This window comes from Zhengella sp., from assembly GCF_041397485.1.
Lineage (GTDB): Bacteria > Pseudomonadota > Alphaproteobacteria > Rhizobiales > Rhizobiaceae > Zhengella.
The window spans coordinates 1-115,343 of the sequence record NZ_JAWKWO010000006.1; the positions used below are offsets into that span (position 1 = coordinate 1).

104 protein-coding genes (1 of these 104 running past the window's edge) are annotated in these 115,343 nt (G+C 64.7%); 57 read left to right on the top strand and 47 right to left on the bottom strand.

Annotation, left to right across the window (positions count from 1 at the left end; genetic code table 11):
* The 10 genes from pyc to R3D65_RS17130 all read right to left on the bottom strand — a co-directional run.
* A partial coding sequence (gene pyc, locus R3D65_RS17085; RefSeq protein ID WP_371276489.1) for a pyruvate carboxylase occupies nt 1-3,319 on the bottom strand: 3,319 nt, incomplete at its 3' end.
* A 196-nt stretch (nt 3,320-3,515) separates the two neighbouring features.
* Nucleotides 3,516-4,613 (bottom strand): branched-chain amino acid ABC transporter substrate-binding protein, encoded by a 1,098-nt coding sequence (locus tag R3D65_RS17090; protein ID WP_371276490.1) that lies wholly within the window; start codon nt 4,611-4,613, stop codon nt 3,516-3,518.
* Between the two features lie 189 nt (nt 4,614-4,802).
* Nucleotides 4,803-5,153: a DUF6867 family protein gene (locus R3D65_RS17095; protein WP_371276491.1), complete on the bottom strand. Its 351-nt coding sequence runs from the start codon at nt 5,151-5,153 to the stop codon at nt 4,803-4,805.
* Between the two features lie 51 nt (nt 5,154-5,204).
* On the bottom strand, nt 5,205-5,939 hold the full coding sequence (locus R3D65_RS17100; RefSeq protein WP_371276492.1) for an ABC transporter ATP-binding protein: 735 nt from the start codon (nt 5,937-5,939) through the stop codon (nt 5,205-5,207).
* The gene (locus R3D65_RS17105; RefSeq protein ID WP_371276493.1) at nt 5,936-7,345 is read right to left on the bottom strand and encodes an ATP-binding cassette domain-containing protein; all 1,410 of its coding nucleotides are present in this window, start codon (nt 7,343-7,345) and stop codon (nt 5,936-5,938) included. The genes R3D65_RS17100 and R3D65_RS17105 overlap by 4 nt, the downstream gene beginning before the upstream one ends.
* Before the next feature lie 2 nt (nt 7,346-7,347).
* Complete coding sequence (livM, locus tag R3D65_RS17110; RefSeq protein WP_371276494.1) at nt 7,348-8,943, bottom strand: high-affinity branched-chain amino acid ABC transporter permease LivM; 1,596 nt, start codon at nt 8,941-8,943, stop codon at nt 7,348-7,350.
* A complete protein-coding gene (locus tag R3D65_RS17115; RefSeq protein WP_371276495.1) occupies nt 8,943-9,878 on the bottom strand; it encodes a branched-chain amino acid ABC transporter permease LivH in 936 nt (311 codons plus the stop codon). The genes livM and R3D65_RS17115 overlap by 1 nt, the downstream gene beginning before the upstream one ends.
* Before the next feature lie 317 nt (nt 9,879-10,195).
* Nucleotides 10,196-11,197: a 4-hydroxyproline epimerase gene (locus tag R3D65_RS17120; protein WP_371276496.1), complete on the bottom strand. Its 1,002-nt coding sequence runs from the start codon at nt 11,195-11,197 to the stop codon at nt 10,196-10,198.
* Nucleotides 11,198-11,206: 9 nt separating this feature from the next.
* On the bottom strand, nt 11,207-12,454 hold the full coding sequence (locus tag R3D65_RS17125) for an NAD(P)/FAD-dependent oxidoreductase (protein ID WP_371276497.1): 1,248 nt from the start codon (nt 12,452-12,454) through the stop codon (nt 11,207-11,209).
* Between the two features lie 12 nt (nt 12,455-12,466).
* A complete protein-coding gene (locus R3D65_RS17130) occupies nt 12,467-13,360 on the bottom strand; it encodes a dihydrodipicolinate synthase family protein (RefSeq protein ID WP_371276498.1) in 894 nt (297 codons plus the stop codon).
* Between the two features lie 84 nt (nt 13,361-13,444).
* Here R3D65_RS17130 and R3D65_RS17135 point away from each other — a divergent pair, with 84 nt between their 5' ends.
* Entirely contained in the window at nt 13,445-14,110 is a 666-nt protein-coding gene (locus tag R3D65_RS17135; RefSeq protein ID WP_371276499.1) for a GntR family transcriptional regulator, read from the top strand.
* Nucleotides 14,111-14,125: 15 nt separating this feature from the next.
* Here R3D65_RS17135 and R3D65_RS17140 read toward each other — a convergent pair whose 3' ends face one another.
* Both R3D65_RS17140 and R3D65_RS17145 read right to left on the bottom strand, forming a co-directional pair.
* Entirely contained in the window at nt 14,126-15,706 is a 1,581-nt protein-coding gene (locus tag R3D65_RS17140; protein WP_371276500.1) for a serine hydrolase, read from the bottom strand.
* A 237-nt stretch (nt 15,707-15,943) separates the two neighbouring features.
* Entirely contained in the window at nt 15,944-17,443 is a 1,500-nt protein-coding gene (locus R3D65_RS17145; protein WP_371276501.1) for a CoA-acylating methylmalonate-semialdehyde dehydrogenase, read from the bottom strand.
* A 169-nt stretch (nt 17,444-17,612) separates the two neighbouring features.
* Between R3D65_RS17145 and R3D65_RS17150 the strand changes: the two genes are divergently transcribed.
* The 5 genes from R3D65_RS17150 to R3D65_RS17170 all read left to right on the top strand — a co-directional run bounded on the left by R3D65_RS17150 (nt 17,613) and on the right by R3D65_RS17170 (nt 24,858).
* On the top strand, nt 17,613-18,494 hold the full coding sequence (locus R3D65_RS17150) for a LysR family transcriptional regulator (protein ID WP_371276502.1): 882 nt from the start codon (nt 17,613-17,615) through the stop codon (nt 18,492-18,494).
* A gap of 310 nt (nt 18,495-18,804) precedes the next feature.
* Nucleotides 18,805-21,036 carry an HNH endonuclease domain-containing protein gene (locus tag R3D65_RS17155; protein WP_371276503.1) on the top strand — a complete coding sequence of 744 codons (2,232 nt, stop codon included), beginning with the start codon at nt 18,805-18,807 and terminating at the stop codon, nt 21,034-21,036.
* A 109-nt stretch (nt 21,037-21,145) separates the two neighbouring features.
* The gene (locus R3D65_RS17160; protein ID WP_371276504.1) at nt 21,146-22,693 is read left to right on the top strand and encodes a cryptochrome/photolyase family protein; all 1,548 of its coding nucleotides are present in this window, start codon (nt 21,146-21,148) and stop codon (nt 22,691-22,693) included.
* 85 nt (nt 22,694-22,778) lie between these two features.
* Nucleotides 22,779-23,918 (top strand): hypothetical protein, encoded by a 1,140-nt coding sequence (locus R3D65_RS17165; protein WP_371276505.1) that lies wholly within the window; start codon nt 22,779-22,781, stop codon nt 23,916-23,918.
* A gap of 4 nt (nt 23,919-23,922) precedes the next feature.
* Nucleotides 23,923-24,858, top strand: a complete 936-nt coding sequence (locus tag R3D65_RS17170; protein WP_371276506.1) for a hypothetical protein — start codon at nt 23,923-23,925, stop codon at nt 24,856-24,858.
* A 12-nt stretch (nt 24,859-24,870) separates the two neighbouring features.
* Here R3D65_RS17170 and R3D65_RS17175 read toward each other — a convergent pair whose 3' ends face one another.
* A complete protein-coding gene (locus R3D65_RS17175) occupies nt 24,871-25,032 on the bottom strand; it encodes a hypothetical protein (protein ID WP_371276507.1) in 162 nt (53 codons plus the stop codon).
* Between the two features lie 181 nt (nt 25,033-25,213).
* On the opposite strand from R3D65_RS17175, the gene R3D65_RS17180 reads away from it, so the two are divergent.
* The 4 genes from R3D65_RS17180 to R3D65_RS17195 all read left to right on the top strand — a co-directional run bounded on the left by R3D65_RS17180 (nt 25,214) and on the right by R3D65_RS17195 (nt 27,909).
* Nucleotides 25,214-26,008, top strand: a complete 795-nt coding sequence (locus R3D65_RS17180) for an SDR family NAD(P)-dependent oxidoreductase (RefSeq protein ID WP_371276508.1) — start codon at nt 25,214-25,216, stop codon at nt 26,006-26,008.
* 61 nt (nt 26,009-26,069) lie between these two features.
* The gene (locus R3D65_RS17185) at nt 26,070-26,660 is read left to right on the top strand and encodes a rhodanese-like domain-containing protein (RefSeq protein WP_371276509.1); all 591 of its coding nucleotides are present in this window, start codon (nt 26,070-26,072) and stop codon (nt 26,658-26,660) included.
* Between the two features lie 108 nt (nt 26,661-26,768).
* On the top strand, nt 26,769-27,182 hold the full coding sequence (locus tag R3D65_RS17190) for a VOC family protein (RefSeq protein ID WP_371276510.1): 414 nt from the start codon (nt 26,769-26,771) through the stop codon (nt 27,180-27,182).
* Between the two features lie 4 nt (nt 27,183-27,186).
* On the top strand, nt 27,187-27,909 hold the full coding sequence (locus R3D65_RS17195; protein ID WP_371276511.1) for a helix-turn-helix transcriptional regulator: 723 nt from the start codon (nt 27,187-27,189) through the stop codon (nt 27,907-27,909).
* A 60-nt stretch (nt 27,910-27,969) separates the two neighbouring features.
* Here the strand turns inward: R3D65_RS17195 and R3D65_RS17200 are convergent, their stop codons facing one another.
* Nucleotides 27,970-28,695, bottom strand: a complete 726-nt coding sequence (locus R3D65_RS17200; protein WP_371276512.1) for a DUF1013 domain-containing protein — start codon at nt 28,693-28,695, stop codon at nt 27,970-27,972.
* A 257-nt stretch (nt 28,696-28,952) separates the two neighbouring features.
* Between R3D65_RS17200 and ykgO the strand changes: the two genes are divergently transcribed.
* The 3 genes from ykgO (at nt 28,953) to R3D65_RS17215 (ending at nt 30,912) form a co-directional block, all read left to right on the top strand.
* Nucleotides 28,953-29,078, top strand: coding sequence for a type B 50S ribosomal protein L36 (gene ykgO, locus R3D65_RS17205; RefSeq protein WP_099307297.1), 126 nt, complete (start codon nt 28,953-28,955; stop codon nt 29,076-29,078).
* 99 nt (nt 29,079-29,177) lie between these two features.
* Complete coding sequence (locus tag R3D65_RS17210; RefSeq protein ID WP_371276513.1) at nt 29,178-29,735, top strand: hypothetical protein; 558 nt, start codon at nt 29,178-29,180, stop codon at nt 29,733-29,735.
* A gap of 49 nt (nt 29,736-29,784) precedes the next feature.
* The gene (locus R3D65_RS17215; RefSeq protein WP_371276514.1) at nt 29,785-30,912 is read left to right on the top strand and encodes an alpha/beta fold hydrolase; all 1,128 of its coding nucleotides are present in this window, start codon (nt 29,785-29,787) and stop codon (nt 30,910-30,912) included.
* On the opposite strand, the gene R3D65_RS17220 is transcribed toward R3D65_RS17215, so the two are convergent.
* Both R3D65_RS17220 and R3D65_RS17225 read right to left on the bottom strand, forming a co-directional pair.
* On the bottom strand, nt 30,893-31,909 hold the full coding sequence (locus tag R3D65_RS17220) for an NAD(P)-dependent oxidoreductase (protein ID WP_371276515.1): 1,017 nt from the start codon (nt 31,907-31,909) through the stop codon (nt 30,893-30,895). The genes R3D65_RS17215 and R3D65_RS17220 overlap by 20 nt on opposite strands.
* Nucleotides 31,809-32,702 carry a phytanoyl-CoA dioxygenase family protein gene (locus R3D65_RS17225; protein ID WP_371276516.1) on the bottom strand — a complete coding sequence of 298 codons (894 nt, stop codon included), beginning with the start codon at nt 32,700-32,702 and terminating at the stop codon, nt 31,809-31,811. Before R3D65_RS17225 ends, R3D65_RS17220 begins: the two co-directional genes overlap by 101 nt.
* Before the next feature lie 98 nt (nt 32,703-32,800).
* Here R3D65_RS17225 and R3D65_RS17230 point away from each other — a divergent pair, with 98 nt between their 5' ends.
* Complete coding sequence (locus tag R3D65_RS17230) at nt 32,801-33,997, top strand: mandelate racemase/muconate lactonizing enzyme family protein (RefSeq protein WP_371276517.1); 1,197 nt, start codon at nt 32,801-32,803, stop codon at nt 33,995-33,997.
* A 68-nt stretch (nt 33,998-34,065) separates the two neighbouring features.
* Here R3D65_RS17230 and R3D65_RS17235 read toward each other — a convergent pair whose 3' ends face one another.
* The 4 genes from R3D65_RS17235 to R3D65_RS17250 all read right to left on the bottom strand — a co-directional run bounded on the left by R3D65_RS17235 (nt 34,066) and on the right by R3D65_RS17250 (nt 39,279).
* Entirely contained in the window at nt 34,066-35,577 is a 1,512-nt protein-coding gene (locus tag R3D65_RS17235; RefSeq protein WP_371276518.1) for a UxaA family hydrolase, read from the bottom strand.
* A gap of 124 nt (nt 35,578-35,701) precedes the next feature.
* Nucleotides 35,702-37,333, bottom strand: coding sequence for a TRAP transporter large permease subunit (locus R3D65_RS17240; RefSeq protein ID WP_371276519.1), 1,632 nt, complete (start codon nt 37,331-37,333; stop codon nt 35,702-35,704).
* A gap of 6 nt (nt 37,334-37,339) precedes the next feature.
* Complete coding sequence (locus R3D65_RS17245) at nt 37,340-38,146, bottom strand: TRAP transporter small permease subunit (RefSeq protein ID WP_371276520.1); 807 nt, start codon at nt 38,144-38,146, stop codon at nt 37,340-37,342.
* 104 nt (nt 38,147-38,250) lie between these two features.
* Nucleotides 38,251-39,279 (bottom strand): TRAP transporter substrate-binding protein, encoded by a 1,029-nt coding sequence (locus R3D65_RS17250; RefSeq protein ID WP_371276521.1) that lies wholly within the window; start codon nt 39,277-39,279, stop codon nt 38,251-38,253.
* A 272-nt stretch (nt 39,280-39,551) separates the two neighbouring features.
* Here R3D65_RS17250 and R3D65_RS17255 point away from each other — a divergent pair, with 272 nt between their 5' ends.
* The 12 genes from R3D65_RS17255 to R3D65_RS17310 all read left to right on the top strand — a co-directional run bounded on the left by R3D65_RS17255 (nt 39,552) and on the right by R3D65_RS17310 (nt 51,417).
* Nucleotides 39,552-40,223: a GntR family transcriptional regulator gene (locus R3D65_RS17255; RefSeq protein ID WP_371276522.1), complete on the top strand. Its 672-nt coding sequence runs from the start codon at nt 39,552-39,554 to the stop codon at nt 40,221-40,223.
* 33 nt (nt 40,224-40,256) lie between these two features.
* Nucleotides 40,257-41,021 (top strand): SDR family oxidoreductase, encoded by a 765-nt coding sequence (locus R3D65_RS17260; RefSeq protein WP_371276830.1) that lies wholly within the window; start codon nt 40,257-40,259, stop codon nt 41,019-41,021.
* Nucleotides 41,022-41,051: 30 nt separating this feature from the next.
* A complete protein-coding gene (locus R3D65_RS17265; RefSeq protein ID WP_371276523.1) occupies nt 41,052-41,933 on the top strand; it encodes an NAD(P)-dependent oxidoreductase in 882 nt (293 codons plus the stop codon).
* Between the two features lie 29 nt (nt 41,934-41,962).
* The gene (denD, locus tag R3D65_RS17270) at nt 41,963-42,949 is read left to right on the top strand and encodes a D-erythronate dehydrogenase (protein WP_371276524.1); all 987 of its coding nucleotides are present in this window, start codon (nt 41,963-41,965) and stop codon (nt 42,947-42,949) included.
* 35 nt (nt 42,950-42,984) lie between these two features.
* A complete protein-coding gene (locus tag R3D65_RS17275) occupies nt 42,985-43,734 on the top strand; it encodes an SDR family oxidoreductase (RefSeq protein WP_371276525.1) in 750 nt (249 codons plus the stop codon).
* 43 nt (nt 43,735-43,777) lie between these two features.
* Nucleotides 43,778-45,577 (top strand): IlvD/Edd family dehydratase, encoded by a 1,800-nt coding sequence (locus R3D65_RS17280; RefSeq protein ID WP_371276526.1) that lies wholly within the window; start codon nt 43,778-43,780, stop codon nt 45,575-45,577.
* Nucleotides 45,578-45,601: 24 nt separating this feature from the next.
* A complete protein-coding gene (locus R3D65_RS17285) occupies nt 45,602-46,450 on the top strand; it encodes a fumarylacetoacetate hydrolase family protein (protein ID WP_371276527.1) in 849 nt (282 codons plus the stop codon).
* Between the two features lie 2 nt (nt 46,451-46,452).
* Nucleotides 46,453-47,199: an SDR family NAD(P)-dependent oxidoreductase gene (locus R3D65_RS17290; RefSeq protein WP_371276528.1), complete on the top strand. Its 747-nt coding sequence runs from the start codon at nt 46,453-46,455 to the stop codon at nt 47,197-47,199.
* Nucleotides 47,200-47,220: 21 nt separating this feature from the next.
* Nucleotides 47,221-48,189, top strand: a complete 969-nt coding sequence (locus R3D65_RS17295) for a 2-hydroxyacid dehydrogenase (RefSeq protein ID WP_371276529.1) — start codon at nt 47,221-47,223, stop codon at nt 48,187-48,189.
* 3 nt (nt 48,190-48,192) lie between these two features.
* The gene (locus R3D65_RS17300) at nt 48,193-49,593 is read left to right on the top strand and encodes an FAD-binding oxidoreductase (protein ID WP_371276530.1); all 1,401 of its coding nucleotides are present in this window, start codon (nt 48,193-48,195) and stop codon (nt 49,591-49,593) included.
* Between the two features lie 38 nt (nt 49,594-49,631).
* On the top strand, nt 49,632-50,558 hold the full coding sequence (locus R3D65_RS17305) for a sugar kinase (RefSeq protein ID WP_371276531.1): 927 nt from the start codon (nt 49,632-49,634) through the stop codon (nt 50,556-50,558).
* 148 nt (nt 50,559-50,706) lie between these two features.
* Nucleotides 50,707-51,417: a FadR/GntR family transcriptional regulator gene (locus R3D65_RS17310; protein ID WP_371276532.1), complete on the top strand. Its 711-nt coding sequence runs from the start codon at nt 50,707-50,709 to the stop codon at nt 51,415-51,417.
* A gap of 16 nt (nt 51,418-51,433) precedes the next feature.
* Here the strand turns inward: R3D65_RS17310 and R3D65_RS17315 are convergent, their stop codons facing one another.
* From R3D65_RS17315 to R3D65_RS17325, 3 genes are all read right to left on the bottom strand, one after another.
* Entirely contained in the window at nt 51,434-51,913 is a 480-nt protein-coding gene (locus tag R3D65_RS17315; protein ID WP_371276533.1) for a hypothetical protein, read from the bottom strand.
* A gap of 8 nt (nt 51,914-51,921) precedes the next feature.
* Entirely contained in the window at nt 51,922-52,674 is a 753-nt protein-coding gene (locus tag R3D65_RS17320; RefSeq protein WP_371276534.1) for a LuxR family transcriptional regulator, read from the bottom strand.
* Between the two features lie 463 nt (nt 52,675-53,137).
* Nucleotides 53,138-53,923, bottom strand: a complete 786-nt coding sequence (locus tag R3D65_RS17325) for an outer membrane protein (RefSeq protein WP_371276535.1) — start codon at nt 53,921-53,923, stop codon at nt 53,138-53,140.
* A gap of 319 nt (nt 53,924-54,242) precedes the next feature.
* Between R3D65_RS17325 and R3D65_RS17330 the strand changes: the two genes are divergently transcribed.
* The 10 genes from R3D65_RS17330 to R3D65_RS17375 all read left to right on the top strand — a co-directional run bounded on the left by R3D65_RS17330 (nt 54,243) and on the right by R3D65_RS17375 (nt 68,289).
* Nucleotides 54,243-55,694: a sensor histidine kinase gene (locus tag R3D65_RS17330; protein ID WP_371276536.1), complete on the top strand. Its 1,452-nt coding sequence runs from the start codon at nt 54,243-54,245 to the stop codon at nt 55,692-55,694.
* 531 nt (nt 55,695-56,225) lie between these two features.
* The gene (locus R3D65_RS17335) at nt 56,226-57,371 is read left to right on the top strand and encodes an aminotransferase class I/II-fold pyridoxal phosphate-dependent enzyme (RefSeq protein WP_371276537.1); all 1,146 of its coding nucleotides are present in this window, start codon (nt 56,226-56,228) and stop codon (nt 57,369-57,371) included.
* Between the two features lie 68 nt (nt 57,372-57,439).
* Complete coding sequence (locus R3D65_RS17340; protein WP_371276538.1) at nt 57,440-58,855, top strand: sensor histidine kinase; 1,416 nt, start codon at nt 57,440-57,442, stop codon at nt 58,853-58,855.
* A 93-nt stretch (nt 58,856-58,948) separates the two neighbouring features.
* Nucleotides 58,949-60,793: a putative bifunctional diguanylate cyclase/phosphodiesterase gene (locus R3D65_RS17345; RefSeq protein ID WP_371276539.1), complete on the top strand. Its 1,845-nt coding sequence runs from the start codon at nt 58,949-58,951 to the stop codon at nt 60,791-60,793.
* A gap of 143 nt (nt 60,794-60,936) precedes the next feature.
* Nucleotides 60,937-62,958: a putative bifunctional diguanylate cyclase/phosphodiesterase gene (locus R3D65_RS17350; RefSeq protein WP_371276540.1), complete on the top strand. Its 2,022-nt coding sequence runs from the start codon at nt 60,937-60,939 to the stop codon at nt 62,956-62,958.
* A gap of 267 nt (nt 62,959-63,225) precedes the next feature.
* Complete coding sequence (locus R3D65_RS17355; RefSeq protein WP_371276541.1) at nt 63,226-64,350, top strand: extracellular solute-binding protein; 1,125 nt, start codon at nt 63,226-63,228, stop codon at nt 64,348-64,350.
* 83 nt (nt 64,351-64,433) lie between these two features.
* Nucleotides 64,434-65,522 carry an ABC transporter ATP-binding protein gene (locus R3D65_RS17360; RefSeq protein WP_371276542.1) on the top strand — a complete coding sequence of 363 codons (1,089 nt, stop codon included), beginning with the start codon at nt 64,434-64,436 and terminating at the stop codon, nt 65,520-65,522.
* A gap of 3 nt (nt 65,523-65,525) precedes the next feature.
* Nucleotides 65,526-66,719 (top strand): ABC transporter permease, encoded by a 1,194-nt coding sequence (locus tag R3D65_RS17365; RefSeq protein WP_371276543.1) that lies wholly within the window; start codon nt 65,526-65,528, stop codon nt 66,717-66,719.
* Between the two features lie 26 nt (nt 66,720-66,745).
* Nucleotides 66,746-67,588 carry an ABC transporter permease gene (locus R3D65_RS17370; protein ID WP_371276544.1) on the top strand — a complete coding sequence of 281 codons (843 nt, stop codon included), beginning with the start codon at nt 66,746-66,748 and terminating at the stop codon, nt 67,586-67,588.
* Nucleotides 67,585-68,289 carry a hypothetical protein gene (locus R3D65_RS17375; RefSeq protein ID WP_371276545.1) on the top strand — a complete coding sequence of 235 codons (705 nt, stop codon included), beginning with the start codon at nt 67,585-67,587 and terminating at the stop codon, nt 68,287-68,289. The genes R3D65_RS17370 and R3D65_RS17375 overlap by 4 nt, the downstream gene beginning before the upstream one ends.
* Here the strand turns inward: R3D65_RS17375 and R3D65_RS17380 are convergent.
* Entirely contained in the window at nt 68,268-68,870 is a 603-nt protein-coding gene (locus tag R3D65_RS17380; protein ID WP_371276546.1) for a tetratricopeptide repeat protein, read from the bottom strand. The two genes, R3D65_RS17375 and R3D65_RS17380, sit on opposite strands and share 22 nt — an antisense overlap.
* Nucleotides 68,871-68,967: 97 nt before the next feature.
* On the opposite strand from R3D65_RS17380, the gene R3D65_RS17385 reads away from it, so the two are divergent.
* Nucleotides 68,968-69,804: a phosphodiesterase gene (locus R3D65_RS17385; RefSeq protein WP_371276547.1), complete on the top strand. Its 837-nt coding sequence runs from the start codon at nt 68,968-68,970 to the stop codon at nt 69,802-69,804.
* Nucleotides 69,805-69,829: 25 nt separating this feature from the next.
* Here the strand turns inward: R3D65_RS17385 and R3D65_RS17390 are convergent, their stop codons facing one another.
* The 17 genes from R3D65_RS17390 to hemP form a co-directional block, all read right to left on the bottom strand.
* Nucleotides 69,830-71,152 (bottom strand): MmgE/PrpD family protein, encoded by a 1,323-nt coding sequence (locus R3D65_RS17390; protein WP_371276548.1) that lies wholly within the window; start codon nt 71,150-71,152, stop codon nt 69,830-69,832.
* A gap of 140 nt (nt 71,153-71,292) precedes the next feature.
* Nucleotides 71,293-71,871 (bottom strand): PDC sensor domain-containing protein, encoded by a 579-nt coding sequence (locus tag R3D65_RS17395; protein ID WP_371276549.1) that lies wholly within the window; start codon nt 71,869-71,871, stop codon nt 71,293-71,295.
* Between the two features lie 46 nt (nt 71,872-71,917).
* The gene (locus tag R3D65_RS17400; protein ID WP_371276550.1) at nt 71,918-73,804 is read right to left on the bottom strand and encodes a methyl-accepting chemotaxis protein; all 1,887 of its coding nucleotides are present in this window, start codon (nt 73,802-73,804) and stop codon (nt 71,918-71,920) included.
* Between the two features lie 161 nt (nt 73,805-73,965).
* Complete coding sequence (locus tag R3D65_RS17405) at nt 73,966-74,319, bottom strand: hypothetical protein (protein WP_371276551.1); 354 nt, start codon at nt 74,317-74,319, stop codon at nt 73,966-73,968.
* A gap of 9 nt (nt 74,320-74,328) precedes the next feature.
* Nucleotides 74,329-74,859, bottom strand: coding sequence for a chemotaxis protein CheD (locus tag R3D65_RS17410; RefSeq protein WP_371276552.1), 531 nt, complete (start codon nt 74,857-74,859; stop codon nt 74,329-74,331).
* A 5-nt stretch (nt 74,860-74,864) separates the two neighbouring features.
* The gene (locus R3D65_RS17415; protein ID WP_371276553.1) at nt 74,865-75,251 is read right to left on the bottom strand and encodes a response regulator; all 387 of its coding nucleotides are present in this window, start codon (nt 75,249-75,251) and stop codon (nt 74,865-74,867) included.
* A complete protein-coding gene (locus R3D65_RS17420; RefSeq protein WP_371276554.1) occupies nt 75,248-76,309 on the bottom strand; it encodes a chemotaxis response regulator protein-glutamate methylesterase in 1,062 nt (353 codons plus the stop codon). The genes R3D65_RS17415 and R3D65_RS17420 overlap by 4 nt, the downstream gene beginning before the upstream one ends.
* Nucleotides 76,306-77,184: a protein-glutamate O-methyltransferase CheR gene (locus tag R3D65_RS17425; protein ID WP_371276555.1), complete on the bottom strand. Its 879-nt coding sequence runs from the start codon at nt 77,182-77,184 to the stop codon at nt 76,306-76,308. The genes R3D65_RS17420 and R3D65_RS17425 overlap by 4 nt, the downstream gene beginning before the upstream one ends.
* 5 nt (nt 77,185-77,189) lie before the next feature.
* Nucleotides 77,190-77,654 carry a chemotaxis protein CheW gene (locus R3D65_RS17430; protein WP_371276556.1) on the bottom strand — a complete coding sequence of 155 codons (465 nt, stop codon included), beginning with the start codon at nt 77,652-77,654 and terminating at the stop codon, nt 77,190-77,192.
* Entirely contained in the window at nt 77,651-79,846 is a 2,196-nt protein-coding gene (locus tag R3D65_RS17435) for a chemotaxis protein CheA (RefSeq protein WP_371276557.1), read from the bottom strand. The genes R3D65_RS17430 and R3D65_RS17435 overlap by 4 nt, the downstream gene beginning before the upstream one ends.
* 21 nt (nt 79,847-79,867) lie before the next feature.
* On the bottom strand, nt 79,868-80,233 hold the full coding sequence (locus tag R3D65_RS17440) for a response regulator (RefSeq protein WP_371276558.1): 366 nt from the start codon (nt 80,231-80,233) through the stop codon (nt 79,868-79,870).
* A gap of 1 nt (nt 80,234) precedes the next feature.
* Nucleotides 80,235-80,498, bottom strand: coding sequence for an STAS domain-containing protein (locus R3D65_RS17445; RefSeq protein WP_371276559.1), 264 nt, complete (start codon nt 80,496-80,498; stop codon nt 80,235-80,237).
* 17 nt (nt 80,499-80,515) lie between these two features.
* The gene (locus R3D65_RS17450; RefSeq protein ID WP_371276560.1) at nt 80,516-82,519 is read right to left on the bottom strand and encodes a methyl-accepting chemotaxis protein; all 2,004 of its coding nucleotides are present in this window, start codon (nt 82,517-82,519) and stop codon (nt 80,516-80,518) included.
* Between the two features lie 228 nt (nt 82,520-82,747).
* On the bottom strand, nt 82,748-84,238 hold the full coding sequence (locus tag R3D65_RS17455; protein WP_371276561.1) for a tripartite tricarboxylate transporter permease: 1,491 nt from the start codon (nt 84,236-84,238) through the stop codon (nt 82,748-82,750).
* A gap of 10 nt (nt 84,239-84,248) precedes the next feature.
* A complete protein-coding gene (locus R3D65_RS17460; protein ID WP_371276562.1) occupies nt 84,249-84,668 on the bottom strand; it encodes a tripartite tricarboxylate transporter TctB family protein in 420 nt (139 codons plus the stop codon).
* Between the two features lie 44 nt (nt 84,669-84,712).
* Nucleotides 84,713-85,651: a tripartite tricarboxylate transporter substrate binding protein gene (locus tag R3D65_RS17465; RefSeq protein ID WP_371276563.1), complete on the bottom strand. Its 939-nt coding sequence runs from the start codon at nt 85,649-85,651 to the stop codon at nt 84,713-84,715.
* A gap of 171 nt (nt 85,652-85,822) precedes the next feature.
* Nucleotides 85,823-85,987, bottom strand: a complete 165-nt coding sequence (hemP, locus tag R3D65_RS17470; RefSeq protein WP_371276564.1) for a hemin uptake protein HemP — start codon at nt 85,985-85,987, stop codon at nt 85,823-85,825.
* A 159-nt stretch (nt 85,988-86,146) separates the two neighbouring features.
* On the opposite strand from hemP, the gene R3D65_RS17475 reads away from it, so the two are divergent.
* From R3D65_RS17475 to R3D65_RS17485, 3 genes are all read left to right on the top strand, one after another.
* Complete coding sequence (locus R3D65_RS17475; protein ID WP_371276565.1) at nt 86,147-86,455, top strand: bacterioferritin-associated ferredoxin; 309 nt, start codon at nt 86,147-86,149, stop codon at nt 86,453-86,455.
* Between the two features lie 102 nt (nt 86,456-86,557).
* Entirely contained in the window at nt 86,558-87,043 is a 486-nt protein-coding gene (bfr, locus tag R3D65_RS17480) for a bacterioferritin (RefSeq protein WP_371276566.1), read from the top strand.
* Nucleotides 87,044-87,270: 227 nt separating this feature from the next.
* Nucleotides 87,271-89,982, top strand: a complete 2,712-nt coding sequence (locus tag R3D65_RS17485) for a cation-translocating P-type ATPase (protein WP_371276567.1) — start codon at nt 87,271-87,273, stop codon at nt 89,980-89,982.
* Between the two features lie 15 nt (nt 89,983-89,997).
* Here the strand turns inward: R3D65_RS17485 and R3D65_RS17490 are convergent, their stop codons facing one another.
* The 3 genes from R3D65_RS17490 to R3D65_RS17500 all read right to left on the bottom strand — a co-directional run bounded on the left by R3D65_RS17490 (nt 89,998) and on the right by R3D65_RS17500 (nt 92,629).
* Complete coding sequence (locus tag R3D65_RS17490) at nt 89,998-91,632, bottom strand: methyl-accepting chemotaxis protein (RefSeq protein ID WP_371276568.1); 1,635 nt, start codon at nt 91,630-91,632, stop codon at nt 89,998-90,000.
* Nucleotides 91,629-91,976 (bottom strand): hypothetical protein, encoded by a 348-nt coding sequence (locus tag R3D65_RS17495; protein ID WP_371276569.1) that lies wholly within the window; start codon nt 91,974-91,976, stop codon nt 91,629-91,631. The genes R3D65_RS17490 and R3D65_RS17495 overlap by 4 nt, the downstream gene beginning before the upstream one ends.
* A gap of 206 nt (nt 91,977-92,182) precedes the next feature.
* Complete coding sequence (locus R3D65_RS17500) at nt 92,183-92,629, bottom strand: MarR family winged helix-turn-helix transcriptional regulator (RefSeq protein WP_371276570.1); 447 nt, start codon at nt 92,627-92,629, stop codon at nt 92,183-92,185.
* 133 nt (nt 92,630-92,762) lie between these two features.
* Between R3D65_RS17500 and R3D65_RS17505 the strand changes: the two genes are divergently transcribed.
* A complete protein-coding gene (locus tag R3D65_RS17505; protein ID WP_371276571.1) occupies nt 92,763-94,694 on the top strand; it encodes an FAD-binding monooxygenase in 1,932 nt (643 codons plus the stop codon).
* Between the two features lie 27 nt (nt 94,695-94,721).
* Here R3D65_RS17505 and R3D65_RS17510 read toward each other — a convergent pair whose 3' ends face one another.
* The gene (locus R3D65_RS17510; RefSeq protein WP_371276572.1) at nt 94,722-95,996 is read right to left on the bottom strand and encodes an MFS transporter; all 1,275 of its coding nucleotides are present in this window, start codon (nt 95,994-95,996) and stop codon (nt 94,722-94,724) included.
* A 208-nt stretch (nt 95,997-96,204) separates the two neighbouring features.
* Between R3D65_RS17510 and R3D65_RS17515 the strand changes: the two genes are divergently transcribed.
* From R3D65_RS17515 to R3D65_RS17545, 7 genes are all read left to right on the top strand, one after another.
* Entirely contained in the window at nt 96,205-98,502 is a 2,298-nt protein-coding gene (locus tag R3D65_RS17515; RefSeq protein ID WP_371276573.1) for a bifunctional salicylyl-CoA 5-hydroxylase/oxidoreductase, read from the top strand.
* Nucleotides 98,499-99,218: an SDR family NAD(P)-dependent oxidoreductase gene (locus tag R3D65_RS17520; RefSeq protein WP_371276574.1), complete on the top strand. Its 720-nt coding sequence runs from the start codon at nt 98,499-98,501 to the stop codon at nt 99,216-99,218. The genes R3D65_RS17515 and R3D65_RS17520 overlap by 4 nt, the downstream gene beginning before the upstream one ends.
* 74 nt (nt 99,219-99,292) lie before the next feature.
* Nucleotides 99,293-99,748 carry a MarR family winged helix-turn-helix transcriptional regulator gene (locus tag R3D65_RS17525; protein ID WP_371276832.1) on the top strand — a complete coding sequence of 152 codons (456 nt, stop codon included), beginning with the start codon at nt 99,293-99,295 and terminating at the stop codon, nt 99,746-99,748.
* Nucleotides 99,745-100,548, top strand: a complete 804-nt coding sequence (locus R3D65_RS17530) for an enoyl-CoA hydratase family protein (RefSeq protein ID WP_371276575.1) — start codon at nt 99,745-99,747, stop codon at nt 100,546-100,548. Before R3D65_RS17525 ends, R3D65_RS17530 begins: the two co-directional genes overlap by 4 nt.
* Nucleotides 100,548-101,714, top strand: coding sequence for an acyl-CoA dehydrogenase family protein (locus R3D65_RS17535; RefSeq protein WP_371276576.1), 1,167 nt, complete (start codon nt 100,548-100,550; stop codon nt 101,712-101,714). Before R3D65_RS17530 ends, R3D65_RS17535 begins: the two co-directional genes overlap by 1 nt.
* A 1-nt stretch (nt 101,715) precedes the next feature.
* On the top strand, nt 101,716-103,347 hold the full coding sequence (locus R3D65_RS17540; RefSeq protein WP_371276577.1) for an AMP-binding protein: 1,632 nt from the start codon (nt 101,716-101,718) through the stop codon (nt 103,345-103,347).
* A gap of 30 nt (nt 103,348-103,377) precedes the next feature.
* Nucleotides 103,378-103,782, top strand: a complete 405-nt coding sequence (locus R3D65_RS17545) for a RidA family protein (RefSeq protein ID WP_371276578.1) — start codon at nt 103,378-103,380, stop codon at nt 103,780-103,782.
* Nucleotides 103,783-103,789: 7 nt separating this feature from the next.
* Here the strand turns inward: R3D65_RS17545 and R3D65_RS17550 are convergent, their stop codons facing one another.
* Entirely contained in the window at nt 103,790-105,958 is a 2,169-nt protein-coding gene (locus tag R3D65_RS17550) for a methyl-accepting chemotaxis protein (RefSeq protein WP_371276579.1), read from the bottom strand.
* Between the two features lie 419 nt (nt 105,959-106,377).
* Between R3D65_RS17550 and R3D65_RS17555 the strand changes: the two genes are divergently transcribed.
* The 9 genes from R3D65_RS17555 to R3D65_RS17595 all read left to right on the top strand — a co-directional run bounded on the left by R3D65_RS17555 (nt 106,378) and on the right by R3D65_RS17595 (nt 114,954).
* Complete coding sequence (locus R3D65_RS17555; protein WP_371276580.1) at nt 106,378-107,511, top strand: MHYT domain-containing protein; 1,134 nt, start codon at nt 106,378-106,380, stop codon at nt 107,509-107,511.
* Nucleotides 107,512-107,664: 153 nt separating this feature from the next.
* Nucleotides 107,665-108,519 carry a xanthine dehydrogenase family protein subunit M gene (locus tag R3D65_RS17560; protein WP_371276581.1) on the top strand — a complete coding sequence of 285 codons (855 nt, stop codon included), beginning with the start codon at nt 107,665-107,667 and terminating at the stop codon, nt 108,517-108,519.
* A 14-nt stretch (nt 108,520-108,533) separates the two neighbouring features.
* Nucleotides 108,534-109,025, top strand: a complete 492-nt coding sequence (locus R3D65_RS17565; protein WP_371276582.1) for a (2Fe-2S)-binding protein — start codon at nt 108,534-108,536, stop codon at nt 109,023-109,025.
* A complete protein-coding gene (locus R3D65_RS17570) occupies nt 109,022-111,442 on the top strand; it encodes an aerobic carbon-monoxide dehydrogenase large subunit (protein ID WP_371276583.1) in 2,421 nt (806 codons plus the stop codon). Before R3D65_RS17565 ends, R3D65_RS17570 begins: the two co-directional genes overlap by 4 nt.
* Before the next feature lie 52 nt (nt 111,443-111,494).
* The gene (locus R3D65_RS17575; protein WP_371276584.1) at nt 111,495-112,373 is read left to right on the top strand and encodes an AAA family ATPase; all 879 of its coding nucleotides are present in this window, start codon (nt 111,495-111,497) and stop codon (nt 112,371-112,373) included.
* A complete protein-coding gene (locus tag R3D65_RS17580; protein ID WP_371276585.1) occupies nt 112,370-113,545 on the top strand; it encodes a VWA domain-containing protein in 1,176 nt (391 codons plus the stop codon). The genes R3D65_RS17575 and R3D65_RS17580 overlap by 4 nt, the downstream gene beginning before the upstream one ends.
* Nucleotides 113,542-114,369: an XdhC family protein gene (locus tag R3D65_RS17585; protein WP_371276586.1), complete on the top strand. Its 828-nt coding sequence runs from the start codon at nt 113,542-113,544 to the stop codon at nt 114,367-114,369. Before R3D65_RS17580 ends, R3D65_RS17585 begins: the two co-directional genes overlap by 4 nt.
* A complete protein-coding gene (locus tag R3D65_RS17590; protein WP_371276587.1) occupies nt 114,362-114,490 on the top strand; it encodes a hypothetical protein in 129 nt (42 codons plus the stop codon). Before R3D65_RS17585 ends, R3D65_RS17590 begins: the two co-directional genes overlap by 8 nt.
* An 8-nt stretch (nt 114,491-114,498) precedes the next feature.
* Nucleotides 114,499-114,954 (top strand): CoxG family protein, encoded by a 456-nt coding sequence (locus R3D65_RS17595; RefSeq protein WP_371276588.1) that lies wholly within the window; start codon nt 114,499-114,501, stop codon nt 114,952-114,954.
* Between the two features lie 22 nt (nt 114,955-114,976).
* On the opposite strand, the gene R3D65_RS17600 is transcribed toward R3D65_RS17595, so the two are convergent.
* Nucleotides 114,977-115,343, bottom strand: partial view of a response regulator transcription factor gene (locus tag R3D65_RS17600; protein ID WP_371276589.1) — the 3' portion only. The gene runs 617 nt beyond the window's last position; the window shows 367 of its 984 coding nt (coding positions 618-984); the start codon falls outside the window, past its right edge; its stop codon occupies nt 114,977-114,979.

Here is a 115,343-nt window from a genome sequence, read left to right on the forward strand (position 1 = left end):
CCTTGACCGCCTGGCCGGCAGATACCGCCACGGTGGAGATGACGCCGGGCATCGGCGCGCCGACATGCATCTCGTTGCCGGCATCGGCCTTGGGCCGTGCCTTGGCGGCGGATGCCCCGTGAATGCGGTCGGGCACCTTCACCCGGCGCGGCTGGCCGTTCAGTTCGAAGAAGACCGTGCGCATGCCCTTCTCGTCCGTATCGCCGATGGCGAGGCAGCGGATGACCAGCGTCTTGCCCTTTTCAAGGTCGACGAAAATCTCCTCCTCCTGCTCGATGCCGTAGAAATAGACCGGCGTCGGAAGAACGCTGACCGGGCCGTACTCCTCCTGTGCATTGGCGAAATCGATGAAAACCTTGGGATACATCAGCCATGAGGCGAATTCGAACTCGCTCACCTCGCGTCCGAGTTTCTCCTCCAGTTCCGCGCGCTTGGCAACGAGATCGGCATCGGCCAGCAGCGCACCGGGACGCACCGTGTAGGGCTCCTCGCCCTTCAGCGCCTTCTTTTGCAGCCCCTCCGGCCAGCCGGCCGGCGGCTGGCCGAGATCGCCCTTCAGCATGGCGACCACGGAATCGGGGAAGGCAATGTCCTTTTGCGGGTTTTCCACATCGGCCACCGAAAGGTCCTGGCTGACCATCATCAGCGCCATGTCGCCCACCACCTTGGAGGACGGTGTCACCTTGACGATGTCGCCGAACATCAGGTTGGCGTCGTGATAGGCCCTCGCCACCTCATGCCAGCGCGTTTCAAGCCCCAGCGAACGCGCCTGCTCCTTCAGGTTCGTGAACTGCCCGCCGGGCATTTCATGAAGATACACCTCCGAGGCCGGCCCCTTCAGGTCGCTTTCGAAAGCGGCATACTGGTTGCGCACCGCCTCCCAGTAGAAGGAGATGCGGCGGATCCATTCCGGATCGAGACCCGGATCGCGCTCCGAGCCCTTGAGCGCCTCCACGATGGAGCCCAGACAGGGCTGCGACGTGTTGCCGGAAAGCGCATCCATGGCTGCATCGACCGCGTCAACGCCGGAATCGATGGCGGCAAGAACCGTTGCCGCCGAGATGCCGGACGTGTCATGCGTATGGAAATGGATCGGCAGGCCCGTTTCCTGGCGCAAGGCGGTGAACAGCGTGCGCGCGGCCGCCGGCTTCAGCAGGCCCGCCATGTCCTTGACAGCGATGACATGCGCGCCCGCCTTTTCGAGCTCACGCGCCAGGCCGAGATAATATTTCAGGTCGTATTGCGGACGGTTGGCATCCAGCAGGTCGCCGGTATAGCAGATCGTCGCTTCGCACAGCTTGCCTTCCTCGCGCACCGCATCCATGGCGACACGCATGTTCTCCACCCAGTTCAGGCAGTCGAACACGCGGAAAAGATCCACCCCGCCGGCCGCCGCCTGGCGCACGAAATGCTTCACCACATTGTCCGGGTAATTGGTGTAGCCGACGCCGTTTGCCCCGCGCAGCAGCATCTGGAGCAGAAGGTTCGGCGCCCCTTCGCGGATCAGCGCAAGCCGTTCCCACGGATCTTCGGTGAGAAAGCGCATCGAGACGTCGAAGGTCGCACCGCCCCAGCATTCAAGCGAAAGCAGTTGCGGCAGCGCACGCGCATAGGTGCCGGCGATGCGCGCTATGTCATGGGTGCGCATGCGCGTGGCCAGCAGCGACTGGTGCCCGTCACGCATCGTGGTGTCGGTCATCATCACGCGTGTTTCGGCGCGCAGCCAGGCGGCGAATTCCTCCGGTCCGTCCCGGTCGAGCCGCTGCTTCGTGCCGTCGGGAATGTCGCCACCGGCAAAAGGCACGGCGGGCGGCGCGGCATCGGCCTTGGGTTCTGGCCGCCCGCGTGCTTCCGGATGACCGTTCACCGAAACGTCGGCAATGTAGTTCAACAGCTTGGTGGCGCGGTCGCGCCGCTTCACCTGGCTGAACAGTTCGGGCGTCGTGTCGATGAACCGCGTCGTGTAGGAATTGTCGCGGAAATTCGGATGACCGATGATCGCTTCCAGAAAGGTCAGGTTCGTCGCCACGCCGCGAATGCGGAATTCGCGCAACGCCCGGTCCATGCGCAGGATCGCCTCGTCTGCCGTCGGTGCCCAGGCCGTCACCTTTTCCAGCAATGGATCGTAGAAGCGCGTGATGACCGCCCCGGAATAGGCCGTGCCGCCATCCAGCCGGATACCGAAGCCGGTGGCCCCGCGATAGGCGGTGATCCGGCCATAATCGGGAATGAAATTCTGTTCCGGATCTTCCGTTGTGATGCGGCATTGCAGGGCATGGCCGTTGAGCCGGATGTCGGCTTGCGCAGGCACGCCCGATTCCGGCGTGCCGATGGCCGCCCCTTCCAGAATGTGGATCTGTGCCTTGACGATGTCGATGCCGGTGACTTCCTCCGTCACCGTGTGTTCGACCTGGATGCGCGGATTGACCTCGATGAAGTAGAACGCACCGGTCCCGGCATCCATCAGGAATTCGACGGTGCCCGCGCCGACATAATTCGTCGCCTGCGCGATTTTCAGCGCGTAACCGGCCAGTTCCGAACGCTTGGCGTCATCGAGATAGGGCGCCGGGGCCCGCTCCACGACCTTCTGGTTGCGCCTCTGGATGGAGCAATCGCGCTCGAACAGATGTACGGCATTGCCATGCGTGTCGCCCAGCACCTGCACCTCGACATGGCGCGCCCGCTCCACCAGCTTTTCCAGATAGACCTCGTCCTTGCCGAACGCCGCCTTGGCCTCCCGCTTGGCCTCGCGCACCTCACGCTCAAGGTCGGCCTCGGAACGGATGACGCGCATGCCGCGCCCGCCACCGCCCCAGGAGGCTTTCAGCATGACCGGGAAGCCGACCTCTTCGGCCATCGCGCGCACTTGCGCCATGTCATCCGGCAAGGGCGGCGTGGCCGGCACCACGGGCACGCCGATTTCAACGGCGAGGTCGCGCGCCGCCACCTTGTTGCCAAGCCGCCGCATGGTTTCCGGCGTCGGCCCGATGAAGACGATCCCGTTGGCCGCGCAGGCCTCCGCGAATTCCGGGCTTTCCGACAGCAGGCCGTAGCCCGGGTGGATGGCGTCGGCTCCCGAAAGCCTTGCGACCCGGATCACTTCCTCGATCGACAGATAGGCCTCGATCGGACCCAGATCGCGCTCCAGATGCGGCCCGCGTCCGATCTGGTAGCTTTCGTCCGCCTTGAACCGGTGCAGCGAATATTTGTCCTCCTCGGCCCAGATGGCGACCGTCTTGAGGCCCAGTTCATTGGCAGCGCGGAACACGCGAATGGCGATTTCGGATCGGTTCGCGACGAGGATCTTTCGGATGGCCAAGGGGAAGGTCTCCGCTTAAATCGTTTGAATTGATCGTGTGTACCGCATTGTGTGCTGCGGTGCAAAAGCGATTGTTAAGTTTGTTTGCGATGAAATGCCAGACGCATTTGCGACGCGCCCGGTCTGGCGACTGCCAAAAAGGAAAACCCGGCCCCCCGAAGGGGACCGGGTCCGGTCTGGTCCGTGCTGGACCGGATCAGTTCATCTGGTTGTACTTGCCGTCCGACCACTTGTAGAAGACATAGCCCGGCAGCGAGACGTCGCCCTTCTCGTCAAAGGACAACGAACCCAGGACGGTGTTGAAATCGCCATCGTTCAGCGCCTTGGTGACCGCGTCGAAATCGGTGGAACCGGCGGCCTTTACCGCATCGGCCCAGGCCTGGATCGCCGCATAGGTGTAGAGCACATAGCCCTCGGTGGTCTTGCCGGCAGCTTCCAGCTTGTCCACGACGGCCTTGGCTTCCGGGTAGCCGCGCGGATCCGGCGAGAAGGTCATCAGCGTGCCTTCGCCGGCATCGCCGGTGATCGCCCAGTATTCGTCGGTGACGAGCGCATCGCCGGAGACGATCTGGAGATCCATGCCCTGCTCCTTGGCCTGACGCGCCATGAGGCCGGCCTCGGTGTGATAGCCGCCCACGTAGAGAACGCTGACGCCTTCTGCCTTCAGCTTGGAGATAAGGGCCGAATAGTCCTTTTCACCGGCGGTATAGGCTTCGTAGAGGGCCGGGGTGCCGCCATTGGCCTCGAAGGCAGCCATGGTGGCATCGGCAAGGCCCTTGCCATAGGCGGTCTTGTCATGGACGAAGGCGATCTTCTGGTCGCCGAAATTGTCCTTCAGATACTTGCCCGCAACTTCGCCCTGCTGGTCGTCACGGCCGCAGACGCGGTAGACGCCGGGGCCCGGACGCTCGTCGGTGAACTTCGGGTTGGTCGAGGCCGGCGAAATCTGGACGATGCCTTCATCGGCATAGACGGCGGAAGCCGGGATCGAGGAACCGGAGCAGAAATGGCCGGCAACGAAGACCACGCCCTGGCCGGCGAACTGGTTGGCCACGGCCACCGCCTGCTTCGGATCGCAGGCATCGTCGCCGATTTCCAGCTTCAGCATTTCGCCATTGACGCCACCGGCGGCATTGATGTCGGCAACAGCCTGTTCGGCGCCGGTCTTCATCTGCTCGCCGAAGGAGGCATACTGGCCCGTCATCGGACCGGCCGTGGCGATGATGATATCGGCCAGGGCCGGAGTGGAGAATGCGAAGCTCAGCGCAACGCCAGCAAGAAGTGCCTTTTTCATGATGACTCCCATTTGCACCCTTAACGGTGATCCGGCCGGCGCGGCGGGTGATTGTCCGGCTTCCGGCCATGCGGATTTCCAATCCGCTTGATGGGCATCAAAGCCCAAAACGGAAAGGAAATAAAGCGCCCTGCCTTCCTGTTTTTGTTTCTTTTTTCAACAGGATTAACCGCAGGGCAGAACGAAACTTCAAAACCTTTTCCAGGCAAACGGACCGCTGCGCGAGAAGTTGAAGCGGTATTGTTCGGCCATCTGCCCGGCCCGCGTATAACGGTAGCCGGCATAGCCGATGACCGCCAGGACCACGAGATCGACCAGGTAATACCAAGGCGCGATCAGGTTGCCCTCGAACAGCGAGAAATGGATGAACCGGACCGCCGCCGCCAGCAGGAGCAGGTAGACCGCGAAACTCGCCATCGGTTTCCATGTATTGGCGACGGCACGTCCCGTCATCCATGCTGCCCCGCCGCCCAGAACGCAGGTGACGACGAAAAATTCGAAGAAGGTCACTTCCCAAAGCAAAGAGGGCGTATGTTCCATCTCGTTCCCCTCCGGTGCTTGTCACCGGTTTCGGTTGTGTCCGGCAGCCGCTCAGTGGCGGCCGCCCTCCAGATAGGCCGCGCGCACTTCCTCGCGCTTGAGCAGTTCCTGCCCGGTACCCGACATGGTGATCACGCCATTGACCATGACATAGCCGCGATGCGCCAGTTTCAGCGCGTGGAAGGCGTTCTGCTCCACCAGGAACACCGTCAGCCTCTCATTGCGGTTGAGATCGCGGATGGCGTCGAAGATCTGCTTGACGATCAGCGGCGCCAGACCCAGCGACGGCTCGTCCAGCAGAAGCAGTTTCGGCCGGCTCATCAGCGCCCGCGCAATGGCCAGCATCTGCTGCTCGCCGCCCGAAAGCGTGCCGCCGCGCTGCGAGATGCGCTCCTTCAGGCGCGGGAACAGGTCGAACACCTTTTTCAGGTCGTCGTCGAAATGCTTGTCGTCGACGAGCGAGGCACCCATCTGAAGGTTTTCCATCACCGTCATGCGCGGGAAGATGCGCCGGCCTTCCGGTGACTGGGCAATGCCCATGCGCATGATTTCATGCGTCGGCATGGTCGTGATGTCCTGCCCGTCATAGACGATCTGCCCGTTCCGCGCCTGCGGCTTGCCGCAGATCGTCATCATGAGCGTCGACTTGCCCGCGCCGTTGGCGCCGATCAGCGTGACGATCTCGCCGCGGTGAACATCGACGTCAACGCCCTTCAGTGCGATGATCTTGCCATAATAGGTCTCGACGCCGCGGACCTGGAGCATCAGCTCGTTCTGGTCGCTCATGCCTTGCCCCCTGTCTTGCCATTGCCCGTGCGGCTGCTCGATACCTTGCCGGCATCGACGCGCCGCGAGAACTCGGTGTCGCCACCGTCGGCAAGCTGCCGGGCCTGTCCGATCCAGTCCTCGCGCTCGATGCGGCCGGGGAAGGCCATGTAGGCCCCCACCCATTCCGCCTCGGCTTCCGTCCAGGAAGCGATCTGCGAGAAGTGGAAGATCCCCAGGTCATTCAGCTTCTTCTCGTTTGCCGGCCCGATTCCCTTGATGCGGGTGAGGTTGTCGGCCGTCCCCTCGGCTGCCGCCAGAACGGCCGGCTTGGAACCGGGAAGCGCCGCCGCGTCCTTGCCGGATGCCGCTTGCCCCGCGCCGCCCGGCATTGCGCCGGTTGCGGCATGCGTGCTCATCGCGGCAATGGGAGACTGCGGCTTGCCGGCATCCCCGTCGTCGCCATGTCTGGCGCCCTCCAGGTCCTCGAGGATCTCCGGATCGTCGATTTCCTCCTCGTCATCCACGCCGAGATAGGCTGCGATGACCTTGGGATCGTTGCGAACGGCATCGGCATCGCCGTCGGAGATCTTCTGCCCGTAGTCGAGCACGACGATGTGATCGGAAATCTCCATCACCACGCCCATGTCATGCTCGATGAGCAGCACCGAAGTGCCATGCTCGCCGCGGATATATTGCAGCAATTCGTTGAGTTCGGCCGACTCGCGCGGGTTGAGGCCCGCCGCCGGCTCGTCCAGGCAAAGCAGATGCGGCTTCGAACACATGGCGCGTGCGATTTCGAGCCGCCGCTGCGCGCCATAGGGCAGGTCGCCGGCAGGATCGTCGGCGCGGTCGATCAGGTGCGTTCGCTCCAGCCAGTAGACCGCGTTGTCGATGGCCTCCTGCTCCGCAGACCGGTATCCGGAAAGGCCGAGAAGACCGCCAACGGTGAAGTTGGACGCCTTCATCAGCATGTTGTGCTGGGCCACGAGGAGGTTTTCCAGCACCGTCATGCCACTGAACAGGCGGATGTTCTGGAACGTGCGTGCCACCTTGGCCCGCGCCGAGATTTCGAAATCCGGCATCCGCTCCAGCAGGAAGACGGCTCCGTTCGCCGTCTTGTCCCATTGCCGGTTGGTGTCGGTCACAGCCTCCACGGCTTCCGCCTGCCGGCCCGGCCCGTGACGCATCACGATGCGCCCTTCGGTCGGCTTGTAGAAGCCGGTCACGCAGTTGAAGACGGTCGTCTTGCCCGCGCCATTGGGCCCGATCAGCGCGGTGATGTCGCCGCGCCCGACATTGAAGGACAGGTCATTGATCGCGACCAGCCCTCCGAAGCGCATCGTCAGATGCTCCACCGTCAGCACGGGATCGGCGTCCCAGTTCGCGGCCGCGCCGGCGGCCTTGATTTCCATCGCCTCGGCCATGATCAGTGCCCCTCGCCCTGCGCCACCATGTCGGCGCCGATCTTCTTCTTTTCCTTCAGCACGGCGGACGGGTCACGCGACGAGACCAGCCCGCGCGGCTTCCAGACCATGATGCCCACCATGGCAAGCCCGAAGATGAGCATGCGGTACTGGGTCGGTTCGAAGCCGTCACCGAAGATGTTCTGGAGGAAACCCAGGTTGCGCAGCAATTCGATGCCGCCGATCATCACGACGGACGCGATGACAACGCCGATCTGCGAGCCAAGACCGCCCAGAACGACGATGGCCAGGATGATGGCCGATTCCAGGAAGGTGAAGCTTTCCGGCGAGATGAAGCCCTGCCGCGTGGCGAAGAACGAGCCTGCGAAGCCACCGAACATGGCGCCAAGCGCGAAGGCGGTCAGCTTCGTGTTCGTCGTGTTGATGCCAAGCGACCGGCAGGCGATCTCGTCTTCACGCAGCGCTTCCCAGGCCCGGCCGATCGGCATCTTGCGCATCCGCATCGTCACCAGGTTGGTGATGATCGCCAGGATGAAGATGATGTAATAGAGGAAGATGAACCGCTGGATCGGGTCGTAGGCAATGCCGAAGAAATCGGCGAATCCGCCTTCGCCGCGTTTGAATTCCAGCCCGAACAGTGTCGGCTTGGGAATGCCGGAAATACCGTCCGGACCGCCGGTGAACTGGTACCAGTTGAGCAGCACCACGCGGATGATCTCGCCGAAGGCCAGAGTCACGATCGCAAGGTAATCGCCGCGCAGCCTGAGCACCGGAAAGCCGAGGATCAGCCCCCAGAAGGCCGCCAGCAAGCCGGCCAGCGGCAGCGCCATCCAGAACCCGAAATCGAAATACTGCGCCAGAAGCGCGAAGGAATAGGCTCCAACCGCATAGAAGGCCACGTATCCCAGATCGAGCAGTCCGGCCAGCCCGACGACGATGTTCAGCCCCCAGCCGAGCATGATGTAGGTCATGATCAGGATGGCAAGGTCGATGAACTGCCGATCCTTCTGCGGGAAGAAATAGGTGAAGAAGAAGGGCAGCACCAGCGCGAAGGCGAACAGGATGCGCTTCAGCCACCAGGCTGCTCCGGCAACAGCCTCCTCATTGCTCTGGGTTAACGCAGTTCCACTGCCTCGGACCAATCGACCGACCAGGTAAACGGCGACGATGAGGACCGCCCCCACGATTGAACCCAGAAGAAACGCAGTTCCGAGGCCACCCGAACTCATGTTGAGGTAAAACATGACGATCAAGACGGCCAGGAAGGAACCAGCCACAAGAAGACGAATGGCGTTCGAATATTCCTCGGAGGGCAATGTCGTGATCAGCATGCGCCCGAAAAAGACGAAGAAAATCGACGTGAACCAGACCGCCCATTGTGTCGTCAGCACGAGGCCGCCCGGCGCGATGTCGGTTCTGAGGCCAAGAAAGAAGAACCCCAGGACACCGACGAGAAAGGAAGCCCACAACGCCTCTTTCACCAACGCCGCCATGGAGTTGGGATCTTTCGCCGGCACGATTTCCGGCGCGTCGCGCCGCTCTTCCGCCAGCCGCTGGGCGCCTTCCGGTGTCGTTGTTTCAGTAGGCTGGTGCGCCATCAGACCTTCTCCACTTCCGGTTTGCCAAGCAGGCCCGAGGGCAGGAAGATCAGCACGATCGCCAGGATCGAGAACGCCGCCACATCCTTGTACTCAACGGTGAAATAGCCCGACCAGAACACTTCGATCAGCCCGATCAGCAGGCCGCCAAGCATGGCGCCGGGCAGTGAGCCGATGCCGCCCAGAACAGCCGCGGTGAATGCCTTCACCCCGGCCAGGAAGCCGATATAGAAATCGATCACGCCGTAGAGCAGCAGGAACATCAGCCCCGCCACGGCCGCCAGCGCCGCCCCCATCACGAAGGTGAGTGAAATCGTCCGGTCCACATTGACGCCGAGCAACGCCGCCATTTTCTGATCCTGCTCGCAGGCTCGCTGCGCCCGCCCGAGCGAGGTCTTGGTGATCAGCAGGGTAAACCCGACCATCAGCGCCGTCGTCAGGAAGATGATCAGCATCTGCATGTAGGAAAGTTGCACCACGATCGGCCCGTTCTCGGTCACGCCTTCCATGATCGTCACGCCGCCGGAGATGATCGGCTGGAGCGGCTTCACGCGCGCGCCCTGCGTCACCTGGACGAAGTTCTGCAGCACGATGGACATGCCGATGGCCGTGATCAGCGGCGCCAGGCGGAACGAGCCGCGCAGCGGCCGATAGGCCAGTCTTTCGACCGTCCATCCCCAGGCCGCCGTGAAGATCATGGAAATGATCAGCACGATCAGCAGGGCCAGGATGATGAAGCCGATGCTGGACCCGGCCGTCAGCCCGATGGCCACGATCAGGGCCAGCGCGATGAACGAACCGACCATGAAGATGTCGCCATGGGCGAAGTTGATCATGCCGATGATGCCATAAACCATCGTGTAGCCGATCGCGATCAGCCCGTAGATCGAGCCGAGCGTCAGCCCGTTTATGAGCTGCTGGACAAAATATTCCATGCCGTTCCCCTGTTGCCCGGCTGCCTCTCACGGACAGTCCGGCACTGCCCGAAGGCGCTGGACCCTTTTGTTATTCTTAGCGGCTCCCCGCGACAAGACAACCGGCTTTGGCAATGCGGCCGCAATCGCACAGGTCTACCCTCCAAGACCCGCCGCCCGAGGCGGCTTGATCTGCGTTCCTATCACCGGCAATCCGAAAAGTCCTTGCATCCTTGCCGAAATTTCAGACCTTCGAAAAAGGCTTCTTGCAAGTTTTGGGCTGTTTACAAGATTTTTTTGCAAAACCGCCTGAATCGGACTGCGCCCTGCCCTCACGGTCACAGCACCGAGAAACCGGTTGAAAACGGATCGCGGTCATCGATGAAGATCGTGTTGAGGCCCGTCATCACGGCCCATCCGGCGATCGAGGGCACGATGGCATTCCGCTCGCCGAGGGTTGCTTCAGCCTCCACGCGGCCACGGAAAAGCGATCCGATGATCGATTCGTGCACGAATTCGTCCCCGGCCTTCAGCGCGCCGCGTGCCGCCAGTTGTGCCATGCGCGCCGACGTGCCCGTGCCGCACGGGCTGCGGTCGATGGCCTTGTCGCCATAGAAAACGGCATTGCGGGCATGGGCGCCCGGCACGGTGGGCTTTCCCGTCCACAGAACATGCGTGACCCGGTCGATCTCCGGTTTCTCCGGATGCGCCAGCCTGTAGCGCTCGTTGAGCTGCTGGCGGATCACGGGGCTCCATGCAATCAGGTCGGCCGCGCTGTGGTCGGCCATGTCGCGGTAATTGGCCTGCGGTTCGACGATGGCGTAGAAGTTCCCGCCATAGGCGACATCGACGGTCAGCGGGCCGAGCACCGGGCACTCCACCTCCCAGCCCGTTGCATGGAGGTAAGCGGGAACATTGGTCAGCCGCACTTCCCGCACAGACTCGCCGTCCATCGTGTATTCCGCCTTCACCGGCCCCGCCGGCGTGTCGAGCATCAGCACCCCCGGTGTTTTCGGGCGCACCAGCCCGTGCTCCACCGCCATCGTCACCGTCCCGATCGTGCCATGCCCGCACATCGGCAGGCAGCCCGACGTCTCGATATAGAGCACGCCCACATCGCAATCCGGGCGCGTCGGAGGGTAAAGGATGGCCCCGGACATCATGTCGTGGCCCCGCGGCTCGAACATCAGCCCGGTCCTTATCCAGTCATGATTGGCCAGGAAGTCCGCCCGGCGCTCCATCATGGTCGCACCGGTCAGCAGCGGCCCGCCGCCTGCAACCAGACGCACCGGGTTGCCGCAGGTGTGGCCGTCGATGCAGAAAAAGGAATGGCGCGCCATGGCGGTCTCTCAAAAGCGTTGCGGGGAATAGGGCGCAAGGCCGATGGCCGGAGTCTGGCCGCAAACCAGGTCGCGCACAAGGCGCGCCGTTGCCGCCGCCTGCGTCAGGCCAAGATGGCCATGACCGAAGGCGTGGATGACCTGTGCGCCGGCGCGCGAGGCCCCGATCACCGGCAGGGAATCGGGCAGCGACGGGCGATAGCCCATCCATTCGCGCCCGCCACCCGTTTCCAGCGCGGGCAGGAAACGCTTCGCCTTGTCCAGCATGGCGCGGCTGCGCCGGTAGTCGGGCGGCAGGGACAGCCCGCCCAGTTCCACCGCGCCGCCGATGCGGATGCCTGTTTCCAGCGGCGTGGCCACGAAACCATGGTCGCAGAAGACGAGCTGGCGCTTCAGATCGAACGCATCGGGCGGAAGCGTGGTGTTGTAGCCGCGCTCGGTTTCCAGCGGAATGCGGTCACCGAGCGGCCCCGCCAGCCGGTGCGACCATGCGCCCGCGGCGATCACAACACGATCGGCCGAAAGGCTGAAGCCGCCGGCAAGCCGCACCGAAGGCGCGGCCCCGGGCAATGCAATGCGCTCGACATCCGCCTTCACGAAGGTCGCGCCCGCCCGTTCGGCATGTTCGAACAGCGCCTTGCCGAACAGCTTCGGATCAGACACCGTCATCCAGCCAGGAATGAAGACACCCTTGGCGAAATGCGCCGAGAGGCCCGGCTGGAACTCCGCCAGCCGCGTCTTTTCCACAATGTCGAAGGCGACGCCGTGGCGTTCCCGTGCTGCATAGCCAGCTCTCGCTGCATGGAAACTGGCCTCGCTGTCATACAGTTCCAGGCAGCCATCGCGGCGCAGGAACCCCTCCGTACCGGTCAATGCCGTCAGCGCGGCCCATTCGCTGCGTGCCAGCTCCATCAACTGTGCCTGCGCCGCAAGTGCCGCATCGAACCGGCCCGGCCGGCCCGCCGCCATGAAGCGGAGGAGCCAGGGCAGGATCGGCAGGAAATGGCGCGGCGGAATGGAAAGCGGCCCCAGCGGGTCCATCAGCCAGCGCGGCACCTGCCGCATCATGCCCTTGTGCGCCAGCGGCAGCAGGTCGGAAAAGGCGAATGCGGCCGCATTGCCCGCGCTCGTTTCCTCGCAGATGCCGGACCTGTCGACCACCGTCACCGCATGGCCTTGACTGGCCAGAAGCGCCGCGCTTGCCGCGCCGATGATGCCGCCGCCGATGATGAGAACGGAGGGCTTGCCTTGCGTCATGATGCTATCCCGTCAGAACTCCGGCAGGACCGGACGGCTGTCCAGCGCGGACCGGATCACCGCCTCCACCTGCGCCCGGCGCGTGCCGGACAAGGGCCGGCGTGGTGCCCGCACACGGTCGTTCGTGCCGATGGCATGAACCTCCGCAAGCTTGATGTTCTGCACCAGGTAGCTGGAAACGTCGAGATCGAGCAGCGGCCGGAACCAGCGGTAAATGGCAAGCGCCTCGGCCTGGCGGCCCTGCTTCATGAGCTGGTAGATGGCCACCGTCTCGCGCGGGAAGGCCGTGACAAGGCCTGCCACCCAGCCGATGGCGCCGACCGACAACGCCTCGAAGGCAAGATTGTCGACGCCGGTGAACAGGTCATAGCGGTCGCCCAGCCGGTTGATGATGTCGGTGGAGCGGCGGATGTCGTCGGAGCTTTCCTTGACCGCGACGAACCGCCAGTCGTCCGCCAGTTCCTCCATCATGTCGACCGAAACGTCGACACGGTAGGCGATGCGGTTGGAATAGATCATCACCGGCAGGTCGCCGGCCTCGGCCACGGCACGCAGACCCGCCACCGCCTCATCGCGGTCGGCATGATAGACCATGGACGGCACGACCATCAGCCCGTCCGCACCGGCCGCCTTCGCCTCGCGCGCCCTTTCGCAGGCCTCGCGTGTGCCCGCCTCGTTGATCGTCATCAGCACCGGCTTGCCCTGGGCCACGCCCTTTGCCGTCCGGAACACGTCGAGCTTTTCCTCCGGCGAGAGCATGGGCCCCTCGCCCAGCGAGCCGCCGACGATGATGCCGTCGCAGCCCGCTTCCATCTGCAGCGCGAAACAGCGCTCCATTTCCTTGTGATCGAGTTCGTCGGTCTCGGTGAACTTGGTTGTCACCGCCGGGAAAACGCCTTGCCACATGACTTGCCTCCATCGCTTTTGCATGTGATATATCAGGCGAGGCAAGAAGAGGTCAAGCTTGATATATCAGACGGGCAAAACAGCATGAGCGAACCGGCCGGACTCACGTTTTCACACCAAGCGCCTTCCGAAAGCCGTGCGGAAACAGCCTACCGGATGCTGGAGGAAATGCTCGTCACGCTGGACCTGGCGCCCGGAAGCGACGTGACCGAGGGGGCGCTCATTGCCCGCCTCGGCCTTGGACGCACCCCGGTGCGAGAAGCGATCCAGCGTCTGGCCTGGGAAGGCCTGCTGGAAATCCGCCCGCGGGCCGGCATCCGCATCGCACCGCTGATCGAAAGCGACTGGATCAAGGTACTGGACGCCCGCCGCGGCGTCGAGGCGGTGCTGGCCCGCGCAGCGGCCCTGCATCTCACCCCGGCTGCCGCCCAGGGCCTTGCCCGCGCCGCCGAGGCCATGCAGCAGGCTGTCGCGCACAGGGACACCCGCGCCTTCCTGGCCGCCGACAAGGCTTTCGATCTCGCGCTGGCGGAAGCCGCCGAGAACCCTTATGCAGCACGGCTGGCCGCCGCCTTGCAGACCCATTCGCGCCGGTTCTGGTATGCAGCCGCGCGTCCCGACAGCCTCGCCGAAGCCGCCGCGCACCATCTCGACCTGATCAACGCCATACTGGAGCGCGACGGCGAACTCGCCCACGGCGAGGCCCTGCGCCTCATGGCTCTTCTTGAAGCCATGGCTCGCGGACGATGACCACAGCAGGCAAGGCTAGCGCAGCAGCGAGATGAACTTCCCGGCGAGGTTCAGATGCGCCCGTTCATGCGTCCAGTTCCTGCTGTCATGTTCAAGCCATGCAGGATAGGCGGTCACGATCACTGCGAGGTCAAGGTCATGCACCAGGCCGTAGAATTGCCCGCCGTGGCCCCAGGCGAAATTGATCCGGTGACGTCCCGCGGTCGCCTGCCACCACTGGTAGCCGTAACCAAGGTCCCGCAGGTAGCGGCCGGCATGGTCCAGATGCTGCATCGTGACCCAGGCATCGCTCGAGTAATCGGCCAGCGATTCCGAAACCCAGTCCGCCGGGATCACCTGCCTGTCCTGGAAGTGTCCGCCATCGAGATAGAGCTGGGCAAACCTGGCGGCCGTGCGCGGGGTCAGGTGAACGAGTGGGTAATGAAAGTCCTGTCCGTGTTCCCACGTACCGAAGCGGATGCCGAGCGGCTGCATCAGTTGCGCGGAGGCAAACGCATCCAGCGCGGTACCACAGGCCCTGGTGACGATGACCCCAAGCAGGTCGGTCGAAAAGTTGGAATAGTTGAACCGGGTGCCCGGATCGGCGACCAGTGGAAAATCCCGCAGTGGCGCCAGATGGTCTCCTTCCATCAGTTGCTTCCAGAGCGTCGGGTCGGTTTCCTCCCAGGGCAGCCCGCTGCGCATCTGCAAGACCTGCCGGATGGTGATGTCCGCCTTGCGCGGGTCGCCGATCTGGCCGGCCAGTTCGGGCAGGAAGCCCAGGACAGGGGCATCCATGTCGGGCAGGCAGCCTTCGCGCTGCGCCAGTCCGACAAGGGCCGAGAAGATCGACTTTGCAGCCGACTGGATGAGTGTCGCCGTATCGATGCTGCCTTGGTTGAAATATTTCTCGGCCACGAGCTTGCCGTTCTTCAGAACCAGCACGCTGTAGACCCGCGGCAGGGCCTCCGCCTCTCGATAGAGTTCCGCAACCAGCAAGGGGTCCAGCCCCTCGGCTTCCGGCGTGGAAACCGAGAAATCGGCGCGCTTGACCGGGGTGAAGTCGATGCCGGAAAGGTCATCGGCGGAAGGGCGCAGCATGCGTGCGATTTCCGGCTTCGCGGCGGCAACCGCATCAGGGTCCAGACGAAACCCCAACGGCTCCAGTCCGGCGCGAAGCCGGGCAAAAACCTTTCGGTCCTCGGGAAGCGGTGCCGCGGCGTAGTCGTAGGCTGTCGCGCCGCTGGCGCTGCGCAGGGTGCGGTCGGCGCCGGCATCGAGCAAGACGCGGACAATTTCCTTCCGGCCGAGAAAGGCAGCGATATGCAGGGGATTGGAACCCTGCGCATCGGTCAGCGCGGGATCGGCCCCGGCAGCCAGAAGGGCCGCCGCCACGCCGGGCCGGTCGAATACGGCCGAGATGATCAGCGGCGTCGAACCGAAATCGTCACGCTGGTCGACATCGGATCCGGCCAGGATGTGTTGCTCGACCGCGGCCACATTCCCCGTCAGCGCCGCTGCGGGCAGCGGAATGCCGGGCGGCTCGTTGCCGGCATGGGCCAGGGAAACCGGGAGAAGGCAAGCAACCGCAAGGGCCGCAAGGATTGTCTTTCGCAACGCGTTACCCTCCCTGAAGTGAACACGTCACCTTGAATTACATGTTCCGCTCCGCTCCAGCAACCCTTGCGCTTGCGGCCAGGTTCGTCTTCCGGCCCCGGCACGCAAGGGCAATGCGCGCATGAAAGCAGGGCACCGCAAGGACGCGGATTCACCCTGCCGCCGGTAGCAATGAAAAGGGGCGGCCCGTGAGAGCCCGCCCCTTTGCGTGTTTCGCCATGAAAACGGTCCTGGCGGTCAGTCCATCGCCTTGAAATGGAACTCGCCGCCTTCCTTGATGCCGGAGAACCAGCGCGCGGTCACCGTCTTGGTCTTGGTGTAGAAGCGGAAGGCGTCCGGGCCGTACTGGTTGAGGTCGCCGAAGGCCGATTTCTTCCAGCCGCCGAAGGTGAAATAGCTGAGCGGCACCGGGATCGGGAAGTTGATGCCCACCATGCCGACATTCACCCGGTTGGCGAAATCGCGCGCCGTGTCGCCATCGGCGGTGAAGATCGACGTGCCATTGCCATAGGGGTTGTCCATGGTCAGCTTGAGCGCGTCCTCATAGGTCCCGGCGCGCACGGTGGAAAGCACGGGGCCGAAGATTTCTTCCTTGTAGATGTCCATGTCGGGCGTGACATGGTCAAACAGCGTCGGGCCGACGAAGAAGCCCTTCTCATAGCCCTGAAGCGAGAAATTGCGCCCGTCCGCCAGAGCCTTGGCGCCCTGCTCCACGCCCGAAGCGATCAGCCCGGTCACGCGTTCCTTGGCAGCTCCCGTCACCAGCGGGCCGTAATCGACATCCTCACCGGCTGTATAGGGGCCGACCTTGAGCTTCTCGACGCGCGGCAGCAGGCGCTCCATCAGCGCGTCGGCGGTCTTGTCGCCCACCGGCACGGCCACCGAAATGGCCATGCAGCGCTCGCCGGCCGCGCCGAACCCCGCGCCCACCAGCGCATCCGCCGCCTTGTCCATGTCGGCGTCGGGCATGATGATCATGTGGTTCTTGGCACCGCCGAAGCACTGCGCGCGCTTGCCGTTGGCCGCGGCCCGGCCATAGATGTATTGCGCGATCGGCGTGGAACCGACGAAGCCGACAGCCTGGATCGTCTCGTTGTCGAGAATGGCGTCGACCACTTCCTTGTCGCCATTGACCACCTGCAGCACACCGTCCGGCAGCCCTGCTTCCTTGATCAGTTCCGCCAGCATCATCGGCACGGTGGGGCAACGTTCCGACGGCTTGAGGATCATGGCATTGCCGGCGGCGAGCGCCGGACCCATCTTCCACAGCGGGATCATGGCCGGGAAGTTGAACGGCGTGATGCCGGCCACCACGCCCAGCGGCTGGCGCATGGAATAAAGGTCGATGCCGGGCCCGCCATCGTTGATATACTCGCCCTTGAGCAGATGCGGCGCGCCCATGCACACCTCGATCACCTCGAGGCCGCGCTGCACGTCGCCGCGCGCATCGGGGAGCGTCTTGCCATGCTCGCGCGACAGCGCCTCGGCCAGCTTGTCCATGTTCTCGTTGATCAGCGCGGCGAACTTCATCATCACGCGGGCGCGGCGCTGCGGGTTGGTCGCGCCCCAGCCCTTCTGGGCTTCAGCGGCGCGTGCCACGGCATCGTCGAGTTCGGCCCTGGAAGCCAGGGCCACCGTGCCCTGCACTTCGCCCGTGGCCGGATTGAAGACATCGGCCTTGCGGCTGCCCTGGCCGTTCACGGCTGCGCCGTCGATGAAATGTCCGATGGAATACATGAGGGGTTCCTCCCGTCGCTTGCCTCCGGCCGGCGGCCGGTCTTTTCCATGCCGCCATCATGACCAAGCGCCGCGCCGGGCGCAACGCGCGGCTTTCCAAAACCGTTGTGCGGAAATTGAAGAGGATATACCTTGCCTCTCTACATTATCGCGGAACGTGGAGTTGGCCTTGAACTGGGATGACGTGCGCATCTTCCTCGCCGTGGCGCGTGCAGGCCAGATCCTTGGCGCGGCGCGGCGTCTTGGCCTCAATCATGCCACGGTGTCGCGGCGCATGTCCGCGCTTGAGGACGCATTGGGCGTCAAGCTGGTCGATCGGCAGACCACCGGCACCGAGCTGACGCCGGAGGGCGAGCGGTTCCTGGCCACGGCCGAGGCCATGGAAGCCGGCATGATCGCCGCGCGCGCGGAACTGGCCCCCGATCAGGCCGCCGTGTCGGGAACGGTGCGCATCGGCGCGCCGGACGGCTTCGGTGTCGCATGGCTGGCGCCCCGGCTGGGCCGGCTCACCTCGCTCCATCCCGGGCTTACGATCCAGCTAGTCCCGGTGCCGCGCAGCTTTTCCCTGTCGCGGCGCGAGGCCGACATCGCCATCACCATGGAACGTCCCGAGGAGGGGCGCCTGGTGGCCGGAAAGCTCGTCGATTATACGCTCGGTCTCTACGCTGCCAGCAGCTATGTCGATGAAAACGGACTTCCCTTGTCCGCAGAGGCGGTCACCAACCACAGCCTTGTCGGCTACGTGCCCGATCTCGTCATCAGCCCGGCGCTCGACTATGCCGGCGAAATTGCCCCGGACTGGCGCTCCACCTTCGAGATTTCCTCGGCCCTTGGCCAGATGGAGGCCGTGCGCGCCGGTGCCGGCCTCGGCATCCTTCACACATTCCTGGCCAGGCGGCACGAGGATCTGGTGCCCGTTCCGGGCTTCCCGTTGATCCGCCGCGCCTACTGGATCGTCTACCACGAGACGCTGAAGCCGCTCAGACACATCCAGGCCGTGGTGCGGTTCATCCAGGACGAGGTGGAAGCGGCCCGCAGCACATTCGTCTGACCTGGCGTGAACCAGACCGGCCTGAACGGTGCCGGCCGAAGGCCCGGCGGCGCGGGACCGGCAGTCCGGCCATGCCGGACCTGCCCTCTGGAGCGGCCAGGTGACGGGGGCAGACCGGAGCCTGCCCCCTGTGTGACGGCGTTCGCCTGGTTGCCGGAGGGAACGCAGCTTTCCGGATAGGTTTACCTTGGGGCAAGATGCCAACCGTGCATATGGTGCGATCACGCCCCTCCGTGAAAACGCAATTGAGCGCCTGTCTATGCCTCGGCGACGGTAATCGCCGTCCGCAGGAAGGACAGGGGCAGCGGCCATGGTATTGCGTTTCGCGTTCGATCTCGGCACCGGTTCGATCGGAATGGCCGTCTCGCGCACCGGCCCGGACGGCGGTCTCGACCCGGTTTTCTCCGGCGCCCGTATCCTGCCGGCCCGCCCGCCCGGGCAGATTGCCCGCCTCGGGATGAGACGCAAGCTGGCGCGCTACCGCAAGCGCCGCAAGGCGCGGCGGCGGGCTTTCGCATCCATGCTGCGCGGGGCCGGCCTGCTGCCGCCGCCAGGACCGCGAAGCAACTCCCTCTTCGCGCGCGATCCCTATCTATTGCGGGCCGAAGCGCTGGACAAACGCATATCCCTGCATGCTTTCGGCCGCGTGCTGATGCACCTTCATCAGCGCCGCGGCCGTCCTGTTTGCGGAAACCTGCCCCAGGCGGACACCAGTCCACTTGGGGCACGCACGCAGGGCGAATACCTGGCGCGGCGCCATGCCGGCCCGGTCCGAAGCCGGAAGGCCCTGCGCCATCGGCTCGGCAGCGCCTGCGCGGCGGAGGTTCCGGCAACAAACCGGCTCCAGGTCATCACGGAATTCGAACTGCTCTGGCAGGCACAGCAGCGGTTTCATCCGGCAGCGCTGGACGATACGCTTTTTCGTTCCATACACGCTGCCTTGTCCGATGAAGGAGCACAGGCAGGCGGACCACGGTATCACGATCGCCGGATCGCGCCGTCGCTCGGTGCCTTGCGCGACTGCATGGCTGCCCTGGAGCGCCGGTTTGGCAAACCGGATGCCGTGGTCATCGAACAGGCTTTCCCGCCTGCCGCCGCCCCCGGGGAAAGGACCGTTGCTCCCGTCCCGTCCTGGGGTTTCGATCTCCTGCGTGCGGCGCGCCTGCGGCCGAGCCGCCACCGCCGCCTCGTTCTCGCGCTGATGGCGCGTCAGGAAAAGGCAGGCGGCGGAAAGGCTTTCTGCCCCTATACCGGCAAGGCACTCAGGCGGAACCATCTCTTCACCGGCGCCTATGAAGTCGATCATGTCGTCCCGGTCTCCCGCGGCGGGGCTTCGACGGCGGCAAACCTCGTCTTGTGCCATGCGGCGGCAAACCGGCAGAAGGGCAATCGCCTGCCCGGTGAAATGGATGCCGCAAGGCCCCGCCAGCGCCGTCCGGACGACCGCGTCCGTGCCCTGCACGGCCCTTGCCGGCCCCGCTTTGCCGATCGCCATGAAACCGGCCGCCGGACGGAACTGCGCGGCGCGATGCATCGGCTGGCCGAAGCTGCGCGCGAACGCATCGCGGCGCGATGGCCACAGGCGCGCATCGAATGGGCTGCCCCGGTGGCGGTTGCGGCACTGCGAAAGGCGCTTCAGCGCGAAAACGATCACCCGCTCTTCGCCAAGCCGCTCGAAGACAACCGGAACCATGCGCTCGATGCGCTGCTGGCATTGCATGTGGCAGCAGCGCAAAAGGCCTGTGCGACACGAATTCTGCCTGTCCTGGACAATGCGACGGTGACCCACGCCGCCGATTCCGGCGGGCCGGCGACGAAGGAAACGCGGTATGGCGCGGCCCTGCCGGCGGACGGAACGCCGCTGGTCCTCACCCGCCGGCCCCTTGCCTTTCTCAACCGGGCGGAACTGCGCCGGATTCGGGATGATGCACTTCGCCACCGCGTTTGCGAAAGGGTCGCCAGCCTTCCGCCCGATGCCGGATTGGGCGAGGCGCTGGCTGCGCTATCGCGTGAAACCGGTATCAGGCGGGTGCGGATTGCCAGGCGCTCCGCTGCCGCCCGCCCTGCTGGCGATGGCAGCGCCTGGGTCATGCCCTCGGGCAACGCCCATCTGGATATCGTGTCGCTGCCCACCGGTGAGTGGATCGCCTGCGGCGCCAGCCTCGCCGATATTGCACACAAGGCCTGGCGGCCGGTCTGGGAACAGGCGCGGATCGGGGGGAAGCTCGTCATGCGGCTGCGCACAGGCGATATGCTCGAACTCGACGGCCCGGAACCTGAGTCGGGAAAGCGTGTTCTCAGGACGGTTCGCCGGCTGGCCAATGCAAAGGGCCGGCTCTATCTCGCCGCCCCTCGCGACGGCGGTTCCCTCACGAGCCGTCACGCCGACCGCGACGATCCGTTCCGCTGGGAACTGGTGACCGCCGAAAGTTTGCGCAAGCGCAACGCACGGGCCCTGGATGTCTCCCCGGCAGGGGAGGTTCGCCCCCGGCGCAGCAACGTGGTCCTGCCGGTTGTGCCGGTTGCCGGGTCCCGCCCCTGACAGGACCCGGCGCCGCCCGGAAAGAGCGCCCAACCGGAACAGATATTTTGCCGATTGGCGCTGCGACCCTATATCGCGGCATCTGTCATTGCAGCGCGAAAGGGATTTCATGGTTAGTGGCGGGCAAACGGAAAGCGGCCCGGTCTTGCGGCTGGTGCTTGGCGACCAGCTTTCCACCAGCCTCAGCGCATTGGAGGGCATCGGCGACGGCGACATTGTCTTCATGGCGGAAGTCGCTGCCGAAGCCACCTATGTCAAGCATCACAGGAAGAAGATCGCCTTCCTGTTCGCCGCCATGCGTCATTTCGCCCGCGACCTGGAGAGCCGGGGATTGACCGTCGACTATACGCGCTATGGCGCAAGCCACGGCGCTTCGCTCGAAACGGCGCTGAAGGCGGCGATCGCACGCCATGGCGCGTCCCGTGTCATCATGACCGAGCCGGGTGAATGGCGTGTTCTCGAAATGATGCGCAACTGGACAGAAACGCTCGGCCCCGCAGTCGAGCTCCGCCCTGATCACCGTTTCCTGTGCTCCCATGAGCGGTTTCGCGATTGGGCGGAGGGGCGCAAGTCCATGCGCATGGAATATTTCTACCGGGAAATGCGCAAGCAGACCGGCTATCTCATGCGCGGGAACGGGCCGGAGGGGGGCGAATGGAATCTCGACAGCCAGAACCAGGAACCCCTGCCGGACGGCGTGACCATACCCCGGCGGCCCGACTACTCGGTCGATGCCACGACACGGGAAGTCATCGATCTCGTCGAACAGGAATTCCCGGACCATTTCGGCGACCTTGAACCGTTCAACTATCCGGTCACCCGCCGTCAGGCGCTGCACTATCTCGATTGGTTCGTGGCCGAAGCCCTGCCCCGGTTCGGTACCTTTCAGGATGCGATGAAACAGGGTGAACCGCTGCTGTTCCACTCGCATCTCTCGGCGCTGATCAATTGCGGCCTGCTGGACCCGCGCGAATGCTGCCAGCGCGCCGAACATGCCTTTCATGCCGGCGATGCACCGTTGAATGCCGTCGAGGGCTTCATCCGACAGATCATCGGCTGGCGCGAATTCATCCGCGGGATCTACTGGCTCAACATGCCGGACTATGCCGCATCCAACAGGCTGCATGCACGCCGCGCGCTGCCCGGTTTTTTCTGGACCGGCGACACGCCGATGAACTGCCTTGCCCAGGCCATCGCGGAAACCCGCGCGAACGCCTATGCCCATCACATCCAGCGCCTGATGGTGATCGGGAATTTCTGTCTTCTGGCAGGGCTGAACCCGCGCGAAGTGCAGGAATGGTATCTTCTGGTCTATTGGGATGCCTATGAATGGGTGGAAATGCCCAATGTTCTGGGCATGATCCTCTGGGCCGATGGCGGTCTTTTCGCATCCAAGCCCTATGCCGCATCGGGCAGCTATATCGACCGCATGTCAAATTATTGTGGCGCGTGCCGATACAAGGTGAAGAAGAAGACCGGCGATGACGCCTGCCCCTTCAACTACCTCTACTGGGATTTCCTCGACCGCAATCGCGAATACCTGTCCGGCAATGCCCGCATGGCCATGATGTATCGCACGCTCGACCGGATGCAGGAGGACAGGAAACATGCTTTCCGCGCCGATTCGCGCCGTTTCCTCGACGCGCTGAAGGACTGAGGGACGCCTGATCAGGATCAAGGCACGGCGGCCCGGCCGGGTTAGCCTGCACCGCAGGAAACAGATCCGGTCAGGAGGAAATGGCATGCGGTTTCGCGCCATGCTGGCGGCAGGGTGTCTTGCCTTGTCATTCGGTTCACCGGCCACGGCTGGCGAGGTCCATACGCTGGACGGCCTCGTGTTCGAGGCACCGGACCGGTGGGCGCAATTCGCCGGCATCGAGGGGCAGGAGCTCGGTTTCATACGCCCCGACAGTCTCGGCCGCCTGTCGGTCTACTGGTGGCTGCCCGATGAACCGCTGCTCGGCGCGCCGGATATCCTGTCCCACGAAACGCTGACCGTCGCGGGCCGCCCCGCCCTTCTCATCCACTATGATTTCTATTCCGAGGAATCGCTGAAGGCGGTGCTGCTGGAACCCCGTTCCGATGGTCGCCAGCTTGTCATTGCCATCGATTTCCCCCGCGGCGAGACCGCAACCCATGACGCCCTGCTCCGCCAGGTGCTGGAAAGCGTGCGGCTTGGCGTGGATGCCGCCTCGCCAGGGGAGGCGGGCCGGGAGGATGTCCCGCCGGCCGGCGGTTCCGGCGGGCCGGTCGCGCCCGATGGCGGCTCGACAGCCGTTCACGCCTGGCTCTCTGCCCGCTTCGGCCCGGATTGCAGCATGGTTGAACTGGAAGAATGGCGCCACCCGGTTCGCGATGTGCTGCAACAGGCAGGGGCCAACCGCCTGCTTTGGCTGGCGCTGTGCCAGGACCGCACCTATCCGGTCTTCGGCATGGCGTTCGACTACGATCCCGCCGGCGCCACGCGGGATTACTTCCTGCCCCTGTGGCAGGACATGCTGGATGCCAATGGCGGCTGGGCCTTTTCCGTTGCCGTGCTGGGCGACCAAATCCTGATCAATGTGGCGCAGGATGCCGGCGGCATCGTGGTCGACGAGGAAGCGCTCGAAGCGACCCCGCCCGACCCAGCCACCGCTGCGCCGGGTTCCGGGACCGGCACGGAGCCGGGCATTGCCTTCACGGATGATCTGCCCGCCCGCGACGATGCGGGTTCGTCATTGTCTCTGCCTGGGCCTCTGCCTGGCGGAAACGGCGGCTCCGCCCTTTCTGGAGCCGATCCGGAGACCCTTCCACCGGTATCGGGAACGCCGGACCCCGGCGCTTCGCCGCGCAACGGCATGGAGGCCGTCATGCGCGACCTCAACGACTATCTGAAGGATTGATCCCATGGCCCGTCTTGTCCGCCTTCTTGCGCTGATCGCACTGGCACTGGCATTGCAGGCGCCCGCGGCGCAAGCCGGCCAGCAGGATGACGTCGATTACGTGGTCGATCGCATCGGCAAGGTTCTGGACGACTCCCTGGAGCGCAAGAGCTGGAAAAACAGCTATGAGCTTGCCGGAAAGAACATCGAGGATCTGAAGAACACGCTGCGCCAGGGCGGACAGGTATCCTCCAACCCGGTCCAGGCGTATCGGGACAAGCTTGCCGCCATGCTTGAAGAGCGCAAGCGCATCTGGAAGGAACTGGACGATCTCCAGCAGAAATTCCAGAAGGACCGCACGCGCTATTCGCAGCAGGCCATCCGCGACATTGTCGGCGAGATGATCAACCGCATGCGCCCGCGCGCCGGCGCGCTCGACCCCTTCTCCATCGCCATGTCGAAAAACATGGAGGTCATCAAGGATGATTTCTACAAGCTGCGCACGGCCGACCAGGGCATCCGCCTCATCGACGACTACAAGCGCTCCATCCTGCCCGCCATACATGACATGCGCGACCGCGTGCACGGGCTGGAGCCGCTGCTGACCGCCTGGAAGGCCGTCTCCGAACCGGCAGGCTTCGAGGGCACCTATTCGGGCCGGCTGGGCGGCGGCGCGTCTGGCACGATCGAGTTCCGCATCTTCGGCCTCCAGGTCACCGGCACCGTCGCCGGCGCCTATCAGGGCGACCCAGTTTCCGGCTCCTTCACCGGCCGGGTGTCGCCCGATGGCGCGTTTTCGGCATCGCTGAAAGGTCTGGTTGGCGCCGGCAAGTGGGACAAGCCCATGTCCTATGCCGGAAACCTGTCCGGGCGGATCACGCCGCTTGGCGCGACAGGACAATGGAAAGCGGGAAACCGCTGGGACATGCCGTCCGGCGACTGGTCGGCAACGCGGCGCTGATGGCTGCCCCGCTCATCCCCCCGGCCGGACGGCAACGGTCATGACGATGGCCGCGATCGCGATCAGGGCGAGCTTCCAGAAGTCCTTGCGTCGTTTCAGTCCCGGCAGGCCGAGCGGCTTGATCAGGTGTACGGCCATCATGAGGATGATGATGAGGGACAGGATTTTCGACAATGATCGGCTCCGGCGTGCAAGTGAGGGCAACGAACACGGTTGCCGCGGCACCGTCAAGCCTGCACGCCCTGTTGCCGGGGCCGCGCCGGACAGGCCGGAGCGCCCGGTGCGCGCTCTGGCGGCCTTGACCTTTGGCGGTCTCTGACGCACGGTCCCGGCCTTCGGAAAATGAGGACTGAACATGAATCTGCAAGGCAAGACAGCCATCGTCACGGGTGCGGCAACCGGTATCGGCCGCGCCATCGCCGAACGCTTCATCGATGAGGGGATGAAGGTCGTCATCGCCGATGTGGACCAGGAAAAGGGCAAGGCCGCGCTGGGCGACCTGTCGGCACGCGGCGAGGCACGCTTCATCAAGACCGATGTCGCAAAGCGGCTCGATGTGCACAATCTCGTGGCCCATGCGCTGGACCAGTTCGGCGAGATCGATGTGCTGGTCAACAATGCCGGCGTTGTGCATGCCGCCAGTTTCCTTGAACTGGCGGAAGAGGATTTCGACCGCGTCCTGTCGATCAATCTCAAGGGTGCGTTCCTGGCTGGGCAGGCCGTGGCCCGCCACATGGTCGAACGCGTTCAGAACGGCGGAAAGCCCGGCGCGATCGTCAACATGTCATCCGTCAACGCGGTCTTCGCCATCGACAACCAGGTGCCCTATTCCATTTCCAAGGGCGGCATGAATCAGCTGACCAAGGTCATGGCCCTGTCGCTTGCCCCGCACGGCATCCGCGTCAATGCCATTGGCCCCGGCTCCATCGCCACTGAAATGATGGCCTCCGTCGCCTCCGACGAGGCGGCGCGCCGCAAGGTGATGTCACGCACGCCGCTGGGGCGCATGGGCGATCCGTCCGAGATCGCAGCCATTGCCGCCTTCCTGGCATCCGACCAGGCAAGCTACATGACCGGCCAGACCGTCTATGCCGATGGCGGACGTCTGCCGCTCAACTACACGGTGCCCGTGAAAGACCGGAAGGATTGACGGAATGCGGGGCGCAGGCGAAATGCGCCCCGCTTTGTTTCTGGGAAGGAGAGGGAGAGCCATGCGATTTCTGCTTGCGGCATTGCTGCTTGCCGCCACGGCGGCGCACGCCGAGCCGGTTGGCATCACGAAGGACCAGATGAGCGTCACCGTCGAAACGGCGGACGGACCCGTTGAGATTTCACGGATTCAGGACAATGACGCCGTGATCGAGGGTGAGTTCGCCCGCATCGCCCGGCCCTGCCCCAACTTCTGCATCCAGCCGATGATCCCGGCCGAAGGCGTGACCCCGGTGGGCGAGCTGGAAATGCTCGGCTTCCTCAACGATCCGGACGTGGTGGTGATCGACGGCCGCGTCCGGCCCGATTTCCTGACCGGCGCCATCCCCGGCGCTGTCAACATTCCCTACACGCAAGCCGCCGACCGGCTCGGCGAACTGGGCTGCGAACCCGATTTCGAGGGCTGGATCTGCGAGGGTGACGCGGTCAAGTCGGCCGCCCTCTATTGTAACGGTCCCTGGTGCGGGCAATCGCCAACAGCGGCCCGGCGCATGATCGAGGCCGGCTTTCCGGCTGAGAAGATTTACTACTACCGCGCCGGCATGCAGGGCTGGCGCATGCTCGGTCTGACGGTGGCGATGCCGGGCCAATAAGCGGCGCGCGGGGCAATACGGGCAATTCCAGTTCCCACCTCCTGACAGGACGCTGTCAGGAGGCATGTGGCAGAATGGTCCTGTATCGAACCTTTCAGGGAGCCCCCAATGACCGACATCACCGCAAGTCCCGAAGCCACTGCCATTCCCGCCCCGGTCAATGGGCAGGTTTGCTGGTTTGAAATCCCGGTGACGGATCTGGAGCGCGCGAGGACGTTCTATGAAACCGCGCTCGCAACGACCATGCGCCGGGATGATACCGGACCGAACCCGATGATCGCCTTCACATCGATGGATGATCCGGTCGCTTCCGGCCATCTTTATCCCGGCAAGCCGTCCGCGCCCGGCACAGGCAGCACCATTCACCTCGTCGCCCTGGACCCGCTGGAAACCGTTATGGCGCGCATTCCGGCTGCCGGTGGACAGGTCGTCTCGCCGGTGATCCCCATCCCGGCCGGCCGCTTCTTCTACGCCACCGATCCCGATGGAAATTCTGTCGGCTTCTTCAATTTCACGTCCTGACGCCATGCGCCGCGCGGATCGTCTATTCGCAATTGTCCAGCATCTGCGCGGCGGCCGCCTTGTCACCGCGCGCATGCTGGCGGAACGCCTGGAAGTATCGGAGCGCACCATCTATCGCGACATCGCCGATCTTCAGGCCTCCGGTGTGCCGGTGGATGGCGAGGCCGGCGTCGGCTACATCCTGCGCGCAGGCTTCGACCTGCCGCCCTTAATGTTCACCCGCGAGGAAGTCGTCGCGCTGGTTGCCGGCGCCCGCATGGTCCGGGCCTGGGGCGGCGCCGCCATGGCCCGCGCGGCGGAGGAGGCCCTCGTCAAGATCGCCGCCGTGCTGCCCGAGGATGGCGCATCGAGGATCAATGCACCACGGATCTACGCCCCGCCCATGACGCTGGGCGAGACCGAGCGCGCGCTGATCGACCGGATCGAAAGCGCCTGCGACATGTCCACTGTCATGCACCTTGGCTACCGCGATGAGGGCGGCAGGGAAAGCGAACGGACCATCCGGCCGCTCGGCCTCTGGTTCTGGGGCAAGGTCTGGACCCTCGTCGCCTGGTGCGAACTGCGCGGCGACTTCCGCATGTTCCGGCTGGACCGGATGACGGCGCTCGCGCCCACCGGCGCGCATTTCCGCCCGGAAAGGGGAAAGCAACTGGCCGACTTCTACCGCCAGCTCGAAGCCTGCGGCGACATCCCGCGCGACCGCTTGCCGCCAGCCCGGCCCGGATGAAAAAGGCCCGGCCGCTTTCGCGCCGGGCCCCGGATTGCACGCAGCCAGTCAGCCGGCAAATCAGAACGAACCGTCCTCGTCCTCGTCGTCCGTCCGGCCCTTGAGCGAGGAAAGCTTGGCGAACACCTTGTCGGCATCCAGTTCCTCTTCCTCCTCCGCCTGCGCCGGCCCGGAGGGCGCGCCGAAGACCGACGTGCTCTCGTCCAGGTTTTCCGTCGCACTGGCCGGCAGCAGCGTATCGCCGGTTTCCGGCCGCGGCGGTGCGTTCTTGGCCGCCTTCTGCACTTCCATGTCGAGGTCGATCTGTGAGCACAGGCCCAACGTCACCGGATCCATCGGCTGCAGGTTGGCGGAGTTCCAGTGCGTGCGCTCGCGAATCTGCTCGATGGTCGATTTGGTCGTGCCGACGAGGCGCGAGATCTGCGCGTCCTTCAGTTCCGGGTGGTTGCGCACCAGCCAGAGAATGGCATTCGGGCGGTCCTGCCGCTTGGAAAGCGGCGTGTAGCGCGGTCCCTTGCGCTTCTTTTCAGGAATCCGCACCCGGGTTTCCTGAAGGTGCAGCCGGTAGTTCCCGTCCGCTTCACCCTTGGCGATCTCGTCGCGCGAGAGCTGGCCGGTGGAAACCGGATCGAGCCCCTTGATGCCCTGCGCCGCCTCGCCATCGGCAATGGCCTTGACCTCGAGCGGGTGCAGTTTGCAGAAATGGGCGATCTGGTCGAAGGAAAGGGCCGTGTTGTCGACCAGCCATACGGCGGTCGCCTTGGGCATGAGCAATTGCTGGGCCATGATGAGGAATCCTCTTTCTTCGCCCGCGTCTCCCGTCGCGGGCGGTGGTCGCAGCCACCGGTTATAAAGGGAAGTGCCCCCCTATAGTCGGATTTGGCCGCCAGCGCAATGGAAACGAGTCGCTGCCTGCTTGACAGCCGCGCGCCGTGTCGTTTAAGAGCCACCATCCTTTTACGAGAGAGGCGCGCCCTTGCTGGCGCGCTTGTCATGTCAGGCCCGCCTCTTGTTGGCGAGGGCCAAGAAAACGGGTCAGGACGATGAAGATCAAGAATTCGCTCAAGGCGCTCAAGAGCCGTCACCGCGACAACCGCATGGTTCGCCGCAAAGGCCGTATCTACATCATCAACAAGCAGAATCCGCGCTTCAAGGCCCGCCAGGGCTGATCCGGCGCGGCCGCTTGTTCCCCGGCTTTTCCATGCGGGGAAAAAGGCTTCACGCTTTTTTGGTTTGACGTTTCGCTGGACGGAATTACCCTTCCGTCCATGCGAAGCCTTGTTTCTTGCCTGACGATTCTTCTCTGCCTTTCCGGTCCCGCCCTGGCCGACGGGTCTCCCGCGCGCGGCGAGCGGCTCGATACGCTGTTTTCCGAATTGAAGCGAACGGCCAATGCCGCCGCTGCCCGACAGGTGGCAGGCCGCATTTCAGCCCTGTTCGCCCAATCGGGCAGCGCCACGATCGACCTCCTGATGAGCCGCGCGGCCAGGGGCATCGAGGAAAAGAATTACGCCCTTGCCCTCGACATGCTCGACCAGGTGATCATGCTCGACCCGGATTATGTCGAGGGATGGAACCGCCGGGCCACCGTGCATTTCCTGATGAAGAACCATGCCAAATCCATGGCCGACATCGAGCGCGTGCTGGAGCTGGAGCCGCGCCATTTCGGCGCGCTGACCGGCATGGCGGCGATTCTGCAGGCTGAGGATCGCGACGAAAGCGCGCTTGGCGCCTATGAGCGGGCCCTTGAAGTCTATCCCATGATGCGCGAGGCGCAGGAAGCGGTCGGTCGCATAGCCGACGAACTCGCCGGCGAGCCGATCTGAGCTGGAGGCCCGCAGCCGTGCGGGCAGGCAGGAAACAACCCGGAAGACCATGTTCAATCTTGCCGCCGCCGCCCTTGCCTTCCTGTTGGCCCTTGTCGCCATCCTGTTCGGCCTGACACGCATCGGCGTCTTCCTCATCGAGCGGCGCCACCCACCGGTCGGCGCCTTCGTCACCGCCAATGCCACGGCCATGCACCATGTGCACCTGCCCGGTCCAGCAACCCGGCTACTGCCGCCGGTCGTCTTCATTCATGGCGCAAGCGGAAACCTGAGGGATCCGATGGTGCCACTGCGTCCTCGCCTTGAAGGCAAGGCGGAACTGCTCTTCCTCGACCGGCCCGGCCATGGATGGTCGGCGCGCGGACCGGCCGAAAACGCCACGCCCGCTGGCCAGGCGCGCACCATTGCCGCTTTGATGGATGAACTGGGCATCGGCCCCGCCATCATCGTCGGCCATTCCTTCGGTGGCGGCATTGCCGCTGCGCTGGCGCTCGAACGGCCGGACAAGGTGGCCGGACTGGTTTTCCTCTCCGCCGCCAGCCATCCCTGGCCTGGCGGCGATACCTCCTGGTATTATCCGATAGCCGCGCGGCCGGTCATCGGCCGGCTGTTCTCCCACCTCCTTGCCCTGCCCGCCGGCTGGCTGCGCATGAAGACGGGCACGGCCTGCGTGTTTTCGCCCAATCCGGCACCGCGAACCTATTCCCGCGATGCCGCCATTCCCCTTGTGCTGCGCCCCGGGAATTTTCGCCTGAACGCCATCGACGTGGAATCGCTTTATTCGCATGTGCGCGAAGCCGCGCCGCGCTACAAGGAGATCACGGCGCCAACGGTCGTCGTCTCCGGCGACAGCGATACCGTCGTCTACGAGGAAATCCATTCGCTGGGCCTCGCCCGCGACATTCCCGGCGCCCGTCTGGTCTGGGTAAGAAATCTCGGTCACAAGCCGGACTACACGACGCCGGAACTGGTGGCCGCGGCCATAGGCGCGGTGGCAGGCGCACCGCAAAGCCTTTTCGGGGATCTCGAAACCCTTGCCGCGGCGGCCGAAGAACGCCTGGCAGGTCAGGATTTCGGACCGTTCGAAAAATGCAAGGACGGCGCGCCGCCGGATTTCGATCCCGAAGGCGCGCCGGCGCAAGAGCTGCCCGCCCGGCTCAATCCCGCTTCGCGGTGAGGCCGGTGATGACATCCACCATTTCCGGCACCAGCCGGTCGCCTTGGCCGGCGCCCTCGGCCAGTTGCAGCAGCAGCTTCGTGCCGCCCGACATCACCGAGATGCCACCGGCATCCTGCGCCATCTGGGCATAATAGCTGACATCCTTGAGCGCATTGCGCAGGGCGAAGGCCAGTTTCTGCGGATCGCCGTCCACTGCATAGGCCTTGATGAAATCCATCATGCCGGAATGGTTCGGCCCGGCTGCCAGCACATCGTAGAGCGACTGGCGCGAAACGCCGGCCTTGTCGGCCATCGCGAAGGCTTCCGACATCGCCGCCGCCGACGTCATCGCATAGAAATTGTTGATCAGCTTGATCGTGTGCCCGGCACCAAGCGGGCCGAGATGAAAGACATTCTCGCCCAGGTCGTCCAGTACCGCACGGATGGCATTGAAGGTCGCCTGGTCGCCCGCGCACATGATGTTCAGCTTGCCCTCACGGCCATGGCTGGGCGTCCGCCCCAGCGGCGCATCCATATAGGTGCCGCCAGCCGCAGCCACCGCCTCGCCGAGCATGCGCGTGGACGCCGGCAGCGACGTGCCGAAATCGATGACCACGGTTCCGGGCTTCAGCCCCGCGATAACGCCGTCCTCGCCCAGCATCCGGCTCTCCACCTGTGCAGATGTGCCCACGCACAGCATGACGATGTCCGAACCGGCAGCCAGCGCGCGCGCCGTCTCCGCCTCTGTCGCACCGCGCGCCAGCGCGGCCTCCACGCCCTTGCGGTCGCGATTGCCAAGCACTGTCAGGCTGTAGCCCTGGTCCAGCAGGCGCTGCACCATGGCCGAACCCATGAGCCCCAGGCCGATGAATCCGATCGTCGGTTTCGACATCTCTCTTCCCTTCTTTCCTGTCTCAGGTCGCGCGCGCGAAGGCAGGCTTCGCGGTATTCTTCTGGATTTCGTAGATGGACCGGTTGAGCGCCGGTTGTGGCTGGGGAATGCGCACCGAGACATCCTTCAGGCGCGGCGTCAGCGTCGGTTGGCCGCACAGCATGCGCGCGTCATATTCCTCGATGGAGTCGAATTTCGTCATCGACCCCATGACCGGAAAGGCATCCGCCGCCATCATTTCGTAAAACAGCATGCGGCGGTCACGCGCGGATGTGTTGAGCGCGGAACCATGCACGATATGGCCGTGATGGATGGAGATCGACCCCGCCGGCCCTGTCAATTGCACGGCCCGGCCCATGTCCAGTCCGTTGGCGGCCAGGTCCATAGCGCCGGCGAACACGCCATTGGCATGATGATCGAAGATTTCGCCCTTGTGCGTGCCGGGAAACACCATCAGCGGGCCGTTTTCCTCCACCATGTCGTCGATGAGGACGCCCACGGCCAGCACGTCGTCATTGGTGTGCGGATAGAAGGCGAAGTCCTGGTGCCATTCGATGGCCGCGCCATAGCCCGCCGATTTCAGGTTCAGCTTGGTCGTGTGCAGCCGCACATCCGGACCGATCAGGTCGCGCACCGGTGCCAGGATATGGTCGGAGCGCAGCAGGTCGTCCATGACCGGCGAGATGCGGTGCGGCAGCTTGATGCGCCGGATGCGCGGATTGTCCGGGCTGTGGCTGTCCTCCAGATCGAGCCGGTCATTGGATTCCGTCATGCCGCGCGCCTCCTCGTGGAAACGCCCGACCTCGGCGCGGATCGCCTCGATAATATCCATCGGCACCCGGTTTTCCAGCAGCAGATAGCCGTTTTCCTCATAGAATGCGGCCTGCGCCGCCGTCAGCACTTCGCGCTCGCGCATCGTCTCCTCCTTGTTGTGCGGCCGGAGAACATATCGCCCTCCGAAGGCTTGCCTGCATCGCCCGCCCGGTTAATGTCCGTGCCGGGGAGGCACGTTCCATGTCCGTCATCCGTTCCATCAAGACACTGCGCGTCGGCGCTTTTCCCAACCTTGTCTGGGTGATCGTCGAAGACGACCAGGGCGCGACAGGTCTGGGCGAAACCTTCTTTGGCGCCCGCGCCGTGGAAGCCTGCATCCACGAAACCGTCGCGCCGAAGCTGATTGGCATGGAGGCCGACCCCGAGCCCGCGCGCATGGCGCTCATTCCCTATGCCGGCCATCAGGCTGCCGGGGCCGAACTGCGCGCCAATTCCGCCATCGACATCGCGCTCTGGGATCTCAAGGCCCGGCGCAATGGCGAACCGCTCTGGCGCGCGCTCGGCGGCCGCTGCCGGCAGGCGATCCGCACTTACAACACCTGCGCCGGCTACCAGTATGTCCGTTCCGCCGAAGGCCAGACCTCGGCGAACTGGGGGCTGGGCGCGCCCGCCGCCGGGCCCTACGAGGATCTCCAGGCCTTCCTCACCGATGCCGGGGCGCTGGCCGAAAGCCTTCTGGCGCAGGGCATCACGGGCATGAAGATCTGGCCCTTCGACCGCTATGCCGAGCGTTCCGGCGGCCAGTCCATCCTGCCCGACGAACTGGAAGAAGGCCTTACACCCTTCCGCCAGATCCGCGACACCATCGGCAGCCGCATGGACATCATGCTGGAAATGCACTCGCTGTGGAGCCAGCCAGCCGCCCTGCAGATCGCCGAAGCGGTGGCGCCCTTCGGCATCTACTGGATCGAGGATGCGGTGCGCATGCAGGGCGTCTCTGCACTGGCCGACTTCCGCGCCCGCTGCCCGATCCGCGTCACCGCGTCGGAAACCATCGCCGGGCGCCACCAGTTCCGCGAATTGCTGGAGGCCGATGCAACAGACTACGTCATGCTCGACCTCGGCTGGTGCGGCGGCGTGAGCGAGGGCAAGGCCATCGCCGCGCTCGCCGATGCCTGGCACCGGCCCATCGCCCCGCGCGATTGCACCGGCCCCGTTGTCTATGCCGCCTCCTGCCACCTGTCGCTGCACGCGTCCAATGCCGTGATCCAGGAAAGCGTGCGCGCGCTCTATACCGGCTGGTATGCCGACGTCGTCGACGGTCTGCCGCCGGTGGAGAAAGGCATGGTGCGCCCGGCCGACGGTCCCGGACTCGGACTGAGCCTGAAGGATGGCGTCTTCGCCCGGCCCGATGCCGTGGTGCTGGAAAGCCGCTGAGACGGTGCGGCGCCGGGGCCGCGCCCGGCCGTGACGGAAACATTCACGGACAGGCGCCAGACGTTGCATCACATGGTCGCCCCGATCTGCCATGGCACGAATTCGAAATCGCCCAGCCCCTGCGCTTCCGATTTCGATTGTTCGCCGGAGGCCACACGCAGGATCAGATCGTAGATCTCGCGACCCTTTTGCTCCAGCGAAACGCCATCCGTCAGCATGGCCCCGGCATTCACATCCATGTCCTCGGTCATCCGGTTGAACATTTCCGTATTCGTCGCAACCTTGATGCACGGTGACGGCTTGGAGCCGAAGGCCGAGCCGCGGCCAGTGGTGAACACAACGACATTGCAGCCCGATGCGATCTGCCCGGTCACCGAGGCCGGATCGTAGCCGGGTGAATCCATGAAGGTGAAGCCGCGCGCGGTGACAGGCTCGCCGTATTTATAGACGCCGTTGAGCGGCGTCGTGCCGCCCTTGGCCGCCGCACCGAGCGATTTTTCCAGGATGGTCGTCAGCCCGCCCTTCTTGTTGCCGGGCGACGGGTTGTTGTCCATCGAGCCCTTGTTGCGGGCCGTGTAATCCTCCCACCAGCGGATCAGGCCGACCAGTTTCTCGCCTGTCTTGCGGTCCGCCGCGCGGCGCGTCAGCAGGTGCTCCGCGCCATAGATCTCCGGCGTTTCGGCCAGCACGCCGGTGCCGCCCTGGGCGACGAGCAGGTCGCAGGCATGACCGAGCGCCGGATTGGCCGTGATGCCCGACCAGGCGTCGGAGCCGCCGCATTGCAGCGCCACCATCAGTTCCGAGGCCGGGCAAGGCTCGCGCCGCGCCTCGTTGGCCAGCGGCAGCATGGCACGCACCTTTTCGATGCCGAGTTCGACGGTCTTGCGCAGGCCGGCGACATCCTGGATGTTCATGGTCTGGAACAGCGGCCCCTTCTCGATGCCGTAGGCTTCCAGCAGCCAGTCGATCTGGTTCATCTCGCAGCCAAGGCCCACCATCAGCACGCCGGCATGGTTGGGATGGCGCGCATAGCCCCACATCACCCGCTGCAAGGCGTCGAACCCGTCGCCCGACCCGGCCATGCCGCAGCCCGTGCCGTGCACGAAGGCGACCACGCCATCGACATTGGGATAGTTCGCCATCTCCTCCGGTCCGAAGGCCGAAGCGATCATCCGCGCCGCCGTCGCCGAACAGTTGACCGAGGTCAGCACGGCGATGAAATTGCGCGTGCCGACGCGGCCATTGGCGCGGCGATACCCCATGAACGTATCGCGCGCGGCTTCCGGCACGAAGGCCACGGGCCTGAGATCCGTAGAGAACTCGTAGTCGGCCTCGGTATTGCGGAATTCGGTGTTGTGCGTATGCACATGGTCACCCGGCGCGATGTCGGCGGAGGCATAGCCGATCACCTGCGCGTACTTGCGGATGACGCCGCCTTCGGGAATCGCAACCGTTGCGATCTTGTGCCCGCGCGGGATCATCGCGGTCGTTGTCACGCCCTCCACAGAGGCGCCGGCTTCCAGCGCGCGGATGGCGGTGACGACGTTGTCGGAGGCATCGAGACGGACGGTGACAGTCATGGCGGCGGTTCCGGTTGTTCGGCCGGCGCTGCACGAACCGTTGCGCCAGCCATTGGCATCGGGAAGAAGGCGCCGCCGGTCCCGAGGGCGAACCGGCGGCAGCGTCTGTCGTGTCGCTCCTGCCCTAGTCGAGCAGCAGGCTGACGATGGGCGGCCAGATCAGCAGCACCGACAAGGCCAGCAGCTGGATCGCGATGAACGGCAGGAAGCCCTTGAAGATATCCGTCAGCGAGATGTGCTCCGGCGCGACGGATTTCAGGTAGAAGGCAGCCGGACCGAAAGGCGGCGACAGGAAGCTGACCTGCATGTTCATGCAGAACACGACGCCGAACCAGATGGCGACATGCTTCGGATCGATGGATCCGAGGAAGCCCAGTTCGGCCGGCGGCAGTTTCAGCACGATCGGCAGGAAGACCGGCATGATGAGAAGCACGATGCCGACCCAGTCCATGAACATGCCCATGATCAGGAAGATGACCATCATGACCAGGATGATGCCCATGGTCGGCAGTTCGGCCGAGGTGATGAGATTGGCCACATAGGTCGGCCCGCCCACCAGCGTATAGGCGGCGGCGAGCGCTGCCGCGCCGATCGTCACCCAGATGATCGTGCCGGTCGATTTCAGCGTCCGCATCACGCTGTCCCAGACGATCTCGAAAGTCATCTCGCGGCGGACGAGACCGATCACGAAGACCGCGATCACCCCCATGCCCGCAGCTTCCGTGATACCCGTGATGCCGCCATAGATCGAGCCCAGCACGACGCCCACGACGATGATCGGTGCGACGAGGCCCTTGCCCATCTTCCAGCCCCGCATCGACCGATCGCGCCCGGCGACAAGGAAGATGATTGCCAGCGCGATGACGAAGGCGCCGATGAACCATGGGAAATCCGAGACCATGCCGAGCGGGATCGGGTCGACGCCTTCACGCACCGCATTCTCGCCGGTGAGGGTGAAGAAGAGTGCGCGCAGGGTCAGCAGGATCGATGCACCGGCCGTCAGCAGGCTCAGGAAGCCAAGGAACATCAGCGACTTTTCCCTGCCTTTCGGGTCATCCGGGTTTTCCGGCGGCAAGGGCGCCAGCGACGGGTTCAGGTTCGTGCGCACGAGGATGTAGATGATGAAGAAGCTGGCCAGCATGAAGCCGGGAATGAAGGAGGCGGTGAAAAGCGCCTTGATCGAGGTTTCCGTGACCAGGCCGTAGAAGATCAGCACGATGGATGGCGGGATCATGGTACCCAGGCTGCCCGAGGCGCAGATCGTGCCGATGGCAAGGTTCTGGTTGTAGCCGAGACGCAGCATCTGCGGCAGCGCGATCAGGCCGAGCAGGACGACTTCGCCGCCGATGATGCCCGACATCGCCGCCATGATCACCGCCATGATGGAGGTGACGATGGCAATGCCGCCGCGCGTGCGGCTGAGCCACTGGTTGAGCGAGGCATACATGTCCCGCGCGATGCCGGATCGCTCCAGCAGCGCCGCCATCAGGATGAACAACGGCACCGATATGAGCACGTAATTCGTCATCTGCCGGTAGACCGCCTGGCCGAGGACCGAGAAGGGACCCCTGCCGAAATCGCGGAAGAGGATGTCCGGGCCGAATTTCATGATCAGCGTCATGGCCGCAAGGAAAGCGGAGGCGAAACCCAGCGGCATGCCGAGCGCCAGCAGGACGAACATGGAAAGGAGCAGTATGACGGACAGGGTTCCGATATCGGAAACCTTCATCCACGCGAGCAGGTCGAGGAGTTCCATGGCGTGTCAGTCCTTGAGCGTCTTGCGGATGTTTTCGATCTCGACCTCGTCGATCTCGTCCATCGGTGAATGGTGTTCCGGTGCCCTGTTCCAGTCGGCGATGAGGTTGGACACCGCCTGTATGGTGACGAGGAGAATGATGAAGAGGATGGCCGGCTTGACCGAGGCAGGAATCGGCGGATCCCAGGCAGTGCCGAAGGTCTCGCCGCGCATCATGCGCACCGACGCATCGTTGTAGCCGCCCCAGATGAGCGTGAAGGTGAAGCCGGCAATCAGCAGGACCGAAATGACATCGGCGGTCTTCTGCATCCAGCGCGGCATCAGGTCATAGATGACATAGATGCGGATATGGCTGCGCTGCTGCATGGCGTAGAGCCCGGCCAGCAGGAAGACGAAACTCGCGATCCAGAGCGAAAGCTCGTTGGCCCACAGCGTCGGCGCGGTGAAAACATAGCGCGCCACCACCTCGTAGAACATGGCGATGACGATGAGCAGCGTGCCGACCATCGCGATGCGCGAACAAACGAGGGCCACGATGTCGAAAAAGCCCTCCGGCGCGCGCTCGATGGCGCCGCGGAAGTCCGACAGGTAGATCGAGGCGAACAGGATGGTCGCGAACAGGCAGACGAGCATGGCCTGAACCAGCGGCCGGCCCGCCGGGCGGATCATCTCGTACATGGTGACCGGCGTTTCGGAGACGAAATGGCCGAGCACGAAATAGATGAACAGGAGCAGGGTCAGGGCACCGAACCCGATCGCCAGCCAGCGCATCGGCTTGCGCAAGCCTCCCAGCCAAAGACTTTGCTTTTCCAAGGTTACCCTCCCTGGCAACGCCCGGCCAACGGGCCGTTCTGGAAAAATGGCGAGCCCGAACGACGGGCTCGCCACCAATGTCAGCTCCGCTCAGGCGGCTGGCATCACTTCGCGATCAGGCCGAGCTGGCCGAGATATTCGCGGTGGCTCTTGACCAGCGCGGCGGCTTCCGGGCTCTTTTCCGCCCAGCCGTCCCACGCCTTCTGCGCGGCGGCGCGGAATGCGGCGCGGTCTTCCTCGGACCAGGCATGAAGTGTCACGCCCTGCGCCTTCAGCGCGGCCGCAGCCTCGGCATTCTTCTTCTCGTTGGAAAGCGCGGTGTGCAGCGAGAGCTTCTGCATCGCGGTATCCATGATGCGGCGCTGCGCCTCGGACATGCCGTCCCAGACATCCTTGTTGCAGGCCAGGTGGTCGGACGGCATCGAGTGGAAGCCCGGATAGGTCGCGTGCTTCACGATGTCGTAGAGACCGAGGCCCACATTGTTGGCCAGGCCGGAGGCGTCGGCGCCGTCAATGATGCCGGACTCCAGCGCGGTGAAGATTTCGGTAAAGTCCATCACGATCGGGGTCGCGCCCAGCTCGGCGAAGATTTCCGTCTCCAGGCCGGGCGGCGAACGGAACTTCCAGCCCTTCAGGTCTTCCGGGCCGGTCAGCGGCTTGGAGGACGACAGGGATTCCTGGCCGTAGATCCACCAGCCGACAAGCTGCATGCCCTGGGCATTGTAGAGTTCCTGCGCGGCTTCGTAGCCACCGCCGTAATAGAGCCAGGAAAGCTGCTGGTAGGGCGTGTCATAGCCGCCCATGATGTCGCCGACGAACTGGAACGCGGCGTTCTTGCCGGTCTGGTAGGCACCGCCGGTCATGTCGCAGTCGAGAATGCCGTTGATCGCGGCGTCGAAGGTTTCGGTGGTCGCGACGACCGAGGAGGAATAGAACATCTCGATCTTGATCGAGCCGTTCGACATCGTTTCCACGTCGTCGGCGAACTGTGCGGCCAGCTTGCCGGACGGATGCTCGGACGCATAATGCGTCTGGATACGCAGCGTGACCTGTTCGTCCTGTGCGTAAGCGGCGCCGGCAGCGGCGAGCGTAGCGGCGGCGGTCATCGCCAGAAGCGATTTCTTGAATGTCATGGATGTTCCTCCCGTTTGGCCGGAGCAGCGCACGCCGCCCCGCTTCACACTCACTGCCACGACCTCACGCGGCGTCATGAACCTTACATTCGTCATCTTGCGTGAACAACCCTTTTTCTCCAAGTTCCGAAAAATTTTGAAATTCGTTGCAGATCACAAAAATCTTGGTTAGCCTGAAAATCGACACCGGTGTCTTGGTTGCTCGCGCTCGCCATGGGCGCGGGCAGCATGGCCGATTTGACGGCTGGCCGGGTGCCGCGGGAGGACACGGGATGGCAAGCGAAGAAGGCATGACGGCGCAGGCTGTCTATCGCTCCATAAAGGCGCGCCTGATGGCCGGGGAGTTCAAGCCCGGGGACCGGCTGCGCCCGGACGTCCTCAAGGAAGCCTATGGTATCAGTGCCAGCGCCATGCGCGAAATCCTGCTGCGCCTTGCCCACGAACACCTCATCACCCAGGAGGAACAGCGTGGCTTTCATGTGCCCCTGGCATCCGAGAAGCGCCTGACCGAGCTGATGAACCTGCGCATACTCCTGGAATGCGAGGGCGCCCGGCTGTCCATCGAGCACGGCGATCTGGAATGGGAGGCCCGGCTCAATGCCGCCCATCACAAGCTGGCCCATATCGAGGCCAAGATGCGCGCGGCCGGCGACATAGCCGAATTCGTGCCGATCTGGACCCGCATCGACTGGGAATTCCATGACACGCTGCTTTCCGCCTGTCCGTCGGATACGCTGCGCTCGGTCCATCGCAACGTCTATGAACAATTCCGCCAGCAGGTCGTCGCGGAGCTCGAATCGGCCGGCTTCCGCGAAGCGACCGTGCCCGAGCATGAAGCCATTCTGACCGCCGCGATCCGGCGCGATGTCAAAGCCTGCAAGGCGGCCATTCACGCCCATCTGCAAACCTATCGCGAAGACCTTTTCGACAAGAATTTCGCCTGACCGGTTTCAGGCGCCGGGAGGAGGCCGGCAATGATGACATCTGGGCTTTTCGACCTAACCGGGCAAACCGCGCTCGTCACCGGTTCCAGCATGGGCATCGGCCTTGCGCTGGCCAAGGGCCTTGCCGCGCATGGCGCCGCGGTCGTGGTCAACGGCCGCAACCGCGACCGCGCCGAAACCGCAGCGCAGGCGATCCGCGCCGAAGGCGGCAAGGCATCGGTCGCGAGCTTCGACGTCACCGATGCGGATGCGGTGAACCGCGCCGTCGCGGACATCGAGGCCGACGGCCCGGTTTCCATCCTCGTCAACAATGCCGGCATGCAGTTCCGCACGCCGCTGGAGGACTTTCCCGACGAGAAATGGGACGAACTGTTCCGCACCAATGTCACCAGCGACTATCTCGTCGGCAAAGCGGTGGCGCGCGGCATGATCGCGCGCCACGCCGGCAAGATCATCAACATCGCCTCGGTGCAAAGCGAACTGGCAAGGCCCGGCATCGCCCCCTACACCGCCACCAAGGGCGCCATTCGCAACCTGACCCGCGGCATGGCCACCGACTGGGCGCGCCACAACATCCAGGTCAATGCCATTGCGCCAGGCTATTTCAGGACGCCGCTGAACAAGGCGCTTTACGAGGATGCCGATTTCTCCGCCTGGCTGGAAAAGCGCACACCCGCCGGGCGCTGGGGCGAAGTCGGGGAACTCGTCGCCGCCGCCGTCTTCCTCGCGGGCAAGGGCTCGTCCTTTGTCAACGGCCACACGCTTTACGTCGATGGCGGCATCACCGCCTCCATCTGACCGACGAACGCACCAAAGAGAAGAGACACCATGACCAAGCCGCAGATTGCATTCCTGGGAACCGGCCTGATGGGGGGACCGATGGCCGCCAATCTTCTCAAGGCCGGCTTCCCCGTCACCGCGTGGAATCGCACGCCGGAAAAGGCCGAGGCGCTGGCCCCCGCCGGCGCCACGGTAGCCGCCACGCCGCGAGACGCCGTGCGCGATGCCGATTATGTCATCTTCATGCTTTCCGATGGAGCGGCCGTCGGCGAAATGCTGTTTGAAAAGGGCGTCGCGGACGCAATGAAGCCGGGCGCCGTCGTCCTTGACATGAGTTCCATCAAGCCTTCCGAGGCCCGCGCCCATGCCGCGCGGATGGAGGCCATGGGCCTCGGCCATGTCGATGCACCGGTCTCCGGCGGCACCAGGGGAGCAGAGGGCGCGACGCTCGCCATCATGGCAGGCGGCAGGGAAGATGTGATTGAATCCGCGCATCCGGTTTTCGCAGCCATGGGCCGGCCTGTCCGCGTCGGCCCGCACGGCGCCGGTCAATTGTCCAAGCTGGCCAACCAGGCCATTGTCGCCGTCACCATCGGTGTCGTGGCCGAGGCCATGCTTCTGGCCGAAAAGGGCGGAGCCGATCCGGCCGCCATCCGCCAGGCGCTGAAGGGCGGGTTTGCCGATTCGATCATCCTGCAGCAGCATGGCGAGCGCATGACGACCGGCAACTTCACGCCTGGCGGGCCATCGAAATTCCAGTTGAAGGACATCAACAACGTGCAGGAGGAAGCCGCCCGTTGCGGTCTCACGCTGCCATTGACAACCCAGATGCAGGAGCGCTTCAAACGCTTCGTCGAAGAGCTCGATGGTGCCGACAAGGACCATTCCGGCATCTGGCTCGAACTGCTCGACAGCAACGGCATCAACTGAAAAACCGCCGCACGGCCCGGAGAAGAGAAATGAACTTCCTGATCATCGGCGGCGCCGGCATGGTGGGCCAGAAACTCGCCCGCGCAATCGCCGCCGGCGGACTGGCCGGAACCTCCGTGACCGGCATGGTCCTGCACGACATCGTTGCCGCGAAGCCGGTCGAGGCGGGGTTCCCGGTCACGGTCGAAACCGGCAATTTCGCAGACGCCGGCGAATGCGGCCGGCTTGCCGCTGCCCGCCCGGACATCGTCTTCCATCTGGCCGCCATCGTGTCCGGCGACGCGGAACAGAACTTCCGGAAGGGCTGGGACATCAATGCCCGCGGCTCCTGGCACCTGCTGGAAGCCTTGCGCGCCGAACATGAGGCCAGCGCCGGTAGCTACCGCCCGCGTGTTGTCTTCACCTCATCCATCGCCGTCTTCGGCCCGCCCTTCCCGGCAAAGATCGGAGACGATTTCCTCTGTGCGCCGCAAACCTCCTATGGCGCCCAGAAGGCAATGACCGAATTGCTGGTGGCCGACTATGCGCGCAAGGGCATCATCGACGGCCTCTCGATCCGCCTGCCCACCATCTGCGTGCGCCCCGGCAAGCCGAATCTCGCCGCCTCATCCTTCTTCTCCGGCATCATTCGCGAGCCCCTGAACGGGCAGGAAGCCATCCTGCCGGTCGATGACGACGTACGCCACTGGCATGCCTCGCCGCGCTCCGCCGCCGGCTTCCTCATCCATGCCGCCACGCTCGATACAAACCTTCTGGAGGGCCGGCGCAGCCTCAACATGCCCGGCGTCTCCTGCACGGTCGCCGAACAGATCGAGGCGCTGCGCATGGTTGCCGGCGATGCCCCCGTCGCGCTGATCCGCCGTCAGCCCGACGAGACCATCCGCCGGATCGTGGCCGGCTGGCCGCGCGACTTCGACCCGGCCCGCGCGATCGCGCTGGGCTTCAGGGCGGAAAGCAGTTTCGAGGACATCATCCGGATCTATGTCGAGGATGATCTGGACGCACCTAAGGCCTGACAAGCCGGGAAACACCGCAAGGGATGCATGAAACGATGGGCAACAGATTGAGACTTGAAGGCAAGACCGCGCTGGCGACCGCCGCCGGCCAGGGGATCGGGCGAGCCACCGCCATCGCCATGGCCGACGAGGGCGCGAAGGTCTTCGCAACCGACATCAACGAGACGGCGCTGGCGGACCTTTCCGCGCTGAACCATCCCAACATCGAGACCTTCGTGCTCGATGCCCGCTCCGACGAATCCGTGGCGCAGGGCGTCAAGCGGGCCGATCCCGACATCCTCTTCAACTGCGCCGGCTTCGTTCATCACGGCACGATACTCGATGCCACCGACGCGGAATGGGATTTCGCCTTCGATCTGAACGTGCGCTCCATGTACCGCACCATACGCGCCGCGCTTCCGGCCATGGTCGGACGCGGCTCCGGCTCCATCGTCAACATTGCCTCTGTCGCCTCCTCGGTGACGGCGGCACCCAACCGTTTCATCTACGGCACCACCAAGGCGGCCGTCATCGGCCTGACCAAGTCGGTCGCCCAGGATTTCGTGACAAAGGGCGTGCGCTGCAACGCCATCTGTCCGGGGACCGTGGAAAGCCCGTCCCTGCATGACCGCCTGCGCGCCACCGGCGACTACGAAGCGGCCATGGCGGCTTTCATCGCCCGCCAGCCCATGGGCCGGATCGGCAAACCGGAGGAAATCGCCGCCCTTGCCGTCTACCTTGCTTCCGACGAAAGTGCTTTCACCACGGGGCAGGCCTGCGTGATCGACGGCGGCTGGTCGATCTGACCGCCGCGCGCACAATCCCTGCCCCCGACCGAAGAGACCGATCATGACAAAGAAAAAAGACCCCGCCAGCCTGCGTTCCCGGCAATGGTTCAACAATCCCGATGACGCGGAAATGACCGCGCTTTATCTGGAGCGCTACCTCAACTACGGCCTGACGCTGGAAGAGCTGAAGGGCAGCAAGCCGATCATCGGCATCGCGCAGACCGGTTCCGACCTGTCGCCCTGCAACCGCCACCACCTCGAACTGGCCAAGCGCGTGCGCGACGGCATCATTGCCGCGGGCGGCACGGTGATGGAAATCCCGGTCCACCCGATCCAGGAAACCGGCAAGCGCCCGACCGCCATGCTGGACCGCAACCTGGCCTACCTGTCGCTGGTCGAATCGCTGTACGGCTACCCCATCGACGGCGTGGTGCTGACAATCGGCTGCGACAAGACCACCCCGGCCCTGCTCATGGCCGCCGCCACCGTCAACATCCCCGCCATCGCCTTTTCCGTCGGCCCCATGCTCAACGGCTGGTATCGCGGCCAGCGCACGGGCTCCGGCACCATTGTCTGGAAGGCGCGCGAACTCCATGCCGCCGGCCTGATCGACGACGAGGGCTTTGCCGAACTCGTCGCCTCCTCAGCCCCCTCCACCGGCTATTGCAACACCATGGGCACGGCCACCACCATGAACTCGCTGGCCGAGGCGCTCGGCATGCAGATGCCCGGTTCCGCTGCCATTCCCGCGCCTTATCGCGAACGCGGCCAGATGGCCTATGAGACCGGCCGGCGCATCGTCGACATGGTGCACGAGGACCTCAAGCCCTCGCAGATCATGACGCGCGAAGCCTTCGAGAACGCCATCGTGGTCAATTCCGCCATCGGCGGATCGACCAATGCACCCATCCATCTCAACGCCGTGGCCCGCCATCTCGGCGTTCCGCTGGACAATGACGACTGGCAGAAACTCGGCCACGACATTCCGCTTCTGGTCAATCTCCAGCCGGCGGGCGAATATCTCGGCGAGGACTACCACCGCGCCGGCGGCGTTCCCGCAGTCGTCAACGAATTGCTGAAAGCCGGCCTCCTGCCGCATCCCGATGCGATCACCGCCAATGGCAGGACCATGGCCGAGAACTGTTCGGGCCGCGAGATCGTCAACCCGGACGTCATCAAGCCCATCGGCGAGCCGATGAAGAAGAGCGCCGGCTTCATCAACCTGAAGGGCAATCTCTTCGACAGCGCCATCATGAAGACCTCGGTCATTTCCGAGGAATTCCGCCAGCGCTACCTGTCCAACCCGGACGATCCGGAAGCCTTCGAAGGCCGCGCCGTGGTGTTCGACGGGCCCGAGGATTTCCACAAGCGCATCGACGATCCCGCACTGGAGATCGACGAGCATTGTGTCCTCTTCATGCGCGGCGCCGGCCCGATCGGCTATCCGGGCGGCGCGGAAGTGGTGAACATGCGCCCGCCCGCCTATCTCATCAAGAAGGGCGTTTCATCGCTGGCCTGCATCGGCGACGGCCGCCAGTCCGGCACGTCCGGTTCGCCCTCCATCCTCAACGCTTCGCCCGAGGCGGCCGCCGGTGGCGGCCTTGCGCTGCTGAAAACGGGTGACCGCGTGCGCATCGACCTGCGCAAATGCACCGCCGACATGCTGGTCTCCGATGACGAACTGGCCGCGCGCCGCAAGGCGCTGGAGGAACAGGGTGGCTTCCCCATGCCCGAAAGCCAGTCGCCCTGGCAGCAGATCTTCCGCGAAAAGGTCCAGCCGTTTGCCGAGGGCATGACGCTCAAGGATGCCGACACCTATCGCGACATCGGCAACCGCCATGTCCCGCGCAACAATCACTGACACCAAAGACCACAAGGATAGTCCATGAAACTCGTTCGTTACGGCAATCCCGGAGAGGAAAAGCCCGGTCTCATCGACGCCGAGGGCGCATTGCGCGATCTTTCGGCCCATGTTGCCGACATTACCGGCGCCACGATTTCCGATGACAGCCTGGCCCGCCTGGCCGCGCTCGACACCGCTTCACTGCCAAAGGTGGAAGGCAATCCGCGCTTCAGCCCCTGCGTCGGCCAGATCGGCAAGTTCATGTGCATCGGCCTGAACTTTTCCGACCACGCCGCCGAGACGGGCGCGGCCATCCCCGAACATCCGATCCTGTTCATGAAGGCCAATTCGGCCATTGTCGGCCCGAATGACGATGTGGTCATGCCGCGCGGCTCCACCCATACCGATTGGGAAGTGGAACTCGGCGTCGTCATCGGCAAGGCTGCGAAATACGTCTCCGAAGGCGATGCGCTGGATTACGTGGCCGGCTATTGCGTCATCAACGATGTGTCCGAGCGCCATTTCCAGACGCAGCTCACCGGCCAGTGGACAAAGGGCAAGTCCTGCGACACCTTCGGCCCGACCGGCCCCTGGCTGGTCACGCGCGACGAGGTGGGCGATCCGCAGAACCTCGACATGTGGCTGGACGTCAACGGCAAGCGCATGCAGAACGGCAACACGGCCACGCAGATTTTCACCGTGGCCCAGGTCATCGCCCATCTTTCCACGCTCTTCACGCTGCATCCCGGCGACGTCATCTCCACCGGCACGCCGCCCGGTGTCGGCATGGGCATCAAGCCGCAGCCCGTCTACCTCAAGGAAGGCGACGTGATGGAACTGGGCATCGACAAGCTGGGCAGCCAGCGCCAGACCGTGAAGGCGGACGCCTGACCATGAACGTCTACGACTTTTCCGGCGAGGTCGCCGTCATTACCGGCGGGGCGCAGGGCATCGGCCTTGCCACCGCCCGCCGCATGATCGAAGGCGGCGCGCAGGTCCGCCTCTGGGACATCGACGCGGCCATGCTGGAAAAGGCGAAGGCGGCGCTCGGCGATGCCTGCTCCATTGACCGGGTGGACATCACCGACCCCGCCGCCTGCCAGGCGGCGGCATCGGCCGCCGTGGCCGATCTCGGCAAGCTCTCCGTGCTGGTCAATTCCGCCGGCATTGCCGGACTGAACGATCCGGTCGAGGTCTATCCCGAGGAAGAATGGCTCAGGATCATAAACCTGAACCTGAACGGCACCTTCTACACCAACAAGGCGGTCATTCCCCACATGAAGGCCAATGGCTACGGCCGCATCGTCAACGTGGCCTCGATCGCCGGCAAGGAAGGCAATCCGAACGGTTCGGCCTATTCGGCTTCCAAGGCCGGTGTCATCGGCTTCACCAAATCGCTCGGAAAGGAACTGGCCGGCCTTGATATTGCCGTCAATTGCATCACGCCGGCTGCCGCGCGGACCCGCATCTTCGACCAGATGAAGCCCGAATTCATCGACATGATGCTGTCCAAGATCCCGCGCGGACGCTTCGTCGAGGTCGAGGAAATCGCCGCCATGATCTGTTTCATGGCCAGCCGCGACAACGCATTCACCACCGCCGGTGTCTTCGACATATCCGGCGGCCGTGCGACCTACTAGAGCACCGAAAGGCGACAAGACATGAAACCGGACCTCCTGCTCGTCGGCGGCACCACGCCGCGCACCATGGCTGCGCTCGAAAACCGCTTCACCGTTCACAAGGCCGTTGACGTGGCCGATTGGGACGCGTTTCTGGCGGAAAAGGGCGAGAGCATCCTTGCCGTCTCCACCAACGGCCATGACGGCCTGAAGCCCGAAATCATGGCGAAGCTGCCGAACCTGAAGGTCATCTCCTGTTTCGGCGTCGGTTATGACGCCATCGACACGAAAGCGGCGGCGGAGCGCGGTATCATCGTCACCCATACGCCCAACGTGCTGAACAACGATGTCGCCAACACCGCCATCCTGCTCATGCTCGCCGTCTCGCGCCGCGTCGTGCGCGACGACGCCTATGTACGCGCCGGCAAGTGGAGCGGCTTCGGCGCTGCCCCGCTGACCACCTCCATCGAGGGCAAGAAGGTTGGCATCCTGGGCCTGGGCCGCATTGGCGAAACCATCGCCCGCAAGCTGGAGGCCGGCTTCGGCTGCCGGATCAGCTACCACAGCCGCAATCCGAAGGACGTATCCTGGCACTATTGCCACGATCTCGTCGAAATGGCGCGTGACGTGGATTATCTCGTCGTCATCACGCCCGGCGGCGCCGCCACCAACAAGCTGGTGAACCGGCAGGTCATCGAGGCGCTCGGTCCGGAAGGCACGCTCATCAATGTCGCCCGCGGCACGGTCGTCGATGAGAAGGAAATGGTCGATGCCCTGGTCGAGGGCCGCCTCGGCGCTGCGGGTCTCGACGTGTTCGAGAATGAACCCAACGTACCCGAGGCGCTCTTCCCGCTCGAAAACGTCGTCCTCCTGCCCCATGTGGGCAGCGGCACGGTGGAAACGCGCCGCGCCATGGGCGACCTGACGGTGGAAAACCTCGTCCGCTTTTTCGACGAGGGCACCGTCACCACGCCGGTGCCCGAATGCGCCCATCTTGTCGCGAAAGGCTGACACGTGACGGCACCTGACGATGGTGGCGCGGCCTTCCTTGCGGAACTGCGCGCCGCCTTTGACGAACGAACGCTTCTTGCCGGCGAAGCAGTCCCCCAACGCAACCGGCAGGACTGGAGCGGCCTGGGGCCGGTTGCGCCGCTGGCGCTGATCCGTCCCGCCACGACGGCGGACGTGTCGCGCGCCATGGCGATCTGCCACCGCCACGGCGTCGCCGTGGTTCCACAAGGCGGGCTGACGGGCCTGTGCGGCGGCGCGCGGCCGGTCGAAGGGGCTATCGCACTTTCGCTTGAACGCATGACCGCCATCGAGGAAGTCGACGCCACGGGCGGCACCATGACGGTCCAGGCCGGCATTGCACTGGAAAAGGTGCAGCAGGCCGCAGCCGCGCACGATCTCTACATGCCGCTGGATCTCGGCGCGCGCGGATCCTGCGCCATCGGCGGCAACATCGCCACCAATGCCGGCGGCAACCGCGTCATCCGCCATGGCATGATGCGCGACATGGTGCTGGGCATCGAGGCGGTTCTGGCGGACGGCACGGTGATCACCAGCCTCAACCGCATGATCAAGAACAATGCGGGCTATGACCTGAAACAGCTTTTCATCGGTTCGGAAGGCACGCTCGGCATCGTCACGCGTGCCGTTCTGCGTCTGGCGCCCATGCCGGCCTTTTCCACCGCCGCGGTTTGCGCCCTGGACAGCTATGACGCCGTTCTCGATCTGCTGAAATCGGCGCGGCGCGGCCTTGGCCCCATGCTGTCGGCCTTCGAGGTCATGTGGGCCGACTACTGGGAACTGGTCGCCACGACGCCCGGATTGCGCATGCCGCTCGGCTCCGGTCACGCCTTTTACGCTCTCATCGAGGTTCAGGGCACCGACGAGGTCCACGACCGTGCCAAGTTCGATGCCTTCATGGAGGCGCGTGCGCAGAGCGGCCTGCTGGCCGATGCCGTGCTGGCCCGCTCGGCGGCGGATGTCCGCGACTTCTGGGCCGTGCGCGATGCCGTGTCGGAATTTGCCCGGACCTTCGGCCCCCATGTCGCCTTCGATATCGGACTGCCGGTCAACCGCATGGATGAATTCGCCACCGCCTGCCGGGCCGCGCTGGCCGAAACGCTGGACGCCCCGCATGCGCTCTTCTACGGCCATGTCGGCGACGGCAACCTGCATATCGTGGCCCGCGACAGGGCCGCGCAGGAACTGCCCAAACAGGTGATAGCCGAAACGGTCTACCGCCTTGTCGGCGCCTTTGGCGGCACCATATCCGCCGAGCACGGTATCGGCCTGACAAAGAAGCCGTGGCTTGGCCAGACCCGTTCCACGACCGAGATCGAGACCATGGCGCGCATCAAGGCCGCGCTCGATCCCGCCAACCTGCTCAACCCCGGCAAGGTGTTGTGAATGACCGCCCGCCGGACGCAAACGCCTGGATGGATGGCATGAACGACTTCCTGTCGATTGGCGAATGCATGCTGGAATTCTCCCGCCGGGCCGATGGCGCATGGACGCTCGGCTATGCCGGCGACACGCTGAACACCGCCTGGTATTTCCGCGCGCTGGCCCCGCGCCCTGCGTGGCGGACATCCTATTTCACCCGCCTCGGGCAGGACGCCCATTCCGGCGGCATCCTTGCTTTCCTGGAGGCAAACGGCATCGGCACGCGGCACATTGCCCGCGACCCCGAGCGTCAGCCCGGCCTCTACCTGATCGACACGAAGGACGGCGAACGCTCCTTCACCTATTGGCGAGGGCAATCGGCGGCCCGGCGTCTCGCCGACGACGAGGCGGCGCTCGGCCTTGCCATCGGCTCCGCGGCCATCGTGTATTTATCCGGCATCACGCTCGCCATCCTCCCGGCGGATCGCCGCGCCACGCTGATCGCCCTGGCCCGGGGCGCGCGCGAGGCCGGCAGGCAGGTCGTGTTCGATCCGAATATCCGCCCGCGCCTTTGGGAAACACCGGACACGATGCGCAACACGATCATGGCCGCTGCCGCGGCCTCGTCCGTGGTCCTGCCCAGTTTCGACGATGAAAAAGCGGTCTTCGGCGACGATTCGCTCCAGGCTTGCGCCGCCCGCTACCGCGAAGCCGGAGCGGGCACGGCGGTCGTGAAGAACGGCGGCGGCGACATGCTGATCGCCGGGCCGGATGGCGTTCACGAAATCGGCGGCCTCGAACGGGTGGATCCGGTGGACACGACCGGCGCCGGCGACAGCTTCAACGGCGCCTGGCTCGCCGCGCGTGCCACCGGCATCGGCGCGCAGGAGGCCGCCCGCTTCGCCCATTCGGTCTCGGCCCGCGTCATCCGTCATCCCGGCGCCCTCATGCCGCAGGCCGGCTTGCAGGACCTCGCCTTCGCCCGGTGACCGGACCGGCGGCCGGCAGCGGCAATTGCAGGCTGGTCTGCCAAGGCGCGGGATAATCCGGCCGGCGCAATTGACAATTCCGGCCGCTTGTTCATTCCTGCCGGACATGGAAGACACCGCAAATCCATCTCCGGCAGACAGGACGCAGGTGTCCGGCGCGCGAAAGCGGGGGAACCTCGTCCAGGCTCTGGCCGCGACACTGCGCCGTTCCATCCGCGACGGCGATCACCCGGTTGGCGGCAAGCTTCCCAGCGAAGCGGAACTGACGGCGCAGCATGGCGTTTCCCGCACCGTGGTGCGTGAGGCCATCGCCGCGCTTCGCTCCGAGGGCCTCGTCGATGCGCGCCAGGGGGCGGGCGTGTTCGTCATATCCAGCCAGCCCGCCGGCGGGGCGCCCTTCCAGGATGTCGACACCGGAAAACTCTCCAGCATCCTTGAGATCCTGGAACTGCGAACGGCGGTCGAAGTCGAGGCCGCCGGCCTTGCCGCCATGCGCTGCTCCCCGGCACAGGAAGAGGCGGTCTATCGGCGCCTTGCCGATCTCGATGCCTGCATCGCGGCGGGAGAGCCCACCACGCAGGCCGATTTCGGCTTTCACATCGCCATAGCCGAGGCCACCAGCAATCCGCGCTTCTCGGAGTTCCTGGCCATGCTGGGACCGGATCTCATTCCGCGCCGCCGGCTGCAAACGGGCGGCCATGAAACCGTGCGGGCGGACTACCTGGCCATGCTTCAGGCAGAACACCGGGAAATCGCCGATGCCATCGCCGCGCATGACGCCGAAGCGGCTCGCCATGCCATGCGTGCCCACCTGCAGGGTAGCCAGGCGCGCTACAAGCGCATGCTGCGTAACGGCTGAGCGGGAACGGGTAAACTCACCGTTCGATCGCGACGGAACGAACCTTCTGCCTGAGTTCGCGGCAGGTGCCGAACAGTTCCGGCCGGCCTTCGGCACCGAGCCGGTAAAGGCCGGTCCCCTCCACCGTGCGGATCACTTTCTCCCGCGTGCCGATGCGCAGGACGAACCGGAAGCCGGAGCGGTGCAGGTTGGCATCCTCCATGCAGGCAACAATGTGCTCACGGTCGTCCGGATGGTAGCAGCGGATGACGTGGATCATGTCCACCGGGCCGGCGCGTGGCACCATGTCGTGCAGAAGGAACATGTCCCGTGTCCATTGCGTCAGCCCCGTTTCAAGGTCGAGCCGCCACACGCCGAACGGCTCGAAGGCGCTCAGAACATCCAGAATGCTGGAATTTTCGAGACCGATATCCTCCAACGACTGGCGCCGGCGAAGCGGGGACCTGATCTCGATGTTGACCGAGCCGGAATCGGCGCTGACCGGCGTAAGCGACATCACTCCCCCTAGTCGATGAAGCCGAGCCGCAGCGCCTTGGCGACGGCATGGGCACGGTTGACGGCGGAAAGTTTCTGGCAGGACGACGCCAGGTAGTGATTGACGGTATGTTCCGACAGGCCGAGAATGACCGCGATTTCAGGGCTGGTCTTGCCGGCCGCCGTCCACACGAGGCACTGCGTTTCCCGGTCGGTCAGTTTCGGCAACCCCCGCTCGCCATCCGAACGGGCAGCATGAACCTGCTGGAAGATGAGGTTGCAAAGCCAGGAAAGCTGCACCTGCTCCTGCATCGAACAGGCTTCACGCTCACCGGCAAAGGACACCGCGCCGCGCCGGCCACGCACATCATGCACGGGAAAGCAGGTGCCCGCCAGCAGGCCGAATTTGCGAAACAGCGCAACTGAAAGATCGTCGGCCCCGTCCTTGCGGTCGGTATTGATGGCTTCGAGATCCCAGGACAGCGGCAGCGTCGTGCAGCGCAGTGCCGCGACAAGGGGACTGCCGGGGAACAGCCTGTGCTCGTCATAGGCGCGCACCAGTTCCGGCGGCCAGTTCGAGATCAGCGACACATCGGCGAAGTCGTCGCCATGATCGCTCGGTAGGCGGAAAACCGCAAAATGGTGGAATCCGAGATCCGCCGTCATCTGCTTCAGAAGACGCAGGATGTCATAGGCCGTTTTGCACTGCACCACGGCGTCGCTATAGCCGATTGCGAAGTCCTCGACCGGTAGGGAGCCGTCAGTCTGCACGACATAACCCACTGCTGATAACCTTATAAGGAAACGGAATTTGCCGCGCCGCTACGCCCATGGCCGCCTCCAGTCAAGAATATTTAACACTACGAATGTATAATAAGCGCGATTTGAACCTGCCGCCATGCCGGCGTTGCCAAAACGCAACAAAAACCCTCCGGCCGGGCCAGGATGGCGCGACCGGAGGGTCTTTTGCTTCTGCCGCCGAATTGGCAGGGTGGGGGGCGGCAGGGCAAACACGTCAATAGCGAAATTGTCATGTTGATTTTGTCCGATAGTGCCCGAGTGGCGCCGGGTTGGCCATTGCCTGCTTCCGGGTGCGAGAAATCACCATTGACACATGCCGGATGCATCATTTTCCCAAAAGCCATACCCGGTCTTGTCCATGAGCCTCGCGCCATGGAGGAACGGAAGAACCGCCGCGACCCTTTTGCGGCGGTTCACACGCTCGACGCCATCGCGGCGATGGCGGTCAGAAGGCGACGTTGAGGCCCAGCCGGCCGAGGATCATGTCGTTGCGGAACCGGTAGCTGATGCTCTCACCGGGGAATGCGGCCGGGTCCGCTCCGTTCACGACCGTGTCTTCCAGGTCCACATAAAAGGCTTCCAGTTTCATGCTCACGGTCTCTGTCAGCCGTGTCTCCACGCCGCCGCCAACCGCGTAGCCGTAGCGGTACCCGCTGGCGCTCCAGTCCGGCGAGGCATAGGCCAAGCCCGGCAAGGCGATGGAGAAGCGGTTCGTGACCTTGCCGGCAGCAAAGCCGCCGGTGGCGTAGATCAGGCTGCGGTCAAGCGCGACGCCGGCCCGCACCCGCGCCGTGGCCAGCAGGCCGAAATCCGTATGGTAGGCGGAATTCGTGACCAGACCGGTGAATGGCGGAAACGGATTGGGGTCGATGCGCGACATGGTATGGCGAATCCGGAAATCCGCGAATGAGACATCGGCCTCCACGCCACCGACGAACCCGCCCGACTGGTAGTTGAAACCGGCGGTGATGCCGCCCGTCAGACCTTCGTCGGGATGGTCGATCGAACGCGCGAAAAGCCCGTTTGACACATCGAGCGGGATCAGCACGCCACCATGGGCGCCCAGGTCGGCCCGTCCCGTGCTCGTGGCCAGCCCGGCAATCGCGCCGGCATAGAAGCCGTGCCAGGAAGCACCCGCCGGCGGTTCGTCCAGACTGCCGCGAAGGCCGGTTTCGCCTGCCAAGGCCGGAGATGCAACAAGCAACGCGGCAGTCAGAAGATAGCGTATCATGGTCTTCCCCAACGTCACCACGAGCAGCACGCTTCGCCGCGTCGCCCGTTTGTCATTGCAGGAAGAATCTTTCGTCTATAACTAATTTTCAGTTAACTTATACTAGAGCCATGCCATTTTCCTTAATTTCCCGTGCCGCAACGTGCGATTTGCCCGTCGCCGGGGGCGCGCTGAGGCGAGCCGGCACCGTTGCTCCGCCACTGTTTAACCCAATTAAAATCAGTCTTGTCTAAAGTACATGCGAAGTCATGCGAACAGGTCCGGCCCGGCCACAAGGTTCTGGGTACCGCGGCCATGGCATTCGAGAGGCGGACGGGACATGTTCGAGAAGATCGCGAAAAGCTACATGGCGCTGGTGGAGTATTTCATTCCGCCGGAACTGCGGATGGACCGCGAGGCCTGCAACCAGGCACGCATGTTCCTCATCAGCCACACCATGGGTCCGATCCTTGGCAACACGGTGCCCCTGGCGCTTTTCCTCGTCGATCCGACGCCTGGCATGGACACGTTCTGGCTGGCGGTTTCGATCACCGGTTTCTGGGTCTTTCCCTTCCTGCTCAAGCGGGGCTTCAACTACGACTGGCTGGTCGTCATCTCCGTGCTGAACCTGAATTTCTGCATCTTCTGGAGCTGCTACTACAATGGCGGGGTCGCTTCGCCCACGTTGCCCTGGGTGCTGATCATTCCGCTTCTTTCGTTCTTCTACATCGGCGGCGAGCAGCGCCTGCAATCGGCACTGCTGGCCATCTTCGCGCTCTGCTTCTCGGTGTTCCTTGCCATCTACACGCTGACGGCGCCGCCTGCCAACGACGTCCCGGCCTATGCCATGACAAGCCTCGGCATTGTCTCCACGCTCGCCTGCTTCGCCTATGTCGCCACAATGGCCATTTACTATTCGCGTATCTTCGACGCCGGCGTGGAACTGGAAAACGAGGTGCGCCGCCGCCGGCAGGCATCCGACGAATTGCGCCAGGCCGTCGCCAATGCCGATCGCGTCGGCCGCATGAAGGCCGAATTCCTGGCGCGCATGAGCCATGAACTGCGCACGCCCCTCAATGCCGTCATCGGCTACAGCCAGCTTCTCAAGGAAGAGGCGATCGACATGGGCGACATGCAGATGACCCGCGACGTGGACAAGATCCACGATGCCGGACAATATCTCCTGCGTCTCATCAACATGATCCTCGACCTCTCGAAGATCGAGGCCGGACGCATGCAGTTCCGCCAGGAGACATGGCGCCTGGCCGATCTCGTTTCCATGGCCGTCGAGGGCGCCCGCCCGGTGATCACAGGGAACGGAAACGCGGTCGAATTCTACCTCGAACCCGGCGTTGACGACGTGGAGACAGACCGCGAACGGATGATCCAGATTTTTGACGCGATCCTGCGCAACGCCGGCGAGAACACCAGGAACGGCGTTGTGTCCGTGACCTGCAGGCTTCGCGAGACCGCTGCCGGCAAGGCCTATGCCGTGGAAATCCGCGATACCGGCAGGGGCATTGCCCGCGAACGGCTCAAGACCCTGTTCCAGACCCTGATCGATACCCGCGATGCGTCCCAGAGCAAGTATGGCGGCACCGGGCTGAACCTGACCATCACCTATCGCCTTGCCGAAGCCATGGGCTGCACGCTGGCCGTGGAAAGCGAGGAAGGCAAGGGAAGCGCCTTTACCGTCACCATTCCCGCGCTTTGGCACATGCCGGACGAAGCGCCCGTGACCGGGGAAGCCCCCGGCACCGGATCGTCCGCACCCGTGCCTGCCGCCGCATGAGGCAGATGCCGCCAGCGCCACGCTGGCGGCCTCGGTCCTGCTGACGAATGGCTGCTCCCGCAGCCATCGGTCTCGCCTGAAAGGCGCAAGGAAACAACCGGCTTGCCATCGCAATCCGGCATTTTCTGCTCATGGCCGAAAATACAGATCGATTGTTTTTCTTGTTTGAGCAGTATTCATATTAAATTCACCAACACCGGAATATTTCATTTTAGTAATGTCGAAATTTACTATGTATTCCATGGTTGCAGTGTTTCATCGTCGCCATCAACGACAAGACAGGGATGGCGAGAAAATGACCAACCACAAGATGATCGACGGCGTACCGGAAATGGCCCTCCAGGGCAGCATGCGTGATTTCAGGGTCATGGAAGGCGCGGACCTTCTGGGCCGTTGCGAGAATTTCTTCAACTGGCAGGATACTGTCAACGGCGGAGTAAAATTCGGCCATTGTGGCGGAGCAAAAGTCGGCCAGTTTGGGGCGAGCCCTTCGGCCGCGCCACGGAAACCGGCCCTGCCTCCACTTGCGCCGTGCGCGACGATGCCGGGCATCTGTCCCGGGGCGTCAACTTCGCCTCGCAGGACTATCTCGGCCTTTCCGCGCATCCGGCCGTGCACCAGGCAGCCCACGATGCCATCGGGGTCTACGGGGTGCATTCCGCCGGATCGTCCGCGCTGGTGGGCAACATTTCCAGTTCCGTGCGTCTGGAGCAGGAAATCGCCGACTTCCTGAACATGGATCATGCACTGCTTTTTGCCACCGGCTGGTCGGCCGGCTTCGGCGTCATCAAGGGGCTGGTCCGTTCCCATGACCACATCGTCATGGATGCGCTGGCCCATGCCTGCCTCCAGACGGGCGCCCAGGCCGCCACGCGCAATGTTTCGCTGTTCCGCCACAATGACGTCGAGCATTGCCGCGACCGACTGGCCGCGATCCGCCAGCGCGACCGCGACGGCGCGATCATGGTGGTGACGGAGAGCCTCTTCTCCATGGACAGCGACACCCCCGACATCGCCGCGCTTCAGGCCCTTGCCCATGAATACAACGCGGTGCTGATGGTCGATGTGGCCCATGATCTCGGCTGCCTCGGCCGTGACGGAACCGGCCATATCGGCATGCAGGACATGCTGGGCAAGGTCGATCTGGTCATGGGCAGCTTCTCCAAGACCTTTGCCTCCAATGGCGGCTTCGTGGCCACCAACAAGCGCGCCGTGAAGGAATATCTGCGCTTCTACAGCCCGAGCTGCACCTTCACCAACGCGCTGTCGCCGGTGCAGGTTGCCATTGTCGGCAAGGCGCTGGAAATCGTGCGCTCGGCCGAGGGCGCCCAGCTGCGCCGCGACCTGATGGGCAACATCCTGTCTCTGCGCATGCAGCTCAAGGACCGCGGCATGGACTTCTACGGCGACCCCTCCGCCATCGTGGCGGTGAAGACCGGTGACGAGGCATTGGCACGCATGACGGCGCGCGCACTGCCCGATGTCGGCCTGATCGCCAATCTCGTCGAGTTTCCGGCGGTCGGCAAGGGTCTCGCCCGCTTCCGCATGCAGGTCATGGCGACGCATACGGAGGACGAGGTGACCGCCGCTGCCGACAAGATGGGTGCTGCCATGCGCATCGCCCGAGCCCGGCTCGATGCCGGTTACGATGAAACGCCGCTGCGGGTGGCAGGCTGACAGGAAAGCAAGGGGCGCGGGCATTGCCGGCGCCCTTTCTTCACTCTCCAGGGGATCGGAGCGGGACAATGATGATGGACAACAGGCTGGTGAACTGGTTCGTGCCGCGGAATATCCGCGGGCGAACCAATATCGAGATGGCGCGCATTTTCGTGTTCACTCACCTTTTCGGCCCGGTGATCGCCCAGCCCATGGCCATCTATCTCTACCTTGTATCGCCGGAGGTGAACTACCAGCTCGAAGTCATGGTCGCCGGCATCTACAGCTTCCTGCTTCTCCCCTTCGTGCTGAAATATACCGGCAGCATGACGGTTTCCTCTCTTCTTTCCTTCGTTGGCCTGGCTGCCGTTTCCCTCTTCGGAACCTACCATTACGGCGGCTTCAGTTCGCCCTTCCTGCCATGGTTGATCGTCAGCCTGCTTCTGGGCTTCTTCTACCTGTCGAAGAACACGAAACTCGTCATCAGCCTGTTCACGGCGATCGTCGGCGTGTTCATCTTCTTCCTCATCCGAAACGGCCTGCCGAACACCGTTCCGGTCGAGGACCTGCAAATCCTGAGCTGGCTGTCGATCGTGGCAGCCACCGTCTACATGTCATGGATGGCGCTCTACTATGCGCGCATCATCGCCTTGCGCAGCGAATTGCAGCACGAGGCCGAGCGCTTCCGCTCCACCATGGAAGAACTGGAAAAGGCGCGCGCGGTTTCCGAGGAAGTCAGCCATCATCGCTCGCTCTTCTTCTCCAAGATGAGCCACGAACTGCGCACGCCTCTCAATGTCATCATCGGCTATTCGGAAATCCTTCTCGACGACGTCAACGATGCGACCGGCGGGGATGACCAGACGATCAGGGATCTCGACCGCATCAACAAGGCGGGCAAGCATCTGCTGTCGCTCGTCTCGGAGGTGCTCGATTCCGACAAGATCGTCAACGACGTCAACGCGGTCGAGGTCTCCGACTTCACCCTGGGCGACCTGATCGACGAAGTCGTCGCCAGCGCGCTGCCGCTGGTGGTCAAGAACGGCAACCGCTTCGACATCGACTGCCCCCACCGCGAGGCGCATCTTCGCACCGACCGCACCAAGCTGCGGCAGATGCTCATCAACCTGCTATCCAATGCCGGCAAGTTCACGCGCAACGGCAATGTCACGATGAAGCTGAGCATCGAGCGAAGCCCCGCCGACATACGCTTCCACGCCACCGTCAGCGACACGGGCATAGGCATCGCACCGGATGTGCTCCCCAAACTGTTCCAGAGCTACATCCAGGCCGACGCCTCCATCTCGAAACGCTTTGGCGGCACCGGGATCGGCCTGGCGATCACACGCAAGTTCGCCATCCTGCTGGGCGGCGAGATCTCCGTGGCCAGCCGGCCGAACGAGGGCACGCAATTCACGATCGACATACCTGCGCATATCGAGGCGATGCAGCAAATCCCTGCGCCGCAGGCAGGTATATCGGCTTCCGGGGCGCAAGCAGCCTGAATATTCAATAACGCTAAATCAACAAATACTGACCAATATAGCGCAACGGACAGGTCAAAGGGCGGACGGACAATGAACACGGCTACTGCACACATGATCCGCACAAACGAAACGGAAGCGCCGGCAGGCCAGGCGGACAGGGCGCCGCGCATTCTGGTCGTTGACGATGTGGCGGACAATCGCGACATCCTGACACGGCGGCTGGTGCGCCGCGGCTTTGAAGTTGTCGAGGCCGCTGGCGGGCACGAGGCATTGCGCCAGATCGAGACCGCCGGTTTCGACGTCGTGCTGCTCGACATCATGATGCCGGACCTGAGCGGAAACGAGGTTCTGCGCCACATTCGCGAACGCTTCGCCAGCACCGAACTGCCGGTCATCATGGTCACCGCCAAGAGCCAGAGCGAGGACGTGGTCGAGAGCCTCAATCTGGGCGCCAACGACTATGTCACCAAGCCGGTGGATTTCGCGGTGGCCATTGCGCGCATCAACAGCCAGCTCGAAACCAAGAAGGCGAATGAGAACACGCTGCATTCCAAGCGGTCGCTGGAAGCGCGCACCGAGGAGTTCAACCGCACCCTGAGCGACCGTGAACTGGCGCTCAGGACCGAGACCAGCCGCCGGCAGGTATCGGAAGAGAAACTGCACTTCCTCGCCTATCACGACTCGCTGACCGAATTGCTCAACCGTCAGGGTTTTCGCGACGCTCTCCATCACGCCATAGACGAAATGCCCGTCCATGACCTGGAGCCGGCGCTTCTCTTCATCGATCTCGACGGCTTCAAGACCGTCAACGACCTGTTCGGTCATGCCATGGGCGACAGGCTTCTGTGCGCTGTCGGGGAGCGGATTCGAGCACTGGTACCGCCACACTTCCACATTGCCCGCCTCGGCGGCGATGAATTCGCCGTCATCACCCGCTTTTCGGCACAACCCGAAGCCTCGATGGAAATGGCGGAAATGCTGGTGCGCGAACTGGGCAAGCCGTTCGTGGTGGAGGGGACGCAGCTCAATATCGGCGCCAGTTGCGGCGTCGCGCGGGCATCCCATTTCTCATCCGATCTTGACGGACTGATCAAGGGCGCGGATCTCGCCATGTACCACGCCAAGAGCAATGGCCGCGGTGGCGCCGTCCTGTTCGAGGCCCGCATGCTGCAGGAACAGGAAGAGAAAAGGCAGCTCGAAAGCGACCTGCGCCTGGCGGTGCAGCACTCCCGTTTCGAACTTTTCTATCAGCCGCTCATCGACATCGGCAGCCGCCGGATCACCGGTTTCGAGGCGCTCATCCGCTGGCCGCATCCCACGCGGGGCCTCATGTCGCCGGAAATCTTCATCCCGCTGGCAGAGGAAACCGGGTTGATCAACCAGTTGGGCGCCTGGGTGCTGCGTGAAGCCTGCAACGAGGCGAAGACCTGGCCCGAGCACATCAAGGTGGCTGTCAACCTGTCGCCATTGCAGTTTGAAAGCCCCTCGCTCCTGCCCACGCTGATCAATGCGCTGGCAGCCTCCGGCCTTGAGGCAAAACGCCTTGAACTGGAGATCACCGAGTCCGCGCTGCTGGGCAACGAGGGCAAGAATGTCCAGACCCTGCAGGCCATTCGCGAACTTGGCGTGCGCGTTTCCATGGACGACTTCGGAACGGGCTACTCCTCGCTCGCCTATCTGAAGAACTTCCAGTTCGACAAGATCAAGATCGACCGCCGCTTCGTGCAGAGGCTTGAATCGAATGTCTCCGACGCCGCCATCGTCGAGGCCATCATCAACCTCAGCCGCAATATCGGCGTCGGCACCACGGCCGAGGGCATTGAGACGGAAAGCCAGTTGAAAGCCGTTATCGGACAGGGCTGCATGGAGGGCCAGGGCTACCTGTTCAGCCGGCCGCTGACGGCCAGGGATGCCCGTGACTTCATCACCCGCTTCCTTGCCGCCAGACAAGCATAGTCGCCTTTGAGCGCCGTTACAGTCATTCTCTTTGCCGGCGAATGAAACAGGCTAGGTAATTTAGTGGAGTTTAAATTTAAATCTTTGTCAGGCTTTCGGCTTCTACGCTCACAACTGTCGCAACCAGTCTCCAGGGCGCAGAAATGCCGTACAGAAAGTGGATCGGAACCAGCGCGCACGGCAGGGCCGGACGCCTGACGCATCACCTGCCGCTCCTGGTGGCGGCAAGCTATGCGGTCGGCAGCATCTTCTGGATCCTCCTGAGCGACCGCCTGCTTGCCTCCATGGCCCGCACCTATGAGGACTACCAGCAGGTCCAGACCTACAAGGGCTGGTTTTTCGTCACCGTATCGGCCCTCCTCATCTACGCCACCTTGAAGCATGTCTGGAACGGCATGATCGCGGCTTACGAGGCCTCCCAGGAAAGCGAGCAGCGGCTGGAACTGGCATTGGCCAGCGCCCGCGGCGGCGTCTGGGAGATTGACATCTCCAACGGGCAGCAAACCCTGGCCTATGCCTCGTCGGAACTCGTTTCCCGTCTTGCCCTGCCCCGCGCCCACCGCATCACGATGGAAGAACTGAGCGCCCGCCGTCATCCCGATGACGTTCGCGCAGCCGAGCGCGCCATAGCCGAGACAATCCGGTCCGGCGGATCGAAGCCCTACAATCACCGCTACCGCATCATTGCCGCGGATGGATCCGTCTGCTGGGTGCATGCCATGGGCAATTTCGTGCCGGGTACCGGCAAGCGCCACGACCGCCTGGTGGGTGTGGCCCTCGACGTGACCGAGCAGATGGAAAACGAGGCCCGCATCGAGCGCCTTCTGCGCTTCGACCCCGCCACGGGCCTTGCCCGGCAGGGAAAGTTCCTCGCCGACGCGGACGAGGCATTGTCCGGCATGCTCGAAAGCGAGACCTTCGCCCTCGGCCAGATCCGTTTCGTCGACCTCGAACACCATCTCGGGGAAGACGAAACCAAAGCGGATGCGGCACTGATCCGCATGATCGCCGATCGCTTTCACAAGCTGGCCGACGTCGAAGTCTCCCGCATCAGCGCCGACACCTTCGCCTTCCGCACCGGAACCTCGCGCAGCTTTGCCGCGACCCAGCATGACGTGCGCGATGTCCTGACCGCGTTGATGCAGCCCTTCACAATCGATGACAACACGGTCCGGCTCCGGGTCCAGGTCGGAGCGGCGATTGCCCGGACGGGTACGACAGCCATCGCCCTTCTGCGCAACAGCGGCCATGCCATGGAAGCCGCGGAGAAGTCCACCGACATTGCCGTCGGCTGGTTCAGCGACGAGTTCAGCGACGAGTTCCGCCAGCGCAACGAGCGCATTCGCGATCTCGATCACGCGGTCGATCGTGGCGAGATCGAATGCCATTTCCAGCCGTTGGTGGACTTGCAGTCGGGCAGAACCGCCGGTTTCGAAGTCCTGGCACGCTGGCGCCGGCCCTCCGAGGGCCTGGTCCGGCCCGACCGGTTCATCGGACTTGCCGAGGAATTCGGCCAGATCGGAACGATTGGCGAAGACGTTCTTCGCCAGGCCTGCGAAACCGCGGTCACCTGGGGCGATGACGGGCCGTTCGTTGCCGTCAACGTCTCGCCGGTCCAGCTACAGGATCCCGCCTTCCCGGCCATGGTCGCCAGGACGCTCGGCAACAGCGGCCTGCCGGCAAGGCGGCTGGAACTGGAAATCACCGAGAACGCCCTCATCAAGGACCTCGACGCGGTCTCGCAACGGCTGGAATGCCTGCGCGACATGGGCATATCCATTGCCATCGACGATTTCGGCACCGGCTATTCCTCGTTGTCCCTGCTGACCCGCGTTCCCTTCACCCGCCTGAAGATCGACCAGACCTTCATCCGCGATTTCGGCCGCACCCGCGAAAGCACCGTCGTCGTCGACACCATGATCGGCATTGCCGAGAAACTGGGCCTGCCGGTCACAGCCGAGGGCATCGAGACATCCGGCATCGCCGCGCTTCTGGCCGCCAAGGGCCCGATGCTGGGCCAAGGCTATCTCTTCAGCAAGCCCGTTCCGGCGGCACAAACCCGCGAACTGGCCGGCTGCGCCTGGGCCGCGGACTGGTTGGCCTGCCCGGCGGTTCCGGAGCCGGGCGCACCCATGTCTGTCCACAGGCTGCGCCATACGGGCTGACACCTGTTCAGGATCGAGCCGCCCGGTCTTGCCGCACCGGCAAGCGCGGCAACACCACGCGTAGCCGCCGGCCATGCGCAGCCATTGCGCGTGCTGCAATCGGCCAGAAGTGCCATTCCCTGCATTCGGATGTGAATTGACACCGAACTGTCGTTCAACTGTCAGCGAACTGTTGCAATCGGAGACTACCGGAACCGCCGTGGACCGTCTCACGAGCGGGCGTCCGCACAATCCGGTTTTCAAGCACAGCTGATCAGGAGAATGTCCATGATTTCGCGCCGTACGCTTCTCAAGAGCACTGCCGCGACGAGCGTCTTCGTCGCCGCCCCGGCAATCCTCAAGGCCTCCGACGCCCTCGCCTCGTCCGGTCAGGTCAACGTCTTCGCCTGGGGCGACTACATCCAGGCCAACCAGATCGAGAAGTTCGAAAAGGACACGGGCATCAAGATCAACCTGTCCACCTACGGCTCCAACGACGAGGCCGAGCAGAAGCTCAAGGCTGCCGGTGGCAAGGGTTTCGACGTGATCTTCCCGTCCATCACCAACGGCAACAATTACTACCCCGACGGCCTGCTGGCCGAACTGGACGAAGCCAAGCTCGTCAATGCCGGCAACCTGATCCAGTCCATGGTCAATGACTCCGTCAAGCTGGGCGGCACCTATCGCGGCAAGCGCATGCTGATGCCGTTCAACTGGGGCACCGAGGCCATCACCTTCAACAGCGCCGACATGCCGATCGCCGATGCCGATGTTTCCTTCGGTTCGCTGTGGATGCCGGAAGCGGCCGGCAAGTCGGCGTTCCGTCAGAAGTCGGTCATCATGGGCGTCGGTCTCTACCTCGACGCCAAGGGCGAAATCGCCTCCAACCGCATGCTGGATGTCTACAAGTCCGAGGACGATGCCCGCCGCGTCTGGGACGCCTGCGCCAGGTTCGTCATCGACAACAAGGACAAGATCGCGGCTTTCTGGAACAACGCCACCGAAGCCACCAATGCCTTCAAGCAGGCCGGCGCGAGGATCGGCCAGACCTGGGACACGACCGGCCTTCTTCTCAATCGCGAAGACGCGGCCTGGAAATACCGCATGCCAAAGGAAGGCGGCATCACGTGGATGGACTCCGTCGGCGTTCCCTCCGGCGCGGAAAATGTCGAACAGGCCTATGCCTTCATCAACGCGCTGATGACCCCTGAAATGGGCGGCCTGATGTCGAAGAACACCGGCTACAACTCCGCCGTGGCGGGTGCCGCCGACTTTGCCGGCGATGACTACAAGAACCAGTTCAACGCGGTCTACAACGCCGAAAACCTCGCCAATCTCTGGTGGTGGCAGGCCGACACGCCCTGGTTCGCGCCGCTGCGCCAGGAATATGTCGACAGGATCACCAACGCCTGATCGCGCCAGCCGGACGGGGGAGGGGAAACGCGCCCTCCCCCTTGCCGGCCAATTGTCTTTCACGTTTATGACGGGGAACCGGAATGCACGGTCAGGATATCGCCCTTGCGGGTGTCACGATGCGCTATCCCAACGGTTTCGTTGCGGTCGAATCGACGGATCTCGCCATCCGGGCCGGAGAGTTCTTCTCCATTCTCGGCCCGTCCGGTTGCGGCAAGACCACCATTCTACGCATGATCTCCGGCTTCCTCGAACCGACCACCGGGTCGGTTGCCATTGGCGGAAAGCCGATGGCCGGTATCGGTCCGAACCGCCGCCCCACCGCATTGATCTTCCAGAACCTCGCACTCTTTCCGCTGATGAGCGTCTGGGAAAACGTCGCCTTCGGCCTTGAGGCCCGCGGCATGCCCAGGGCACAGCGCCGCCGCCGCGCCGAGGAACTGCTGGCCCTTGTGGCGCTCGAAGGTCAGGCCGGCAAGAAACCGGGTGAATTGTCCGGCGGCCAGCGCCAGCGTGTCGCCGTCGCCCGCGCGCTGGCCGTGGAGCCGGCCGTGCTGCTGCTTGACGAACCGCTTTCCGCGCTCGACCTGAAACTGCGCCAGCACATGCGCGCCGAACTGAAGGACATCCAGCGCAAGACCGGCGTGACATTCGTCTACATCACCCACGACCAGGGCGAGGCCCTGACCATGTCGGACAGGGTGGCCGTCATGAACCGGGGCCGCATCGAGCAGGTCGGTGATGCCGAGGAAATCTACAACGCGCCCGCGACAGCCTTCGCCGCCACATTTGTCGGCGAGCAGAACCGCTTTGCCGGAACCGTGGTCGAAGCCGATTCCGAGATCGCCCTGATCGAGACGCCGGTCGGCCGGCTGGCCGGTATCAACCGGCAGGGTCTGCGCCAGGGCGAGGCTGCCCAGCTTTTCATCCGCCCCGAACGCATGGCCCTTGCGTTGAATGGGGCGGCCGACGCCCTCGAAAACCGTGTCGACGCCTCTCTGGAACGGCGCGACCTGGAAGGGCCGTTCCTGAACCTGTTCATGCGCGCCGGTGAACATCCGCTCACCCTGCATGTCACCAATGCGGGCGATGGGCTTTCCATGGAACCGGGTCAGCCGGTTCCGGTCGGCTTCCGGCGCAAGGATGCCATCGTCCTGCGCGCGGGGAGCTGACCGGTGGGCGGGCTCTATCGCAGCTTCGGCCGCCCCCTGACCTTCGGGCTTTTCCTGCTCGTCGCCCTCTGGCTGTTCGGACTGATCCTTCTGCCCCAGATCGCGATGATTCAGCGCGCCTTCCAGGTCGAGGACCGCGGCGGCATTTCCGCGCAGCTTTCCGTCGAGATCGACAAGCTCTATGTCCGCCAGTTCGAGATCGACCAGCAAGTGAAGGCGCTGGATGCGCCCGCCGCCGCGCGGCCATCCGCGCCCTCGCCGTTTGCGCCTTCCATGGGCGATACGGCACCGGCCGCACCCTCGCCAAACGACCCCTTTGCCGGCCTGTCCGCCGGCAAGAGACCAGAGGCCGATCCGGCCGACATCGACAGGAAGCGCCAGGCGCTTCAAACCGAGCGCACGCAGGTCACGGCCCGGATAGCGGACCTGGAAGCGCGGGAAACCGGGCCTGCCGCACTGGATTTGCGCTATTCGCTGGAGAATTTCACCTCCATGACGGCGGTGCATTTCCGGATCTTCATCGCCACCCTCTTCTATGCCCTGTGCGTGACCGTCCTCGCCTTCCTGGTCTGCTATCCGGTGGCTTATGCCGTTGCCGTCGCCGCCACGCCGGACCGGGCCGCGCTGCTTCTGCTGGCGCTCGTCATTCCCTATGCCATCAACGAATTGCTGCGCATCTTTGCCTGGGTGATGATCCTGGAGCGTCAGGGCCTGTTCAATTCCGTCCTCGACTGGCTCGGCATCATCGACTTCGCCGCCGGTGAGGGGTTCCGCTTCGTCGCCTCCAATGGCGCCGTCTTCGCGGTCATGGTCTATGCCTATGTCCTGTTCATGGTCTTTCCGATCTACAACACGATCGAGACGCTTGACCGCAACCAGATCGAGGCGGCCCGCGATCTGGGCGCCTCGGCCTGGCGAATCCATGCGCGCATCGTCATTCCGCACGCCAAGCCCGGCATCGCCGTCGGCGCCATCATGACCTTCATGCTGTCGGCCGGTTCCATTGCCGTGCCGGAGATCGTCGGCCGCGGCATGCATCCCGACTGGTTCAGCCAGGTCATCTACCGGCGCTTTTTCGAGGCCGACAGCTGGAACGAGGGCGCGGCCTATTCGCTGGCCCTTCTCGCCGCCTGCATGCTGTTCATCCTTGCCGTCATGGCCGTCTTCAGGGTCGGCATTCGCGACATCGCCAGATAGGGCAAGCCGGAACGGGAGACCATGCAATGACCGACCAGACCGCCACCCATCCCGGCATGGCACCGGCGAACGCGAAACGCCGGACGGCCATCGACTGGGGCGACGCCATCCTGACCGGCTATCTGCTGCTCTTCTTCACCTGGATGTTCCTGCCGCTCATCCTCATGGTGCTGGCTGCCTTCAACGCCAACCCCACGCCCTCGGCGACCGATTGGCAGGGCGTGACGCTGGACTGGTTTACACGCCTGCCGCAGGATGAACGCTTCATGCAGGGGCTGCTTCATTCGCTCATCATCGCCGCCGGCGTCATCGTCATCGCCATTCCCATGGGCCTGGCCGGTGCGCTCGTCCTGTCGCGGCTGCAATCGCGTGCCAACACGCTGCTCTACACGCTGCTTGTCTCGCCCGTCCTCACGCCGGGCATCGTGCTCGGCGCGACCACGATGATCTTCTGGCGCGACCTGTTCGGCGTGCAGGCCGGCCTTTTCACCACCGTCATGGCGCAAGCCGCCTTCATCGCCGCCTACTGTATGCTTATGTTCATGGCCCGGCTGCAACGCCAGGACCGTATTCTGGAAGAGGCGGCGCTGGATCTGGGCGCATCGCCCTTCTTCGCCTTCCGCCGTATCACCCTGCCATTCCTGATGCCGACTGTCCTGACAGCAGCCTTTATCGCCTTCCTGCAGTCGATCGAGAACTACAACACGACCTTCTTCGCCATCGGCGGTTCCTGGACGCTGGTCACCGAGATCGGCAGCCGCATGCGCTTTGGCCTGTCGCCCATGATCAACGCCATCGGCGTCATCTTCATCGCCATCACCGTCATCGTTGCCGTCACCCATACGCTGGTGATACGCAGGCGCAAATGAAGATCACGCTGACCTGCCTGCCCGGATACGAGGATCGCCTGCCGCGCCCGTCGCTTGCCGCGACAGGACTTCCAGGCTGGCTGAAGGCCTTGCCCGCCCAGCGCGAAAGCGCTGTCCTGGAGGGTGCGCCGGTGCGCACCGTCAAGCAATGTCCGCCCTTTCTCGACGCCATGCGAACCGGCATCCTGTTTCCGCTGGCCGCCGATGTCGCCATCCGTGACGGCACGTTTGAATGGGACTGGGATTTGCCCATGCACCCCGTTGCCCGGTCCACCCGCTCGCCCGTCGGTTTTCACGTTCCGGAGCAGGCCGGGGGCATGCCCGGCGTCGATCCGCAGGCCTTCGCCGTCAAGTTCAACAATTTCTGGACCGTGGGTCTGCCGGACGGCTGGTCCATGCTGTTCACCCACCCGCTGAACCGCCTCGACCTGCCGTTCCGCACCCTGTCCGGCATCGTCGATTGTGACCATTGGCACGACGGCTTCGTGCACTTCCCCGCGCTGTGGACCGATCCGGACTTTTCCGGCGTGCTGCCTGCCGGAACACCGGTGGCGCAAGGCTTTCCGGTACGCCGCGATCCGCTGCAACTGGAATTCGCCGCCATGGATGAGACCGCGCTCACCCGCCATGTGGAGATACAGGACGGCTTGCAGGCCGAACCTGGCCTGTACCGCAAGGCCTATCGCGCCACGCGCGGATGAGCCGGCCGCAGCGCGAGCCGCCCGCGCGCGCCCTGTGTCATGATCTTCAGCCGCAGCGCCGCGTTCTCTGCGCCCGGTCCGAGGTCGGCCAGTGCCGCCGCGCAACCCTCCAGATCGCCGGCCTCGCGCAAGCCGATCGCAAGCGCCGCGATGGCCTCCGCACTTGCCAGTCTTTCACGCGCGATGCGCAGCGGCCCGAGCGCCTCGTCGGCCCGGCCCAGGCGAACCAGCGCATTGCCGAGATTGAGTTGCGCGTGGACATCTCCGGGAACGGCGCGCAGATAGCGCGCGAACCCCTCGGCCGCACCGTCCGCGTCGCCTGTTTCGAGCGCACACGAAGCCTGTTCGAACAAGGCGTTGACATGGCCGGGTTCCAGCGCGAGCGCCTGGCCGAAAGCCCTTGCGGCATCGCCGGAGCGGCCCAGCCGGCGCAGCACCAGCCCCTTGTTGTAGGCAATGGCCGCATTGTCCGGCAGCGCCTTTTCCAGGACCAGGGCAAGACGCAGCGCCGCACCCCAATCCTCCTCCGCGATGGCCTTCTGGAATGCTCTCGCATTCTGCTGGAGTATGTTCGTGCCCATGCCGCCCTCGCTTGCCCGCCATCTTGTTCCGGTCTGTCACGCCGCTGAAACACGAGCGGTCTAGGCACGCCAGAAAAACCAGCACGGTGACACTGTTATGAAGCTGATCCACATTTCCGACATACACATCAACCCGGAGCCGGTCTGCGGCCTCGATCCGGTCGAGAATTTCCGGCGCTGCCTCGCCCATGTGGAAGTAAACCACGCAGACGCCGACCGTGTCGTCATCACCGGCGACCTGACCCATCACGGCCGCGAGGAGAGCTATCGCCTGCTGGCCGCCATGCTCGAAGCCAGCAGCCTGAAAGGAGATGCCGCGCCGCGCCTGCTGATCGGCAACCACGACAACCGAAAAACCTATGCCACGGTCTTCCCTGCCACGCCGCGCGACGCGAACGGCTTCATCCAGTGGACCGAGGAGACGCCCGCGGGCACCTTCATCTACATGGATTCGACTGAACCGGGCACCCACGCCGGCCACTATTGCGCCGCCCGCCGCGCCTGGCTCGACCGCCAGCTTTGCGCCGCGCGCGATGCCGGCAAGGGCGCATGGCTGTTCCTGCATCACAACCCGATTGCCGTCCATATCGCCAATGCCGACCAGATCGGCATCGTGCAGGAGCGCGAATTGCAGGAACTGCTGGCCGCCCATCGCGACACGGTGCGCCACATCTTCTTCGGTCATTGCCACTACACGCTGAGCGGCACGGTGCGCGGCATTCCCTATTCCGCGCCGCGCTCGACCAATCACACCTGCTGGCCGGATTTCTCGGGCATCGCCACGCGCATGGGCTACGGGGAATTGCAGCCCAACTACAATGTCTGCTTCCTGGAAGGCCATGGCACGGTCATCCATTCCGTCGATTTCCTCGAAGAGGACAAGGTGCGCTGGCTGATCGAGGACGAGCAGGGCAATCCGCTCACTGCGGCCTGAAGCCCAGCCGGGTCGCGCAGGAAGATCATGAGCCGGCCGGCACAAGCAATCGCGCGATACCGGATGCGGTGCAGCCTTCCAGATCGCCGGTCCGTTCGATGATCGCCTGGGCGCCGTCCGGAACCAGGGCCCGAACCTTCGCGGCAAGTTTCGCCAGCAGCACGTCGCCGGGAAGCCGCGCCGCCAGATCGTGGTCGGCGGCAACCGTCTCGCCACTGTCCAGCACGATGGAACAGCGGGCCTGCAGGTCGCTCAGCCGGTCATCGCCCTCGACGAAAACCCGGCTGGCGAAACCGGCAAGCCGCGCGTCGGCCGCCAGCGCATCCGCATAGGCCTTGTCGTCGCCGGTGCGAATGCCGTGAAACACCATGCCTGCCAGCCAGGCATAGCTGAACTTGACTTCGAGCCCCGTGCGCGGACGCTTGATGTCACAGACCTTCAGCCAGCGCGGATTTGTCGAAAGCGTCAGTGAACGCACGCTTTCCGGCGCCAGCCCTTCGGCGGCGACCGGCAGCAGCGCCTCGATCATGGCATGGGTGCCGTGGCAGCAGGCGTGGAACTTGTACTTGTTGTCGAGCAGCCGGAAGACTTCCGGCGGCAGGCCCCCCTCGAAGGCAGCATCCGGCGCGCGCGCCTCGCTGTGGGTCGGGATGAAACCTTGCGCGCCCATCAGACCGTCGCAGGTGGAGGTGAACCCGGCTGCGGCCAGCGCGCTGCATTCCACACCGTTCGAGGCGGCAATGCCCGCGTTATAGGGCTTGCCCATGGTGCCGAACTGGGACTTGAGACCCGATGCCCGCGTCGCGCAAAGGCCGAGCGCTGCGCGCATCCGCGCCCGGTCGAGCCCGCGCAGACGGCCCGCGGCCACCGTCGCGCCGAATGCCCCGGCAGTGGCCGTCTGGTGAAAACCGCGGTTGTAATGCTCAGCGCCCAGAACCCGCCCGATGCGGATGGCGGCTTCCGCGCCCAGTAGAAAGGCATCGGCAACCGCCTGCCCGCTCGCCCCCGTTTCCTCGGCCACGGCAAGCGCGGCCGGATAGATCGCGACCGACAGGTGCCCGACATGGTCAAAATGGGTATCGTCGAAATCCAGCGCATGACTGGCCGCGCCATTGACGAGGGCGGCCATGCGCGCCGGCGCCCGGCCGCCGCCGAACAGCGTGGCCGCACCAACGCCGCCTTCCTTTGCGGCGAGGGTCCGCAGCATGCCGGTCAGCGGCTCGCCAGCGCCTGCCCGTCCGCAGGCGATCCAGTCCATCAGCGATCCCTGCGCAACCTTGCGCACATCCACGGGAATTTTCGCCGCCGGAAGGGCGGCAATGTCGAGCACGAGATCGATGAGCGTCATGGGTTTCCCCCCGGAAGAGCGATGCGCCGGACGCCCGCTGGGTTCTGCCGGCACAAGGAATTCCGGGGGTTATGCCGCCAGGAGCGTCCTCGACGCAAGGGGCCGGCGCAGCCGCCGCGCCGGCCTCGTCGGGACTGGCGTCAGATCTCGCCGAGATTGATGCCGATGGTGATCGCGCCGATGAGGTTGCCGCTCTCATCGACAATGGTCGTCGAAGCCTGCGATTGCAGCACCTGTGTCGATTCGTCCTTTTCCGGCGCATCGACGAACATGGCACCGGCCCCGGCGCCGAACGACTTCTGGAACTTGTCCTCGTCACCCTGCCAATAGTCCGATGTCAGCGCATTCTGACCGACATTCAGGCCCTTGTTGTCCATCACGAAGACCTCTGTGATGACCCCGCCGGATTCCTGCTGCTTCTTTTGCAGGAAGGCCGAGAGAGCATTGGACAGCACGCCGTCGATCAACTTGCGGTCGCCACCGTCCACGCCGGCGCGCCATTCCTTGTCCATTGCGTCGATATCGGCCTGGGAAAGTCCGGCATGGGCCTCGTTCTGCGCCTTGATCGCGGATATGACGGCGGGATCGGAGAGCCAGGGCTGGACGTTCTGCTCGACATAGGCCTTGATCGGCGCGACATAGGCCTCTTCGGCCACGGCCGTGGCGTGGGTTGATGCGAGTCCGGCCACAAGGGCCAGGGCAAACAGGGTCTTGCGCATCGGGGACCTCCTCGGTGTTCTGCGCGAAAAGTCAGCGGGTGACGGTTCAGAATTCCTCCCAGTCTTCCGCGAGCGCCGTGTTTCCGGCACTGGCGCGAACAGGTACGCTGGCCTTGGCCTGCGGCTTGCCGGGCGCTGCCGACGGCTTGGCAGCCACCTTGACGGTGGGTGCATGGAGGACGGCCTGTGTCCTGCCGGTATCGAAGCGGGCGACCGCCGTCTTCAAGAGCTCGCCCTGGCTGACGAGGTCATGGCTGGCGGCATTGGCCTCCTGGGCCATGGCCGCGTTTTGCTGCGTCACCTGGTCCATGTAGCCGACGGCCGTGTTGATTTCCGACAGGCCCGCGGATTGTTCCGAATAGGACCGGATGAAATCCTGGATACTGTCATGGATCTTGCCGATAAGCTGTTCGATCTCGGCCAGGGCGCCCCCGGTCTGGTTGACCAGCGCGGCGCCCGTTCCCACCTCTTCCACCGACGTGGCGATCAGTTGCTTGATCTCCTTGGCCGCTTCGGCCGAGCGCTGCGCCAGTTCGCGCACCTCCTGCGCCACCACGGCGAACCCCTTGCCCGCTTCGCCGGCCCGCGCCGCCTCGACGCCCGCATTGAGCGCCAGCAGGTTGGTCTGGAAGGCGATCTCGTCGATCACGCCGATGATGCGCTCGATCTGGGACGAAGAGGCTTCGATGCGTCCCATCGCGCCGATGGCGTCCTGCATCTTGGCCACCGAACGCGCCGCCTGCGACTTGGCATTGCCGACGAGTTCGCCGGCCTGCGTGGCACTGTCGGAAGACCGCTTCACCGTGGCGGTGATCTGCTCCAGCGAGGCGGCCGTCTGCTCAAGCGAGGCAGCCTGACGCGCGGTGCGGTCGGAAAGCTGTTCGGCCGAATGCAGCAATTGCTGCGAGCCGAGATCGATGCTGCCGGCCGATGCCTTGATGTCGTCGAGGACGGTGGCGACTGAATCGACCATCCGGTTGAAGTCGGCGGTCACCTTCTCGAATTCGGGGCCGAGATCGTCGATGCGGCTGGAAAAATCGCCGCCGGCCAGCCGTTCCAGCGCCAGGGCCAGCCGCGCCACGGCATCCGCCTGCATTGCGGCCGTCCTTGCGGCGGTTTCGGCATTGCGGTTGCGTTCGAGGCTGACCGCCTCGCGCTCCTCTGCCGCGGCCTTTTCCCGTGCCTGTTTTTCGATCGTTTCAGTGCGGAACATCTCCAGTGCGCGCGCCACGACACCGATTTCATCGTCATTGTCGAGATAGGGAACCGCGCTTTCGGTATCGCCTTCCCGAAGGCTGGCGATACGCTCGCCCAATGTCTTGAGCGGCCTGCTCATCAGGCGAGAGAGCGCGAACAGGAACACGATCACCACCAGCGCCATGATGGCGGCCTGCGAGGCCAGCCGCACCAGCGCCGTGTTGCGGGCATCGGCAACGATCGCCTCATTGGACCAGACCGTGGTGATGGCGCCGACCGGGTTGCCGGACTTGTCCAGCGGAAGCGGCACCGATACGGCCACGAGGCCGTTGCCGATCTCCGATACGAGCCGTTCCTCCCCGGATATGGCCGTGGAGATCGTGCCGGCTTTCTGCTGGTCCGCCTCGCCGACAGCCCCGTCGCGGAACCAGGTGTTGATCGCCTCGCCCTTGCTGTTGACTGCCATGAAGCCCATCAGGCCAAGGCTCTCGTCGTCGCGATAATGCTTGTATGCATCTCCAACCGCGTCGCCCTGGCCCCATTTCACGGCGGCGGCCGAAAGTGTGCCGAACTGCTGCGATTCCTGGGTCCAGTCCTGGATCGCATTCGTCATCGCCGTGCGTTCCTGGATCACCCACGACGCCGTGGAATAGGTCACCAGCCCGACCAGGCTTACCCCGATGATGACGCCAGCGAGCTTTGCGGAAAGTTTGAGTTTGCCGAACCAGTTTGCCATGATCGTCCCGTTGGAAGATGACGTCCACGCTCGCATCGCGTGGCGGCGGCGATCCGCCGAAATTCCATCGGGTCCGTCATGGCCCCAATCCCGTTTTGCCCAGTGTTGCGGGCAATTATTAAGGTTGCGCTAAAACACATGCGTATTCCGGCCGCTGGGCGTCAGCCCGCCGCCTTCATCTTGCTGAGCAGCGATTCCAGCCCGCTATGCAGTTCCATGTCGAAGGCGTCCGCCGTCTTGTCCTGGTAAACCGTCATCAGGCGCGCGATTTCCCTGAGCTTCTGGCTGATCAGGTCGAGCGACTGGATGAAATCCAGATGGTCGGTGTCGAGCGCCTCGACCGGCCAGTGATCGCTGTTGTCGAGCGCTTCGGCGATCTCGACCAGTTCGCCGATCGCGCCGGCCAGCACCTGGCCCGACGGCACACGCAGCGGTGTGCTGTCTGGCTTGCAAGGGCCCGTGCCGGTTTCGTCGGCATCGTCGAAGAAGAACATTTCGTGGTCTGCATGGGACATGTTTGGTTCCTAGAAAAGGTCGACTTCGCCCGCGACGGCAGGCTGGCGGGGGACCGGCGGCTCGGCCGGCGGCAAGGCTTCGCTGCCTTGCAGGAATTTCATCAGCACCTTTCCGGTCGATGGCGTGAACTCGATGCGCCTGCCCTTCGGCCCGCCAAGGCTTTCGGATGCCGGAGCGAAGCCTTCCGCCTCCAGGAACTGGCGCACGAAGGCGACGTTCTTCTCGCCCGGGCCGTAGCGGGCGTTGAACAGGCTCGACCCGCCGAAAATCTTGAACACGAGATCGCGCTTGCGCGAACCGCGCTTGTACATGTCGTTGAGCATGACCTCCATGAGGTAGGCGCCATAGCGGCGTTCCGCGTCATGCTCGGCGGAGGAATTGCCGCCCGGCAGCAGGATGTGGTTCATGGCGCCGAAATGAAGCGCGCTGTCATAGACGCAAGTCGCCACGCACGATCCCAAGATGGCCGCGAAGACCAGATCCCGATCGCCGCTGACGCGATGCTCGCCCTGCGCGATGATGACGCGTTTCATGTCCATGCCCATCAAAGTCTCCCGATCACCCCCTCGATCGCCCGGCGCAGGCCAGGCTTGTCGATCGGCTTTGCCAGCACGTTGTTGGCGCCCAGCGCCTGCGCCTTGGTGATGACCTCGTAGTCGCGCTTTCCTGTCAGCAGGATGAAGCCCATCTTGGAAAGCTTGGGATGCCCGCGCACGGCCTTCAGGAGGCTCAGCCCGTCGACATCCGGCATGAACACGTCGGATATCACCAGATGCACCGGCTGCGTCGACAGCTTGGTGAAGGCCTCACGCCCGTCCTTGGCGATCTGGATGTTCTTGACGCCCATTTCCTGCAGCGATTCGACCGTCATCATCCGGCTGGTTATGTGGTCGTCCACGACCATGATGTGAACAATGTCCTTGAGGCTCATTGGCCCGATCCTTCGTTTTCGATGTTCTTGCGGCCCGCCAGCAGGGCGCCGGCGATCCGTGTGATGGGCAGGACTTCCGCGGCTGCCCCGAGTTCCACCGCGGCCTTCGGCATGCCGAAGATCAGGCTCGTTGCCTCGTCCTGCGATACGGTCCGCCCCCCATTGCTGCGGATCCGGTACATGCCGCGCGCGCCATCCGACCCCATGCCTGTCAGAAGCGCCGCGGCGACCGATACCCCTTTCAGCTGCGCAATCGAGCCGAACAGGACATCGATGGAAGGCCGGTGGCCGGAGACCGGGTCGCCGGCGATGAGACGGCCCTTGAGCGCCGGCCCGCTGACCACCAGATGGCGCTCCCCGCCCGGCGCGATATAGACGGTGCCGGGCGCCAGCGGTTCGCCGTCCGCCGCCTCGCGCACGGCGGGCTTGACCAGCCGGTTGAGCCGGTCCGCCAGATTGCGCGAGAAACCGGCCGGCAGGTGCTGCACGATGACGGTTGGCGGACAATCCGCGCTGAACGTGGAAAGCACTTCCGAAATCGCCTCGATGCCGCCGGTCGACGCGCCGATGGCAACCAGTTCCGGCCGTCCCCTGGACGCCGCGTCATGGCCGGACTGGGAACTGCGCATGCCGGTCGCGGACCGGTGCGCGCCATTCATGGATTCCATGGGCGGGCCGCCCCTGCCGGCCTGTCGCACGATCCGCCGCATGGCCAGCAGGCTCGCTTCGTCATCCAGCTTCGGCTTGGGCAGGCAGGCATGCGCGCCGGCTTCGAGCACTTCGCGCGCAATGGCCTCCGACTGCTCCACGTGGCTGGAGATGACGACCACCGGCATGGGCCGCAACTGCATGATCTTGTGCAGGAAATCGATGCCGTTCATGTTCGGCATCTCAAGGTCCAGCGTCACGACGTCCGGATCGAGTTCCTTGATCCGCGCGCGCGCCTCGTAGGGGTCGCCGGCCGTACCGATCACCTCGATCTCCGGATCGGCATCCAGGATCGTGGACAGGAGGCGTTGCATCATGGGGGAATCGTCGACGACAAGGACCCGGATCATGCCGTGCCTCCCCGTCCGGGAAGATAGCGGTAGGTGGTGATGTCCGACTGCACGAAATCGCGCGCCACCGGTCCGTGCATGCGCTCGGAATGGCCGATATAGAGAAAGCCGCCCGGCTCCAGCTGCCCGGCGAAACGCTCGAACAGGCGCGCCTGCAGGTCGCGGGTGAAATAGATCAGGACGTTGCGGCAGAAGATGGCCTGGAACCGGCGGCGCATCGGCCAGTCGCCGATCAGGTTCAGTTCGCGGAAGGAGACCAGCGTCTTCAGGTCACCCTTGGCGGCCACCCCGTCGCCGTCCCGGTCGAAGCCGCAATCGGCGATGTCGCGCGGCAGCTTGGCTGCGTTGTCCCCGCCATAGCGCCCCTGGCGCGCCCGTTCCAGCATGTTCCGGTCGATATCGGTCGCCAGGATGCGGATGTCCTTGCGCGCCGCATCCGGCATGGCCTGCAGGATGACGCTGCCCAGCGTATAGGGCTCGCGGCCGTCCGAACACCCCGCGGACCATATCCGCGCCGGCTCGCGCGAAGCCAGCCGCTCGCGCACCAGCGGCAGGGCATGCTCGCGGAAATGCCGGAAATGATGCGGCTCGCGGTTGAAGTCGGTCACGTTGGTCGTGATCGCCATCATGAGCTGCTGCAATTCGTCGTCATGGGCCGGATTGGCGACGAGCTCCAGATAGGCATCGAAGCTCTCGCACCGCAGTGCCCGCAAGCGCTTGATCAGACGGGTGCGCACGAGATCGCGCTTGGCGTCGGTCAGGTTGATGCCGATGCGCTCATGGACCAGTGACTGCACGGCGCGGAAGGCGCGCTCGCTCAGCACCGTGTCGGGCGAAGGACCGTCAAAGGCTGAAATCCGGGCCGCTGTCTCCATGCGCGTCAGGCCGCCACTTCCAGCAGATCGCTCTCGACCACTTTCTCAAGCATGACCTCGCAGATGATGCGGTTGTCATGCAGGATCACCTGTTTCAGGAAGTCGCGCGCAAGATCGGATTCCACGTCTGGCAGATCGCGGATCTGGGCACTCTCCACATGCAGGATGTCGGAGACGGAATCGACCAGCAGGCCGACGGTGCGCGATCCGACGTTGGTCACGATGATGACATTCTGGGTTTCAGACGTCGCCGGTTCCATGCCGAAACGCTGCGCCACATCGAAGATCGGCAGGATCGTTCCGCGAAGGTTGATCACCCCGACGACATAGCCCGGCACATGCGGCAGGCGCGTGGCATGGGTCCAGCCGCGGATTTCGCGGATCGAGCGGATGTCGATGCAGAATTCCTGGTTGCGGACGATGAAGGCGATGAATTCATGGGTTTGCCGGGCGGCTTGCGTGTCGGTCATGCTGACATCCTTTCCAAATGGCCCTGAAGCAGGTTCGAGCGTGCTTCGGCATTCTTGGTGCTGGCGATCTCGTCGATATCGAGGATCAGCGCGATGCGGCCGGTGCCGAGGATCGTGGCGGCCGAGACATGGCGCACGAACCCGAAATTCTGTTCCAGGCTCTTGATGACGATCTGTTGCTGGCCCTCGATCTCGTCGATCAGCAGGGCGACGACGGTCCCGTCCTGCGCCTCCACGACCAGCAGGGTGCCGCTGTCGATGGCGCCCAGCGCCCCGCCGAAGCCGAGGCGTTCGGCCACGTTGACCACCGGCACCAGTGCATCGCGGCGCCTTGCGACGAACTTGCCGCCAATGACGCTGATATCGCCCTTCTTCACGCTGATCGTTTCGATGACGCTGGTGATCGGCACGACGAAAACCTCGTTGGCCGCGCGCACGATCATGCCGTCGAGGATGGCCAGCGTCAGCGGCAGGCTGAGCCGGATTTGCGTGCCCTTGCCCGGCGTCGAGGCAATCGACACCCGTCCGCCGAGTTTCTGGATGGACTGGCGCACCACATCCATGCCGACGCCACGCCCGGAAATGTCGGAAACGGTTTCCGCCGTCGAGAAGCCCGGCGCGAAGACCAGGTTGTCGATCTCGCCATCAGACAGTTCCGCGCCCGGCTCGACAATGCCCTTCTCCACGGCCTTCTTGAGCACGCGCTCGCGATTGATGCCGGCGCCGTCGTCATCGATCGTGACAACGATCCGGCCGGACATGTGGAAAGCCGCGACTTTGATCGTGCCCTCGGCCGGCTTTCCGTGCTCCCTGCGCACCTCCGGCGATTCGAGTCCGTGGTCGACCGCATTGCGGATCAGATGGGTCAGCGGGTCGTTCAGGTTCTCGATCACCGTGGTGTCCACCTCGGTGCCTTCGCCCTCCAGCACCAGCCGCGCCTGCTTTCCCGTCGTCGAGCAGGCCTCGCGGATCACGCGCGCCAGCCGCATGAACACCGGCTTGACCGGTTGCGCGCGGATCGACATCACGCTTTCCTGAATTTCGCGCATCAGCGCCTGCATCTCGTCCAGCACCTGGTAGGAGGGCGTGCCGTTGTTGTCCTCGGCATTCTCGGTGATGCGCTCGGCCAGCATGGCCTGGCTGATCACCGCCTCGCCCATCAGGTTGATGAGCCGGTCGACCTTTTCCGATTCGACGCGAATGGTCGCCGTGGCCTTGGGGCTGCCGGAGGGCTGTGCCGTGCCGCGCACCTCCTTCGGCTCTGCCGCTTCCGGCAGGACCGCAGCGGGATGCGCTTCGGCAAGCGGCGCGAGATCGGCCAGGGCGGCCTCCAGCGGCGGTGCCGCCACCGCATCGAGGGTGGCCCGCTCCGGCCCGGTCCCGTCCGGCAAGCCATCGCCTTGCGCCGGACCGAGATCGGCGAGCAGGGCATCGAGATCGAACTCGCCGGCTTCCGGCTCCCCGCCCTCGCAGGTGATCGTCACCAGGCAATCCTCGCCCAGCCATTCGAAAACGCTGTCCACCTCGTCGCGCGTGGCCATCGTCTCCAGCCGCATCGTCCAGGACAGGTAGGTCATGGCGGGATCGAACCGGTCGATCTGCGGCACCGCCGACTGGTCGCATTCCACCTCCAGCCGGCCCATCTCGGCCAGGCTGCGCACCAGCTTCAGCACATCGTCGCCACGCAGGTAGAACCCGATCTCCGGCTTCAGCGATATGATGTAGGTCTGGTTCGCCGGCGCGATCACGTCCAGCGGCTCGATGGCGATGGGCACGGCCTCGAAGGCGATCTCCTCGCCCGAATCCGGCTCCTCGCTCAGCGCGAAGGCCGCCGTGATCTCGGCCACGATGGCTGCCGTGTCGGGGAATGCGGTGCCGTTTTGTGTCGCCGACACCGCATCGGAGAGGATGTCGGTGGCCCGCGCGATCAGGTCGAGGCGCGGGTCGTCGCCCGGATTGGCCCCGTTGCGCAGCACGTCCAGACCGTTCTCGACGACATGGGCGAAATGGACGAGATCATTGAAGCCGAAAGCGCCCGCGCCCCCCTTCACCGAATGCACCGCGCGGAAGACCGCATTGATGCACTCGCGCTGCGTCGGGTCCTCGCGCAACATCATCAGGGACTCCTCGATCTCCGCCATCTGCTCGGCGCATTCGAGGAAGAAGGTTTCCTTGATCCGGTCTGTATTCATCACCAACCTGCCGGCTCTGTTCTAGTGTGCAACGCGTTCGATGGCCGCGATCAGCTTGTCGGGCATGAACGGCTTGACGATCCAGCCGGTCGCGCCGCTGGCTCTTGCCCGCTGTTTCTTCTCCGGGCTGGATTCCGTGGTCAGCACGAGGATCGGCACGCGGCTGGCCGGTCCCTCCTTGCGCACCGCCTCGATGAAGGCGAACCCGTCCATTACCGGCATGTTGATGTCGGTGATGATCACGTCGGGCACGCCGCCATCCAGTTTCGAAAGTCCGTCCTGGCCATCCACGGCCGTGACCACTTCATAGCCCGCCATGGCCAGGCAATCCTCGATCATGAGGCGCATGGTCCTGGAATCGTCGACTGCGAGGATCTTCCTGCTCATATCAATCTCCCTCCGCCTGAATGTCCTCTTGTTTCAGGCCGATGCTTTCCATTGCCGTTTCGAGAATGTCCGGGACGTTCTCGTATCGAAGCGTCTTTCCGTCCGACCGCCAGGTCCTGGCCGCCGAAAGGCAGATTTCCAGGCCCGGCGTGTCGACCTTCCTCACCGCGGAGGCGTCGACGACCAGCGGTTCGCCGCGTGCCTCCCGGAATGCGTCGAGAAGATCGGCGGACTGAGGTCCGGCAAGGTCTTCCTTGAGCTTCATGCCACTGCTCCCCGTCATCAGAATTCGGTCCAGTCTTCATCCGCCGCCGCCCTGGCCTGACCGGCAGGCGCAAACGCGCTGGCGACACGTTTCTGCATGGCGATTGCCGGAGAGGGCCGGGGGCGGACCGCCGGCGCTGCCGCGGTGTCTGCCGGTGCGGCCGCCTTTGCCGGCGCCGCCGCCACGCCGGATATCCGGAATGACCGGACCAGCGACGACAGTTCCGCCGCCTCCGCGCCCAGCGAATGGCTCGTTGCCGTCGCCTGTTCTGCCATGGCCGCGTTCTGCTGGGTCATCGCGTCCATCTCGTCGGCCGCCACGCTCAACTGCCTGAGCGCCACGGCTTCTTCACGAGCCTGCGCCGCGATATCCTCGATGTCGGTGCTCATTTCCAGCACCTGCTCGGCGATGCGGTGCAGCGTGTTGCCGGTTTCGCCGACGAGCCGCGAGCCCGTGGACACCTGCTCCGACGACTTGGAGATCAGGGTCTTGATCTCCTTGGCCGCCGTGGCCGAACGCTGCGCCAGCGCGCGCACTTCCGAGGCAACGACCGCGAAGCCCTGACCGGCATCGCCGGCCCGCGCCGCCTCCACGCCGGCATTGAGCGCCAGCAGGTTGGTCTGGAAGGCAATATCGTCGATGACGGCTATGATCTGGTTGATTTCCCTGGCCGAGGCCTCGATGGCACCGATGGCCGAAAGCGCATCCGACACCACCGCGCTGCTGGCTTCGGCATCCGCGCGCGCCGTTGCCGTGCGCTGCCGTGTCTTTTCCAGGCTTTGCGACGACTTCTCCACCGTCTCGTTGATCTCGCGCAGCGTGGCCACGGTCTCTTCCAGCGAGGCGGCGACACGCTCGGTGCGCCGCGACAGGTCGTCGGAGGCCGAAACGATTTCGGTCACGCCGCCATTCAGGCTGTCCGCCGTCGACACCACGCGGGCAAAGGCTGATCCGATCTTGCCGCAGGCATCGTTGAAGTCCTTGCGGATCGGGTCCAGCCGCCCGGCAAAGGGCACGTCGATGCGCGTGGTCAGGTCGCCGTCCGCCATCCGGCGCAAGCCCTCGCGCAGGGCTTCCATCGCGGCATTGGTCGCGGCCGCCTCCTCGGCAACCCGCTGATCGGCTTCCGCCTTGATGCGGGCATTCTGCTCGCGTTCGCTGTTGATCTGGCGTTCCTGCTCGATCCGCTCGCGGGCCGCCGTCTGGAACACTGTCAGAGCGCGGGCGACCTCGCCGATCTCGTGCCCGTGCCCGACATAGGGAATATTGTCGATCTGGCGCCCGGCGGCCAGGTCATTCGTCACATCGCGAATGCGCCGCAGCGGCCTGACCAGGTAGTTGAGGACAATCGCCACGGTGGCCAGCGCACTCAGCAGGGCAAAGGCCCCGGCCGCATAATAGAGCCTGGTGAGCGTGTCGATGGAGCCGGAGACCTCCGCCAGATGGTCCTGCGTGCTTTGCCGGGAGAGGGCGATCACCGTCTCGGCGATCTCCTGGTGCTCGGCAAAGGCCTTGCGCACGGTCTCGAACTCCTCCGTCAACGCATAGACCAGCGTGCTGGAATTGTTGATGAAAGCGGGAAAGATCCTGGTCTCGGCCACGTCCCAGAACGGCTCCAGCGATGCCGGCGAGCGGACCGTCAGCAATTCCCTGGTCTGCGCGTCGATATCGGCCGTGCGCCATGTCTCCACCTGGTCGAGGAATTCCTGCTTGTGGCGCTTGAACGCCTCGAAATGCTCCTTCGCCTTCTCCGGTTCGGCAACGACCTCATAGAGATCCTTGTAGGCATTGATGACATAGGACGGCGGCGGCTGGACATTGGCGATGACCGCCTGGTCGGCCATGATCGACCGGTAATTCTCGCTGCCGATCTGGCCGACGCTGTCGCGATGAAGCGAAAGGCCGAACAGCAGCAGGATGTTGACCATGCTGGCAATGCAGAGCGCAATGGCGACATTGCGGATGGTCAGGAACGCACGGGCTTTGCCGACGTTGCCCGACGCATCGGTCTGAAAGACCATGGCGGGGACTCCAGGCACAGGATTTCCGAGACATTCCGGCTACCCGGTTCGCGGAAACGGCTGACATGCCTCGCCCCTTGCGGACGTTCTCGCGGTATCCCGGATTCCTACCCTCGCTCTCATTAAGAAGCGCTTAATTACGAATACCTGCATTAAAGGATGACAAGCGTTCGGTGGCGATGGCGGCTGATCCGGCCCCAGGCCTGTTTTCCAGCCTTGCCCGCACGGTCATATCACCCGCCGTGGCAGCAGGAACCAGGCGACCGAGGCAATCGAAAGCAGGAAAAGGAGGCCGGCGATCGGGTGGGCGGCCAACGCAAGCAGGTCGCCATCCAGGATGACCAGCGTCTGTGACAGCGACCGCTCGAAATTCTCGCCCAGGAAGAAGGCGATGATGAAGACGATGACCGGATAGCCGGTCGCCCGCATGACATGGGAGACAAGCGCGGCGAGCAGCATGATGGCGACGCCGAACATGCCTCCGGTGGAAAGGTAGACACCCACGATGCAGAAGATGAGGGCAGCCGGAAAGATCACTGAACCCGGAGCCCGGATGATGCCGGCCCACAGCCGCAGGCTTGCCTGCCCCACCAGCAGGTTCATCACATTTGCCATGATCATGGCGCCGAACAGGCCGTAAACGAGACGGCCCTGCTGCTCGAACAGCAGGGGACCGGGCTGCATGCCGTGGATCTTGAAGGCCGAGATGAGCAGCGCCGCCGAGATCGAGCCCGGTATGCCGATGGCAAGCAAGGGAATGAGGTTGGCCCCCATGACCGCGCTGTTGGCGGATTCAGTGGCCGCGATCCCCTTCAGGTTCCCGGTCCCGAATGTCGCCCCGTCGGCAGCCGCGCGCCGTGCCGAGGCATAGCTCATGAAGGCGGCCGCCGTGGAGCCGATGCCGGGAATGGCCCCGAGCAGTGTGCCGATGAAGGCCCCGCGAGCCATGACGCCGCGGCACGACCAGTATTCCCGCGCCGTGATGCTGTCATCCCCGGTTGCGGCGCTGCCGGAGGCAGGCATGGCGCGCCGCACGCCCGAGGCCGGTTCCGACAGCCGCCGGAATATTTCCGCCACCGCCAGCATGCCCACCGCCACCGCGATCAGCGGCAAGCCGTCGAACAGCTCGAAATGCCCGAAATAGAGCCTTGGCGTACCGTGTTCGGGGTCCAGCCCCACCGTTGCGGCCAGCAGCCCTAGCACGGCGGCGGCGAGACCCTTGACCACCGATTCGCCCACCAGCCCGGCAATGACCGAAAAGGCGAAGATCATCAGCGCGAAAACCTCGACCGGGCCCATGCGAAGCGCCAGCACCGCCAGCGGTGCGGATACCGTGATCAGCACCAGGTCTGAAAACGTGTCTCCGGTGACCGAGGCGTAGAGCGCCATCTTCATGGCCTTTTTCGGCTTGCCCTTCCGCGCCAGCGGATGCCCGTCGAGCGCGGTCGCCGCAGCATCCGGCGTGCCCGGCGTGTTGATGAGAATGGCCGGCACCGCGCCGCCGAAAAGCCCGCCCTTGTTGATGCCGATCAGGAAGGAGATGGCGACAAGCGGATCGAGCACGAAGGTGAAGGGAATGGCAATGGCCATGATCATTACCGGGCCGATGCCGGGAATGGCGCCCACGATCTGGCCAAGCGCCACGCCAAGGATCACGAATGCGAGATTGACGGGTCCGAAGGCGTCGTGCAGGCCAAGGAGAGCGGTCTGGAAATCCATGCGCCCGCCGTCAGGGAAGCGGCCGCGACAGCAGCACGTCCACCACGAGCCAGAGGCCGCAGGGAATGGCCAGGCTCGCCACGCCGATCAGCAGCGGCCGGCGCTCGCCGGTCAGTACCATCATCCCCGCCATCAGCGGCACCGAGCCGGCCAGGAAGCCACCGCGCAACATGACCCAGCCGGCACCGGCGGTTGCCGCAAGCGCAAGGGCGAAGCGCGCGGGATGTCCGGAATCCGGCGTGTCCGCCCTGTCTGGCAGGGCCGCCTGGAGTAGACCCAGCGCAAGTAGCGCGACGCCGCAGGCAAGCGGCAGTGTGTCGGGCTTCAGCCATCCGGAAGCCACCGTCTCGGTATGGGCAGGAATGACGAACAGGACAAGCGCCAGCGCGAAGAGCGCGATTGCCAGCCCGGTCACCCGGTTTGCCGTCATGCCTGTCCCCCGCGATCAGGCGCGCCCGGCGCGCCCCTCCTCACTCACTTGCCGAACAGCTTCGCCACATTGTCCAGGCCCTTGTCCATCATCATCCTCGTGCCCTCGGGTCCGAGGTTGGTCGGGTCCGCCTTGAACGCGTTGTTGATGGCGCTCGTCACCTCCTGCGAGGCAATCGCGCCCGAAAGGGCATCCGTCAGGGCCTTGCGGGCATCCTCGGGAAGTCCGGCCGGCGCCGCGAAATAGAAATAGGGGTCGACATAGATGTCGAAGCCCTGCTCCTGCACGGTCGCCACATCCTTGGCATAGCCATGGCGCGTGGCATTGGCGCTGGCGATCATCTTCAGGTCGCCGCTTTCCAGATAGGGAATGTGGGCGCCTGCCGAGAAAGACGCGATGACATGGCCGCCCAGCACGTTCTGTATCTGCTCGGCGCTCGATTTCATCGACACCGGCTTCAGCTCTGCACCCGATTCGCGTGCCACCAGATTGAGAAGCAGTTCCTGCGGCTTGGCGTCGAACCCGATCAGCGCGCCGTCATTCGCCTTGGCATGGTCGATCAGGCCCTGAAGGTCGTCGAACGGCGCGTCCGCCCGGGCGACGATGGCAAGCTGCGCATAGGCGGCAGTGCCCAGATAATCGAAGCTGTCGAGATCGAAGGGTAGTTCGTCGCCGCGCAGGACGAGATTGACCAGGACCGGCATGCTGACGCCAAGACCGATGGTCTGCCCATCCGGCTTCATGACAGCAACCTGAGTGAACATGGCGAGCCCGCCGCCGCCGGGCTTGTTCTCGGCGACGATCGTCCAGCCGGTATCTTCGGCCATCTTCTTGGCGATCACCCGCCCGATCGTGTCGGTCTCTCCGCCCGCGCCAAATCCGATCTGCAACCGGATCGGCCCGGAAGGCGCCCATTCCGCGAGAGCATGGCCGGCGGCCATCAGCGAGAATATGGCGGCCAGCACCAGGGATTTCAGTTTCATTGCTTCCTCCTCCCGTTTTGCTTCCGGCTGACCGGACAGGCCCGGATGGCCGGGTAAGGCGCCTGATCTGGTTCTGTTTTTTCTTGGCCAAGGCGCGGCAGGCGTGGCCTGCAAGGCGCAAGGCTTGCACATTCCGCCCGGCAGGGAAACCGAAAAGAGACCTGCGGTTCCCTACGGCAACCGCCGGCAGCGCTGTTTGTTGAGGATCAGCGTGCCCTGCCGGGTGATCTTGAGCCGGTAGATGGCGCCTTTGTGGTGAATGCACATGTCCTTGCGCGCACCGGACAGCGCGCTGCTTTCCAGGATGTGCACGGCCGGACGGCCCGCGCCCGCCATCGCGCCCCCGGAAATAGCTGACAACTGCCATCATTTCTTCAGGCAACAAGAAGCCATCCCAGTTTAGAATAATTCCAAACTATTGTTTTCATGTGGTTTTTTTGTTGACATCCACGTTCATGTTCCTCATTTCATGGCGGCAGGCCAGGGGTGAGGCAAATGGTGATCTGTCACTGCAACATCATTACCGGATCCGATATCGAGGCCGCCGTGCGCGGCTTTCTCGACCAGGATCCGTGGCAGGTGATCACCCCGCTCAAGGTCTATCACGCGCTTGGGAAGAGGGGCCGCTGCTGCGGCTGCTTCCCCAATGCCATTGCCCTGATCGTGCGCACCGTCGAAGCCTGGCACCGCGAGCAGGCAACGCCGGAAGCAGAAGTCATGTCGCTGCTCGACCGCCTGCGGAGCGAGCACGAAAGGGTGGAGGCCATGCGCAAGGCGGCCCGCGCCGCGCGCCATGCGGCCTGACCGGAATAACTTTATGCCGCGACGGCTTGAACCCGGCTCCCAAAAAATCAAAGATGAGAAATACATCTTTGATGCCACACACGCTCGTTTGGGAGAATGATCATGAAAGGCGACAAGCAGATCATCGAACGGCTCAACGAAGCCCTTTTCCTGGAGCTTGGCGCCGTCAACCAGTACTGGCTCCATTACCGGCTGCTCGACGACTGGGGCTATACGCTTCTGGCCAGGAAGGAGCGGGAGGAATCCATCGAGGAGATGCACCATGCCGACAGGCTGGTTCAGCGCATCATCTTCCTGGAGGGTCATCCCAACCTGCAGTCGGTGGCGCCATTGCGCATCGGCGAAACGGTCAAGGAAGTGCTTGAGGCCGATCTGGCCGGCGAGTACGAGGCGCGCGATTCCTATCGCAAGTCCCGCGAAATCTGTCAGCAGGCCGGCGACTACGTCACGATGAAGCTGTTCGAGGATCTTCTGGCCGACGAGGAAGGCCATATCGACTTTCTCGAAACGCAGCTCGAACTGCTGTCGACCATTGGCGAGCAGAAATACGGACAGCTCAACGCCGCGCCCGCCAACGAGGCCGATTGATACCCGGCGGCTGAACGGTTGCCGGCCGGCAGCGGGAATCAAGCCCGGTTGGTATCTCCGTTTGACCCCTGGCCCCGTTTGACATCTGTCATTGCCCGGTGATCTGCTGGCATGTTCGTTCAGGAAGGCGAATGCGGGCGAGTCACGGCAAGGCGGCGGCGGTGCGTGGAATGTCATCGGATCAGGAAAACGGTACCGGATCATTGCGGTCTTCACGGGCGCAGGGCATGAGCCGTGACCCTGCACAACCCGGCGGCGCCGACTTCGCGGCCGTGTCCGCGCCCCATGCCGAAAGCACCGATGCCCTCCTTGCCCGGCTGGACGTCGCCAGGGAGACCGGGCTTTCCGGCGCGCAAGCGGCGCGGCGCCTGGCACTGCATGGCGCCAATGCCCTTCGCCGCAGGGCGCCTGTCAATATCGCCCTGCTGCTTCTGGGGCAGCTCGCAAGCCCGGTCGTCTATCTGCTGATCGGCGCCGCGCTGCTGGCGTTCCTTCTCGGCGAAATGGTCGAATTCGCCGCCATCGTCATCGTCCTTGCCATCAACACGCTGATCGGCTTCGTCACCGAGCTTCAGGCCCTGCGCTCGATGGAAGCCCTGCGCCAACTGGCCTCGCGCAGCGCGATCGTCCGGCGCGACGGCCGGCAGATCACCGTCAATGCCGAGGCCCTGGTTCCCGGCGACATCGTCATTCTTGACGCCGGCGACGTCGTGGCCGCCGACATGCGCATCCTGCTGGCTTCAGACCTGTCGGTCGATGAATCCATGCTGACGGGCGAATCGCTGCCAGTGGAGAAATCGGCGGAACCGGTGGATGCCGCCGCCACCATCCACGAACGCACATCCATGCTCTTCAAGGGTTGTGCGATCTCGCGCGGCACCGGCGAAGCCGTCGTCACCGCCACGGGCATGGCGACCGAGCTGGGGCGCATCACGAAGCTCGTCGAGGAAGCGGAGCCGGATCGCTCGCCGCTGGAGCGCCAACTGGAGCAATTGAGCCGGAACCTGATCTGGCTGACGCTGATCGTCACTGCGGCGGTGGCACTGACGGGAATCTGGTCAGGCCGCGACCTGCTGAAGATGATTGAATCCGCCGTCGCGCTTGCCGTGGCGGCCATTCCCGAGGGCCTGCCGATTGTCGCCACCCTGGCGCTGGCGCGCGGCATGCTGCGCATGGCCCGCCGCAACGCATTGCTGGAGCGCCTGTCCGCCGTCGAGACGCTCGGCGCGACCACCGTGATCCTGACCGACAAGACCGGCACGCTGACCGAAAACGCCATGCATGTCGAACGCATCGTCACGCCGGCAGGCAGCTATGGCCTGGACCGCGGGCAAGGCCGTCTGCTCGACGATGGCGGGGCGCCCCTGCCGCAACCCGGCGCGGCATTGACACGGCTGCTGCGCAGTGCCGCCCTGTGCAACAATGCCGAATTGTCCGGCGAGGAGGGCGCGGCAACCGGCGATCCGATGGAAATTGCCCTTCTGCGCGCCGCACAGGCTGGCGGCATGACGAAACCGGCGCTTCTGGCGGACTGCCCCGAACGGAAGGAATATGCCTTCCGCACATCGACACGGATGATGGCAACGGTTCATGACGGCGGCAAGGGCATGTTTGCCGCGGTCAAGGGCGCGCCCGAGGCGGTTTTCGCCGCCATTTCCAGCGTTCAGGACGAGGACGGCGCGAAACCGTTCGATCGGGAAGAGGAAGACCGCTGGCGGGCCCAATGCGAACACATGGCCGGCGAGGGGCTGCGGCTTCTCGCCATTGCCGGCAAGCCCATGGCCACGCTCGACGAGCCGGTTTACGAAGGGCTGACGCTGTTTGGCGTCGCCGCCTTCCGCGATCCGCCGCGCAGCGACATCGCCGCCGCCATCAGCGAGGCCAAACGCGCCGGCATCAAGGTGGTCATGGTCACCGGCGACCATCCCGCCACCGCCCGCCATGTATCGCGCGAGGTCGGCCTTTCCGGCGATGGCGACCACGGCATTGTCGGCGGTGAACTCGAGGCGTTCGACGGTCTCGCCGAGGGCCGCCGGCAGGCCCTGCGCGATACGCGCATCTTCGCCCGGGTCGATCCCGCCCAGAAACTGGACCTCATCCGCCTGCACCAGGAAGCCGGTGACGTGGTTGCCATGACCGGCGACGGCGTGAACGATGCACCGGCGCTGCGCAAGGCCGATATCGGCATTGCCATGGGGCTGCGCGGAACCCAGGTGGCACGCGATGCCGCCGATCTCGTGCTGCGCGATGATCGCTTCCCCACCATCATCGAGGCGATCCGCGAGGGCCGCGTCATCTTCATGAACATCCGCCGCTTCGTGGTCTATCTGCTGTCCTGCAACCTCAGCGAAATCCTCGTTGTCGGCCTGGCCGTGCCGATGGGCCTGCCGCTGCCCATCCTGCCGCTGCAAATCCTCTTCCTGAATCTCGTGACGGACGTCTTCCCCGCCTTCGCCCTCGGCACGATCGAAGCGGATGACGGCGTTCTCGACCGTCCGCCGCGCCCGCCCGCCGAACCCATTCTCGCGCGCCGGCACTGGACACGGATCGTGTTCTACGGTGTGCTGATCGCGCTCACCACGCTGGCGGCACTGGCCATCGCCATGGGGCCGCTGGCATTGACCGGCAACGCCGTCACCACCATGACGTTCCATACGCTGGCGCTTGCCCAGCTTCTGCACGTGTTCAGCATGCGCAACATGCGCGACCGTTTCCTGAAGAGCCGGCTGACGCGCAATGGCTGGGTCTGGGGCGCGGTCGTCCTGTGCCTCGGGATCCTGGCCGTTGCGCAGTTCCAGCCGCACCTGGCGAACATGCTCAGCCTCGTGCCCCTTCCCGCCGAAGCCTGGGCCGCCGTGGCCGCCCTGGCCTTTGTTCCCGTCATCGCCGGCCGCCTTTTCGGCATCCTGTTCGCGCGCGACACCCGGAAAACGGCATGACGCCCGGCAGAAGGGTCAGGCGCTTTTCCGCAAACCGGTGAATTCCTGTCGGGCACCCGGCGTCGTGGCTGCCCGCTTGTGGGAGCCGTCTGCCTTGAGCCGGAACCGTGACAGGAGATCGCCAAGCGCATTGGCCTCCTGCGCCAGGCTGTGGCTGGCCGCTGTCGACTGTTCAACCATGGCCGCGTTCTGCTGCGTCGCGCGATCCATGACATTTACCGCCTGGTTGATTTCCTGCAGGGTCGCGGATTGCTCCTTCACCGCATCGACGATCGCCGAGACGTTTTCATGCACGTCCTGGACCTCTTTGACGATGACGCCAAGCGTTTCGCCGGTCCGGTTGACCAGATCGGAACCGGCCTTGACCTGCCCGGCGGACGTCTCGATCAGCGTGGCGATCTCCTTGGCCGCCTTGGCCGAGCGCTGCGCCAGTTCACGCACTTCCTGCGCCACGACGGCAAAGCCCTTGCCCGCCTCTCCGGCGCGCGCCGCCTCGACGCCGGCATTCAGCGCCAGCAGGTTGGTCTGGAAGGCAATCTCGTCGATCATGCCGATGATCGTGCCGATCTGATGCGAGGAGGCTTCGATCTCGCGCATGGCGGAAACGGCATCGCGCACCACCGCGCCCGATTTTTCCGCCGAGGTCTTGGTCCTGGAAACCAGCGCGCCCGCCTCTTCCGCCCGGACCGCCGATTCCCTGACCGACGCGGAGACCTGTTCGACGGCAGCCGCCGTCTGTTCCACCGATGCCGCCTGCTGCTCGGTGCGCCGCGACAGGTCGTCAGCCGCGGAACGAATCTCGCCGGACACGTTGCGGATGGTGGAGGCATTGTCGTGAATATGGCCCATGGCCTCTTGAAGCCGCGCCATGGCCGCGTTGAAATCCGCGCGCAGCCGGTCCAGATCGCCGGGGAACGGCTTTGCGATCGTGACGGTCAGGTCGCCGCCGGCCAGCGCGTTCAGGCCCGACGCCAGTTCATCCACCACCGCGCGCACGGTGGCCGCTTCCTGTTCGCGTGCCTGTTCGCGGGCCCGCCGCTCGGCTTCAGCCGCATGATGGGATTCCTCCGCCCGCTTGTTGCTGGCCATGGCTTCGCCGCGCGCGGCATCCGATTGCGCCAGCGCCGTTGCGGCATCTTTCATCGAGCGTTGCATCAGCCGCGTCATCTGCACCAGGATACCGGCTTCCAGCAGCAGGATGACGGCGTGCAGCACCACACGCGAGAGGTTTGATTCGCCGGGAAAGACCGCCTGCGGCAGAACGACATAGAGCACGAGGTGATGGACCGCCGTCGTGGCCGTGAAGGCCAGCAGCGGCCGCCAGTCGATCCAGAAGGCCATGGCCGCCAGCACCGCGAAGAAATACATGTGCATGTCGATCTGCAAGGGCGACCCGGAAAAGCCATAGACGAGAAGCGCGACAAGCCCGGCCTGCGCGACGCCGATGGCGGAACTCGTCTGCGGTCCTGTCCGGTCGACATACCACAGTGCCGTGGACGAACCCGCCAGCGCCAATGCACCGGCAACCAGAAGCGCGACGCTGGCCTCGGTGCCCCACAGGGCGCGGGCGGTGACAAGAATGGCATTGAGCCACAGAAGGGCGAGCGAGAGCGTGGATGCCATCGCGCGAATATTGTGCAATCCGTTCATGATGTCCTGATTCCGATGCAGGCTGCGGCCAGACGTCCGTCGAGGACGAGCAATGCCCCGGAGGCGCGAAGCCGTGAGGCGAAATCGGCGGTGGTTCCCTCGGCAACCGCGATCCAGCCGGCCGCTCCGCCATTGACGAGGCGCCCGCCGGCCTGGGAGATGATGCTCATGATCGCGCCGGGACCGGAAAACGGCGACCCGACGACGACGAGGCGTGAGCCTGTCGGCACGGCCGCGATTCCTGCGATGACGCCAAGCGCACAAGCCACGTTGAGCGCGACGAGCCAGCGCTTGATGGAAAGGGAGGCCGGTGCGGAACCGGGCACGGCGACATCGGATGCCATCGGATCTCCTGCGGCATTGCCAGGGGACACACGACTTCATGTCGCAAGAGCCGGTTGGGGCTTGGCTTCAGGGTGTCGCGGCAAGTGTAAAGGTTCGGTTACCCGGAGAACGCGTGATCTTGCGGTTTCCGGAGAAGGCCGCTTGCCTTTCAGGACCAGCCGGAAAGAACCGCGCCCGCCGAAGCCTGTGCGAAGGGAGGCGGGTGTCACCCCTCCTCGTATCCGCCCCCGCCGGTCAACGCCGCCTTGGCCGCAAGCCTTACGAACTGCCTGTATTCAGCCGCGTCAAGGCCACCCAGGATTTCCGCCTGCAACCCTTCGACAACCGGCAGCAGCGCGTCGAGAACCGCCTTGCCTTCGCCGGTCAGTTCCAGGACGCGCGCACGCCGGTCCGCGCTGCTCTTCACGCGGGTCAGCAAGCCTTTCTGCGCCAGCCTGTCCACAACGGCGCCGATGGTGGCCGGATCCTTGCCCACCGCGTCGGCAAGCCCGGCCTGATCGATGCCCGGAACGTGGCTGAGCGCATCCAGCGCGGCAAACTGAACCGGCGTCAGGTCGTAGCCGGCCGCACGGACATGGCGTGTGAAAACCTGCGTCGACTTCTGGTGCAGCCGCCGGATGAGATGCCCCGGCATTGTCGAACTCGCGATCATCCTGTCTCCATGGCGCACGGTTTGCCGGAATGTCTATAACAAGAAATGATAGGCCGGCATAGTTTTTTGATTGACGCATCGGCGCTCTTGTCCGATATGATAAGACCACTTATCGTTTCTCGGAGCAGCGGCAATGCAATATTACCTGAACGGCTTCAAGCCCGGCGATCCGGATATCCGCGAGGCCGCGCCCGGACGCGAACTAACCGGCGGACGCAGCCAGCTGCCCGAAACCGTGGATGTGCTGATCGCCGGCTGCGGCCCGGCCGGACTGTGCCTTGCCGCGCAACTGTCGCAGTTTCCGGAAATCCGTACCATGATCGTCGAACCCAAGCCCGGTCCCATCGAGAAGGGCCAGGCCGACGGCCTGAACGTCCGCTCGATGGAAATGTTCCAGGCCTTCGGTTTCGCCGACAAGGTCAAGCGCGAGGCCTATTGGGTCAACCAGACGAATTTCTGGGCGCCCGACCCGGCAAACCCGTCTGCGATCAGGCGAATCGGCCGCGTTCAGGATGTCGCCGACGATCTGTCGGAAATGCCGCATACGCTGATGAACCAGGCCCGCGTGCATGAACTGTTTCTGGACGTCATGCGCAATGCGCCCTCGCGCCTTGAGCCGGACTACGGGCTTGCTGTGCGCGACCTCGTGATCGATACGGCAACCGACGACCATCCGGTGACCGTGACGCTTGAGCGCACCATCGGCGACCGGGCCGGCGAAACCCTGACCGTGCGCGCCAATTACGTCGTCGGCTGCGACGGCGCCCGCTCCAACGTGCGCAAGGCCATCGGTGGCGAGCTTCACGGCGATGCCGCGCACCAGGCCTGGGGCGTGATGGACATCCTGGCCAACACCGATTTCCCCGACGTGCGCATGAAGTGCCTCATTGCCTCGCAGAAGGAAGGCAATGTGCTGATCCTGCCGCGCGAAGGCGGCTATCTCTTCCGCATGTATGTCGAACTCGACAAGCTGAATCCCGATGAGCGCGTCGCCAACCGGAACCTGACCATCGATCACATGATCGCGGCCGCCAACCGCATCATGGCGCCCTATTCGCTGGACGTGAAGGAAGTGGTCTGGTGGTCGATCTACGAGATCGGCCATCGCCTGACCGACAAGTTCGACGATGTGCCCGAAGGCGAAACGGCCACGCGCACGCCGCGCGTCTTCACCGCCGGTGATGCCTGCCATACCCACAGCCCGAAGGCGGGCCAGGGCATGAATGTCTCCATGGGCGACACGTTCAACCTCGGCTGGAAGCTGGTGCAGGTCCTCAAGGGCCGCTCAGGTGCCGACCTCTTGCACAGCTACTCCGCCGAGCGCAGGGCTGAAGCCAAGCGGCTGGTGGATACCGACCATGCCTGGGCGCGGGTCATGAGCGCTCCGCCCGGAAAATCCGAACTGGATGGCTCCGGCATGCCGCGTTTCCAGGAGCAGTTCATCCGCAATGGCGTCTTCACCGCCGGTCTCGAGGTGGAATACGAACCATCATCCATCATCGCCGGAAACGCCCGTCAGGATCTTGCCACGGGGCAAAAGCTCGGCCGCCGCTTCCATTCCGCGCCCGTCGTGCGCCTCGCCGACGCCATGGAGTTGCAGCTTGGCCACGTCGCGGAAGCAGACGCCCGCTGGCGCATCTATGCCTTTGCCGGAAGGGCGGATTCCTCGGCGCCCGGTTCCGCCATCCATCGCCTTTGCGACTGGCTGGAAAACGATCCCGCCTCGCCGGTGCGCCGGCATACCCGCCCGGATGAGGACATCGACGCGGTGATCGACCTGCGCGCGGTCTTTCAGCAGGGTTTCGACGAACTGGCCTATGAGGACATGCCCGCGCTGCTCAAGCCGGCCAAGGGCAGTCTCGGCCTGCGCGATTTCGAAAAGGTTTTCTGCGTCGACCGGAAGAACGGCAGGGACATCTACGCCATGCGCGGCATCGATCGCGACAGCGGCTGCATGATCGTGGTGCGCCCGGACCAGTATGTGGCGCACATCCTGCCACTCGCTGCGCGCGAGGAACTGGCGGCTTTCTTCGCCGGCTTCCTGCGGCCCGCCGGACAGGCATGATCTGCAAAACGGGCCACGGCCCGGCCGTCACGCTGTGCGGAACTTGCGCGGGGCAGCCAGCCACATGCACAGCATGGATGCGAACGCGGCGATGACGCACAGCCACCAGCCGGTGCGGTAGCCGCCAAGCACATCGTCGACAAGACCGAGAAGAAAGACGCCCGTGGCCGCGCCAAAATTGCCGAACAGGGAAATGATGGCGAATATCCTGGCGAAATGCGGGCCCGAAAACACCTCCGCGGGAATGGCGCCATAGATGGAGGCGGCGCCGTAGCCGAGCAGCCCCTGCAAGGCCGCCATGACGAAGATGAGATGCGGCGCCTGCCCGAAATCCACCATCGCGAGCATGGCGGCGGCAAGCGCGAACCCGCCAAGCGCCAGGCTCCATGCCGCTTCCCGGCCGATCCGGTCGGAAAGGCCGCCAAGCGTGATCTGGCCGCCGATGCCGAACAGCGCCACGAGGCCCAGCGCAGATGCCGCCGTCGTCGAATCGATGCCCTGGCGCAAGAGAAAATTGGTCTGGTGGATCTGGATCGCGTACCACACGAAAAGCCCGAAGAAATAGGCGCCTGAAATCCACCAGAAGGCCGGCACCTTCATCGCCCGCGCCAGCGTCCAGACCGGCGCCGGCACCCAGGGCGCCCCCTGAGTTTCACCCTTTGGCTTGCCCGGCGAGGCCCGCCGGGGCCCGTCGCCATCGGGCTTCAGTCCCATCTCCTGCGGTCGCATTCGCTGGAAGAGGAAATTGAGCGGCACGATGACGACGAGTGTCACGACCGCAATGCCCAGACAGGCCGCGCGCCAGCCATGCGTGTCGATGGTCCATTGCATCAGCGGAAGCAGCGTGACCGCTCCGACGCCGACACCGGAAAAGGCGATGCCCACGGCAAGCCCGCGGCGGCGCACGAACCAGTTCGGCAGGAACATCGAATGGCCGATATAGCTCATCGCCATGGATCCCATCACCGCCAGAAGACCGAGCGCCATGTACAGCCCGACCGGAGAGGCGATCACCACCGCGCTGCCATAGCCTGCCGCCACCAGCAATGCCCCGGCGGGAATGGCGATGCGCGGACCGTGCCGGTCCATCAGAATGCCCAGCACGGGCACAAAGGCCGTCGAGGCCATGAAGCCCAGTGAGAACGGTCCCGATGTCGTTGCCGTGGCCCAGCCGAACTCGCTGGAGATTTGCGGCAGCAGAAGCGAATAGCCGGTGCGCGCGTTCACCGCGACCGCCATGGTCACGAAGGCCACAGCCACCACCACCCAGCCGTAATAGATGCCGCCGCGCTGCGTCTTCATGAATGGCCTCTCTCCCGCTTGTCCGGCAGAGTGGACCGGAACCGGTGCCTTGTGAACCCTGTCCTGCACAGGCTGGCCCCATGTGCCAGGCACGCGGCCGAAGCGGCGCAACTCCGGAAAGATATTTCAAGTTTCAATATTTCAAGCTTGAAATAACCTTGCGCTCCTGTACCATTCCCCTTGCCGGTGCTGCGAAGGGAGGTTCGCGATGCGTATGCTGTGCCTGGGCGGCGGCCCCGCCGGGCTTTACTTTGCCATATCCATGAAGCTGCGCGATCCGTCCCACGATGTCGTCGTGCTGGAGCGCAACCGCGCCGACGATACCTTCGGCTGGGGCGTGGTGCTCTCCGACGATGCCATGGCCAGGCTCAGGACCAATGATCCCGTCACCGCTGTCGGGATCGAGCAGAATTTCTCCTATTGGGACGACATCGCCGTTGTCCATCGCGGAACGCGCACCGTTTCGGGCGGCCATGGCTTTGCCGGCATCGGCCGCATGAAACTTCTGCAAATCCTCCAGGACCGCGCCCGCCAGCTGGGCGTCGATCTGCGGTTTTCCACCGAGTTCAGGTCGGCGGAGGACTATCGCAAGGACTACGATCTGGTCGTCGCCTGCGACGGCATCAATTCGGCGGTTCGGCGCGAATATGCAGACATCTTCCGGCCCGACATCGACATGCGCCTGTGCAAGTTCGTCTGGCTCGGAACGCACCAGAAATTCGACGATGCCTTCACCTTCATCTTCGAGAAAAGCGAACATGGCTGGATGTGGATCCACGCCTACCAGTTCGATGCCGACACGGCGACGGTGATCGTGGAATGCTCGCAGCAGACCTGGGACGACTGGGGCTTCGAGCGGATGTCGAAGGAGGAAGGGATCGCCGTCTGCGAGAGGGTGTTCGCCAAACATCTCGGCGGCCACCGGCTCATCTCCAATGCCAGCCATCTGCGCGGCTCGGCTGTCTGGATGAACTTTCCGCGCGTCATCTGCGAACGCTGGCACCATGGAAACGTGGTGCTGATGGGCGATGCGGCAGCCACCGGCCACTTCTCCATCGGCTCCGGCACCCGCCTGGCTTTCGACAGCGCCATTGCGCTGGCCGGTTATCTTCACAGCGAACCGACCCTGAAGGAGGCCTTCGAGCGCTATCAGGCCGAGCGGCGTCTGGAAGTTCTGCGCCTGCAATCGGCGGCGCGCAATTCGCTGGAATGGTTCGAGGATGTGGAGCGCTATCTCGACCTGGACCCTGTGCAGTTCAACTACGCGCTGCTCACCCGCTCGCAGCGCATCAGCCACGAAAACCTGCGCCTGCGTGATCCCGAATGGCTGGAAAGCGCCGAGGCCTGGTTCCAGCGTCAGGCCGGTGTTCCGGCAGATGCGCCTGTGCGCCGGCCCATGTTCGCGCCCTTCCGCTTGCGCGCGATGGAATTGAAGAACCGCATCGTCGTCTCGCCCATGGCGCAATACAAGGCCGTGGACGGCTGCCCGACCGACTGGCACCTCGTCCACTACGGCGAGCGCGCCAAGGGCGGCGCCGGCCTTGTCGTCACCGAGATGACCTGCGTCTCGCCGGAAGGGCGCATCACGCCCGGCTGCCCCGGCACCTATGCACCGGAACACGAGGCCGCGTGGAAGCGGATCGTCGACTTCGTGCATGGTGAAACGGAGGCGAAAATCTGCCTGCAGATCGGCCATTCCGGCGCCAAGGGCTCCACACAACTGGGCTGGGAGGAGATGGACGCGCCACTTGCCTCGGGCAATTGGGATGTGCTGTCGCCATCCGGCGTGCCATGGTCCGGCCGCAACGCCACGCCGAAGACGATGACGCGCGCCGACATGGACATGGTGCGCGACCAGTTCGCCGCCGCCGCACAGATGGCCGGACGCGCCGGCTTCGACATGATCGAATTGCACATGGCGCATGGCTACCTCCTGTCCTCCTTCATCACGCCGCTGACCAACCGGCGGACCGACGACTACGGCGGCAGCCTTGAAAACCGCATGCGCTGGCCGCTGGAAGTCTTTCACGCCGTGCGCGAGACCTGGCCCGAGGAAAAGCCGGTATCGGTGCGCATTTCGGCCAATGACTGGGTCGGCGAGGACGGCGTCACCCCGCGCGACGCCGTCGCCATCGCGGAAATGCTGAGGCAGGCCGGCGTCGATATCTGCGATGTCTCCGCCGGCCAGACGACGACACGTGCCCGTCCGGTCTATGGGCGCATGTTCCAGACCCCGTTTTCCGACCGCATCCGCAACGAGGCGCATATGGCAACCATGGCGGTGGGCAACATCTACGAGCCCGATCACGTCAATTCCATTCTCATGGCCGGCCGGGCCGACCTCGTCTGCCTGGCGCGCCCGCATCTGGCCGATCCCTACTGGACGCTGCATGCCGCTGCCGCGCTGGGCGACCGGCAGGAAAAATGGCCCGACCCCTATCTGCCGGGCCGCGACCAGTTGTGGCGGCTGGCCGAGCGTGCCGCCGAGATGGAGTTCCGGGCATGAGGCGGGTTCTGGTCACCGGCGGCGGTTCGGGCATCGGCCGCGCCACGGCGCGCGCCTTTTGCGAGAAGGGCGACGCGGTGACCATTGCCGGTCGCCGCATGGAGGCCCTGCGCGAGACCGATGACGGCCGAGGCATGGAATGCCGCGAGGCCGACGTCACCGACGAGCCATCCATGCGTGCCCTGTTCGACCGGCCTTTCGACGTGGTGGTGGCCAATGCCGGCATGGGCAAGGCGGCGAAGGTCGCCGATACAAGTCTCGACCTGTGGAACCGGACGCTGGCGGTGACACTGACGGGTGTCTTCCTGACCTTTCGCGAGGCACTTGGCGGCATGGGTGCGGGCGGGCGGCTGATCGCCGTCTCGTCCGTTTCCGGACTGTATGGCGAAGCCAATGTCGCCGCCTACAGCGCCGCCAAGCACGGCGTCATGGGGCTGGTCCGCTCGCTGGCGCTGGAAGTGGCGAAGTCCGGCATCACCTGCAACGCGGTCTGCCCCGGCTGGGTGCAAACGCCGATGGCGGAAGACGCGGTCGCCGGCGTGATGCGGCGTTTCGGCATTGACCGCGCACAGGCCGAGGCCCGCGTTTTCGGCGACAATCCAGCCGGCCGCATCATCGATCCGGGGGAAGTGGCGGCCGCGGTGCTCTATCTCGCTTCGCCTGAAGCGGCCATGGTCAACGGGCACGGGCTTGTCATTTCGGGAGGTGACGCGTGAAGGCCGGCGCACCCGACCTTAAACCCGGACATGCGACGGCGGACGCAAGCGCCGCGGCCGCCTCGAAGGCGCGCTTGCGCCTCTGGCTGAAACTGCTCAAGGCCGCCCGCCTCGTGGAGGCGGATCTGCGCGAACGCTTCCGCGCGGACTTCGCCAGCACTCTGCCGCGCTTCGACGTGATGGCGGCCCTGCGCCGGTCGCCCGATGGCCTGCGCATGAGTGCGCTTTCAGCCGAACTGAAGGTCTCCAACGGCAATGTCACCGGCATCGTCGACCGGTTGGTGGCCGATGGGCTGGTGGTGCGTGTGCCGGTCGACAATGACCGCCGCGCCATGATGGTGCGCCTGACCGGCAAGGGGTGCGAGACCTTCGATCTCCTGGCCGCCGCCCATGAAGGCTGGATTGACGGCCTGCTCGGTGGCGTCGCGCCGGGCGAGGCGCGTGACCTCGGGGAAACCCTGGACCGGATATCAGCCGAGGCCCGGGCGCATGTGGAGGCGCTGCGCGGCAGTGGAAAGGAAAGCCGATGACCAACGACACGCCCGCCCATTTCCTGCTTGAGATCGACGGTGCCATTGCCAGCATCGCGCTCGCCCGCCCGGAACGCAAGAACCCGCTCACCTTCGATTCCTATGCCGAGTTGCGCGACTGGTTCCGCGCCTTGCGCGACCGTGACGACATTGCCGCCGTCGTCTTCGCCCCCAATGGCGGAAATTTCTGCTCCGGCGGCGATGTCTTCGAGATCATCGGGCCGCTGCTCGACAAGGACATGAAGGGCCTGCTCGAATTCACCCGCATGACCGGCGATCTGGTCAAGGCGATGGTCGCCTGCGGCAAGCCGGTGATTGCCGCCGTGGACGGCATTGCCGCCGGTGCCGGCGCCATCATCGCCATGGCCAGCGACATTCGCATCGCCACGCCGCAGGCACGGACCGCCTTCCTGTTCAACCGCGTCGGCCTGGCCGGCTGCGACATGGGCGCCTGCGCGATGCTGCCGCGCATCATCGGCCAGAGCCGCGCTGCCGAACTGCTCTATACCGGCCGCGCCATGAGCGCGGAGGAAGGCGAGCGCTGGGGCTTCTTCAGCCGGCTGGTCGAGGCAGGCGACCTGGAAAGGGAAGCACGCGCGCTGGCGCAAAGCATCGCGCAAGGCCCGGCCTTCGCCAACATGATGACCAAGACCATGCTGGCACAGGAATGGAACATGGGGCTGGATCAGGCCATCGAGGCGGAAGCTCAGGCACAGGCCATCTGCATGCAGACGCTGGATTTCCGGCGCGCCTACGAGGCGTTTGCAAGCAGGACCAAACCCGTGTTCGAGGGCAACTGATGGCCGACCGCAGCTTCCTCGACTGGCCCTTTTTCGACGACCGGCACCGCGCGCTGGCCGAATCCGTAGACGCCTGGACCGCCACTTCGCTCTCCGCCATCGACCATTGCGATACGGATGCCGCCTGCCGCAGCCTCGTTTCGGCCCTTGGCCGCGACGACTGGCTGAAGCTGACCGCCACCGACCCCGGCGAACCGGACTCCGTGCTCGACGTGCGCAGCCTTTGCCTGATGCGCGAGACGCTGGCCCGCCATGACGGACTGGCCGACTTCGCATTCGCCATGCAGGGCCTCGGCACCGGCGCGATCTCGCTCTTCGGCACCGAAGGGCAGAAGCGCGACTGGTTGCCGCTGACACGCTCCGGCAAGGCGATATCGGCCTTCGCGCTCAGCGAGCCGGCCTCCGGTTCCGATGTCGCCAACATTGCCATGAGCGCACGGCGCGACGGAACCGGCTTCGTGCTGAATGGCGAGAAGACGTGGATTTCCAATGGCGGCATTGCCGATGTCTATACCGTCTTCGCCCGCACCGGCGAGGCACCCGGCGCCAGGGGTCTGTCCGCCTTCATCGTGCCTGCCGATACGCCGGGGCTCGAAGTGGCCGAACGGCTCGAGGTCATCGCGCCCCATCCCCTTGCACGTCTGTCTTTCCGCGATTGCCGCGTGCCCGCATCCGCCCTGATCGGCCAGCCCGGAGAGGGTTTCCGCATGGCCATGGCCGTGCTGGATGTCTTTCGCTCCACCGTCGCGGCCGCGGCATTGGGCTTTGCCCGGCGCGCGCTGGACGAAAGCATCGCGCGTGCCGCCTCACGCGAACTCTTCGGCGCGCCGCTCTTCGACCTGCAAATGGTGCAGGGCCACATCGCCGGCATGGCGCTGGATGTGGATGCCGCCGCGCTGCTGGTCTACCGGGCCGCATGGCTGAAGGACAGCGGCAGCCCGCGCGTCAGCCGCGAGGCCGCGATGGCCAAGCTGTTCGCCACCGATCGCGCACAATCGGTGATCGACAAGGCGGTGCAGCTTCATGGTGGCGATGGCGTGCGAAAAGGCAGCATCGTCGAACGGCTCTATCGCGAGATACGGGCGCTGCGCATCTATGAAGGCGCGTCCGACGTCCAGAAGGTCATCATCGCGCGCCAGACCATGGCGGCAGCAGCGGGAGGATGAAATGCCAGTACCCACGCTTGGACCGACCGGCCACGTTGACAGCTTCACCCGCGACAACCTGCCCGCCCCGGATCTCTGGCCGGATTTCCTGCTTGACGGTTTCGACTATCCCGAATGGCTGAATGCCGGCCATGAACTGACCGATGCCATGGTCGAAAAGGGCTTTGGCGACCACACCGCGCTTATCGGCAATGGCCGCATCCGCACCTACAAGGAACTGGCTGACTGGACCAACCGCATTGCCCACGTGCTTGTCGATGACATGGGCGTGCGGCCGGGCAACCGCATCCTGATCCGCTCCGCGAACAATCCGGCCATGGTCGCCGCCTGGCTCGGCGCCACCAAGGCCGGCGCGGTCGTGGTCAACACCATGCCCATGCTGCGCGCCGGCGAACTGGCGAAGATCGTCGACAAGGCCGCGATCGGCCTGGCGCTCTGCGATACCCGGCTGATGGATGAACTGGTCTCCTGCGCCACGGACAGCCGGTATCTCGAAACGATCGTCGGCTTCGACGGCACTGCCAATCACGACGCCGAACTCGACCGGCTGGCGCTGTCGAAGCCGGTCCGCTTCGACAGCGTCAAGACCGGCCGCGACGATGTCGCCCTGCTCGGCTTCACTTCCGGCACGACGGGGGAGCCCAAGGCCACGATGCATTTCCACCGCGACCTGATGATCATTGCCGATGGCTATGCCCGCCAGGTGCTGGAGGTGACACCGGATGACGTCTTCGTCGGATCGCCGCCACTGGCCTTCACCTTCGGCCTCGGCGGTCTGGCGGTCTTTCCGCTGCGCTTCGGCGCCGCGGCCACGCTGCTGGAGCAGGCAACGCCGCCCAATCTGATCGAAATCATCCAGACCTATCGCGCCACGGTCTGTTTCACCGCCCCCACCGCCTACCGGGCCATGCTGGCCGCCATGGACGACGGCGCCGACCTGTCCTCTCTTCGCGCCGCCGTATCGGCGGGCGAAACCCTGCCCGGCCCGGTCTACGAGCAATGGATGGAGAAAACCGGCAAGCCCCTGCTCGATGGCATCGGCTCCACCGAACTGTTGCACATCTTCATCTCGAACCGTTTCGGCGATTCCCGTCCCGCCTGCACCGGCCGGCCCGTTGACGGCTATGAGGCGAAGATCGTCGACGACGCCATGAACGAGGTACCGCGCGGGACGGTCGGACGGCTGGCGGTGCGCGGGCCCACCGGCTGCCGCTATCTCGGCGGCGACCGCCAGGACGGTTATGTGCGCGCCGGCTGGAATCTCACCGGCGATTCCTTCATCCAGGACAGCGAAGGCCGGTTCCACTTTGCCGCGCGCAGCGACGACATGATCCTTTCCTCCGGCTACAACATCGCCGGGCCGGAAGTGGAGGCCGCCCTGCTGTCCCACCCGGATGTCATGGAATGCGCCGTGATCGGTGTACCGGACGAGGCACGCGGCCAGATCGTCCAGGCCCATGTCGTGCTGAAAGAAGGCGTTCCTGCCGGCGAGGAGACCGCCAGGGCCCTTCAGGACCATGTCAAGGCGCAGATCGCACCATACAAATATCCGCGCTCGGTCATCTTTGCCCAGGCGCTTCCCAAGACGCAGACCGGCAAGATCCAGCGCTTCCGCCTGCGTCAGCATGCCTGAAAGGCGAATGGAAAGAGGGGATACGTCACCATGATGGATGCGATCAACCCGCCCGGCTGGGCACGCCCGAAGGGCTATGCGAACGGCATCCTGGTCGATGGCCGGAGGCTCTATACCGGTGGCCAGATCGGCTGGAACGGCGACCAGGTCTTCGAGACGCACGATTTCGTCGGCCAGTTCGAGCAGACGCTGCGCAATATCGCGGCCATCGTCGAGGCTGCCGGCGGCCGCGTCGAGGACATCGTCCGGCTGACCTGGTTCATCACCGACAAGACGGAATACCTCGCCCGGCAGAAGGAGATGGGCGAGGCATACCGGCGTGTCATGGGCCGCCATTTCCCGGCCATGTCGGTGCTCGTGGTCGCCGGGCTGATCGAGGATGCGGCGCTGGTCGAGATCGAGGCGACAGCCGAGATCGGCTGCGCCGGCTCGTGATATCGGATCAGGCGGCTACGGCCCGTTCGCCGGCCTGACGGCGCAGGTCCGCGGCCTCCGTTCCCGGCGCTCTCCGCGCCGCGTTGACCCGGAATTGCCCGACCAGGCCGCTCAGCGTCCCTGCCTCCTTTTCCAGCCCGTGCGTGGCGGCGGTCGTCTGCTCCACCATCGCGGCATTGTTCTGCGTCGAATGGTCGATGCTGGAGATTGCAATATTGACTTCGCCGAGGCTGGTCGACTGCTGTGCGGCTGCAGCGGCAATAGCTGCCACATGGGCGTTCACCTGCTGGACTTCCCCGATGATGCCGGCAAGCGCGTCGCCGGTGCGGTTCACCAGATCCACCCCGTCCTTCACTTCACCGGCCGAAGTCTGGATCAGCGCCTGGATCTCCTTGGCCGCTTTTGCCGAGCGTTGTGCCAACTCGCGCACCTCGCCGGCCACGACGCCGAATCCGCTGCCCGCATCACCGGCACGCGCCGCCTCGACACCCGCATTCAGCGCCAGCAGGTTCGTCTGGAAGGCAATGTCGTCGATCACGGAAATGATCTGCTCGATTTCCTTGGAGGACGCCGCGATCCGGCCCATCGAGGCCACGGCCTGGCGCACCACGTCGCCCGATTTCTCGGCTGTCTCTGTCGTCTTGCCAGCGATGCGCCCGGCCTCCGCGGCCCGTGCCGCCGCATCCTTGACCGCCGTCGTGATCTCCTCGATCGCGGCTGCCGTTTCTTCCACGGAAGCGGCCTGCTGCTCGGTCCGCCCGGCCAGATCGTCGGACGCGACCCGGATTTCGCTGACACCGGCGTCGATGTTGCGCACGCCGTCCTGTACGCTGGCCAGCGTCTCCTGCAACCGGTCCATGGAAAGGTTGTAGTTCTCGCGCAATTCGTCCAGCGAATCCACGAATTCGTTTTCGATGCGATAAGTCACATCGCCGTCGGCCAGCCGGTTCAGCGCGCCGCCGAGTTCACGCACGGCAAAGCGCGTGTCTTCCGCCTGCCGCCTGATCCGTTCCGCCTCTTCTTCCGAGCGCCGCGCATCGTCTTCCGCACGCCGCGCCTGTTCCGCGGCTTCGCCTTCGGCGCGCAGCCGGATCGCTTCCTTCAGTTCCAGCACGGAGCGGGCCATGTCGCCCAGTTCGTTGCTTTGGCTGGCCTGCGGGATGTCCGCATCCAGGTTTCCCGCAGCCATGCCCTTGAGGATGCCTGACAACCCGGCGAGGGGACGGTTGATGCTTCGCACCAGGATGACAAGGAAGACAGCCATGACCAGCGTGGCGGCGGCAAGCGCCGAGGCGCTGTACCAGAGCTGCACAGACGCCCGTTGCTCGCCGATGGCCGCCTTGGCCTTGATGTCCTGCGCCGCCGCAAGCGCGGCCTTGTTCAACTGTTCGATCCAGGCCGAGGCCGTGTTGAACCAATGACGGCCGTCAAGACCCGAGATCAAGCCGGAAACGCCGCCCATGATCAGCGTCCGGCGCATGGATGCCAGCTCCCCCGACGGACCGGCGCCATAGGCTTGCCGGGCCTGCTCCGCGGCATCGCCATCTATCGCCGAGAGGAAACGGGCCATCAGGACAGCCTGTCCGCCCGTCAGTTCCACGAACCGCTGGAATCCGCCATCCTGGAACTGGCTCGCGCCGATGGCACCGGCGGCGAGCCCCCGTTCCTGGCCTGCCAGTTCCTTCGCAGTCACGGCATCGAGATAGGCGTCGAATTCACGCGCCAGTTCCGGATCGCCCAGGTGAGCGGCCATTTCCCTGCTTGTGTCCAGGATGGACGCGATGGCCGCCGTGTAAAAGCCGCCAGCCTCGCTCGCCGTCAGGTCCAGCGCATCGATGCGCGACCGCATGCGCGAGAGCTTCTGGAGTTGCACCGCCATGGCTTCGGTCAGCCCGCCGAAGCTGCCGGCGTCGAAGGCCCTGAGGGCGGCCCGCGCATCCGCAGTACCCGCCAGCGCCTGGTCGGTTTCCGCGCGTGCCGTGGCCAGTTCGTTCCCCATGTCCCGGCCCTGCGAGCCCACATGGGCGAAGGAATAGCCGCGCTCTCTCTGGAGTGTGTGAATGGCCCCCGAAAGAACGCGCTCATGCCCGATGAGCGCCTGTGTGGCGCCATAGCGGTCGGCTTCCGCTTTCAGCTCGGCGATCTGGAAGATCGCGAAAAGCGCGAACGCGGCCATGGGAATGAGGGAGGCGCAGAAGGATGCGCGTGGAAATACGGAACCTTTGGAGAAGCATGATCGGTGCTCGCGGTTTGAGCGCGCTGCCGCGGGTGGCAAGGCCTGGCGACACTGGCACGGTTTGGACAAATGGACGATCGGCACCGTCATCATGGCAGTGCGGCCCTTGGAAAGCTGCCCCTCAACGGCTTTCCGGCAGGGTTGGAAACTCGGTCCAAGGAATGAACGAAGGGTGTAGGACAGGGGGCGAGAACATACGTGGCCATGTGGATAATGTCCCACATCCGTCCCGCCCTGCAGGATGAACGGTTCGTGCCCGGCCCGTTCCGGCACGGGACCGCTCCGCGCAAATCGGCCCTTCCTGTCGCCTGCCGGCAACTGTATGATTTGACGGCAATCCGGACGTTGGGAGGCTTTGGGTGCTGGAATACAGTCACGACTGGCGCCTTGTCATGGCGGCCTTTGCCATCGCGCTGATGGCAGGCTTCACGGGCCTGTCGCTGACGCGAGGCGCGTCCCGTCTCGAGGTGGGGCGGCGCAAGGCCGTCGTGTCGATGGCCTCCGTGGCGCTTGGCGGCGGCATATGGTCGATGCATTTCGTCGCCATGCTGGGCCTCCAGCTCCCCATACTCTATTTCTACGATGTCCTCACGACGCTGATTTCGGCGCTTGTCGCCATCCTGATGACGGGCGTGGCCCTGCTGATCCTGCATTTCCGCGAGCGCAGCGCCGGAAATCTCGCGCTGGCCGGTGCGGTCATCGGCCTTGGCATCGTGGCAATGCACTATATCGGCATGTCGGGCATGGAACTGTGTCAGCCGGTCTACACGCCGTTCGGCCTTGGCGGTGCCTTTGTCGCCTCCGTGGCGCTGTCGGTCCTGGCCGTGCGCGTGGCCTATTCGGAACGCGGACGCCGCAACATCGTGCTGGGCACCGTATGCTTCGGAACAGCGGTGGTGCTGGTGCATTTCATCGCCATGGCCGGCACCGGATTCCTGCCTGCCGGTGTGCCGGGCGCCATCGGCCCGGCGATCAGCAACGAGACCCTGGCCATCCTTGTCACGCTGTCGACCTTCCTGATCTCCGCCGCCTTCCTGCTGACCGGCATCACGTTCACCCCGCCTGCCGGCCAGCGCGACGCATCCGGCGCGGCGGTGGCGGCTCCCCTGCAAGACCGTGAGCCGCGCCCGCCGGTCCAGCCGCACAGCCCCGGGTCCGGGGCCAGCCTGCGCGTCCCCCACGAAAAGGGCGGCAAGACGTTCTTCCTCGACCCTGCCGCCATTTCGGCCGTGCGCGCGGAGGGCCACTACACCCGCCTTCACGTGGGCGCCGAAACGCTGTTCTGCCCGTGGTCGATCTCCGAGGCACAGGAGCGCCTCGCTCCCGCGGGCTTCATGCGCGTCCACCGCAGCTACCTGCTCAATCCCGCCCATGTGGTAAAATTCGAGCGCCTGAAGGACTCCGGCCAGTGCACCGTGCAGGGTGCCGAGAACCTCTGGATCCCCGTCAGCCGCACCCGCCTGTCGCAATTCCGCGAGGAACTGGGGCTCTAGGCTGCCGGTCAGGCCGCCTTTCGCAGTTCGTGCAGCAATTTCGCACTTCGTGCACGGACCGTCTGCGCTCGTTGAATCGCACTGCGCCTGCGGCATCCCGCCGCCCTAGCTTGCTGCCGGATGCGTCCAAACGACGCATGAGCGGAGGAACACATGATACCATCATCGTTCGAATATCACCGACCGTCCGACCTGGCGGCGGCCATCGGCATACTTGCCGAACATGGCGACGAGGCGCGGGTGATCGCCGGCGGCCACAGCCTTATCCCTCTGATGAAGATGCGCATGGCCGACGTGACGCACCTGATCGACCTGCAAGGGCTGGGCGATCTCAAACAGGTCAGCGTTTCGGCCGATGGCATCGCCATCGGCGCCATGGTGACACAGGCGGAACTGATCGCCCATGAGGGTCTGGCCGCGGCCGCCCCGCTTCTGCGCGAAGCTGCCCTGCAGATCGCCGATCCGCAGGTGCGCAATCTCGGTACCGTCGGTGGCAACGTGGCCAATGGCGATCCCGGCAATGACATGCCCGGCCTCATGCAGTGCCTCGGCGCGACATTTACCCTCCAGGGCCCCGATGGCAGCCGCGATGTCTCGGCGCGGGATTTCTACCATGGCGCCTATGTGACCGAACGCGCCGACGACGAGATCCTCACCCGCATCTCCTTCGCGACCCCGTCGGGCGGCTATGCCTATGAGAAGCAGAAGCGCAAGATCGGCGACTATGCAACCGCCGCCGCAGCCGTGCTTCTGACCAGGGCGGATGGCAACGTGGCCTCGACCTCCATCGCCATGACCAACCTGTCGGACGTACCCGTCTGGTCGCAGGCCGCAGGAGAGGCGCTTGTCGGCAGCGATTGCGGGGAAGATGCGGTCAAGGCAGCCGTCGCGGCGATGCTGGCCGACATCGACCCGCAGGCGGACAATCGCGGACCCATCGAATTCAAGCGGCATGTGGCTGGCGTCATGCTAGGCCGCGCCATTGCCCGCGCCTGGTCGCGGGCCTGAGGGAGGAAAGCCGGATGGCAAAGAAGATGCAAGTCACCATGACGGTGAACGGCGAGACGCACGAACTGCTCGCCGAACCGCGCGAATTGCTGATCCACACGCTGCGTGAGCGCCTCGGCGTCACCGGCCCGCATATCGGCTGCGAAACGACCCATTGCGGCGCATGCACGGTGGACATGAACGGCAAGTCGGTGAAGGCCTGCACGGTCTTCGTCGCCCAGGCCGACGGCGCCGACATCACGACGGTCGAAGGCCTTGGCAATCCCGACGGATTGCACGTCCTGCAGGAGATGTTCCGCGAACACCATGGCCTGCAATGCGGCTTCTGCACGCCGGGCATGATCACCCGCGCCCACCGCCTGCTGATCGAGAACCCGAACCCGACCGAGGAGGAAGTGCGTTTCGGCATGGCCGGGAACCTGTGCCGCTGCACCGGCTACCAGAACATCGTCAAGGCCATTCTCGCGGCCGCCAGCCAGATGAACCAGAAGGAGGCCGCGGAATGAACGACATGACGCCAAGCCGCGAACAGCGCATCGCAAACCTCAAGGGCATGGGTGCCAGCCGCAAGCGCGTGGAGGATGTCCGCTTCACCCAGGGCAAGGGCAATTACGTTGACGACATCAAGCTGCCCGGCATGCTGTTCGGCGATTTCGTCCGCTCGCCCTATGCCCACGCCCGCGTGAAATCCATCAACACCGAGGCCGCCATGGCGCTGCCGGGCGTGATCGCGGTGCTGACCGCCGCCGATCTGGCGCCGCTCAACCTGCACTGGATGCCGACGCTGGCCGGCGACAAGCAGATGGTGCTGGCCGACGGCAAGGTGCTGTTCCAGGGCCAGGAAGTCGCCTTCGTCGTCGCCACCGACCGCTACATCGCCGCCGATGCCACCGAACTCGTCGAGGTGGAATACGAGGAACTGCCGGTCGTCGTCGATCCGTTCAAGGCGCTGGAACCGGAAGCGCCTGTCCTGCGCGAGGATCTGGAAGGCTCCACCGAGGGCGCCCACGGCCCGCGCCGCCACCACAACCACATCTTCCTGTGGGAAGCCGGCGAGAAGGAAGCCACCGAACAGGCCATCGAAGCATCCGAGGTCGTCGCCGAGGAGATGGTCTATTACCACCGCACTCATCCATGCCCCCTGGAAACCTGCGGCGCGGTCGCCAGCATGGACAAGGTCAACGGCAAGCTCACCGTCTATGGCACGTTCCAGGCGCCGCATGTGGTGCGCACCGTGGCCTCGCTGCTCTCGGGCATCGAGGAACACAACATCCGCGTTGTCAGCCCCGATATCGGCGGCGGCTTCGGCAACAAGGTCGGCGTCTATCCTGGCTATATCTGCGCCATCGTCGCATCCATCGTCACCGGCAAGCCGGTGAAATGGGTCGAGGACCGGATGGAAAACCTCACCTCCACCGCCTTTGCCCGCGACTACTGGATGAAGGGGCGCATCTCGGCCACAAAAGACGGCAGGATCACCGGGTTGCACTGCCATGTGACCGCGGACCATGGTGCTTTCGACGCCTGCGCCGACCCGACCAAGTTCCCCGCCGGCTTCTTCCACATCTGCACCGGCTCCTACGATATCCCGGTCGCCTATGTCGGCGTGGATGGCGTCTATACCAACAAGGCGCCCGGTGGCGTGGCCTATCGCTGCTCCTTCCGGGTGACCGAGGCGGCCTATTTCATCGAGCGCATGATCGAGGTCCTGGCCATCGAACTGGGAATGGATGCCGCCGAACTGCGCCGCATCAACTTCATCCGCAAGGACCAGTTCCCCTACCAGTCGGCATTGGGCTGGGAATACGATTCCGGCGATTACCATACCGCCTGGGACAAGGCGCTCAAGGCTGTCGGCTATGAGGACCTGCGCGCCGAACAGGCACAGCGGGTCGAGGATTTCAAGGCCGGCAAGACGCGCAAGCTGCTGGGCATCGGGCTGACCCATTTCACCGAGATCGTCGGGGCCGGACCGGTCAAGAACTGCGACATTCTCGGCATGGGCATGTTCGACAGTTGCGAGATCCGCATCCATCCGACCGGCAGCGCCATCGCCCGCCTCGGCACGATCAGCCAGGGACAGGGCCACGCCACGACCTTCGCCCAGATCATTGCCAGCGAGACCGGCCTGCCCGCCGACAGCATTACCATCGAGGAAGGCGACACCGACACCGCGCCCTACGGCCTCGGCACCTATGGCAGCCGGTCCACGCCGGTTGCCGGTGCGGCCACGGCGCTGTGCGGGCGCAAGATCCGCGCCAAGGCGCAGATGATTGCCGCCTACCTGCTGGAGGTGCATGACGGCGACCTGGAATGGGATGTCGACCGCTTCGTCGTCAAGGGCGCGCCCGAGCGCTTCAAGACCATGAAGGAGATCGCCTATGCCGCCTATAACCAGGCCATTCCGGGGCTCGAACCGGGTCTGGAAGCTGTCAGCTACTACGATCCGCCGAACATGACCTACCCGTTCGGTGCCTATATCGCCGTCATGGAGTTCGACGTGGATACGGGCGAGCACGAAGTCCGGGAATTCTATGCCCTGGACGATTGTGGCACGCGCATCAATCCGATGGTGATCGAGGGACAGGTGCATGGCGGCGCGACGGAAGGCTATGCCATCGCCATGGGCCAGGAGATCGCCTATGACGAAATCGGCAACGTAAAGACCGGAACGCTGATGGACTTCTTCCTGCCCACGGCATGGGAGACGCCCCACTACACCACCGACCATACCGAAACGCCTTCGCCGCATCATCCGATCGGCGCCAAGGGTGTGGGCGAAAGCCCCAATGTCGGCTCGGTCCCGGCCTTCTCGAATGCGGTGCATGATGCCTTCCGAGCCTTCGGCCTGCGGCAGTCGCACATGCCGCACGATCACTGGCGCATCTGGAAGATCGCCCGCGATCTCGGTCTCCACGGCTAGGCAGGGAGGGGGCGGCGCAGGGACTCTCCGGCGCCGCCCCGCCATATGATTCATGAGCAAACCCGCTGACATCCAGTCCGGTCTTGCCGGCCAGGGCTACGTCGCCGCACCCGATCTCGCCATGGCGCTGCATCTCGCGCTTCAGCTTGGCCGCCCGCTGCTGCTGGAAGGGGCGGCCGGCGTCGGCAAGACGGAGGTCGCCCGCGCGCTCGCGCAGTGGAAGGGCTGCGCGCTCATCCGCCTGCAATGCTATGAGGGGCTGGATGCGGCCCAGGCCATCTACGAATGGAACTACCAGCGCCAGCTTCTGGCCATCCGCGCCCATGCCGAGGCCGGCGAGACCGGCGACGCGGTCGAGGCACGCCTCTTCTCCGAGGAATACCTGCTGGAGCGTCCGCTGCTGCGCGCCCTGCGCCAGCCCGTCGCCCCCGTCCTGCTGATCGACGAGATCGACCGGGCCGACGAGGAGTTCGAGGCGTATCTGCTGGAGGTCCTTTCAGACTTCCAGATCACCATTCCCGAACTCGGCACCATCGCCGCGACCACCCGGCCCATGGTGATCCTGACCGCCAACGGCACGCGCGACCTCTCCGACGCGCTGCGCCGGCGCTGTCTCTACGCCCATGTCGACTATCCCGACCGGGCCACCGAACTGGCCATCCTGAAAACGCGCTGCCCGCAGGTCGAAGACGCACTTGCCGGCCAGATCGTCGCTTTCGTGCAGTCGCTGCGCCGCGAGGAACTGCAAAAGAAGCCCGGCATCGCCGAGATGCTGGATTTCGCCGCCGCGCTGGCCGGTCTCGGCCTTGCCGACCTTTCCGACGATCCCGCCATCCTTCAGGCCGCCCTCGCCACGCTCCTCAAGACACAGGCAGACCGCGCCGCCATCACCACCGAGGTTGCGCAGCGCCTGGCGGGAAAAGCGGCATGAGGGGCGCCGTCACCCGTTTCGCGGCACGCGATCCGGGCCCGGCGGCCCGCGTCGTCGGCTTCATGGCGCATCTGCGCGACAATGGCTTCCGCGTCGGCATCGCCGAAACGCAAACGGCGCTGGCCGCACTGGCGGCGATCGCGGCCGACGAGGCCTCCGTGCGCGGCGCGCTGAAAACCGTGGCCTGCGGATCGGCGGAGGACTGGGCGCGTTTCGATGCCGTCTTCGACAGCTACTGGCGCAATGGCGGGCGGGTGCGCAGCAAGGCCGTGCCCGCCGCCAATCCGGCCCATACACGGAACGCTCGCAGCGCCGAGGGCCAGTCCGGCTCGGCCGGCGGCAAGGCCGACGCACCCGACAGCAACGGCACCGGCGAAAGCGAGGCAGGCGGCGAAGGCCGGCTGGTCGCCACCACGATTGCCAACCGGATGAAGAAGGATCTGCGCGAACTGGTCACGCCGGATGACATCCGCGCGGCCGAACAGGTGGCCCATCGCCTTGGCCAGGCCCTGCGCGACCGGCGCTCGCGGCGCTCCCGTGCCGCCCGCCGCGGCAGGCGGGTGGATCTGCGCCGCACCATCCGCGCATCGCTGGCTTCCGGCGGCGAGCCGCTGCGGCTTGCGTTCCGCCAGAAACCGGATCGCCCGGTGCGGATCGCGGCACTGGTCGATGTCTCCGGCTCCATGACCCCTTATGCACGCCCGTTCCTGGCCTTTCTGGCCGGCCTGATGCGCGCCGATGCGGCGGCCGACGCCTACCTGTTCCACACCCGTCTCGTGCGGGTGACCGAAGCGCTGCGCGATGATGATCCCTTGCGCGCGCTGAACCGCATCACACTTCTGGCAGAAGGCTTCGGTGGCGGCAGCCGCATCGGCGCAGGGCTTCACCATTTCGCCACGACCCATGCCCGCCGCCTCGTCAACGGGCGCAGTGTCGTCATCATCCTCTCGGACGGCTATGACAGTGCCCCGTCCGATGAACTGGCCACGGCCCTTGAACAGCTGTCACGGCGCGGCTGCCGCATCCTCTGGCTGAACCCGTTGAAGGGCTGGCGAGATTATGCCCCCGTGGCCGCTGGCATGGCAGCCGCCTTGCCCCACCTCGATCTCTTCGCCCCCGCTGCAACGCTCGAAGACCTCGCAGCCCTTGAGAAGGAGCTTGCCCGCCTATGACCAACACTCGCTTCGACGACCGTTTGGAGACCACGCTCGCCGGCCTGCGCGCCGCCGGCGAGCCCTTCGCCATCGCCACCGTGGTGCGCACTGTCGATGCCACCAGCGCCAAGCCTGGCGCAAAGGCCGTCATCCTGGCCGACGGCACCATCGCGGAAGGCTGGGTGGGTGGCGGCTGTGCCCGATCGGCCGTGGGCAAGGCCGGTGCCGCTGCCATTCGCGAATGCCGGGCGCAATTCATCTCGCTTCGCCCGGAGGAACTGCTGACCGCCGAGGGCGTGTTGCCCGGCGAGGAGCGGCACGGCATCCGCTTTGCCCGCAACGGCTGCCCGTCGAAGGGCTCGATGGACATCTTCATCGAGCCGGTCTTGCCCATGCCCCGCCTCGTTGTCTTTGGCGCCAGTCCCGTGGCGCTGGCGCTATCGGCGCTGGCAGCCCATTTCGACCTGCACCGCACGCTGGCCGCACCGGACCTGCGCGAAGGCCCGGCCGAACAGGTACAGGACGGCTTTGCCCTCGATGCAGTGCCAGCCGGTCAACGTTTCATCGTCGTGGCCACCCAGGGCAAGGGCGACGAGGCCGCATTGCGCGCCGCCCTGGCCTCTTCAGCCGACTCCATCGCCTTTGTCGGATCGCGCCGGAAATTCGCAGCGCTGGCCGAACGTCTGCGCGCCGACGGCATCGACGAAGCGGCGCTCAGGCGGGTCAAGGCGCCGGCCGGGCTGGATATTCACGCCATCACGCCGGAGGAAATCGCCCTGTCGATCCTGGCTGAAATCACCGTGTTGCGCCGTTCGGGTGGAAGAGGAGACGCCGATGGCTGAAACGCCGGCTCCCGCGAAGGAGAAACCGCCGCCGAAGCCGGGCCTGCTGGCCCGCATGTTCCCGCCGCTCGCACCCGAGCAAGTCGCCCTCATGGCCCAGTACAAACTTCCCTGCTGTTGAGAGAAACGATGAACCTTTCCGACGATCTGACCATTCCCGCCCCTCGCACCCGCGTTTACGAAGCGCTGCAGGATCCGGAGATCCTTCGCCGCTGCATTCCCGGATGCGAGGAACTCACCAAGGTGTCCGACACCGGCCTGGAGGCGAAGGTTGCGCTGAAGATCGGGCCGATCAAGGCGCGTTTTTCCGGCAATGTCACGCTCAATCCGGAAAATCCGCCGCAGAACTTCTCGCTCTCAGGCGAAGGCAATGGCGGCATTGCCGGCTTTGCCCGTGGCGGCGCAACCGTGCAACTGGAAGACCTCGGCGAGGAAACGCGGCTGCGCTATGAGGCCACCGCCGAGATCGGCGGCAAGCTGGCGCAACTGGGCTCGCGCCTGATCCAGGGCACGGCGAAGAAGCTGGCCGCGCAGTTCTTCGAATCGTTGAAAAGCGAACTCACCGTGGCACAGGAAACCGCCTGACCACCGGTTGCCAGCCCCGCGATCAGCAGCCGGCGCTCTGGATGAGCGAAGCGAGTTCGGCCCGGCTGCCGATCCGGGCCTTGTCATAGATCGACTGCGTCTGGTTCCGCACGGTCGAAGGGGCAAGGCCGAGAAGGCGGGCAACCTCCTTGTGCGACTTTCCCTTGGCAAGCAGGCGCGCGATTTCCTTCTCCCGCGGACTGAGATGATCGACCACGGACATCCGCCGCATGGTCAGTCTGCGCAATCCCATGCCCTTGAAATCGGACGCTTTCTCACACGTGACCACCACGCCCTGATCGTGCAGGACGTGATGGCCGGGTTTTGACAGCAACCCCCGCAGCCTTTCGGGCAGCAGGTCGCCCTTCCATTCCGGCCAGAGATCGCCA

Coding starts and splice junctions, on each gene's coding strand:
- R3D65_RS17560 (WP_371276581.1), top strand. CDS start 107,665: ATGATACCATCATCGTTCGAATATCACCGACCGTCCGACCTGGCGGCG.
- bfr (WP_371276566.1), top strand. CDS start 86,558: ATGAAAGGCGACAAGCAGATCATCGAACGGCTCAACGAAGCCCTTTTC.
- R3D65_RS17530 (WP_371276575.1), top strand. CDS start 99,745: ATGACCAACGACACGCCCGCCCATTTCCTGCTTGAGATCGACGGTGCC.
- R3D65_RS17595 (WP_371276588.1), top strand. CDS start 114,499: ATGAACCTTTCCGACGATCTGACCATTCCCGCCCCTCGCACCCGCGTT.
- R3D65_RS17390 (WP_371276548.1), bottom strand. CDS start 71,152: ATGACGCTCATCGATCTCGTGCTCGACATTGCCGCCCTTCCGGCGGCG.
- R3D65_RS17520 (WP_371276574.1), top strand. CDS start 98,499: ATGAGGCGGGTTCTGGTCACCGGCGGCGGTTCGGGCATCGGCCGCGCC.
- R3D65_RS17505 (WP_371276571.1), top strand. CDS start 92,763: ATGCAATATTACCTGAACGGCTTCAAGCCCGGCGATCCGGATATCCGC.
- R3D65_RS17315 (WP_371276533.1), bottom strand. CDS start 51,913: ATGTCGCTTACGCCGGTCAGCGCCGATTCCGGCTCGGTCAACATCGAG.
- R3D65_RS17285 (WP_371276527.1), top strand. CDS start 45,602: ATGAAACTCGTTCGTTACGGCAATCCCGGAGAGGAAAAGCCCGGTCTC.
- R3D65_RS17545 (WP_371276578.1), top strand. CDS start 103,378: ATGATGGATGCGATCAACCCGCCCGGCTGGGCACGCCCGAAGGGCTAT.
- R3D65_RS17255 (WP_371276522.1), top strand. CDS start 39,552: ATGGCAAGCGAAGAAGGCATGACGGCGCAGGCTGTCTATCGCTCCATA.
- R3D65_RS17090 (WP_371276490.1), bottom strand. CDS start 4,613: ATGAAAAAGGCACTTCTTGCTGGCGTTGCGCTGAGCTTCGCATTCTCC.
- R3D65_RS17120 (WP_371276496.1), bottom strand. CDS start 11,197: ATGGCGCGCCATTCCTTTTTCTGCATCGACGGCCACACCTGCGGCAAC.
- R3D65_RS17170 (WP_371276506.1), top strand. CDS start 23,923: ATGGCCCGTCTTGTCCGCCTTCTTGCGCTGATCGCACTGGCACTGGCA.
- R3D65_RS17395 (WP_371276549.1), bottom strand. CDS start 71,871: ATGCGCAAGACCCTGTTTGCCCTGGCCCTTGTGGCCGGACTCGCATCA.
- R3D65_RS17135 (WP_371276499.1), top strand. CDS start 13,445: ATGAGCGAACCGGCCGGACTCACGTTTTCACACCAAGCGCCTTCCGAA.
- R3D65_RS17235 (WP_371276518.1), bottom strand. CDS start 35,577: ATGACTGTCACCGTCCGTCTCGATGCCTCCGACAACGTCGTCACCGCC.
- R3D65_RS17240 (WP_371276519.1), bottom strand. CDS start 37,333: ATGGAACTCCTCGACCTGCTCGCGTGGATGAAGGTTTCCGATATCGGA.
- R3D65_RS17190 (WP_371276510.1), top strand. CDS start 26,769: ATGACCGACATCACCGCAAGTCCCGAAGCCACTGCCATTCCCGCCCCG.
- R3D65_RS17225 (WP_371276516.1), bottom strand. CDS start 32,702: ATGCGCGAGCGCGAAGTGCTGACGGCGGCGCAGGCCGCATTCTATGAG.
- R3D65_RS17375 (WP_371276545.1), top strand. CDS start 67,585: ATGAAGATCACGCTGACCTGCCTGCCCGGATACGAGGATCGCCTGCCG.
- R3D65_RS17590 (WP_371276587.1), top strand. CDS start 114,362: ATGGCTGAAACGCCGGCTCCCGCGAAGGAGAAACCGCCGCCGAAGCCG.
- R3D65_RS17510 (WP_371276572.1), bottom strand. CDS start 95,996: ATGAAGACGCAGCGCGGCGGCATCTATTACGGCTGGGTGGTGGTGGCT.
- R3D65_RS17515 (WP_371276573.1), top strand. CDS start 96,205: ATGCGTATGCTGTGCCTGGGCGGCGGCCCCGCCGGGCTTTACTTTGCC.
- R3D65_RS17215 (WP_371276514.1), top strand. CDS start 29,785: ATGTTCAATCTTGCCGCCGCCGCCCTTGCCTTCCTGTTGGCCCTTGTC.
- R3D65_RS17565 (WP_371276582.1), top strand. CDS start 108,534: ATGGCAAAGAAGATGCAAGTCACCATGACGGTGAACGGCGAGACGCAC.
- R3D65_RS17345 (WP_371276539.1), top strand. CDS start 58,949: ATGATCCGCACAAACGAAACGGAAGCGCCGGCAGGCCAGGCGGACAGG.
- R3D65_RS17425 (WP_371276555.1), bottom strand. CDS start 77,184: ATGGAGACAGCGGCCCGGATTTCAGCCTTTGACGGTCCTTCGCCCGAC.
- R3D65_RS17355 (WP_371276541.1), top strand. CDS start 63,226: ATGATTTCGCGCCGTACGCTTCTCAAGAGCACTGCCGCGACGAGCGTC.
- R3D65_RS17260 (WP_371276830.1), top strand. CDS start 40,257: ATGACATCTGGGCTTTTCGACCTAACCGGGCAAACCGCGCTCGTCACC.
- R3D65_RS17575 (WP_371276584.1), top strand. CDS start 111,495: ATGAGCAAACCCGCTGACATCCAGTCCGGTCTTGCCGGCCAGGGCTAC.
- R3D65_RS17405 (WP_371276551.1), bottom strand. CDS start 74,319: ATGTCCCATGCAGACCACGAAATGTTCTTCTTCGACGATGCCGACGAA.
- R3D65_RS17415 (WP_371276553.1), bottom strand. CDS start 75,251: ATGAGCCTCAAGGACATTGTTCACATCATGGTCGTGGACGACCACATA.
- R3D65_RS17540 (WP_371276577.1), top strand. CDS start 101,716: ATGCCAGTACCCACGCTTGGACCGACCGGCCACGTTGACAGCTTCACC.
- R3D65_RS17380 (WP_371276546.1), bottom strand. CDS start 68,870: ATGGGCACGAACATACTCCAGCAGAATGCGAGAGCATTCCAGAAGGCC.
- R3D65_RS17290 (WP_371276528.1), top strand. CDS start 46,453: ATGAACGTCTACGACTTTTCCGGCGAGGTCGCCGTCATTACCGGCGGG.
- R3D65_RS17100 (WP_371276492.1), bottom strand. CDS start 5,939: ATGAGCGACCAGAACGAGCTGATGCTCCAGGTCCGCGGCGTCGAGACC.
- R3D65_RS17295 (WP_371276529.1), top strand. CDS start 47,221: ATGAAACCGGACCTCCTGCTCGTCGGCGGCACCACGCCGCGCACCATG.
- R3D65_RS17280 (WP_371276526.1), top strand. CDS start 43,778: ATGACAAAGAAAAAAGACCCCGCCAGCCTGCGTTCCCGGCAATGGTTC.
- R3D65_RS17455 (WP_371276561.1), bottom strand. CDS start 84,238: ATGGATTTCCAGACCGCTCTCCTTGGCCTGCACGACGCCTTCGGACCC.
- R3D65_RS17145 (WP_371276501.1), bottom strand. CDS start 17,443: ATGTATTCCATCGGACATTTCATCGACGGCGCAGCCGTGAACGGCCAG.
- R3D65_RS17200 (WP_371276512.1), bottom strand. CDS start 28,695: ATGGCCCAGCAATTGCTCATGCCCAAGGCGACCGCCGTATGGCTGGTC.
- R3D65_RS17155 (WP_371276503.1), top strand. CDS start 18,805: ATGGTATTGCGTTTCGCGTTCGATCTCGGCACCGGTTCGATCGGAATG.
- R3D65_RS17210 (WP_371276513.1), top strand. CDS start 29,178: ATGCGAAGCCTTGTTTCTTGCCTGACGATTCTTCTCTGCCTTTCCGGT.
- R3D65_RS17420 (WP_371276554.1), bottom strand. CDS start 76,309: ATGATCCGGGTCCTTGTCGTCGACGATTCCCCCATGATGCAACGCCTC.
- R3D65_RS17360 (WP_371276542.1), top strand. CDS start 64,434: ATGCACGGTCAGGATATCGCCCTTGCGGGTGTCACGATGCGCTATCCC.
- ykgO (WP_099307297.1), top strand. CDS start 28,953: ATGAAGATCAAGAATTCGCTCAAGGCGCTCAAGAGCCGTCACCGCGAC.
- R3D65_RS17490 (WP_371276568.1), bottom strand. CDS start 91,632: ATGAACGGATTGCACAATATTCGCGCGATGGCATCCACGCTCTCGCTC.
- R3D65_RS17220 (WP_371276515.1), bottom strand. CDS start 31,909: ATGTCTCGGTGCGCATTCCCCAGCCACAACCGGCGCTCAACCGGTCCA.
- R3D65_RS17325 (WP_371276535.1), bottom strand. CDS start 53,923: ATGATACGCTATCTTCTGACTGCCGCGTTGCTTGTTGCATCTCCGGCC.
- R3D65_RS17465 (WP_371276563.1), bottom strand. CDS start 85,651: ATGAAACTGAAATCCCTGGTGCTGGCCGCCATATTCTCGCTGATGGCC.
- R3D65_RS17495 (WP_371276569.1), bottom strand. CDS start 91,976: ATGGCATCCGATGTCGCCGTGCCCGGTTCCGCACCGGCCTCCCTTTCC.
- R3D65_RS17550 (WP_371276579.1), bottom strand. CDS start 105,958: ATGGCCGCGTTCGCGCTTTTCGCGATCTTCCAGATCGCCGAGCTGAAA.
- R3D65_RS17265 (WP_371276523.1), top strand. CDS start 41,052: ATGACCAAGCCGCAGATTGCATTCCTGGGAACCGGCCTGATGGGGGGA.
- R3D65_RS17160 (WP_371276504.1), top strand. CDS start 21,146: ATGGTTAGTGGCGGGCAAACGGAAAGCGGCCCGGTCTTGCGGCTGGTG.
- R3D65_RS17165 (WP_371276505.1), top strand. CDS start 22,779: ATGCGGTTTCGCGCCATGCTGGCGGCAGGGTGTCTTGCCTTGTCATTC.
- R3D65_RS17410 (WP_371276552.1), bottom strand. CDS start 74,859: ATGGACATGAAACGCGTCATCATCGCGCAGGGCGAGCATCGCGTCAGC.
- R3D65_RS17580 (WP_371276585.1), top strand. CDS start 112,370: ATGAGGGGCGCCGTCACCCGTTTCGCGGCACGCGATCCGGGCCCGGCG.
- R3D65_RS17440 (WP_371276558.1), bottom strand. CDS start 80,233: ATGAGCAGGAAGATCCTCGCAGTCGACGATTCCAGGACCATGCGCCTC.
- R3D65_RS17435 (WP_371276557.1), bottom strand. CDS start 79,846: ATGAATACAGACCGGATCAAGGAAACCTTCTTCCTCGAATGCGCCGAG.
- R3D65_RS17230 (WP_371276517.1), top strand. CDS start 32,801: ATGTCCGTCATCCGTTCCATCAAGACACTGCGCGTCGGCGCTTTTCCC.
- R3D65_RS17125 (WP_371276497.1), bottom strand. CDS start 12,454: ATGACGCAAGGCAAGCCCTCCGTTCTCATCATCGGCGGCGGCATCATC.
- denD (WP_371276524.1), top strand. CDS start 41,963: ATGAACTTCCTGATCATCGGCGGCGCCGGCATGGTGGGCCAGAAACTC.
- R3D65_RS17570 (WP_371276583.1), top strand. CDS start 109,022: ATGAACGACATGACGCCAAGCCGCGAACAGCGCATCGCAAACCTCAAG.
- R3D65_RS17400 (WP_371276550.1), bottom strand. CDS start 73,804: ATGGCAAACTGGTTCGGCAAACTCAAACTTTCCGCAAAGCTCGCTGGC.
- R3D65_RS17585 (WP_371276586.1), top strand. CDS start 113,542: ATGACCAACACTCGCTTCGACGACCGTTTGGAGACCACGCTCGCCGGC.
- R3D65_RS17460 (WP_371276562.1), bottom strand. CDS start 84,668: ATGACGGCAAACCGGGTGACCGGGCTGGCAATCGCGCTCTTCGCGCTG.
- R3D65_RS17535 (WP_371276576.1), top strand. CDS start 100,548: ATGGCCGACCGCAGCTTCCTCGACTGGCCCTTTTTCGACGACCGGCAC.
- R3D65_RS17330 (WP_371276536.1), top strand. CDS start 54,243: ATGTTCGAGAAGATCGCGAAAAGCTACATGGCGCTGGTGGAGTATTTC.
- R3D65_RS17275 (WP_371276525.1), top strand. CDS start 42,985: ATGGGCAACAGATTGAGACTTGAAGGCAAGACCGCGCTGGCGACCGCC.
- R3D65_RS17250 (WP_371276521.1), bottom strand. CDS start 39,279: ATGACATTCAAGAAATCGCTTCTGGCGATGACCGCCGCCGCTACGCTC.
- R3D65_RS17370 (WP_371276544.1), top strand. CDS start 66,746: ATGACCGACCAGACCGCCACCCATCCCGGCATGGCACCGGCGAACGCG.
- R3D65_RS17485 (WP_371276567.1), top strand. CDS start 87,271: ATGAGCCGTGACCCTGCACAACCCGGCGGCGCCGACTTCGCGGCCGTG.
- R3D65_RS17195 (WP_371276511.1), top strand. CDS start 27,187: ATGCGCCGCGCGGATCGTCTATTCGCAATTGTCCAGCATCTGCGCGGC.
- R3D65_RS17450 (WP_371276560.1), bottom strand. CDS start 82,519: ATGGTCTTTCAGACCGATGCGTCGGGCAACGTCGGCAAAGCCCGTGCG.
- R3D65_RS17340 (WP_371276538.1), top strand. CDS start 57,440: ATGATGATGGACAACAGGCTGGTGAACTGGTTCGTGCCGCGGAATATC.
- R3D65_RS17350 (WP_371276540.1), top strand. CDS start 60,937: ATGCCGTACAGAAAGTGGATCGGAACCAGCGCGCACGGCAGGGCCGGA.
- R3D65_RS17130 (WP_371276498.1), bottom strand. CDS start 13,360: ATGTGGCAAGGCGTTTTCCCGGCGGTGACAACCAAGTTCACCGAGACC.
- R3D65_RS17180 (WP_371276508.1), top strand. CDS start 25,214: ATGAATCTGCAAGGCAAGACAGCCATCGTCACGGGTGCGGCAACCGGT.
- livM (WP_371276494.1), bottom strand. CDS start 8,943: ATGGCGCACCAGCCTACTGAAACAACGACACCGGAAGGCGCCCAGCGG.
- R3D65_RS17115 (WP_371276495.1), bottom strand. CDS start 9,878: ATGGAATATTTTGTCCAGCAGCTCATAAACGGGCTGACGCTCGGCTCG.
- hemP (WP_371276564.1), bottom strand. CDS start 85,987: ATGGCGGGCGCGGGCCGTCCGGCCGTGCACATCCTGGAAAGCAGCGCG.
- R3D65_RS17185 (WP_371276509.1), top strand. CDS start 26,070: ATGCGATTTCTGCTTGCGGCATTGCTGCTTGCCGCCACGGCGGCGCAC.
- R3D65_RS17500 (WP_371276570.1), bottom strand. CDS start 92,629: ATGATCGCGAGTTCGACAATGCCGGGGCATCTCATCCGGCGGCTGCAC.
- R3D65_RS17385 (WP_371276547.1), top strand. CDS start 68,968: ATGAAGCTGATCCACATTTCCGACATACACATCAACCCGGAGCCGGTC.
- R3D65_RS17430 (WP_371276556.1), bottom strand. CDS start 77,654: ATGACCGACACGCAAGCCGCCCGGCAAACCCATGAATTCATCGCCTTC.
- R3D65_RS17445 (WP_371276559.1), bottom strand. CDS start 80,498: ATGAAGCTCAAGGAAGACCTTGCCGGACCTCAGTCCGCCGATCTTCTC.
- R3D65_RS17105 (WP_371276493.1), bottom strand. CDS start 7,345: ATGGCCGAGGCGATGGAAATCAAGGCCGCCGGCGCGGCCGCGAACTGG.
- R3D65_RS17475 (WP_371276565.1), top strand. CDS start 86,147: ATGGTGATCTGTCACTGCAACATCATTACCGGATCCGATATCGAGGCC.
- R3D65_RS17095 (WP_371276491.1), bottom strand. CDS start 5,153: ATGGAACATACGCCCTCTTTGCTTTGGGAAGTGACCTTCTTCGAATTT.
- R3D65_RS17305 (WP_371276531.1), top strand. CDS start 49,632: ATGAACGACTTCCTGTCGATTGGCGAATGCATGCTGGAATTCTCCCGC.